Genomic DNA, 112,699 nt, shown 5'->3' on the forward strand with positions numbered 1-112,699 from the left:
TGCGGCGGATTTCTTTGGCCGTATCCGGCAGGCCGGTGTGAAGAAGGTGATCGATATCCGGCTTCACAACACCTCGCAGCTTGCTGGTTTCGCCAAGGCTGCCGACCTGCCATATTTCCTGAAGGAGCTCTGCGGCGCTGACTACGTGCATCAACCGCTGCTGGCTCCGACAGAAGACATCCTGACGTCCTTCAGGAAGAAGAAGGACGGCGACTGGAACACGCTGCGTCACCAGTTCATGGACCTGATGGCCGAGCGTCAGATCGAGACACGGCTTACCCCTTCCTCGTTTGCCGGCAGCTGCCTGCTCTGTTCGGAAGCCAAGCCGCATCACTGCCACCGGCAACTCGTCTGCGATTATCTCGACGGCAAGTGGGGCGGCAAGCTGACTGTCAGGCATCTCTAAGCGGCCTGGGTAATCCCTGGCACCGGCGGCAACGCCCATAACCGGGGATATCTTCGAAAGCCTTCGTTTACCCTGTTTGCATAAAATCCGCTTCAGTTCCGGTCTTTCTCGTCCTGCGCCCGCCTTTCGACACAGGCTGCCCGCAGATTTTCCGCAGGGACCGGGCGGGTGCGATGGTGCGTTTCGAGGCACCGTCATCGGTAGAGGCGGCAAGTGAGTATGGCGTATGTTTCCCTTTTCCGGCGGCCGGCGGCAGTTTTTCTGCTGTCTGTGTCGCTGACCGCCTGTTCGACGGATGATCTGACCCCGCCGGGCCGAATTGATTCCTCTGCGCGGGTGAGCGCCATCGAGCCCGCCAATCGTCATGCGCGCGGCTCGCGGGAAAATCCGTATCCTGCAGCCAATACGCCGGTCACCACCTTTTCTGAAAACTCGGACGATGCCGTCCCTGCCGATCCGCGGGTGCAGGGCCAACGCCTGCCGATGATCGACAGCGACCCGGCGCAGCAGCCGCTGGCCGTTGCCAGTACGCAGCCGATGACGGTGCCTGCCGAGGGCGTCAACATGGATGCGATGATGGGCGTCGAAACCGCTTCGACACCGGTTGTCGGCTTGGCCGAGGAGCAGAACCGCGATTATGGCCGGGGCAACGAGATCGCCAGAGACAATGAGATCGCCGAAGGCAATGCCAGCCAGCCGGTGGTTGGCGGCATCGGCGGCGACAGCGTGCAGCAGCTGGGTGGGCCGCAGGCCGTCCAGGTGGCATCCGTCGATCCGGGCTATGATCCCGACCTGCCGCCGCTCAGCGCCGAAAAACAGGCCGCCGAGGAGGCGCGCAAGGCACAGTTTCTCGATCAGCAGCAGCGCGTCATGCTGCGCAAACAGCAGACGCAGGAAGAGCAGCAGGTGGCTTTCCTGCCACGTGCCGGCAATCCGCTGTCCGAATCCGAGCCTGATTTCACCGGCCGGATGCCGGCTTCGGAAGTCGCCTGCCGCCAACGGCTGAAGAAGCTCAGGGTCGAATTCACCGATATTCCACGCATTTCCAACGGCCGGGCCTGCGGCATCGACTACCCAATCCAATTGACCGGCCTTTCCGGCGGTATCGACATCAAGCCGGCCGTCAAGCTCAACTGCGAGGTGACGGAAGCCTTTGCCAAATGGGTGAAGAACGAACTGGCCCCATCGGCCCGCTACCGCTACCTCTCCGGCATCAAGACGATCAAGCCGCTCGGTGGCTACTCCTGCCGGACGATGAATTCCAAGCGCGGCAATCCGATGTCGGAACATGCGCATGGTAACGCCATCGATGTCGGCAAGTTCGTGCTGAATTCCGGCAAGGAAATCGACGTGCGCAAGCCGGGATTTTTCGCCTTCCGTGAAAAGGGCCTGCTGAAGGCGGTACGCAGCGACAGCTGCAAATATTTCAACACCGTGCTTGGTCCCGGTAGCGATCCGCAGCACAAGGATCATTTCCATTTCGACCTCAGAGAACGCAAATCCGGCTACCGGCACTGCGATTGATTTGAAGGCGTGCACAGCCAAGGACACCCGGTTTACGGTAATCCCCTTGCTATGCTGGGTTGAAGGCGATTTTTTTCGGTTTCGCGCGGACGAAAACGGGGAGTCTCAATGGAAACCAGAACCTATCTCGGCGGTTGCCTGTGTGGAAGCATCCGTTTCAGGGCAACCGGTATACCCGGCAACCCGCACACTTGCTCGTGTGAAAACTGCCAGCGGCATTCCGGTGCGCAGACGCTTTGCTGGGTGGAGTTTCCGCGCGAGGCCGTCGAATGGACCGGCGAGGGCGGGAGGCCGGCCGTCTACCGTTCGTCCGATTATTCCAGCCGCTCCTTTTGCCCAGCATGCGGTAGCACGCTGGGTGCCGTCGATGATGAGCCGGTGATTGCACTGGTCACTGGCAGTTTCGATGTGCAGGATGTCGAGGAGCTACGCCCTCTTGCGCATTCGTTCGAGGATGTGCATCCAGGCTGGTGGAAAATCCCGGCGGTGGGTTAGCTGCCGTTTCGGCCGGTGGCGCAAAAAAAATGGCCGGTCGAAACCGGCCTAAAATGAACCTTACCGAAGAGGGGACTGCCGGAGGTTCTTGCAAATCACTGTCATCGTCTGTGTCCCACGCCGCGAACATGGCGTGAGTCCATCACGGTTTCATGACAGAGGCGGAAATGTTCCCGGCCGCCGCGGCAGCGTTGTTTCAGCCGCCATGGACTGCGCTGCGCCGTTCGAGGGCTGTGCGGCGGATGATTTCAGCGATCTCCGGACTGTTCGTCGACATCATCTGGAAATCCACCGAATAGAGCGACAGCAGCGAGACTTCGGTTGCCGCGGTGACCGTGGCCGAGCGCGGTTCGCCGGTGATCAGCGCCATCTCGCCAAAGAAGCTGCCTGCGCCGATTTCCACCGGATTGGCCGTGGCGACCACGACGCTTCCCTCGACAATGAAATACATCTGGTCGCCCCTGTCGCCCTTGCGGCAGATGATGGCGCCGGCCGGCACGATACGCGGGCGCAGCGCGCGCACGACCTCGACCAGAGCGGCGGGGCCAAGTTTTTGGAACAAGGGGACCGCGGCTACCAGCTGCCAATTGCGGACGAAATCCTGGCGGCGGACTTCTTCATAAAAGCCGGTAGCGAGGATGCCGGCCCAGAGCGCGAAAATGCCGATGCCGCTCATCATCACCAGTCCGCCCAGGATACGTCCGGCAAGGCTTTGCGGGATTTCGTCGCCATAGCCAGTGGTGGACAGTGTCGCCACAGCCCACCACATCGCCTGCGGTATGCTGCCGAATCTGTCCGGCTGGACGTCACGCTCGAGCAGGTAGGCTGCCAGCGATGCGGCAAACAGCAGGATGCCGAAAACCGAGGTCACCCCGATCAGGTTTCGCGCCTCGTTGGAGATCACCCTGCCCATCATCCGGAAAAACGTCGATTGGCGCAGGGGCTTCAGCAGCCAGATGGCGCAATAGAGGCTCTGGTCGCGGCGGCCCACGAACAGGAACGCCAAAAGCGGCAGCAGGACAGCGAGAACATCGATCGCGATTGCCGGTATCGCGTCGTGGACGCCGGTTGCCTGCCGCAGCATGAGGGTTGCAAGCAATTGCAGGCCGTAGATCGTCCAGATTCCGGCCAGCAGCATCTCGAGTGCGAAGCGCACGTGCCCCTGCACGGTTGGCGTGGTGAGCGCGGCGATGGCCACAAGACCGGTCATCGCCAAGAGCACGTTAAACAGCGCGGATGTTTTTGAGAAAGACATTGCCGGCATTCGATCCCCCGAGCGCTACGTCACCCCGCAGGAAGAATAGAATGCCTCCGGCGGAAGCGCAAAGGGGCGGCCGCTACAGCCAATTCCGAATCGCTGAAACGCGTGACGATCTGTTTTTGGTTTTTCTCGATTTTGCAGCTGAAATTTTCGAAGGAACACCCCATATAGAGCATCTCTTTCCGCCTCACATCCCCCGGAACATATTTCATGGCGCCCATCGTTTCCGTTTCCAATCTGGTGAAAACCTATGCGTCCGGCTTTCAGGCGCTGAAAGATGTCAGTCTCGATATCGAGGAAGGCGAAATCCTGGCATTGCTGGGGCCGAATGGCGCCGGCAAGACGACGTTGATCTCGATCATCTGCGGGATCGTCAATCCGACCAGTGGTACGGTGCTGGTCGGTGGTCACAACGTGGTCAAGGATTTTCGCGTCACCCGGGCGATGATCGGGTTGGTGCCGCAGGAATTGACGACCGACCAGTTCGAAACAGTATGGAACACGGTGTCGTTTTCGCGTGGGCTGCATGGCAAGAAGCCGGATCCGGCCCATATCGAAAAGGTGCTGAAGGATCTGTCGCTGTTCGACAAGAAGGACAACATGCTGCGCGAGCTTTCCGGCGGCATGAAACGGCGGGTGCTGATCGCCAAGGCGCTGAGCCACGAGCCGCGCGTTCTGTTCCTCGATGAGCCGACGGCGGGCGTCGACGTCAACCTGCGCAAGGACATGTGGAAGGTGGTCGAGAAGCTGCGGGAAACCGGCGTGACGATCATCTTGACGACGCACTATATCGAAGAGGCCGAAGAGATTGCCGACCGCGTCGGCGTCATCAATGGCGGCAAGATCCTTCTGATCGAGCAAAAGAAGGACCTGATGAAGAAACTCGGCCGCAAGGAGTTGCGCATCGAGCTGCAGGAGCCTGTGTCTGCCATCCCTGAGACACTTGCGTCCTATGACCTGACGGTCGAGGACAGCGGTCACAGCCTGATCTACGATTACGATTCATCCGGTGAGCGGACCGGTATCACCACGCTTTTGACGGCGCTGGCCGAAGCGGGTATCCGGCTCAAGGACATCTCGACGCGGCAGAGTTCGCTCGAGGACATTTTCGTTGAACTGGTGGGAGCAAAGGCATGAACCTCGAAGCGGTCAAGTCGATCTATTTCTTCGAGATGGCGCGCACACGCCGCACGCTTTTGCAGAGCGTCGTTTCGCCGGTCATTTCCACCTCGCTCTATTTCATCGTGTTCGGCGCCGCCGTCGGATCGCGCATCCAGGAGATCGACGGGGTTTCCTATGGCGCCTTCATCACGCCGGGACTGATCATGCTGACATTGCTCACCCAGTGTATCGGCAATGGTTCCTTCGGTATCTATTTCCCGAAATTCACCGGTACGGTCTACGAGATCTTGTCCTCGCCGGTATCGATGACGGAAATCGTACTTGGCTATGTCGGGGCGGCGGCGACCAAGGGCATGATGATCGGCATCATCATATTGGGGACGGCCTCGCTGTTCGTCGATCTGTCGATCGCCCATCCCTTCGTGATGCTGCTGTTTTTCGTGCTGACCGCCGTCACCTTCAGCCTGTTCGGCTTCATCATCGGCATCTGGGCCAAGGATTTCGAACAGCTCAATCTCATTCCGATGCTGGTCATCCCGCCGCTGGTCTTCCTTGGCGGCAGCTTCTATTCGGTCAACATGCTGCCGCCCTTCTGGCAGGCGGTCAGCCATTTCAACCCGGTTCTCTATCTGATCAGCGGTTTTCGCTGGAGCTTCTTCGAAATCGCCGACGTCAATCCGGTGATCAGCTTTGCCATCATCGTCGGCTTCCTGGCGGTGCTGATGGGCTTGCTGACGTGGATCTTCAAGACGGGGTACCGGTTGCGGAACTGACGGACGACCCTCGCCCTGCGGGAGTTACATCTTCGTCAGGGGAGTTTCTGCCGATTGCCTTTTGAAGACGGCCTTGATTGTGCCGGCGCGGCGATTGCCAGTCTCGCTCAGCATCATCATCTGCAATTGTTCACCTTTCAGTATAATGGCAATATTGAAGAGCGTGCCGCTGTAGGGGCCGCCTTTTCCTTCTTGCCACCGGCCGTTCCCGACCGCCCAGAGAGTGTTGCTGGGACTGTCTGCCTGGACAGCGGCGGACCAGCCATTGTTGGCCGCAATGGTCAGAACCGATCCATGCCGCATGATGGTGATCTTGCAGGAACTGCATTCGCCTGCATTGGAGCTCACCTGTTGCCACTCTCCTGGCAAGCCGTATTCATCTGCATAAGCGGCAGATGGCAGAAGCAATGCGGCAGTGGCAAGAAATGCTTTCAACACCCGGTTCATGCATGGCCTCCCGCCGGTTTCTTCAATCTCTCAATCTTAACTCATCCGTCTGCATCTGCAGGAAATCGAGCGTCGACAAAAAACTCATGCCGAGCAGGCTCTGGTCCAGCATGCCCTGCTGGGTAACCATCGCCTTGACGTCGTTGCGGACGATCGGGCCGATGGCGACCTCGGCAAGCGTGACGGGGGCAGCGCGCGCTTCGCCGTTGGCGGTCAGGATCGTTTGTGTATAGGAGAGCCCTGCGGGATTGAGGCCGAGCGTTTCGGCGTCCTCGTAGGACAGAGCGACACGGCTGGCGCCTGTATCGACCAGCATCTGGACGGTTGCGCCATTGACGGTGACCGGCGTTTCGAAATGACCGTTCAGCACCTTGTGCAGCACCACTTCCTGAACACCTTCGCTGTCGGTGAAGACGGCAGCCCGCCCGGGAATGAGACCGGCGGCAAGGCGGCCGCCGAAGGACTGCAGGTCGGTGCGGTAGAGATAGCCCGAGACGAGAACCAGGAGGATCAGCACCCAGATGCCGAATTGCCGCAGGCTCTGGCCGATATGGCGGCGGCTTTGGACGATGCCGGTGGCAAACATCGCGGCGATGGCGCCAAGCGTGACCAGGCGGCCGAAATCGTCGTTCATGATGCCGAAGGTGCGGCCGCTGTCGTGGTTGAGGATCAGAAAGATGAGGCCGACGGCAAGGATGCCCAGAAGGATGGTCAGTCTGGTCATTCGCGGCTTACCCTTTCGCGCGCCATGCGGGTCCGGCGCGTTTCACGGCGGGGTTTGCGCTCGACCGTTTCCAGCCGCGCCGGCAGGCTGTCCATGATGTCGCGCCGTTCCTGCGCTGTGTAGAGTGTCCAGGCACCGATTTCGTCACGTGTGCGGCCGCAACCGAAACAAAATCCGGTTTTCATGTCGATCGAACAGACGAGAATGCAGGGTGTTTCCATAAGGGCGTGACAATCCAAGCAAGCGTGGTTCAGACTTATATCGTTGTTTCAAATAGCTAGCGCAAGGGCTGCAAAAACGGCGATTTCGGTCAATTGTTGTGTGGCACCGATTGTGTCGCCGGTATGGCCGCCGATCTTGCCGTTGACGATTTCGCTGAAGACGGGAACCGTGACGGCAAAGGCGGCGATGGCGAGGATTGCGGCCAAAAGCGAGGCGCCCGACAAGAGCAGCAAAAGCGCTGCCGACACGACGCCGAAAATCAGCGCAAAGGTAACAGCCGGGGCCTGCGGTTCGCCAGCCGACGCGGCAACGCCATCCTGGCGTGCGGGCGGAAGTTTCGACCAGTGCCAGACCATGGCGGTGCGGCTGAGGGCGGCTACGGCGAGCACCAGCAATCCGGCGCCTCTTGGCGATACCAGGGGCAGGACGGCAGCCAGAGCCGAGACCCTGAGCCCAAACGACAGGATGAGGGCAACCGCACCATAGGATCCGATGCGGCTATCCTTCATGATAACAAGCGCTTTTTCCTTAGTCCTGCCGCCGCCAAGGCCATCCGCCGTATCGCTGAGGCCGTCTTCGTGCAGGGCGCCGGTGATCAGGGCCTGGACTGCGACTGCGACGAAGGCCGTGAACAGCGGTGAGACCTGGAAGGCGGTGAAGACCGAGACGATGGCCGCGGCTGGCAGCACGATCAGCAGTCCGGCCAGCGGAAAGGCACGCACCGCGCGGCTGAGGCGGCCGTCAAAATTGACGAAATGACGCTGCGGCATGTGGATACGGCTGAGGAATGCCACGGAGCGGGCCACGTCGTCGATGAAATCGCGGATATCGAACATGAAATCGGTCCCCAAGGCCGATCCGCCCCCAGCGAATCGGTGTTTTCAAGCCGATCATGCGACGGCGACACGAACGGGCGCAAATGCCGTTGCCGGATTTGTCGCAGCGCTTTATGAGGAAGCACCTTTGCGAAGCCATGCTTCGCCGACGACAAGACGAGACAAGGATTTTCTCCATGAGTGCCAGCGGCCTGCCGTTCGACGATTTCCGTGAATTGCTGCGTAACCTGCCGGGTCCGGATAGTGCCGCGCTGGTGGCAGCCCGCGACCGCGATGCGCAACTGACGAAGCCGCCGGGAGCACTGGGCCGGCTTGAGGAAATCGCGTTCTGGCTTGCCGCCTGGACGGGCAGGGCGCCTGCGGTCAACCGGCCGCTGGTGGCGATCTTTGCTGGCAATCACGGCGTCACCCGGCAGGGCGTCACGCCGTTTCCGCCCTCGGTGACGGCGCAGATGGTCGAGAATTTTGCAGCCGGTGGCGCTGCCATCAACCAGATTTGCGTCAGCCATGATCTCGGCCTGAAAGTATTCGATCTGGCGCTGGAGTATCCGACCGGCGACATCACCGAAGAGGCGGCTCTGTCTGAACGCGACTGCGCTGCCACCATGGCTTTCGGCATGGAAGCGGTCGCTGGCGGCACCGATCTTCTGTGCATCGGCGAAATGGGGATTGGCAACACGACCATCGCAGCGGCGATCAATCTGGCGCTCTATGGTGGCACTGCCGAGGAATGGGTCGGTCCCGGCACGGGATCACAGGGTGCTGTTCTCGCCCGTAAGATCGCGGCTGTCGAAAAGGCAGTGACGCTGCATGGCGATCATCTCTCCGATCCGTTCGAAGTGCTGCGCCGCCTCGGTGGCCGCGAGATCGCCGCGATGGCGGGTGCCATCCTGGCGGCCCGCATGCAGAAAATCCCTGTCATCATCGACGGCTATGTCGCAACGACGGCGGCGGCAATCCTGAAAGCCGCCAATCCGGCGGCGCTCGATCACTGCCTGATCGGCCATGTTTCGGCAGAGCCGGGCCATATGAAGGCGATCGAGATGCTCGGCAAGACGCCGCTGCTTGCTCTCGGCATGCGGCTTGGCGAGGGTACGGGCGCAGCGCTTGCTGCCGGTATCGTCAAGGCGGCTGCTGCCTGCCACTCCGGTATGGCGACGTTTGCACAGGCCGGCGTCAGCAACAAGAGCTGACGGCGGTCTTCTGGGGCAGGTATAGTCCGGCGAATGCTGCGCTGAGCAGCATCGCTCAGGGGATGCCAGGGACGATTTCCGGTCGATACTGTCAATTGCAAGTCTTCTCGGGCTCCGGCTGCCAGACCGGGGCTTGATAGCCCACGGCTTCTCACCTATTCGAGAGCGGCGATCCATTGAACGATTGTGGTGTGAGTGGCCCGTATTCACGGCGCATTCAGGCTGATGTCAGTATCGCGTGTTCCTTGCAGCTTTTTGCAGAGAACGGAGCGAGCATGTATCTGAACGAGGACTATCGTCGAATGGCCAATGAGAAGCCGGTAAAAAAGCTGACGGGAATCCGGCATTTCTTCGCGGCTGCCACTTATTCCTTCGGCGGCGCCAAGCGCCTTCTTGGCGAAGCAGCTTTCCGCCATGAGCTTGGCGCGTTTGCCGTCGCGATGATCCTGTTTGCCATCACCGGCGCGACCTTTTTCCAGTATGTTGCGGCCGGTGTGCTGTTTCTGCTGATGATTGCCTTTGAGGCGCTGAATACGGCGATCGAGGAAATCGTCGATCGTGTTTCACCGGAAATTTCCGATATGGGCAAGAATGCCAAGGATCTGGGTTCGCTCGCCTGCCTGTGCATCATCCTCGCCAATGGCGGTTATGTCGCCTATGTCGTGGTTTTCTCGCATTTCTTCGGCATTTGAGGCCTGAATCGGCAGGCGGCGATTTTATTCCCTCTTCAACAGTCAAATTTAATTGAGCGATTTCTTTCTGTTCTGACGCTAATCAAAGTTGACGCGAAATATCATGATTATATACCGGGGCCGCCGGACAAGATGGTCCGCAGAAAACTCGGAGAGGTTTCCATGACAATTTCCTTCTCAGGCTCGATGAGCGCGCTGGCGTTCGCGGCTCTTTTCGCCAGCACCGGTGCAACCGTCGCCCTTGCCCAGGAAGATATCGGCATCGTCGTCTATAACGCCCAGCACGAAAGCCTCGGTGTTGCCTGGGCCGAAGCCTTTACCAAGGAAACCGGTATCAAGGTGACGCTGCGCAAGGGCAGCGACATGGAATTCGCCAACCAGATCGTCCAGGAAGGCGCCGCATCGCCAGCCGACGTGTTCCTGACCGAAAATTCGCCGGCGATGTCGCTGGTTGATGGAGCCGGGCTGTTCGAGCCGGTCGCTGCCGGGACTCTGGCGCAGGTGCCTGAGAATTTCCGGCCGTCGAACGGCCACTGGATCGGCGTTGCCGCGCGCTCGACCGTCTTTGCCTATGACAAGACCAAGCTGACCGAGGACAAGCTGCCGAAGTCGATGCTGGATCTCGCCGATCCAAGCTGGAAGGGCCGCTGGGCCGCATCACCAGCAGGCGCCGATTTCCAGGCCATCGTCAGCGCGCTTCTGTCGCTGAAGGGCGAAGACGCGACGGCCTCCTGGCTGAAGGCGATGAAAGAAAACTTCACCGCCTACAAGGGCAACTCGACGGCGATGAAGGCCGTCAATGCCGGTGAAGTCGAAGGTGCCGTGATCTATCACTACTACTATTTCGGCGATCAGGCGAAGACCGGCGAGAACTCGAAGAACGTGGCATTGCACTTCTTCAAGAACGAGGATCCGGGCGCATTCGTCAGCATTTCCGGTGGTGGCGTGCTCGCCTCCAGCCAGCACAAGGAGAATGCCCAGAAATTCCTCGCCTGGATCACCGGCAAGGGCGGGCAGGGCATCCTTCGCGACGGCACCTCGTTCGAATATGCTGTCGGCAATGGCGAAGCTTCGAACAAGGCCCTGCCAGCACTTTCGGATCTGCAGTACCCCAAGGTCGATCCGGCCACACTCAACAGCGCAAAAGTCACAGACCTGATGACGGACGCCGGTCTGCTGTGATAGGCAGAACCTAAACCTGATCGGAACGCTCCGGTTAGGTATCGTCATTCCGGACTGCCGGTGACATTCGCAGCCGCTCATAAAAAAAGGGCTGCGAATGTTGTTTTGCTTTGAAAGCAGAGATTTTGAGCGCCACCGCGTTTCCTGCCGAACCCGTTTCTGCCCTGCGCCGGCTGATCATCGCCGCCAAAGGACGATCCAGGGTTCCTTATCTCTGGGTCACGATCGTTGCGGCTTTCGTGTCTCTCGTCAGCCTGATGCCGCTCGGCTTTATCGCATGGGTTTCGGTGCAGACCGGCTGGGAAACCGCCTCGAAACTGATTTTTCGCGGCCGCGTCGGCGAATTGCTGATCAATACGGCTCTGCTTGAACTCTGCACGTTACCGCTGACGATCGCGCTTTCCGTGGCGCTGGCCTGGTTAACCGAGCGCACCGATCTGCCCGGTGCGCGGCTGTGGTCGATGCTGGCGGTGGCGCCGCTTGCCGTTCCGGCGTTCGTGCACAGCTATGCCTGGATCAGCCTCGTGCCCGGGCTGCATGGCCTGACCGGCGGTGTACTGGTGTCGGTGCTTGCCTACTTCCCATTTCTCTATCTGCCTGTGGCGGCTCAGTTGCGCCGTCTCGACCCGGCGATCGAGGATGCGGCAGCCTCGCTTGGCCTGAACCCGTGGCAGGTGTTTTTTCGCGCTGTCCTGCCGCAGTTGAGGCTGGCGATCTGTGGCGGCTCGCTGCTGGTTGGTCTGCATCTGCTCGCCGAATACGGGCTCTATGTGATGATCCGCTTCGATACGTTCTCGACGGCGATCGTTGATCAGTTCCAGTCCGCCTTCAACGGCCCGGCGGCGAATATGCTGGCTGGCGTTCTGGTGTCGTGCTGCCTGCTGCTTCTGGTTATCGAGGCTGTCCTGCGCGGTGGCGAACGTTATGCGCGAGTGGGCTCCGGTGCGGCCCGGCCGGCTGACCGCCGCAGGCTTGGGCATATGGTCATCCCGGCGATCGCATTGAATGCCGTGACGGCGGCGCTGGCTATCGGTGTGCCGTTCGTCACCCTGACACGCTGGCTTTATATTGGCGGCGCGGAAATCTGGCGGATCGATCTTGTCGGTGGTGCTTTCGGCCAGACTGTCGTGCTTGCCATTGCCGGCGGTGTTCTGGCGACCATTGCGGCGGCGCCGATGGCCTGGCTGTCGGTACGGGCGCCGGGGCGGCTGCAGCGGATTCTCGAAGCATGCCACTATTATGTCGGCTCGTTACCCGGCGTCGTGGTGGCGCTGGCGCTGGTGACCATCACGGTGCGGCTGGTGCTGCCGCTCTACCAGACATTTGCCACGCTGTTCCTCGCTTACATCATGCTGTTTTTGCCACGCGCCATGGTCGGCCTGCGCACCAGTATCGCGCAGGCGCCGGTCGAGCTTGAGCGCGCTGCCATGGCTTTGGGACGCACACCATTCCAGGCCGTCCGCCAGACGACGATGCGGCTTGCGGCACCCGGCATTGCAGCCAGTACGGCGCTGGTGGCGCTCGGCATCACCAACGAATTGACGGCGACCTTGATGCTTTCGCCAACGGGCGTCGAAACGCTGGCAACGAAATTCTGGTCGCTGACCAGCGAGATCGACTATGTCGCAGCGGCTCCCTATGCGGTGATGATGGTGCTTTTGTCGCTGCCGCTCACTTTCCTCCTTTACGTGCAATCCAGACGGGCAACCGGACAATGACGTTTCTGACACTCGATGCGATCAGCAAATCCTACGGCCCGACGGTGGCACTCGACGCCATCGGCATGGCGATCGAGGCGGGCGGACGCACGGCGATCGTTGGACCTTCCGGGTCCGGCAAGACGACGCTGTTGCGCATCGTCGCCGGTTTCGAGACGCCAGACAGCGGTTCGCTGGTGCTGGATGGAAAGACACTTGCCGGCAACGGCGCGTTCGTTCCGGCGCACCGGCGCGGGATCGGCATCGTTTCCCAGGATGGCGCGCTGTTCCCGCATCTGACCGTCGCCGACAATATCGGTTTCGGATTGGCCAAGAATGCGCCTGGCCGCGCCCAGCGGATCGCCGAGTTGATGGAAATGGTCGAGCTTGACGATGTCATGGCCACGAGGCGTCCGCACCAGCTTTCCGGCGGCCAGCAGCAGCGGGTCGCGCTTGCCCGGGCGCTGGCGCTCAAGCCACGGCTGATGCTGCTCGATGAGCCGTTTTCGGCACTCGATACCGGTCTTCGTGATACGCTCCGGCGCACGGTGGCGCGCGTGCTGCGGGCGGCAGGAACGACGGCGATCCTGGTGACGCATGATCAGGCGGAAGCCTTGTCGTTTGCCGATCAGGTGGCGGTGCTGAGGCAGGGGCGGCTTGTCCAGTTCGGCTCGCCGCGCACGCTCTACGGAAAGCCGCGGGATCGCGAAACGGCGACCTTCCTGGGCGAGGCCATCCTGCTTGACGCCAGCATCGCGTCGGGGCGGGCGCAGTGCGCATTGGGCTCATTGGTGGTCGAGGCGGGGCTCCAGGCAGGCAAGGCAACAGTCATGTTGCGCCCCGAGCAGATACGGTTGAAGACCGCCGCTGCGGGAACCACGATCGAAGGCCCGTTCGGGCGTGTCGATGATGTCGAGTTCGGGGGCGGTAACTGTATGGTTCTGGTCAGGATCGATCGCAGCGACCGGGCCATGCCGGATTTCCTGTCGATCAAATGCGCCGGCGCCGACATTCCCGAGCCGGGCGACCTGGTGGGAATCAGTGTTCACGGCACGGCGCATGTTTTGCCGGACTGACTATCCGTTAAGCGAAACTCTTCCGGCGGCGCTCAACCGCTGGGGCGTCCTCGATAGCGGGAACGCTTTGCAGTACACGTTTTGCTGGCAGAATGGCGATGGCCTCGGTGCCTTCGCGCAGCTTGGAGCGCAGCATGAAGTCGCCATTGTGCTTGGCCAGTATCGCTTGAACGATCGGCAGGCCGAGCCCGGTTCCCTGTTCAGCGCTCTTGATCGCGATCGAGCCTTGGCCGAAGGCGGAAAGAACCACCGGAATTTCGTCTTCGGGAATGCCCGGGCCGTTGTCCTTGATCGACAGGTATTGGCCGCCACCGGCCGTCCAACCGACCTTGACGGAAACTTCGCCGCCGGACGGCGTGAATTTCACCGCATTCGATAACAGGTTCAGGATGACTTGGCGCATCGCCTTTTCGTCCACCCAGACCGACGGCATGCCGTATTCGAACTGCTCGGTGATGCTGATATTCTTGGTGCGGGCGCGCAGCTGCACCATGCCGATGCAGTCCTCGGTGATCTCCACCAGGTGAATGGCCTCTTCATTGAGGTCGTACTTGCCGGCTTCGATGCGCGAAAGATCGAGGATTTCGTTGATCAAATCGAGCAGATGCTGGCCGGAGCGGTGGATGTCGCCGGTATATTCCTTGTAGATCGGATTGTTGAGCGGGCCGAGCACTTCCGTCGACATGACTTCGGAAAAGCCAAGGATGGCGTTCAGCGGCGTGCGCAATTCGTGCGACATCGAGGCGAGGAAACGCGACTTTGCCATATTGGCTTCTTCAGCGCGGCGGCGCGCTTCGTCCGACATCGATTTCGCCACTTCGAGTTCGGCGATCAGATCGTCCTTCTCCGCCTGAACAGAAAGGATATGCACGTTGCTGCGGTGCATGCGGTTGGTCATGAAGACGAGGAAAATCAGCGACGTCGAAATGATAACGGTCAAGGCCATATAGGCGGGATTGCCGGATCTCATCGTCAGCGCCCCAAGCGCGATGACGACCGGGGCAAAGGTGAAGAGCAGTGCATTGCGCAACAGGAACGTGCCCATCGCGGTGGCGGCGAGCGCAATCAGCAGCACTGCAGCCTTGTAGAAGTCGAAATTGGCTTCGCGGCAGGTGTTGCAATCCTGGAAGATGAATGCTGCCCAGCAAATGCCAAGGACGATCTGGACGAACAGGAAGCGGCGGCGCCAATAATTCACCTTGTCCGCCGGGATATCTATGGCCTTTGCCCGGCGTGCCAGCAGAATGCCGATGGCATTGACGCAGAGCGCCGTGATGCCCCAGGCGACGAGATCAAGCTTTTGCGACAGGGATACGCCGATAGCGGTGACCAGAATGATGAAGAACGGCATGGCAATCGCGCCCTGCAGCATCGTGTCGACGTGAAGCCCGAGCATCTCCTTATCGAAGCCGGACGCATTCGAGGGGCCAGCCTGCAGGCGTTCGCGGGTCGTGCGCACGGCTTTCGACACAGCCGCGTTGCGGTGGCTGCGCGATTTGTCGACGATATTCTTGTCTGTCGAGGTGCTGACGCCCTTACTCATGATCTCATACGCGTTAACGGAATCCGTTGAAGTTTAAGGGGGAATCCTTAAGAAGTTGCTGCGATTTCCTGTTTTTTCGCTCCGCATCCCGCAGCGTGAACGGGCGTACAGAGGGTTTTCAAGGCGGAAATGAAACAGATGCTCCGGATCATTCGCGACCTTCTGCTGACAACGCTTATATTGCTGTTTCTCGGGCTCGTGGTGGTTAGGCTTGAGGGGCCGGCGGAGGTGATGTCGGGCCGGGCGCGGGTTGTCGATGGCGATACGCTGGTGCTCGACGGCGAGCGCATCCGTCTTGCCGGCATCGATGCCCCGGAGTTGCGTCAGGTCTGCCAGCGGGAACAACGGGACTGGCCGTGTGGCACCGAGGCAAGGAGCCATCTAGCGGCCTTGATCGGTGATGCCCAAACCACCTGCGAGGCCGGTGGCAGCGATAAATACGGCAGGCTTCTTGCTGTCTGTAAGGTTGCAGATCGTGACCTGAATGCGGCGATGGTCGATGGCGGCTATGCCATCGCTTTCGGTAATTATGCGGCCGAGGAGGCTGCTGCCAGGCAAAAGCGGCTGGGCCTCTGGGCTGGCACGTTCGACGCGCCCCGCAGTTGGCGCCAGACCCATGGCGGAATGGACGAGATACCCCATATACCGGAGGGCTGGCTGGGCAGCGCAATTTCGCGGATCGGCGGCTGGGTTGGGAATGCAATGTCAAAGGTATGGAATGGCTGACGGGCACGTGGACGGGCTGGGGGTTTTGCGCGCAGCGATCGCGGCTTGCCGGATCTGCCGGGATGCGCCGGCGCGCGGTCCTGGCGACCAGTTGCCGCACGAGCCACGCCCGATCGTGGTCATGTCATCTTCGGCGCGAATCTTGATTTCCGGTCAGGCGCCGGGGTTGCGTGTCCATGAAAGCGGCCTGCCGTTCAACGATGCCTCGGGCGACCGGCTGCGCCAGTGGCTCGGCGTCTCGCGCGAACAGTTTTACGATCCAAGCCTCTTTGCCATCGTGCCGATGGGCTTCTGTTTCCCGGGTTATGACGCTCATGGCAGCGACCTGCCGCCACGCCGGGAATGCGCGCCGCGTTGGCGCCAGGAGGTGATCGATGCGATGCCGCAGGTGGAGCTTGTGCTGGCGATCGGTCAATATGCCCAATCCTGGCATCTCGGCGACCGGCGTTCATCGACAATGACCGAAACGGTGCGCAACTGGCGCGCGCATCTGGGCTCCAACGCCGGGCCGCCAGTTCTGGCGCTGCCGCATCCGAGCTGGCGCAATACCGGCTGGCTGAAGAAAAATCCGTGGTTTGCTGAGGATGTCCTGCCTGTCCTAAGAGAGCGCGTATCAAAATTGATTATCTGAAACAATTTTCTTCCATTTGGTGAATTTCACGATATAGATAGAATAATATTCGAAAAGGGCTCTTCATGGATCGTCTTGACCGTAAAATCCTGCGCCTGTTGCAGGAGGATTCCACACTCGCTGTTGCTGATCTGGCTAAAAAGGTCGGCCTGTCCACGACGCCTTGCTGGCGCCGTATCCAGAAGATGGAAGAGGATGGCGTGATCCGTGGCCGTGTGGCGCTTCTGGATCCGGCGAAGGTCAACACCAAGGTGACTGTCTTCGTGTCGATCCGTACCAACACCCATTCGATCGAATGGCTGAAGCGCTTTTCGGAAGTCGTCGGCGAGTTTCCTGAAGTGGTCGAATTCTACCGCATGAGCGGCGATGTCGATTATCTCCTGCGCGTCGTCGTCCCTGATATTGCCGCCTATGACGCCTTCTACAAGCGCCTGATCACCAAGATCGAGATTCGCGATGTTTCGTCGGTCTTTGCGATGGAGCAGATCAAATATACGACGCAGCTGCCGCTCGACTACATGGTCATCGATCAGGCGAAGTCCAGCGAGGACTGATTACCCGGCTAACGGCTGCAGGCCCAGCCTTGCCAAAACGGCGCTGCTCGTGAGTTCACGGACAGCGTCCTTGCCGATCCACCGGGCTGTCCGGTCCTGCCGCGCAGCCAGAGACTGTGCCAGTGACAGCGCGGGGCCATGGCAGCGGACGCTGCGTTTGCCGATCTGGCGCAATGCCCAGTTCACCGCCTTTTTTACGAAATTGCGGTCATCGCCGGCGTGAGCTTCGATCAGCGGCAGCCAGGCGAGGATGGTCTCGTCCGGCTCCTGTTTCAGGTGAACGGCGGCGACGGCGATCATGCTGAAAGCCGTGCGCCGGACGAACTCCCGTTCATCGGCGACAAATTCGGGAATCAGGATCGCTTCCAGCCGGGCATCGACAAACAGGTCGGCAAGGCTGTCGACGATTTCCCAGGAATTGAAACCGCTTGCCCATTGCCTGGCCGTATCGAGCGTCAGTTTCTGCGGCTCAGCGGTCAGGCTCGCCATGAGGCGAGCTTCGCGGATATTGCTGTCCCATAAAGTGAGGGCGCGGCCGTGGTCGCGCTTGATCACCCGGGCAATGCGTTTGAGCGCCGGGTTGGCTATCCCGAGCGCCTTGTCCGTTTCGATACCAAATCGCGCCATGCCGGCAAGGTTGCTTTCCGCGCCCAGTGTTTTCAGATGTGCGATGACGGCATCTGCTGGCGAGGCGGGCGACAGCATTATTTTTCGAGCCGCGCCAGAAGCGACGACGTGTCCCAGCGATTGCCACCCATTTCCTGCACGTCGGCATAGAATTGATCGACCAGCGCTGTCACCGGCAGCTTGGCACCATTGCTGCGGGCTTCGGTCAGAACGATGTCGAGATCCTTGCGCATCCAGTCGATGGCGAAGCCGAAATCGTACTTGCCTGCATTCATGGTCTTGTGGCGGTTTTCCATCTGCCAGGAACCGGCGGCCCCCTTGGAGATCACCTCTATGACCTTCTCGATATCGAGACCGGCCTTTTTGCCGAAATGGATGCCTTCGGCGAGGCCCTGGACGAGGCCGGCGATGCAGATCTGGTTGACCATCTTGGTCAGTTGTCCTGACCCGGCCGGGCCCATCAGGCCAACCATCCGGGCATAAGCATCGATAATTGGCCGGGCGCGCTCAAACACGGCGGGATCGCCACCGCACATCACCGTCAATACGCCGTTTTCGGCACCGGCCTGACCGCCGGAGACCGGCGCATCGATAAAGTGGGCGCCGCGTGCGGACGCTGCCGCATCCAGTTCGCGGGCGACCTCGGCAGAGGCGGTGGTGTTGTCGATGAAGATGGCACCGGCCTTCAGGGTTTCGAAGGCGCCATCCTTGCCGGTTGTCACCGAGCGCAGATCGTCGTCATTGCCGACGCAGCAGAAGACGAGGTCGGCGCCGTCGGCGGCTTGCGCCGGTGTTGCTGCCGCGCGGCCTCCAAACTGTTCTGCCCATTTTGCGGCCTTCGCGGCCGTGCGGTTATAGACCGTCAGCTCGTGGCCGCCCTTGACCTTGAGGTGACCGGCCATCGGATACCCCATGACGCCCAGACCAATGAATGCGACTTTTGCCATTCGAAAACTCCCGAAATTCCATCTTGTCGAGACTTAGCCGATGCAGATGGGGCGGGGAAGGCCCGTGATGGCGAGCTTTGGCGTTTACAGGCAAAGACAACGGCGCTGCAATGCGCGGCGATCTTTCGTCGTGTTACGGAACCGCGGGAACGGGGGGAAGGTCAACGCCATCCGGCAGGCATTCCGCCTGCCGCCCGAGGCTTGCGGAAATATCGAGCCAGAGACGGCGCAGGCGGCGAACATGCAGGTCGTCGGCAATCCACCGGAGCACATGTTCGGTCGATTTGGAATCGTCGTCCCGCAGCATCCTCTTGCGCGCCCAGATGCAAAAGGCGTCTGCATCGACGGCTTCCGCTCTATCCGCATCCAGGGTGATGGGCTTGGTCGCGCTGATCTTCACCGTCTCTCTCAGGCTGCTTGTCGAGGCCATGAGGACACCGGCGCAAATCTCGTCGAAGGCCTTGACCGAGTGTTTGCTGCTGATCGCCCGCTCGAGGTCGAAGATGGTGCGGATGTTCAACTCGCGGAAGATCAGGAATTTTTCCGGACCGAGGATATGGCATAGCTGCGCCTGGCCCACCCAGTCGATGACCTGATAGATGCCATAGGGCGATTCGATATGCAGCATGATCGGATTGTAGGTCGCGAGGTTCTGCACGTCATATATGCCGCATTCCTCCAGGCGAAACCGCGTCTCGTAATCGATGCCATCGATGATATCGAGCGAGACGATCTTGGTGACGTTGACGAAGCGGTCGTCGGTGGTCTTGATCCAGTTGATCAGGTTCTGGAATTTGACCAGCAGGAATTTGGTCGCACTCTGCGGCAACAGGCCGAGCAGTGGCGCTAGACCGAACCAGATGGGCTGGATGTGACTGCTGGCTACCGAAGCAACCGCTGGCGTTGCTGCTGGCACAGACGGCTGCGCTGCTGCAGGCAGAATACTGGCCGCGAGGCCGGTGATGCCGCTGATCGGGTCGCGAAAGACAGCGAACAGGATGATCGTGAAAATCACTGATGCAACGATTTCGGCCGTATGCCGCAGGAACGTATAGGGAGAGAGGTCGAAGACAGCGATCGAGCGGACGAAATTGCGGATTGCTGCGACAAAGGCACCAGCAAAGGCGAGCGAGCCGATGACTGTCAATTGCTGCCAGTTTGCATGGCTGCCGTCCGTTACGGCCGATCCGGCTGCGGCGGAGCACGCGGCTGCGCCCAGGCCACAGGCAAGGGTGGTGAACAGGGCGGAGAAGCCGAAGTAACACAGAAGAACGAAACCGATTGAGGACAGGAAGATCCTCCAGTCGCTGCGCGAACCGAAACTGCCGATGCTCTTGATGATCCAGTCAATCTGATCGATGTCGGTCATCCCGTTGAACGTTCTGCCGTCGGTGGGATCTGGAACCTGCAGATCCGAAATATATTTGGATTTGACGAATTCGAAGGAGGGATTGCTGGTCAAGCGGACGTTTGGATCAGGCATATCGCCGTTGGCGGGCGGAGCCTGGTTGGCATTTACCGGGGGTACGGTGTCGATGCCCTGGCTTCGTTCCAGAGGAGTCCCAAACGAGATCAGGAAATCCTTGATCGAGCGCAGCCGCCGGAGCCTGACTTCATGCCGGCCATAGAGCAGCAGGCATGGGGTGAGGAGCGCAAACAGCAAAGCCAATGGATGGAGACCGAGGATATTTTTTATCGCGGCGATCAAAAGGCCGAAAATACCGCCCGCGCCGGCGAACCAGGCAAAAAAGATTTCCATGAATATTCCCCCTTAAGTTGTGCCTGTAACGTAAGGGTGGCGATCTGCATGCGTCCATAAATCGCCTGCATCAATAGGTTGTTAAATCAATCCTTGATTGTGGTTTTGCTGAATAAATTAGCCGCGCCTGTTATTTTGGCGACGAGGTGATCGTCCGCGGTGCTTGAAGCCCGGACTTCGTGCCGTATGTCTTTACCGGGACAGCTCGCAACGGCTGTTGCATCCCGGCTTATTATTCGGAGGACACTATTCATGGCCGATCGACTGAACGCTTCGTGCCGCTGCGGCGGCGTCAAATTTTCAATTCCGGCGGAAGCTGCCGGGGTGTTCTGCTGTCATTGTGGCGATTGCCGCAAGGCGCATGGCAACTACATGGCAGTGATCGGCGCGCCGCGCGGCGATGTGCGGTTCGACGCGGATGGCACGTTGCAATGGTACGGCTATTCGGACAAGGCCCGGCGCGGGTTCTGTTCGACCTGCGGCAGCCGTCTGTTCAAGGACAATATCGGCACCGACCTACTGATGGTCTCGGCCGGTGTGATCGATGGCGACACCGGCAAACGGATCGTCAAGAACATCCTGACCGAGTTCAAGGGCGACTGGTATGAGTTGCCCGAGGTTCACGACGCCTGAGCGCCGTTATCCGCGTAGTTTTGCAATCACCAGATGACCGGCGATCGGTGCGCCTTCTTCCTTGCGCACCGTGATATCCGTCAATTCCACGACATCGAATCCGATCGCATCGAGGCGCTCGCGGACATAGGTTTCGGCATGGGCGAAACGCTGGTTCGGACCGACCATGAAAGGACGGCCGGCAAAGGTTTCGGTGGGCAGGGTCTCGCTTGAGAAGATGAACAGGCCGCCGGCATTCATGTTTTCGGCAGCGCCGAAAAACAGGGCTTCGAGCGCGCCGAGATAGGGCAGTACATCGGTTGCCGTCACGAGATCGAAGGGCTCGTCGTCATTGTCTTCGAGGAAATCGACGACTTCGGCGACGTAGAGCGTCTCGTAGACGTCTTTTTCATGGGCGATCTCGACCATGTTTTCCGACAGATCGATGCCGGTGATGTCATCGGCCATGTCGCGCAGTGCGCCGCCGGTCAGGCCCGTGCCGCAGCCGAGATCGAGTACGCGGGCGAAGGGGCCAAGCTTCAGGGCCTGAAGGCGCTGACGCACCAGCATCGGCACATGGTAGTCGAGCTGTTCGACGAGCACGTCCTCGAACACATCGGCATGCTGATCGAACAGGGTGGCGACATAGGCGTCGGGGGCCTTGTCGGGCGTCTCGCCGCGGCCCATCGAGGCGATGCGGACGGCAGCGCCGCCGTGATCGTCGGGATCGATCGCCAGAACTTCCTGATAGGCTTTGACAGCCGCCTCGACGTCGCCGGATTTCTCTAGGGCAAGCGCGCGGTTATAGGCTTCGGCGAGGGCTTCTTCATCGATCTTCTGCATGGCGGCGTCTTTACGGCGCGGGCGGCCATTTGGCAATGCGGAAACCCGCATTTGCGGGCCTTTGGGCCGGGAAAGTCATTGGTTGCCGCCGAAATTGAGCGCATGATGAGGAAAACAACAAAAATCCGGAGGAAATGCCATGGCTGCGGAATTCAGCCCGATTGCCTTGCTCAAGGACGAGAACGAAGCCAAGAGCCCGCCTTTACCGGCGACGCCCTCGGAGACGATCACGGCGCTCGTCCACTACTATCGTGGCGAGATGGGCCGCATGGCGGGTTGGAGGGACCGTATCGACCGCACATCGAACTGGGCCATCACCGTGGTTGCGGCCCTGCTTTCTGTTTCCCTGTCGAGCCCGGCTTCGCATCATGGTGTGCTGCTCTTTGCCATGCTGCTGATCACGCTGCTGTTGTTCATAGAGGCGCGGCGATACCGGTTCTTCGATGTTTATCGCGCCCGTGTTCGCCGGATCGAACGTGGTTATTTTGCTCAGATGCTGGCTCCGCAGGCGCCCTTCAAGCCGAATTGGGCAGCCCCCATCGCCGACAGCCTGCGCCGTCCGGCTTTTCTGATGAGTTATCGCGAAGCGGTTTGCCGGAGATTGCGGCGCAACTATTGCTGGATGTACCTCATCCTCCTGTTGGCCTGGGGCCTGAAGATATCCTCGCCGCTGCTGCAGGCCGATGGCGGTGCGGCACGCGAGGTGGCGTCGCTTGCTGAAATCGCCGGGAATGCTGCGCTCGGTCCCGTCTCAGGCTGGCTGGTCATTGGAATTGTCGCCGCGTTTTACCTGCTGATGGTCTATGCCGCGCTTCACAAGGAACCGAGTGAGGGGGAACTCGCCCATGGCGAGGTTCACGTGTGAGCGGTAAAACAGATACGCTGATGGCATGTGCAGGATTTCTTGATTGTGATCTTCGCCTGCTACTGGTCTTATCGTGTCTTCATTGACATGAGGGAGACGGTAATGACGGATCAGAAGGTTGCAATTATCACAGCGGGCGGGTCCGGCATGGGTGCCGTTTCGGCGCGGCGGCTGGCGGCGGAGGGATATCGCGTCGCGATCCTGTCTTCGTCCGGCAAGGGAGAGGCCCTGGCGCAGGAACTCGGCGGGATCGGTGTCACCGGGTCGAACCAGTCGAATGACGACCTGAAGCGGCTGGTGGATGCGGCCTACGGCAAATGGGGCCGTGTGGATGCGCTGGTCAATTCCGCGGGCCACGGGCCGCGTGCTGCCGTTCTCGATCTGAGTGACGATGACTGGCACAAGGGAATGGACGTCTATTTCCTCAATGTTGTTCGCCCGACCCGGCTGGTGACGCCGATTATGCTGGAGCAGAAGTCCGGTAGTATTGTCAATATTTCGACCTACGCGACCTTTGAGCCCGACCCGCTGTTTCCGACATCGGGCGTCTTCCGTTCAGGGCTGGCAGCCTTCACCAAGCTGTTTGCCGACAAATATGCCGCCGACAATATCCGGATGAACAACGTCCTGCCAGGGTTCATCGACAGCCTGCCTGCGACCGAGGAGCGGCGTCTGCGCATTCCAATGGGCCGCTACGGCACGTCCGAGGAGGTGGCCGAACTGGTGGCGCTTCTGGCGACCGACCGCGGCGGTTACATTACCGGCCAGAATATCCGCATCGACGGCGGCATTACCCGGTCGGTTTAACTTCCTTCAGCCAATGGGCGACGCATCAGTTGATGATGAACTCGCCCTTGAGCGCCCGCCAGTCCGTCGCCGAGATCAGTTTGCGGTGGACATAGCGTACCGAATGCAGCGGGCCTTCCAGCGTTTCCTGCCAGAATTTGAGAAAATTCTTCATTTCCGGAAATTCCGGGGCCAGATCGTAGTGCTGCCAGATGTAGGTCTGCAGAAAAGCCGGGTGATCGGGCATCCGGTAGAGGATCTGGGCCGTGGTCAGGCCGTAACCCTTGAGCTGCAGTTCCATTTCGTTTGTCATGCCGGACCTCATTTTGCTCAATGATGGTCCTTGCAATTGAAACACAGAGTTGGTTAATCCGGCATTAACAATGTTTCACGGTCATGCAAAATTTCGTTAGGAAACAAAGGTTTGGCAGCATGTCATGACGAGTGCTGCCAAACGGACGCCTGGGGACGCCTGGTCACCGCTTCAGGTGGCGGGTCAGGCGCGTTTCGATCCAGGCCCAGAGATTGCGCAGGACTTCGACCATGATCAGGTAGAGCACGGCGGCCCACAGATACATCTGGAAATCGTAGGTGCGCGAAAAGGCGCGGCGCGTTTCGCCCATCAGGTCGAAGACGGTAACGATGGCGACGACGGCGGAGCCCTTGATCATCAGGATGATTTCGTTGCCATAGGGCCGCAGCGCCACGATCATCGCCTGTGGCAGGATGATCTTGAAGAAGGCGACGCGCTTGGGCAGGCCAAGGGCAGACGCCCCTTCATGCTGGCCACGCGGCACACTCTCGATGGCGCCGCGCAGGATTTCAGCCTGGTAGGCGGCGGTGTTGAGCGTGAAGGTGAAGAGCGCGCAGAACCACGCATCCTTGAACAGCGACCACAGGCCGATTGCCTCGAGATAAGGGCGGAAGCTGCCGAGGCCGTAATAGACGAGGAAGAGCTGTGCGATCAGCGGCGTGCCACGGAAGAAATAGACGTAGCCGTAGGCGATCCAGGACAGCACCTTGTTCTTGGTCATCCGGCCGTAGGCGATCGGCAGAGAAAGAATGCCGCCGAGCACAACCGAGATAGCAACCAGCGTCAGCGTGACGCGCAGACCGGACAGGAAACTCGGGCCGTATTTGGCGAATTTTTCCGGGCTCCAGGAATCGACGGCGAATAGGAAAATGCCGACGGACGCTGCCAACCAGACGCCGAGCAGGGCGCGGCCAAGCAGGCGGGAAAGCGTGTAGCGTTTCTGCGCCTCTGGCGGTGGCGGCAGCGCCGGGAGCATGGTTTCAGCGTGGCTCATCGGGCGGCCTCCGAACGTTTGGTCCAGCGCTCAAGTGCAGAGAACACCAGTGAGGAAAGCATTGCCAGAATGAGGAAGAGCAGGCAGGCGATCGAGAAAAATTCGAAGGCATTCTTGGTGACGCGTGCGGCAATACCTGTCTGGCGCAAGATATCCGAAAGGCCGATGATCGAGACGAGCGCCGTGTCCTTCAATAGCGCCATCCAGAGATTGCCGAGGCCCGGCAAGGCGATGCGCACGAGCTGCGGCAGGATGATCAAGCGCATGGTCTTGCCACGGTGTAAGCCCAAGGCGTCACCGGCTTCATACTGGCCTTGTGGAATGGCCTTAAAGGCGGACAGAAGAACTTCCGAACAATAGGCGGAAAAGACGAAGCTCAGGGCAATCATGCCGGCAACGAAGGCATTGATCTCGACCGGACCCTCGAATCCGACCGCCGCCATCGCCTGTTGGGCTAAGATCTGCAGGCCGTAATAGACGATGAAGAGTGTCAAAAGCTCCGGAAGTCCGCGGAAAAGGGTCGTATAGATATTGACCGCAAGCCGCAGCGACTTTTCCTCGGACTGCTTAGCCACAGCGATGAAGAACCCCAAAAGTAGCCCTATCGGCAAGGTGCAGATCGCCAAGCTGACCGTGATCATGAAGCCTTGGGCGATCTCGTCGCCCCAACCGGTGTCACCGCAGGCCAAAAGCGTATCTTGTGCGAAAAGCCGGAAGATGCCGATCGGGCCGCAGATCGGATCGATCATGCTGGCAAACCACGAGACAATGGAAGAGAGGGCAGCAAAAGCAGCCTGCATAAGTCTGATTTCCCCTGTACGGCGTTTTTGACGCGCTTATTGTTATGAAGCCTTGTCAGACAAGAATGGCGGAAGGACCAGCCTTCCGCCATCGTATTTCAGCAACAGGTAAAGATTAATCGCCGTAGACGTCGAAGTCAAAATACTTGTCGGCGACTTCCTTGTACTTGCCGTTGGCGCGGATTGCCGCGATGGCTGTGTTGAACTTTTCCTTCAAGGCGGTATCGCCCTTGCGCACAGCAATGCCGGCGCCGATGCCGTTGATTTCCGGATCGGGCTTCAGAGCCTTCAGAAGCTTGCAGCAGGCGCCGTCGGCGGTCTTCAGCCAGGATGTGAGAACGACGACGTCGTCGATGACGGCATCGACGCGGCCGTTGGCGACGTCAAGCTTGTACTCGTCCGGGGTCGGATAGAGCTTCAGTTCCGATTCCTTGAAGAAGGCTTCGGCATAGTTGGAGTGTGTCGTCGCCGACTGCGCGCCAAGCGACTTGCCAGCGAGGCCTGCTTCGGTCGCTTCGGTGATCGGCGAATCCTTCGGCACGACGATGGCCGGACCCGTGTTGTAATACTTGTTGGTGAAATCGACCTTTTCGAGCCGCTCCGGCGTGATCGACATCGATGCGATGATAGCATCGAACTTCTTGGCCACCAGGGCCGGAATCATGCCGTCCCAATCCTGGGTGACGAAGGTGCAGTCTGCCTTCATCTCAACGCAGAGCGCCTTGGCGATATCGACGTCGAAGCCGGTCAGCGTGCCGTCTGCTTCGAGATTGTTGAAGGGCGGGTAAGCGCCTTCCGTACCGATGACGATTTTTTCGCCATCGGCCATGGCAGTGCCTGCCATCAGCGCGAAAACGGCAGCCGAAGCGGCCATGGCGAGACGTCTGGAAATACGCATAGTGATCCTCTCTGTTGGCTGGCGGCCGGTTTCTTGTTCTTCACGGCCACCCCTGTACCGGCCATTATTGTGGCCGGGCTGCGCAGATATTCCTACGCTTTAAATGGAAAAATCAACAGGAAAGCAGAGGCATTTGATGAAAAGTCTGCACATCCTCATGCCTTTACACTGGTTGCTTTCGGATGCGGCCTATCTCCGGCGAAGATGAACGTAACATTCATGCTGAGTTAATGCGGGTTTCGCTAATCGTCGTTGTCTGATTTGAGCCGGTTCGCCTTTTTTTCACCGCTTGGTCTGTCCAAAGAGCGGACATGACTGAAGGACAAGCGGTGTCCCTCCGGCTCAAGACAACGAAAACGGGACCTCTGAAGGAGGAGACATTTATGAGCATCCGATCCAAACTTTTCGCGACCGTGGCGTTTCCCATGCTGTCGATATCGATCGCCGTCCAGCCGGCTTTGGCCGATAGCCTGATGAAGCCGTTCGAAGTCGCGCAGGAAGATAGCGTCGCGCAGGCGGATGGTGGTGAACAGGCACCGGAAGAGATCATCAAGAAGCGCCGTCCGCGCGGCGAGCAGTCCGAAGAGCAGCCCGCCCAGGAAGAAGAGCAGCAACCGAGCCGCGCCGAGCGCCGCAAGGCGCGCCAGGATGCCGAGCAGCAGCAGGAAGAGCCGGCACAGGAAGCGCAGCCCGCACAGGAAGAGCAGCCGAGCCGCGCCGAACGCAGGAAGCAGCGGGCCGAACAGCAGCAGCAAGAGGAGCAGGCCCAGCCGTCCGGTGACGACGAGGCGGCAAAGGCTGCCGAGGAGAAGGCCAAGGCTCGCGCAGAACGTCGCAAGCAGAAGGCTGAACAGCAGCAGCAAGAAGAGCAGGCCCAACCGTCCGGTGACGACGAGGCGGCAAAGGCTGCCGAGGAGAAGGCCAAGGCTCGCGCCGAACGCCGCAAGCAGAAGGCCGAACAGCAGCAGCAAGAAGAGCAGGCCCAGCCGTCCGGTGACGACGAGGCTGCAAAGGCTGCCGAGGAGAAGGCCAAGGCTCGCGCAGAGCGCCGTAAGCAGCAGGCTGAACAGCAGCAGCAAGAGGAGCAGGCTGAACAGCAGCAGCAAGAGGAGCAGGCCCAGCCTTCTGGCGACGATGAGGCGGCAAAGGCTGCTGAAGAGAAGGCCAAGGCTCGTGCCGAGCGCCGCAAGCAGCAGGCTGAACAGCAACAGCAGGAAGAGCAGGCTCAACCGTCCGGCGATGACGAGGCCGCGCAAAAGGCTGCCGAGGAGCGTCGTCGCATCCGTGCCGAAGAGAAGGCCCGGGCACAGGCCGGCCAGCAGGACGACGGCCAGCCGCCGGTCGCAGAGGATGAATTGCGTCCCGCAATCGATAGTGATGGTGAACCAGCCAAGCGTCCCGACCGCCGTAAGCCGATCCCGGAAGTGGTCGATACGCGCAGTCAGGAAGAAAAGCAGGAGATTGCCCGCGACCCGTCCAAGAGTGACGAAACGGTGGTGCTTCCTGTCGATAATGGCGCAGCTGTTCTCGATAGCGACAAGGATGCCGACAACGCAGACAGCAATGCCCGTGAAAAGCGCCGCAAGCAGCGTGAACGCGCCCGCGCCGAAGACGACAATGTCGAGGTTCCAAAGAGCGATGCCGAAGCCCAATCGAGCCGCAGGGATCGCCGCCCGAGCCGAGAGGAGCTGGGGGCTAATCTGCGGGAAGAGGGCCGCCGCGTCGAGCGCGTGCCGGAATTCGGTGTCAACGACCTGATCGATGCGTTCACCGGCAATAACGGCCGGCGCCCGCGTATCGACGAATCCCGCGACAACCGAACGGTTCTCGATTTCGGTGACCAGATCATCGTTCGCAGCGACGACCGTCCGCGTCTGCGCCGCAACGCCCAGGAAACCTATTATGAGGAGCTGTCGCGCGGCCGGTCCCGCGAGACGATCGAACGGCCGAATGGCGTGCGCATCGTGACCATCTACAATCGCTATGGCGACATCCTGCAGCGGTCGCGAATCGATCAGGACGGCCGCGAATATCTGATGATCTATGCGCCTGAAGCCGACGAGGGGCCGCGCCCGCCAGCCTATGACGTCGGTGAGGATCTGCCGCCGATGCGTCTGCGCGTGCCTGTTCGTGATTACATCATCGACACGTCGAGCGAGCCTGACCGCGACTATTACGACTTCCTGGCCGAACCGCCGGTAGAGCGGGTCGAACGGACCTACACGATCGACGAGGTGAAGAACTCGGCCCGTATCCGCGACAAGGTGCGCCGTATCGATCTCGATACCATCACTTTCGCCACCGGCAGCGCTGAAGTGCCGATGTCGCAGGCCAAAACCCTGCGCAAGGTGGCGGATGCCATGCTGGAAGTGATCGAGAAGGATCCCGGCGAAACCTTCTTCATCGAAGGTCATACCGACGCGGTCGGCAGCGACGAGTCCAATCTGGTGCTTTCCGACGAACGCGCCGAATCGGTCGCCTCACTGCTGAGTGAAGTCTACGACATCCCGGCCGAAAACCTGGTGACCCAGGGTTATGGCGAGCGCTTCCTCAAGGTCCGCACGCAGTCTGCCGAGCAGGAAAACCGCCGCGTGACAATCCGCCGCGTGACGCCGCTGGTCCGTCCGGTGGCCCAGAAATAGCCATAGTCCAGTCTCTCTGATGGAGATGCCGTTGGAGACGGCCCGGTGCGCAAGCGCCGGGCCGTTTTGCATGGTCTTCACGTCCCTCCGGTATTGCTGCCGGACTGCCTACAGTATTGTGAGTTTCCGATGAAAACCCTTCTCGCCGCCCTTCTGATCAGCGTTTCGGCCGGTCATGCTTCTCTCGCCGCGACCCGGCTGGTGGAACCGCAGTTGCGGCTTGAAAGCCAGGAGAAGGGGGCAGCCCCGCGCGTCGCCCTGACCTTCGATGCCTGCAGCGGCAAGACCGACGAGCGCATCCTGTCCACGCTGGTCGACAATCATATCCCCGCAACCATTTTCGTGACGGCCCGGTGGGTCAAACGCAATGCCGCGACGATGGCCGTCTTCAAGGCCCATCCGGATCTGTTCGAGATCGAGAATCACGGCGCGATGCATGTTCCCGCTGTCGATCGGCCCGTGTCGATCTACGGCATCGCGGCGGCCGGGAGTGCGCAGGCCGTCGAGGCGGAGGTCGCTGGCGGCGCAGCGGCAATCGTGGCGCAGGGATTGCAGCCGCGTTGGTTTCGCGGCGCTACAGCGAAATACACCCTGTCGTCGATCGGACAGATCCGGCAGATGGGATTTCGTGTTGCCGGCTATTCGGTGAATGGCGATGGCGGGTCGCTGCTGGGGGCAGGGGCTGCGCAAAAGCGGTTTGCGTCTGCCCGGGATGGGGACGTCCTCATCGCCCATATCAACCAGCCCGCGCACGCAGCCGGTTCCGGTGTCGTGAAGGGTATCCTCGACCTCAAGGCCAGGGGCTACACGTTCGTTCGCCTGAATGATGGCAGCGACGAAACCACCAACTGAGTCTGTTCGTCAGTTCTGTTTTTTCAGCCCGGTTGTGCGTTCTATGAAATCGGCGATGGCCAGCGTGTCGTTGAGGTTGAAGATGACGAGACTGCTGTCCTCGACCGGATGATCGGCAGCAATCGCCACGATGTGCGGGTCCGTGGGAGCAAGGGGCTCGCGGTTCTGCGCCTCCAGCCGCCGCGCCTCGATCTTCGGGATCGGTTCGCGTTTGTATCCTTCGATCAGTACGAGATCGCACGGTGCGAGGCGGGCAAGGATTTCCGGAAAGCTCGGTTCCGGTGCGCCGCGCAATTCGTGCATGATGGCGTAGCGCATGCCGGAGACGATCGTCACCTCGTGAGCACCGGCTTCACGATGGCGAAAACTGTCGGCGCCGACCTTGTCGATGTCGAAATCATGGTGGGCGTGCTTGATCGTCGAGACGCGGTAGCCGCGCCGTGTCAGTTCTGTGACCAGCCGGACGGCAAGGCCTGTCTTGCCGGAATTTTTCCAGCCGGCGATGCCAAAGATTTTCGGGCTAACGGTCTCTGGCGCTGTCATTTTTCACGTCCCTCGATAAGCTGCAGCCAGCGTTCGGCCGCTTCAAGGTCGGCCGGCGTGTTGATGTTGAAGAACGGATCGATCGGTCCGTCCACGGTTTCAATCACGGGAAAATCGACCCTCCCAACCGGATGACGCTCGATGAAACCGCGCACCCGGCGCTTGCCGTCGGTCAGCAGCCAATGTTCAAGTTCATCCGCAAGGGCAACCGGCCAGAGCGCAAAGACGGGGTGCATGATATCGCCCGAATAGGCAACGGCGATCTGGTTGGGTTCCGTGATCGCCGCCTGAAGGCGCGCCACGAGGTTCCGCGGAAAGAATGGCGTATCGGTCGGGACGGTCGCGACGTGGCTTGCCGCAGGGGAATGCCTTGCGGCATGGCGCATGCCCGAAAGTACGCCTGCCATAGGCCCGACATGGCCTGGAACGGTATCTCCAAAGACGGCAATCGCGGCAGCGAGGTCCAAGCCGGTGCCGATGTTGCTGTTGACGCTGAGACCGGCCGTCTGCGGGGCGAGGCGCTCAATGACATGGTGAACCAGCGGCTTGCCGCCAAGCATCACCGCCGCCTTGTCCTGACCCATGCGCGAAGACAGGCCACCGGCAAGGACGACGCCGCGGGGAAGATGTGCCGATGGGGTCGCCTGTGTGATCATCGCATCTCCTTACGCTTCAATCCCGTCATTTCGGCGATCCCGGTTCCGATCGTTGCGCGAGCGCCATCCGCCGTTTGTTTTCACGGGCGAATGTATAAAGCCCCGACGCGATGATGATCGCCACGCCAGTCACCATCCAGATATCCGGTTCTTCGGAGAAGAACAGGATGCCGATGCTGATCGACCAGAGCAGGCTGGTATAGCGGAAGGGAGCGACGATGGCGATTTCACCATTGCGCATGGCCAGCACGATGCACTGGTAGCCGACAAGAAGCAGCAGACTGGCAGCCGCCAGAATGCCGATCGAAGCCATCGACATTGGCTGCCAGCCGCCGAGCGGCACGATCAAAATCGCCCCGGTCAATGTTATGACCGTTGCCGTGATGACGGAGATGAACAGGGATGGAATGGCGGGATCGATCCGGCGGGTGCAGAGATCCCGGATCGCCGCGAAGACCACCGAGGCCACGACGCTGAGTGCTGCGCCGTTAAACCCTTCAGGCCCGGGCCTGAGAACGATCAGTACACCGGCGAAACCGACAAGAATTGCCACCCAGCGCCGCCAGCCAACCGGTTCACCCAGGAACAGCGCTGCTCCGAGCGTGACGGCCAATGGCAGGGCCTGCAGAATCGCCGAGGCATTGGCGAGCGGGATCTGGCCGAGCGCGTAGATATAGGAAATGGAGGCGCCGACTTCGGCAGCTATTCTGAGCGCGATGATCGGTGAGCGAATCAACCGGAATGAGCGCAGGGCGCCAAAATGGCGGGCGAGCAAGAGGACCAGAACGGATGTGAAGAAGCCGCGCACCAGCATGATCTGGCCGGCATTCATGACGCCGGTGACGGATTTGATCAATGCGTCATTGCAGGTGAAGCCAGCCATCGCCAGACACATGAAGATGGCGCCGCGGAAATTGGCAGTCGGTTGCATTATTTTTGATTGTCCGTTCTCATCGCTATCCGTTTTATCATTCAGCGATGCGGCGTACTGAAAGTCTGCGCTGCTGGTCTTGCCCAAGTCTAAAGCATCGGCACTTCTTTTATGCAACTGCAATCCTTCGCCTGTTCGAATTGATAGCAGAAATGCAAGAATAGCTATTTTCATCAGCGCTGTAGAACCGTGAAATATCGCCTTGCCGTTTTTTTTGAGCGCAAGATTAGCCGATTTATCTTTGGCGAAATATTAAGTTTCGCTGCCTATCGTGCCGACATTCCGCTGCCCATCGCATGATGCGAACAAGGTTGACGTAACGGAAAGTATTTCCGCCAAAGTCAATCGGATGACATTCCGGCAAGCGCCATGGATGCGCCCCGGTACGTTCGTTCTCAACCAGAGAGCAATCTGGCGGAAATGTCAGATTTGCTCAATATCTGGAGTTCGGAATGTCCCTGATCGATCGTTCTTTGCAGCGTCTGCGCATCGTCACCAAAGTTTTGCTGTTCGTCGTGCCTCTGGTGGCGCTGATCGCCGGTATTGGCCTTGTCGGTTACTTCACCGCAAGCACGCTGAACGGGCATATGACTGTGACGCGCGAGACGATCAACAATCTCTCTGATTTCCAGTCACTGCGCAGCGGGCTGCAAAGTTTCGTCGATAATCCCACCGATGAGGCGCGCGCGACGCTTGCGAGCCGCATCGACGAACAGGAAAAGGGTATCCGGACGTTGGACGGCCTGCTGACTGCAGGCGAAGACAAGGCCAAGATCCACTCGGTGGTTTCGCTCGGTGAGGCGATGCGAGGACAAGAAAACAAGCTCTGGTCGATCAAGACTGAGCGCGATACCGTCACGGTATCTCTTGATGCGGCCCTTGCGGAGATGACGGCGCAAGGCAATACCGCCTTCAAGCAGATCGATATCCTGCGCAAGGAATCGGGCGAGAAGGAATCCTTTGCCAAGGCGCTGCTGTTTGATGCGGCTGCCTACCAGGGCCTTGCCGAACGGATCAAGAAATTCCGCCTGCCGGTCACCATGGCAATCGCGCCGGATGCCAAGGTCCAGCAGGCCACCACGCTGATGCCGCATCTTTTGAAACAGATTGCCGAGGCCGAAAAGATCGCTTCCGACAAGGTTGTGAAGAGGATCGCCGAGGTAAAGGCCGATACCAAGGTCATTCAGGATATTCTGGCCAGCAGCGATCCGAACGACGTCAAGAAGACGCAATTGAGTTCGGCACTGATCAAGTTTTCGAAATATGAATCCGACTTTGCCAAGGAGGCTGCCACCAATTCAGACACGGCGGCCAAGCGATTCGTCGGCATGGACAACGAAATTTCCACTTTGAAGACGCTGATCGGCCTGATGAACGAGACCTTCAAGGGGCTTGATGACACGCGCCTGCATATCAGCGAACTGCACCGCAGGCTGGATACCGCAAGCCGCGACAATGTGATGACCGATATTGCGGCCGTGCGCGCAAGCGTGACGAAGCTTTCAGAACTCGGGGCGAAGAATGCGGCACTGCGCGATCTGGCCGGCAAGCTGGCGCCATCGCTCGAGCAGATCGACACCGGCACCGCCCAGCTGATCGATGTCGGCGCCCGCTGGCAGGCAGCCAAGGCTGAAGCGGCATCGCTGGTAGCCGATGCCAGCCAGACGCTGGAGAATTTCGTTTCCAGCGCCCAGGAGGCCGGCAAGAAAGACAGCCAGCGTTCCGCCGATGTGTCGATCATCGCCATGGTGGCGGGTACGTTGCTGGCCATCGTCGGTGGTCTGATGCTGATCGAGACCCTGCGCGGTCCGTTGAAGCGCGTTACCGAGACGATGACGCGGCTTGCCAATGGCGACCTTGAGGTCTCTATCGAAGGCCGCAACCGCGGTGACGAGATCGGCGACATGGTGCGTTCGGTTGCCGTGTTCCGCGATAATGCCGTCGAAAATGTCCGGTTGGGACAGGAAGCCGAAGCCGCCCGCACATTGTCGGCTGAGGAAGAAGCCCGCCGCCGCCATGAACGTGCCCGCATCGAGGCCGAACAGATGGAAGCGCTGACGGCTTTGTCCGATGTGCTTGCCAAGCTTGCCGACGGCAATCTGGAAGAAGGCATGGCGGAAGACTTGTCCGAAGATTACATCGTCATGGCCCGGACCTATAACAACGCCGTCGAGGCATTGCGCGCAACCCTGATCGACGTCCGTTCCGTGACCGATGAAATCACCAGCGGAACCGGTAACCTGTCGACCTCGGCCGACGATCTCGCTCGCCGGACCGAACAGCAGGCGGCCGCGCTGGAAGAAAGCTCTCGTGCTCTCGGACAACTGACGGAGATCGTCCGCTCGACGGCCGAAAGTGCGCACAAGACCACTGTATCGGTCGACCAGACCCACAGCTATGCCAAGCATTCCGGCGAAGTCGTCGCCAAGGCGATCGACGCGATGGCGGCGATCAACAACTCGTCCGACAAGATTTCGACGATCATCGGCGTCATTGACGAAATCGCATTCCAGACCAATCTTCTGGCGCTGAACGCCGGTGTCGAGGCAGCCCGCGCCGGCGAGGCGGGCCGTGGCTTTGCCGTCGTCGCGCAGGAAGTGCGCGAGCTTGCCCAGCGCTGCGCCGGTGCCGCCCGCGAGATCAAGGGGCTGATTTCGGAGAGCTCTGTGCAAGTGCGCGGCGGTGTGGAACTGGTGCAGGAAACCGGCAAGGCGCTGACCGTCATCAACGACCATATCTCGACGATCCATCAGCTGGTCAGCAATATCGAAGCCGCCGCCGCCGATCAGTACCGCGGCCTCAACGAGGTCAATCAGGCGGTGCGCGAGGTGGAACTGATCACCCAGCAGAATGCAGCGATGGTCGAGGAAAACACCGCCGAAATCCACGGCCTGCGCCATCAGGTCGATATCCTCAACGAGAAGATCGAGCGCTTCAAGACGGGCACCAGCCGCTCAATCTCGGGCGGGCGGGTCGAGCAGTATGGCAGAAGTTACGCTGCCTGAGCGAGTAAAACGCTGGAAAAATTCAAGGCCGCCCGACGACAAGTCCGGCGGCCTTTGCCGTTGCAATGGGTCAATTGTTCAATCTGTCCGCATGATCGGCAAGGACCTGGCTGATAGCATGACGCGATATCCCGACCAGGGCCGGGTTTGTGTGAAGATAATAAGGCAGGGCGACGATGGCGACGGACAATGCCCAGCCTCTGGCTCTGCCCCATGTCGCGCCATCCACGGTCTGTTGCAAGCGGAGCGTCGCGCGGGCTTCGGCGGAGAGCAGATTCCAGGCAAACATCAGGTCGCAGGCAGGATCACCGACACCGAGGCCGCCGAAGTCGATGACAGCGGTGATGCGTCCCTGTGCGGTCAGCAGGTTCCCGGCATGGATATCGCCATGGAGCCAGACGGGCGGCTTGTCCCACGGTTCTATTTCAAGGGCGGCATCCCAGGCCTGCGTCAACGGAGCCGTTTCCATGGTGCCGCCCAGGTTTTTGATGGCAGCGCGTGTCTGTGCGTCCCGGCTTGCCAGAGAGGCACCCCGGGAAAAATTGTGCGCGCCGGGTGGCGGGCCGCCCGTGGCGTCGATTTTCCGCAGGGCAGAGATGAGCCGGGAAAGACTGACGGCAGCTTCGTTCAGGTCGAAGATCGGGGTGGTAACAGCGTCTTCGCCTGGCAGCCAACGGCAGACGGACCAATGGAAAGGATAACCGGCGGTGGGCGTGCCAAGCGCCAGCGGAACGGGTACTGCGAGCGGCAGGTCTGGCGCGAGGCGCGGTAGCCAGCGGCTTTCCTTCTCCACCTGCAGGGCGGCGTCCATGCGGCGCGGCAGACGCACCACCATGTCGCTCCCTAACCGGTAGAGAGCATTGTCTGTGCCGGCCGACTGGACGGGTTTGAGCGGAAGGCCGGCCCAGGCCGGAAACTGTTCCGCGATCAGGCGGCTGACAAGGGGCCTGTTGATATCAAGCTCGTCGTCATGCATCCTTGTGGTCGGCATTGATAGCCCGCGCCTATCCGTAAAAGGTTGCCGCTCAGCCGCCGGTAACACTCATATGGCGGGCGACAGCCGGTTTGTTGCGGGTGCGGTCGATGATGAAGTCGTGGCCCTTTGGCTTGCGGGTGATGGCTTCGTCGATGACGGTTGACAGGTAGGCGTCGTCATCGGAGGCGCGGAGCGCCGTGCGCAGGTCGGCGGCATCGTTCTGGCCAAGGCACATATAGAGTGTGCCGGTGCAGGTGAGGCGCACACGATTGCAGCTCTCGCAGAAATTATGGGTCATGGGCGTGATCAGGCCGAGCCTGCCGCCGGTTTCCGCCACCTGCAGATAACGCGCCGGTCCGCCGGTCTTGTAGGGGATGTCTGAGAAGCTGAACTGTTCGGCGAGGCGCTTGCGCATCTCCGACAGCGGCATGTAATGGTCGGTACGGTCCTCGTCGATCTCGCCCATCGGCATGGTTTCGATCAGCGTCAGATCCATGCCACGGCCATGCGCCCAACGCATCATGGCGGGGATTTCCGCGTCGTTGAAGCCTTTTAGCGCCACGGCATTGATCTTGACGTGAATGCCGGCAGCCTGGGCGGCGTCGATGCCTTCCATGACCTTGGAAAACTCACCCCAGCGCGTGATCTGCTTGAATTTTTCGGGGTCTAATGTGTCGAGCGAGACATTGATGCGGCGGACGCCGCAATCGGCAAGCTCGGCTGCAAACTTCGACAGTTGCGAGCCGTTGGTGGTGAGCGTCAGCTCATCGAGCGCGCCCGAGTGCACATGCTTGCCGAGTTCACGCACCAGGAACATGACGTTCTTGCGGACCAAAGGTTCGCCGCCGGTCAGCCGCAGTTTGCGTACGCCCTTGGCGATGAAGGCGGAACAGAGCCGGTTCAGCTCTTCCAGTGTCAGGAGGTCCTTTTTGGGCAGAAAGGTCATGTTTTCCGCCATGCAATAGGTGCAGCGGAAGTCACAGCGATCCGTCACCGAAACCCTGAGATAGGTCACGGCCCGCCCGAACGGGTCGATCATCGGTGTTTGGGCGTCATTCAGCCTCTGGGCGCCGATCCGGTCGATGGTGACGGTATTCAACACAATTCTCCCTGTTTCATCAATGTCGTGACCAAAACGGGCTGCGTCAAGGCGAAAGCGTTCAAAAGCACGAGAAACGGGCGAGAAACACTTTCTTATGATCGGGGGAAGTGCAGGCTATGATCAAGGGAAGGGGCTTTGCTTGCAGACAATTCCATCCGGCGGGAAATTGCGCTAGTGCTCCCATGCACCAATGGAGACTGCAGGACATGAGCGATATCTGGCCGACCGAACTGCGTGTATCAAAAGACCGCCACCGGCTGACGATTGCCTTCAACGATGGCACGTCCTTCGATCTTTCGGCGGAGATGCTGCGGGTTCTCTCGCCGTCTGCGGAAGTTCAGGGCCATGGGCCGGGGCAGGGATTGACGGTGCCCGGCAAGCGCAATGTCTCGATCATTTCGATGACGCCGACCGGAAACTATGCCGTGCGCATCGGTTTTGATGACGGCCACGATACCGGGATCTTCACCTGGACGTATCTGCGTGAACTGGGCGCCACCGGCGAGACGTTATTTGCTGCTTACGAACAGGATCTGGCCGCCAAGGGCATGACGCGGGACAAGGCGGAAAAGCCGCGCTGACCGCGCGCATTTCCTCCGGCTAGTCGAGAACATCTTCCTCCTCCAACAACCGCTGGATCAGCCGCTCCATCGACTGGGCAATCATCAGGCATTCCTCGATGGGTTCGCTTTCCAGCGACTTGTCGATCAGTGTTGTCTGGATCTCCATCGCCTGTTCGGTCAAGAGGCGGCCACCTGCGGTCAGCGATAGCCGCAGCACGCGCTTGTCCTTTTCATCGCCGCGCCGCTCGATCAACCCACGATTTTCAAGTTGCGGCAGAAGCATGCTCATGTTGGAGCGGCCGACTAGCAGCTTTCGCGCTAGTTCCTGCTGCGAAATGCCTTCAAAACGATAGATGTTGACCAGGATATCCAGATGCGGCGGCTTGATGCCGAGGCCGGCGAGCTTGCGGGTCAGTGCCTGCTGGGCCAGTTGGCAGGCGCGGGCAACGGCGATCCAGCTGCGGAAACGGGGATGATCCCAGGGAAAATGATGCTGTTCGATTGTCTCTTGCTTTTCGTTCATCGTTGTACAATATTGTTCATCATTGAACATTTTGTGGGAATCCTACTATGGCATCCTTTACGATCAAGGTCACTCGCCTTGCGCTCAAAGCGGTTTCGGCGTTCTCGCCGGAGAAGGCAGGGCGTCTGGCGTTTCGGCTGTTCAGCATCACGCCGCCGCGGAAAGCAAAGAGCGGCAAGGAAAAGGCAGCGTTGGCTGCTGCTGAACCCGTCATGGCAAGAGCGCGGCCGGTCACGCTGTCTTTTTCCGATGGCTGGGTAATGGCCAAGCATTTTCAAGCGCAATCGGCCGGGAGCGCCACCAAACGCATTTTGCTCGTCCATGGCTGGGGCTCGCGCAGCAACTATCTGGCGCCAATGATCGACGGGTTGACGGCCGGTGGTGCCGAGGTGGTCGCGCTCGACTGGCCGGGGCATGGCGCTTCGCCGGGGCGTACCTTGACGATGCCGGCAGCGGTGCGGGCGATCGATGCGGCTTGGCGGCATTTCGGCGGGTTCGATGTGGCCGTCGGGCATTCCTTCGGTGGCGCGAGCCTGGCTTGTGCTGCAGGTGGTCTGGTGTGCGATGTGCCTTCGCATAGCGCCAAGAGAATGGTGCTGATCGGTGCGCCGAGCGAAATGACATGGCTTTTCAAAGGGTTTGGAAAGGTTCTTCGCCTGTCTCCGGGAGCGCAGACGGCGCTTGAGGGCATGGTCGTTCGCTTGTCCGGCCGGCGGCTGGAAGAGTTTGATGCGGCCCGTATTGTTGGCATGGTGACCGCGCCGGTGCTGGTCATTCATGCCGAAGACGACAAGGAGGTTTCCGCCGAACATGCGCGCCGCTATGCGGCGGCGGGATCTAATGTCGAACTCCATTGGGCCAATGGGCTTGGTCATCGCCGTATCGTGTCTGCTGCGCCAGTGATCGAGCGGATCAATGCCTTTATCCATGCACCGGAAGCCGCAACTGAGCGAAAATTGCGTATGGTGTCATGAAGGCGTCATGCTATCCATCGAAAGGATCGCCACGCTCGATGGAGCGGGATCCGATGGAGAACGGCATGACGATCATTCGCACGGTGGAAGAACTGAACGCGCTTTACGGCGGCGCAAGCGAAGCCTCGCTGGTGAAGGTCACCAGCCGGCTGACACCGGACTATGCCAGGATGATCGAGGCGGCCCCGTTTGCAGCGCTTGCCACGGTGGGGCCGGAAGGGCTCGACTGTTCGCCGCGTGGTGATGATGCCTGTGTTGTTCGGATTGCCGACGACAAGACGGTGCTGATGCCGGACTGGCGCGGCAATAACCGGGTCGATTCGCTTGCCAATATCGTGCGTGATCCGCGGGTGGCGTTGATGTTTCTTGTACCCGGCTCCGCCACGACGATGCGGATCAACGGCACGGCCGTGGTCAGCGTCGATCCCGAGTTGACCGGATCGTTCGAGGTCGACGGTAAACACCCGCGCAGCGTCATCGTCGTCACCATCGGCGAAGTCTATTTCCAGTGCGCGAGAGCATTGATCCGCTCTCAGATTTGGAACCCGGATCGCTTTGTCGATCCGCAGTCCCTGCCGACGCCCGGCACGCTGCTGAAGGCCGCCAAAGCGGATTTCGACAAGGAAACCTATGACCGCGAATGGCCCGAACGCGCCGCAAAAACCATGTGGTAGTGCGCAGACCTTACGACACCATGCATTTCGAGTACCGTCCCGAACTGATCGCTATCGGCAAGGCGGCCGATGTTTCGGCCTGCAGGTCGTGTCGCTGTTTCCGGCAGCCCAAGAATGACAAAGGGCGCCACTAGGGCGCCATGGTCCAACAATGGGATTGCCGCCTACTTGCGGTAAATCAGCCAGTTTTTGCCGGTATCCTTCTTCATACCCTCTTCAAACAGGATCGTCCTGTTGCGGCCGGCGTTCTTGGCGCAATAGAGCGCGATGTCGGCCTTGTTGTAGAGGTCGGTCGGGTCATCGGCATGCGATGCCTGGCAGACACCGACGGACAGTGTGATCGGACCATAGTTGACGCAGGTCTTGGAGTTTTTGAAGGGCGTGGTCGCCAAGGCATTGCGGATGCGCTCTGCGACCTGCAGGCTTTCTTCCAGGCTGCTATCGCCCAGAATGATGGCAAATTCCTCACCGCCTGTGCGCGCCACAAAGGCATCGCGGCGCAGGTTGGCGCGGATGACCGTACCGACAGTCGCCAGTATCTTGTCGCCGACGGGGTGGCCGTAGCTGTCATTGACCTTCTTGAAATGATCGATATCGGCGATCAGAAGGCCGGTAAAGCTGCGCTGCTGTTCGGAGTTGTAGATCGCGGCGAGTTTTTCGTCGAATGCCCGGCGGTTGGCGAGGCGCGTCAGCGAATCCGTGTTGGCGATGCGTTTGTATTCGTCGAGTTCCTGGCGGATGACTTCCATCTCGAAGGATTTCAGCGATACGTTTTCGGCGCGTTCCTTGCCCTGGTTCATCGTGTCCGCCGTTGCCTCGGTCAGGAGGCTGACGCATTGGCGCAGGATTTCGGCGCTGGAGCTGCTTTTGCCGGTAATGTTCTGATACGTCTCGTCCAGCAGCTTGTTATAGTTCTCGAGCGCGAATTGTTCGTCCTTCAGCAGCTTGAGAAGTTCGACAAGCTCGCTCGTCAGGTGGTTGTGGGCCCGGTCGATGCCTGCGGCATGGTGGACATGGCTGAAATAGCGGGCGCCGATCTCGTCCAGTTCTTCCTGGGTTGCCCGGCTGCCGAGCGCAGCCAGTTCCTTCGTCAGCTTGGGGTTGGAGCCGATATAGGCTTCATAATAAAGCTCATAGTTGCGCGGTAGGGGTGAAATACCCATGATCCGCATCGCATAGGTTACCTGCGCTGCGATATCCGGCATCTGTACCTTGTTCGAAGCCGCTTGCATGGCAAGCTCCTGTTTTGTTGTCTCGGGCCGCTAGTTTTAGGCATCAAAGATTTTGGAAGCCTTAACGTTTGGCAAATTTAGTCAATTAGATTGCACCGAAATAAGGTGTCCGGCCCTGCCAAATAGAAACGGGCAGCCGTGATGGCCGCCCGTATGATCTACCGGAGATTGTGCGGTGACGTATCAGGAAGGGCTGATCATCGTTTCGGGGCGAACCGCCGCATCGAACTCCGCGTCGGTGACGTAGCCGCCGCCAACAGCTTCTTCGCGAAGGGTCGTGCCATTCTTGTGCGCGGTCTTGGCGATCTTTGCGGCGTTGTCATAGCCGATCTTGGGGGCCAGCGCCGTGACCAGCATCAACGAGCGGTCGAGCGCCGCCTTGATATTGTCTTCGCGGGCCTCGATGCCGACAACGCAATTGTCGGTAAAGGAGATCACGGCGTCGGACAGGAGTTGAACCGACTGCAGGAAGTTATAGGCCATCAACGGATTGTAGACGTTGAGTTCGAAATGACCCTGGCTGCCGGCAAAGGTCAGTGCCGCGTTGTTGCCGAAGACCTGGACGCAGACCTGCGTCAGCGCTTCGCACTGGGTCGGATTGACCTTGCCCGGCATGATCGACGAGCCCGGCTCATTTTCCGGCAGCGACAGTTCGCCAAGGCCCGAGCGCGGGCCGGAGCCGAGGAAGCGGATATCGTTGGCGATCTTGAAGAGTGCAGCGGCTGCCGAGTTGATGGCGCCGTGGCTGAATACCATCGAATCGTGGGCGGCCAGCGCCTCGAACTTGTTCGGCGCGGTGACGAAGGCGATACCGGTGATCTTGGCGATCTCATCGGCAACCTTTTCGGCAAAGCCGATCGGCGCGTTGAGCCCGGTTCCGACGGCCGTGCCGCCCTGCGCAAGTTCGCAGAGACCCGGCAGGGTCATTTCGATGCGCTTGATCGAGGAGGCGACCTGGGCGGCGTAACCGGAAAATTCCTGGCCGAGCGTCAGGGGGGTAGCGTCCTGCGTGTGCGTGCGGCCGATCTTGATGATATGATCGAAGGCCTTCACCTTGGCGACGAGGGCTGCATGCAGGTGCTTCAGCGCCGGCAGGAGATCGTGGACGACGCGCTCGGCGCAGGCGATATGCATGGCCGTCGGATAGGTGTCGTTCGACGACTGGCTCATGTTGACGTGGTCGTTCGGGTGGACAGGCTTCTTTGAGCCCATGACGCCGCCGAGCATTTCGATCGCACGGTTGGAAATGACTTCGTTGGCGTTCATGTTCGACTGCGTGCCGGAGCCGGTCTGCCAGACGACGAGCGGAAAGTGCTCGTTGAGCTTGCCGTCGATGACTTCCTGGGCTGCGGCAATGATTGCGTTGCCGACGGTCGGGTCAAGGCCCTGCAATTCCATGTTGGCACGGGCGGCAGCTTGCTTGACGATGCCCAGCGCGCGCACGATCGACAGCGGCTGCTTTTCCCAGCCGATCTTGAAATTGCCGAGCGAGCGTTGTGCCTGTGCGCCCCAATAGCGGTCGTTGGCGACTTCGATCGGGCCGAACGTATCTGTTTCCGTGCGCGTTGCTGTCATCGTAATCCCTGCTTTCGTCATGCGGTGTTGGACCGGGGCGGTTTCAAGGCCGGGCGGTACGGCACCGGAAGGTGAGTGAGGCCGCCGCGCTGCGACGGACCGAAGCTGTGATGCGGTTCTCTCTGGCCCAGGTGGCCGGTGCTTGTAAAGAGGTTGCGCGGGTGGGTGCCGTGCTACAATCGTTTAAAATACCGCCCGTTCGATGTTTCCTGTGATTGCTGGCCGTGATGATCGTTCGCGCGTCCTGGCGCCGGTTGGCCTGTGCCTTTTCAGACACAAGCGGGTGGATAGTTTGGCCGGTGTTTTCCGCGGTTTTTGCGGGGAAAGCCGATTTTCTTTCGCAGTGAAAAAATAATGCAGGGAATTCAAATTTTTGGATGTTCTGATCCGTCTTCCTCATGCAGGTGCCGTCACGGATTTGTGACGGGCTGTCCGGGCCTTTCGGGGCGCGCGTTTCCTTTTCATTCACCATCCTTTCTTATAAGTACGAAAGCCTGGTGACATGACGGAGCATCAGGCGCGAACCGCTGATGGCGGCAATGCGATACGGGGACGAGTGAACCTATGAAGTTGATGAAGACTGCTGCGATCGTGACACTGATGACCGGGTGCGCGTTCGCCTCTCTCGGTGTGCAGCGCGCGGAGGCGCTGAACCTCCTGGATCTTTTTCGCAAGAAGAAGCCGGTGGTTGAGGAAGTTCAGCCGCTGCCAGGCGTCGAGCAGGTGCAGCCCGTGCAGAAGCAGGCCGCTCGTCCGCTGCCGAAGGTGAGTTCACCGCAATACTATACGTACAAGGCCGAGCCGTTGCGCCGGATCGCCACCGCAAAGCTCGTCGACCCGGTTGTGACCGGTTCCGTCCGCGCTGACGTCCTGCCGCCGGCGCCAGCCGCTGCGCTCGCCGATGCACGCCAGTTTCTTCCCGATGTCACGGCCTATGCGCCGGCCGATGTCGCCAAGGCGATCGAGACTTTCTATACCGGCCGCGATGGGTTCGTCTGGATTGACGGCGATGCCCCGAACGCAGCCGCCAAGGCGGCTCTGACGGTCCTGGGGCAGGCGGCGAGCGTCGGTCTTGATCCGCAGGACTATGCCGTCACCGTTCCGTCCGATACGTTCGACCGCAACGACATGGCTGCGCGTGAAAAATCCCTCGTCGAGTTCGAGATCCAGCTGTCGGCCGCAACGCTGACCTATATCGCCGACACCGTGCGCGGGCGCATCGATCCGAACAAGATTTCCGGTTATCACGATTTCAAGCGCAAGGACGTCAATCTGACCGGCAAGCTGGGCAATATCGCCAGAAGTCACGATGTTGCGGCCTATCTGAATTCCCAGACGCCTTCCGGCGTTGAATTCCTGGCGTTGAAGCGGGAACTGGCGGCGCTGCAGGCGCGGACCGGCGATGCGCCGCGGATCACGATTGCACCGGGCACGCTTCTGAAACCGGGTATCAGCAATCCGGAATTGGCCAATGTGGTCGCGGCTATCCGCGTCAAGGGTTCCGATGCGCTGAAGGTGGAACATGCGCTGACGCTATCAGCATACCAGGGGACGCCGGATTATACGCCGGAACTGGTAGCGCTGGTCGAAGGCTTCCAGAAGGAACACGGCCTGACGCCGGACGGCGTCGTCGGCAAGGCATCGATCCGCATCCTGACGGGTGGGGACACGACCGAAAGCAAGGCCGCCAAGGTACGAATCGCTATGGAGCAGGCACGCTGGCTGCCCGCCGATCTCGGCAGCCGCTATGTCTTCATCAACCAGCCCGCCTATATGGTCTACTATCACGAACAGGGTGCCGAGCAGTTCTCAATGCGGGTTGTCGTTGGTTCCAAGGCCCACCAGACATTCTTCTTCCAGGATGAGATCCAGACGGTGGAGTTCAACCCCTATTGGGGCGTCCCGCAGTCGATCATCATCAACGAGATGCTGCCCAAGCTGCGCAACGATCCGGGTTACCTCGATCGTCTCGGCTATCAGGTTGAGCTCAAGGGGCGGCCGGTGTCCTCCTCCTCTGTCAACTGGAACGGTTCGACGGCTGGCGTCGCCGTGCGCCAGCCGCCAAGTAGCGACAACGCGCTGGGTGAACTGAAGATCCTGTTCCCGAATACGCATGCCATCTACATGCACGACACGCCGTCGAAGAGCTTCTTCAAGAAGGATGATCGCGCGCTCAGCCACGGCTGCGTGCGCCTTGCCGATCCGCGCAGGATGGCGGCTGCCGTGCTCGGCACGTCGGTCGAGGATATCGGCAAGCAGATTGCCGGCGGCCGCAACAAGGGCGTGTCCGTACCGCAAAAAATCCCGGTCTACGTCGCCTATTTCACCGCATGGCCGAACAAGGATGGCACGGTGGAATATTTCCACGACGTCTATGATCGCGACATGTATATGGACCGCGCACTTGAAGCGACGCGTCTTGCGCGCCGCGCCGAAGGGTGACAATCGTCGACTGGACCAGTCCATGAAAAAGGCGGCTTCGAGCCGCCTTTTTCATGTCCGCATGGCTTTTATGCCCGGGCGATAAGGCGCTCGATCAGATCGGGGGTCAGTTCGTCGAAATGGCGGACGACGATGTCCGGCTGAAGGCTTTCGACGGGCACGTCGGAATAACCGAAGGGAACACCGATCGAGCGAACCGAGGCGTTCTTTGCGACGAGAATGTCGTTGAGGCTATCGCCGACCATTACCGATTTTTCCGGCGATCCGCCGGCAAGCCGGATGGTCGACAACAAATGCTCGGCATCGGGCTTGCGCACGGAAAACGTGTCGCCGCCGGTGATCGCTGCGAAACGGGATGTCAGGCCAAGGCCCTCCAACAGGCTTCTGGCCAGCATTTCCAGCTTGTTGGTGCAGACGGCGAGCGTAAAGCCGGCGGCAGACAGGCGATCCATCGCAGTGATGACGCCGGGATAGGGGAAAGAATCACCCGGCATCGAACCATGGTAGAAATCGATGAATTCCTTCATCTGCCAGTCGAGGTCCTTATCGGAAAGCGCCTGACCGCGCAGCGTGAACGTGCGCTCGATCATCGCCTTGGCGCCATGGCCAACGAGATGTGTCAGGTCGTCATAGGTCACTGGCGCTAGGCCGGCCTGCGTAACTGCATGGTTGAGGCTTGCCACCAGGTCGGGCGCTGTATCGACGAGGGTTCCATCAAGATCAAAGACGACAACGGATGCGGACACTGGAACCTCTTGAAACTTGCTGGAAATGTTGCCATCCGGGTAGGGGAAGCGGGCGAGAAAAGCAATCGTAACTTTACGCGGAAGCGCTGGTTTGCTTTTGCATTCTGGCCGCTATTGGGGCTTTTGTTTGCCGTTGCAGCCGTGTAAACGTCTCAACGGAACGAAGGGACGCGATGTTTTGCCGTGGCCCCATCGGTGAGTTTTGAGGAGATTGTGGCGCATGGACGCCCGTCAGATGAAGATCAAGGCTGCAGCGGCAGCGCTCGACTATGTCGAAGATGGTATGAGACTTGGGATCGGCACAGGTTCGACGGCGGAAGAGTTCGTTCGCTTGCTGGCCGAAAAAGTGGCGGCGGGCTTTCGTATCGAGGGCGTGCCGACATCGGAACGCACGGCACGGCTTTGCCTGGAACTCGGTGTGCCCCTGAAATCGCTCGAAGAGCTTCCAGAACTTGACCTGACCATTGACGGTGCGGACGAAGTGGACCCGATGCTGCGCCTGATCAAGGGCGGCGGCGGCGCGCTGTTGCGTGAAAAGATCGTTGCGTGCGCCTCGGCTCGGATGATTGTGATTGCCGACGAAACCAAGGTGGTTGAGACGCTCGGCGCTTTCAAGCTGCCGATCGAAGTCAATTCCTTTGGGCTCGGCGCCACGCGTATCGCCGTTGAAAAGCTTGCCGCCCGGCATGGGCTTTCCGGCGAAATCGCCGTGCGGGCTTCCGGCGACGGGCCGTTCATGACCGATGGTGGACATCTGATTCTGGACGCATCTTTTGGCCGCATTCCTGATGCAGATGCGCTTGCACGCGAACTGAACGCCATTCCCGGCGTGGTCGAACATGGACTATTCATCGGCATCGCATCTCTTGCCATCATCGCCGGTCCGGCGGGGGCAAGGGTGATGACGGTTTGACCGGTTGCGGCCGAAATTGCCGCGCCGGATTGCTATAGCGCCGCCGCCGGTCGGGATTGCCCGATGCAGGTGGCGGCAGCTTTGAAATTGAATTATGCAGGGGTTCGCAGATGCAAGGCATGCGCGCAATCCGGCATCAACTGACAGGAGCGTTACAGACATGATCAAATTCGCAGGTCTCGGCCGTACAATGGCTGCAACGGCCATCATCCTTTCCGCCGTCATGGTTCCGACACTGCGGGCGCAGGATGTAACGGACGAGCAGATCAAGGCCGCACGGGCCGCAATCGCTGCCATCAACGCCACGAACGGCTTTGACAATATCCTGCCGAATCTGGCTGAACGCCTGAAGACGACCCTCATCCAGTCCTCGCCGAACTACGAAGACCTGATTTCCAAGACGGTCGATGCCAAGGCGCTCGAACTGGCTGCGCGCCGCGCCGACCTGGAGCGTGAAGCGGCAACGATCTATGCCAAGACCTTCACCGTCGAGCAGCTGAACGCGATTGCGACCTTCTACACGTCCGAAGCTGGCAAGAAGCTTTTGAACGACGGCCCGATCGCTTCGCGCGAACTGGTCAAGGCCGCCGACATCTGGGCCGCTGGTATCTCCCGCGATCTGAATGCGGCTGCAACCAAGGATTTGAGCGCGACCCTGACCGCCGGTCAGCAGCCGGTCGATGGCACGGCTCCCGTGACGCCTGCCCAATAAGGAGCGCCTGCCGGTTCCTGGCAGCACATTCACGCCGATTTGCTGAAGCCCGGGTCATTCCGGGCTTTTCATTTTGCATCCTGCCACCCTATATCACCATCACACGGCGGAATCGCCGGTGAGGCGCTGTACCGCTGTTTGCGGCCGCAGCCTTACCCCCCGCGTCCCGCTTCCCTTCGCATATGACCCTGCCGGGAGTATTTCATCATGGCTTCTTTCGATTATGACCTCTTCGTTATTGGCGGCGGTTCCGGCGGCGTGCGCAGTGGCCGGCTTGCTGCGGCGATGGGCAAGAAGGTGGCGATCGCCGAGGAGTTCCGCTACGGTGGCACCTGCGTGATCCGCGGCTGCGTTCCCAAGAAGCTCTATGTCTATGCCTCGCAGTTTGCCGAGCATTTCGAGGATTCTGAGGGGTTTGGCTGGACCGTCGGCGAAAGCACTTTCGATTGGAAAAAGCTGGTTGCCGCCAAGGACAAGGAAATCACCCGGCTGGAGGGGCTCTATCAAAAAGGGCTGGCCAATGCCGGCGCGGAAATCCTGCATGAGCGGGCCGAGCTGACCGGCCCAAACACGATCAAGCTGAAGAATAGCGGCAGGACCGTCACGGCCGAACGGATCGTCATCGCCGTCGGTGGTCATCCGACGCCGCACGATGCGCTGCCGGGTCACGAGCTCTGCATCAGCTCGAATGAGGCCTTTGACCTTCCGGAGCTGCCGAAATCGATCGTGATTGCCGGCGGCGGCTACATCGCGGTTGAGTTTGCCAACATCTTCCATGGTCTCGGTGTCGAGACGACGCTGATCTACCGCGGCAAGGAAATCCTGTCGCGCTTCGATCAGGACATGCGGCGTGGGTTGCATGCGGCGATGGAGCAAAAGGGTATCCGCATCCTGTGCGAGGACCTGATCCAGTCCGTCAGCAAAAATGCCGATGGCAGGCTGACAGTGGAAACGAAGAAGCATGGTGCCTTGACCGCCGATCAGGTGATGCTGGCGCTTGGCCGCGTGCCGAATACCACGGGGCTTGGTCTCGAGGCAGCTGGCGTTGCCGTCAACGAGCGCGGTGCTGTTATCATCGATGCATTCTCGCGCACCAGCGCGCCCGGTATCTATGCGCTGGGCGACGTGACCGACCGGGTGCAACTGACGCCGGTGGCGATCCATGAGGCGATGTGCTTCATCGAGACAGAGTATAAGGGTAACCCGACATCCCCGGATCATGAGCTGATTGCCACCGCAGTGTTCTCCCAGCCGGAAATCGGTACGGTCGGCCTCTCGGAAGAGGAAGCCGCGAAGAAATTTGCCGATCTGGAAATCTACCGGGCCGAGTTCCGGCCGATGAAGGCGACGCTTTCGGGGCGGGCGGAGAAGACCATCATGAAGCTGATCGTCAATGCTGCCGACCGCAAGGTCCTGGGCGCCCATATTCTTGGCCACGAGGCCGGCGAAATGGCGCAATTGCTTGGAATTACGCTGAAAGCCGGCTGCACCAAGGACGATTTCGACCGGACGATGGCGGTGCATCCAACCGCATCGGAAGAGCTGGTGACGATGTATAGTCCGAGCTACCGGATCAGGAACGGCGAGCGGACCGTATGAGCCGGTAAGGTGTTGCGCCAAACACTTGGCAACGCAGGGTAGGGCGCGCCGGGGCTGCGCGCACTTTGCTGGCACAATGGCTTTGCAATCCCTATGTTAACGTTTATAAGCCCGCATCCGCAAAATCGCCGTTTTCCCCCGAGGGAAGGCTACGGTTCAGGAATTGTTCCGTTGATACACGGTTCAAAACCGGTTTCAGGCGGCATTGCTAGGGTGTGGATCCGGCGATGCAACTGCTGCTGCGGCGGACCTTGCGCAAGAGAACAGGTGATCGACATGGTACAGAATTGGACCCCGAACAGCTGGCGGCAGAAGCCCATCCAGCAGGTGCCGGATTTTCCGGATATGGCAGCACTCGCGGCCGCAGAAGCGCAGCTCGCGACCTATCCGCCGCTGGTATTTGCCGGTGAAGCGCGCCGTCTGAAGAGCCAGCTTGCCAATGTTTCGGAAGGCAAGGGCTTCCTGCTGCAGGGCGGCGATTGCGCCGAGAGCTTTGCCGAACATGGCGCGGACACCATCCGCGACTTCTTCCGCGCGTTCCTGCAGATGGCTGTCGTCCTGACGTTCGGCGCCCAGCAACCGGTCGTCAAGGTTGGCCGTATTGCCGGTCAGTTCGCCAAGCCGCGCTCCTCGAATATCGAGAAGCAGGGTGACGTCGAGCTGCCGAGCTATCGCGGTGACATCATCAACGGCATCGAATTCACCGAGAAGGCTCGTATTCCGGACCCGGAACGCCAGATCATGGCGTACCGCCAGTCGGCTGCGACGCTGAACCTTCTGCGCGCCTTCGCGATGGGCGGCTATGCCAACCTCGACAACGTGCACCAGTGGATGCTCGGTTTTGTCAAGGAAAGCCCGCAGGCCGAGCGTTACCGCAAGCTTGCCGACCGCATCTCCGAAACCATGGATTTCATGAAGGCGATCGGCATTACGCCGGAAAGCAATCCGAGCCTGCGCGAGACCGATTTCTTCACCAGCCATGAGGCACTGCTGCTCGGCTACGAGCAGGCGCTGACCCGTGTCGATTCGACGTCGGGCGACTGGTACGCCACATCCGGCCATATGATCTGGATCGGCGACCGCACGCGCCAGGCCGATCACGCGCATATCGAGTATTGCCGCGGTATCAAGAACCCGCTTGGTCTCAAGTGTGGTCCGTCGCTGACGGCTGATGGCCTGATCGAGCTGATCGACCTGCTCAACCCGCAGAACGAAGCCGGCCGCCTGACGTTGATCTGCCGTTTCGGTCATGACAAGGTTGCCGAAAACCTGCCGCGCCTTATCCGTGCGGTCGAAAAGGAAGGCCGCAAGGTCGTCTGGTCCTGCGATCCGATGCATGGCAACACGATCACGCTCAACAACTACAAGACCCGTCCTTTCGAGCGCATCCTGTCGGAAGTCGAAAGCTTCTTCCAGATCCACCGCGCCGAAGGCACGCATCCGGGCGGCATCCACATCGAGATGACCGGCAATGACGTGACGGAATGCACCGGTGGCGCCCGTGCGCTGTCGGGTGCCGATCTTGCCGATCGTTACCATACCCATTGCGACCCGCGCCTCAACGCCGACCAGGCGCTGGAACTGGCCTTCCTTCTTGCCGAGCGCATGAAGGGCGGCCGCGACGAAAAGCGGATGGTCGTCAACGGCTGATCAGCGCTGCTGATCAAAACCTTGAGCACATTGAATTTGACAGAGCCGGGCCGGCTGACGAAGCTGGCCCGGTTTTTTGTTGTCCGCGGGGGCCGGACTACAAGTCGCTTGAGGGGATATTCATGGCAGAAGAAAATACCGGATCGTGCAATTGTGGATCTGTCCGTTTCCGTACACGCGGGACACTGCGCGAAGTGATCGCGTGTCATTGTTCCCAATGCCGCAAGCAGACCGGTCTATACTATGCCGCGACCAATGTTCTCGACAGTGAACTTGCGCTTGAAGGGGCGGAGAGTATCACCTGGTATCGCTCGAGCCCGCAGGCCCGCCGGGGTTTCTGCAAGACCTGTGGTTCGGCTTTGTTCTGGAAGATGGACAGTCTGGACTATACATCGATCATGGCCGGAGCGTTCGATACCCCGACCGGCCTGTCCTTCGGCGTTCACATCTTCTGTGCCGACAAGGGCGACTTCTACGAGATCAATGATGATCTGCCGCAATTTGCGCAGTCAAGCGCCTGATGGGTGTGGCAGGAGGCCCTGTATCTGCCTCAGAAGACGTCTGGGCCGGTCAAAAGTACTGCTTCTTTATAAGCCCGTTCCAGCGCACAGAACTTGATGGATTGCCAGCGCTTGTAGTCGTCCACGAACGAAGCCGTGGCCCAGATCCTGTTCCGGCTGCCGTTGCGATCCTGCCAGCCCAACCAGCCCTGCGCTTCGGCACGGGCAAAAAGGCGGCGGACATGCGTGCGCGAGAGAGAGTAGTGGCTGGAGAGTTCGGAAAAGCGCAGGTTCTCGACCCAGTGGCGGCCGTCCTCCGGTTCGGCATTGGCAATCCGTGAGACGAAATCATCAAGGATCAGCCCGCCATATTCTGTCCAGACGAAGCAGGAGATGCTCAGCGGCGGTTCGCGCCATGCCGGATCGGCGATCAGCCGTTTGGCGGCGAGCGGCTGGGCGTGGCGGAATATGTCCGGATTTGCCTCCAGCTGCGCCACCCGATTACTCCGATCGATCAGATCGAGGCTGCGCATCTGGCCACGGAACCACAACGTCATTGCTTCATGACTGGTTTCGGTCGGCTCCAGCGGGCGGCTGCGTTTGCTCGTTGACCCTGCGACATCGCGGACAAGCTTGTAGGCGCGCAACTCCGCCAGAAACGCTGTGGCGGTGTTGCGGCTCGAAAGGCCTGTGGCTGCGATAACTTCAAGAAGTCTGGCCGCAGTGATGCCGGAGAGCGGATCCGTGGGGTCGCGCTGCAAATGCAGTGCGTAGGCGGCCTGCGTCAGCAGCCATTTCTGCTGGGCGGCAACCAGACGGGCAATCCGCGGAAAGTGATCGTAAAGCTCGATCATATGCCGCGCCGCCTGTTGCAGGACCGGGAACAAGGCAGGATTCGCCGCAAACCGATCAACCTCGGCGGAGAAACCGGCTTCTGTCGTATCGATCGCAGGCGGATGTTTGCCGTTCATGGTTTTGGCGAAAGTCCATACGGGTACTATGTCGGGCCGGGAATCGGCTGAATGGTTATTGTTAAGGCATGTCTGTTGCAAAACGGTATAAGTCCATCAATTGTTTCACCAAAGGCTGCAAATAACAGGACGGTTCGTGCCACTGATCTATTCGAAAAAAAAACCGGACGGCAAGATTGCCATCCGGTCTACGAATGAGAGGGGTGATTGTGACGTTTATTGTACGAGGACTGGCTGCAAGCAGTTGACGCCGGTGACGCGGACATCAGCTTCACCGACCCGGACGCCGACCACCAGAAGAAGATTGTAGATCAGGCTATCGATCGCCGGTGTAACGGCTCCCAGCGTCTGGGCGAGCGCTGCCTGAACGAGCTTGGGGCTGCCGAGCGTCAGAAACAGTACCTGGATATCGACATCGAGGTTGTTGAGCAGTGTCTGCGTTGCCGAGGTCAGAATGTCTTTGGTCGAAACACTCTTGATAGAGTTGGCCGCGACCTCGGACGGGCTGAACGTTAGCCTTTGCGGCTGAAGGTTCTTGGCTTCGACATGGGCGATGCCATCGATCCTGACCAGCAACGAGTCGAGGATCCTCGCTTTTTCAACCCGTGCCTCATCGCTGAAGTCTGACAGAATAGCGGGATTTACGGTACCGATCGCAATCTCCGCGACGCCCGGAACGGTATCGACCGAGACGCTGGCATTGGTGTTTGAACCACCATAGCAGCGAATGTCGGCGAGCTTGGCTTCCGCGTAGGCAACCTCGACATAGATCGGCAGTTTGATCCGCAAACCGGCAAGCAGGGACAGCCCATCGATGTTGACCTCAATTGCAAGCCGGGTCTGCGCGGTGCGCACCGCCGAACCTGGACTGCCCAACCGATGGGCCGGCGTGGTGACGGGCGGCTCACCAACAGCAAGCTTCACGCTGGCCGAGGCAATGCCGGGCAGGCCGGCCACGGTGGCAAGCGATATCTGGTTGGTCCCGTTGGCAAGGGCAGCAGCTGCTGACACGATATCGAGCGCGCTGATCTTCATCGCCCAGTTGGACCCGGCATCGACACTCAATCCTTTTTTGGGATCGATGTTGAGGATCTGCGACAAGGTGAAGGTCTTCTTGTTTTGTTTGGTGGCCGTTTCAAGCGCCTTCAGCGCCGAATTGGCCGTGGCGGAAATCCCGTGAACGGCCTGCATGGAGGCAAGCAGCTGTGGCATGGTGAGGTTTGCCTTCAGCACGTCTTCATAACTCGCCGCCGTCAGGTTCAGGCGGGTGGACACGCCCTTAAGGAAGGGCTGGACGTCGATATCCGCATCCACCAGCGCCCGGTAATCCATGACTTTCAGGGAAATCGTCGTGCCCAGCATCTGGCCCAGTAGCTGATTGAGGATGCCGTCATTGAGGCTTGCGAGCCGTGAACCGACGGAGAAGGACGCGAGCTTGGTGCTTGCAGCGGTGCCCACTGCACTCATCGTTGGCGGTGCGCTGAATATGGCGGCGAGATGAAGCGCGCCTTCCTTCTCGATCGAGACCTGGGCTGCATCCGCCGGCGTGGCGTTCGGGATGAAACGTTGACCGGTCGCTAGTGCGGGATCGGGGACATAGCGTCCCTTGACGATCGTGACGATGCCATTCTTCATGGCGACACTATCTTCCGGGATGACCTTTCCATCCGGATTGATCAAGCCGCCCTTGGTTGCAAGCGCGAGAGGAAGGCCATTGATCTTGAAGTGATTGCGCGCAGCAGACTCGACATTCGGCAGATCGGATGCGGCGACGATGGCGGTCAGGTCGGCGATGCCCTGCATTTCCCGTTTCTGCAGCGTGAGGTAACCGAAATCGATGCCAAGCCCAAGCGACAATACGACAAGAGGCAGAACAATGGCTGTGGAGATGCCGATATTACCTGAAGTATTGGCCAGAATATTGCGGCGTTTCAGCGTTTCGCGGACCATATCAGATACCTCCCAGCCGGATGGTTGCGTAACGTTTGATTTCTTCGTCGGGCAGCGCGAAGGAAAATAGATTCCAGATCGGCAAATCGCGTGCATCGTAGACGATGGTGACGGTGAATTGATTGAGGTTCTTGACGTCATCGGCGACGTCCACCGTGAGCTTCGCCTTGTTGATGAAGGCGTAATCCAGCGTCGATGACTGGATGAACGATTGGGCCAGGCTCTTTCGTTCGGTCGAGGACAGTCCCGCCACAGCGGTGCGCGCTGCGTCAGCGGCGATCTGCTGAACTGCATGCGTCGCGCTCAGATAGATGCCGTAGCCGATCATGGTGAAAATCGTCAGGAAGAACAGGGGGGCTACAATCGCAAATTCCAATGCGGCCGCCCCGTCAATATCTCTACGCATCTGCGATATGAGAGACATGGAACACACCTCCAGGTTTGTATCTGGTCGATATGGCGATCCAGTTACACCTATATCGTGTGCTTCATTTGTTAATTTTTCCGTACGCTAATAAATCGTCTTTTACGTTTTTACCGCTAATTACTGCGAATAATCGATTTTAAGTTGTGCCATTTCTGGTTGGTTGTGTTTGCGCAGTGGACTCCCGCACCGGAATGGGACAGGCGAAGTCAGGCTTGCGGATTTCCCGCATCCTTGTATTGCGCGAGCTGTCCCTGCAACCGGCCGACATCGGCACGCAGTTCGGCGATTTCCCGCAATAGCACCGTGTCGATCTTGTTGTGCAGCGAGATCAGTTCCAGCTCGGATTTGAGATTGACCTCATAGTCCTTCGAGGCATCGAAGCGATCCTTCATGGCTTGCCGGTTCTGCGACATCATGATGATCGGCGCCTGGATGGCGGCGATCATCGACAACAGCAAGTTGAGGAAGATGAAGGGGTAGGGGTCGAACGCATCCCGCGTCAAAAGCACCGTGTTGGCGATGGCCCATGCGGCAAGGAAGATCAGGAAAGCGATGATAAAGCCCCAGGAGCCGCCGACACGGGCGATGCTGTCTGCCATCCGGTCACCATAGCTCTGTCCAGCAACGAAGGCAGCGTTGGTGTCCTGCGACACGATCTTGCGTTCTTTGGCGCGGTGGAGAACCTGACGCTCTATAGCGCCAAGTTCACTGCTCGATTTGCCGAAAAGGATGTGGGAGATTTCGTCAAGGTGCGACATGGGCAGGCTCCGTCAGAAAACGCTGCCCTGTTCTAGCCTACCCCGGTGATTTGCGGAAATGCCGGAACCCGGCATCCCCGCTTCTTTTTACATGGCGCCGGCAAAGAGATCGGCGTGGCTCTCGAAGAACCGTTCGGTGCTGAAGCGCTGGCCGAACATCATGTCGTGCTGCAGGAAACGATAGTCGCGAATGAGCGGCGGGATTGTCTTCTGGCGTCCCCAGGAGGCTGTTTCCTTGCCCTTTGTGTCGACGAGCATGTAGCGGTCGATGATACGGTACTTGTCGAAGATATTGCCGAGGAAGCCCGTATAATAGGGATGCTCGAAGCCGCCCTGCTTGAGGATCTGGTAGGACAGGAAGGCCGGGCTGATCGTGCCGATATCCTTGACCGGGCCGGTCTTGTTGGACCAGACGACCAGAGGCGTTTCGTGCTGTGCCTTCATCTGTTCGAGCGAGCCTTTGCGCGAAGCGGTGACGTCGTTCATGAAGCCGGTGTTCGGATAGACGGTGTTGAGCGGCGGCAGATGGTCACCGAACAGCACGATGATCGTTTCGCGGTCGCGTTCCTTGGCCCAGTCCATCAGCATCTTCAGGCTGTCATCCGCTTCCTTGATGCCCTGTGCATAGGTTTCAAGAACCTGCTTGTCGGCAGCGGGAAGGTTGCCTTCGACCTTGATGGTGTTCTTGGCATAGCGGTTGGCTTCATAGGGGCCATGGCCCTGCAAGGTAACCGTGAAAAAGAAGAACGGATCACGCAGTTGGTCAGCCTGGCGGATGATTTCCTTGGTGAGCGACTCGTCCGAGGCGAAGATGCCACGCTTCTGCATTACCGGCAGGTTTTCTTCCGACTTGAACTGGTCGAAGCCGAATGCCTTGTATACGGCGCTGCGGTTCCAGAACCACTTCTGGAAAGGATGGACGGCGCGCGACACATAGCCCTCGCCACGGAAGAAGGTGGCAAGTGAAGGAATGGGATTACGGATATACTGCTGATACGGGATGCTGCCATAGGGCAGGAAGGCGTTGGAGAAACCGGTCAGTGCCTCGAATTCGACATTGGCCGTCATGCCGCCGAACTCCGGCGAGAAGACGTTGCCGGACTGCATTTCGCGGATCGTCGGCATCGGATCGGGCGACAGCTTGACGTTGGGCAGACGGGTCGGATCCCAGAAGGATTCGCTCATCAGAACGATAACGTCAGGCTTGCTGCGATGGGATGTACCAGCCGGCATCGGCTTGGTTGGAATCTTGTCGATCGCATCGGACATATAGCCCGCCGGTGCCGTGACGTTCGCCATTGGCAGGTTGAGCGCAAACGCCATGGTGAAACCGTTGTGACGGTAGTTTTCGGTCTGGTCCCACATGATCGGGATGACCTGCAGGCGGTCACGCACCCAGGAGAAATTGTTGTAGTCCATCAGGTGGTAGAATGCGCCGAGCAACGGCAGGGCGACGGCGAACCGCGCCAGGCGCTGGCGCCGGGTGAGGGCCGGAAAGCGCCGCCAAGCGAAACGGACAAGCCAAACCAGCGCGGCTACCGCCAAAACGATACCGGCGACGATGCCAACGGCTGTCCACGGGCGGTCGCGGACCAGAACCGGCATCAGCTCCATGATCTGGCGGCCGAACAGAAAATCCGTCGGGTAAAGCGGATCGGAGAGGAAAATCTGCTTCTGCCGGCTGACGAGCGCCGGGATGAGCGCCATTGGCGCGATCAGGATGACACCCAAATTTTCGCGTGCGAAAAGGGCGTCGATTGCAAGGAAAAGCAGGAAGAATACGCCAGCGGTCGTCCATGCGGGGCGCGCCGGGTCGAGGAAGAACAGTGCAGATTCCATTGCGGAATTGCGGGCAATCCATTCGACGAAGAAAATCAATGTGATCGACAGAAGCAATGACAGCGAGAGATGCCGTGCAACCGAAAGCGCCTTGGCATGGCGTGCGCCGAAACCGATTTGCGGGCCATAGGCCCTAGAAGCGGTGGCAGCGATTGCTGCCGATTCAAAAATGGCCAAGGCCGTCTCCGATTTCATAAAACTGTCGTCCTAATGTCATACAGACGTCATCTTGAACGGAGGATGAATAATTCAAGTGGTGTTCTCCACCGACTTTTTCGGCGCCTGTTGCCGATCTGACATGACCTGAAAGGCGGGGTTGCGGGTGGCAGTGCGCAAGCCATCTGACGGGCAGGGCGTATTTTTTTCCAACTTCATCGCAAGTACGGGGTATTTTGGTGCGGAATGCGATAAACAGCATCCTTGGATGCCTCGCATCCGCGATAGCAAGATCAAGCACAGGCCTGTTCATGACCGCGCAAAAGACCATTTCCACGACGTTCCGTATCGCTGTTGCCCAGCTCAATCCCACCGTTGGCGACATTGCCGGTAACCTCGCCAAGGCACGCGAAGCCCGCGCTGATGCGGCACGCAGCGGCGCCGACCTTCTTCTTCTGACCGAATTGTTCATTTCAGGTTATCCGCCGGAGGATCTGGTCCTGAAACCGGCGTTTCTGAAAGCCTGCCAAAAGGCTGTCGATGCGCTTGCCGCCGATACCGCGGATGGCGGTCCGGGGGTCATCGTCGGTTATCCGCGGCAAGGGGAAACAGGACGCCATAATTCGGTTGCTGTTCTGGACGGCGGTCAGGTTCTGGTCATTCGCGATAAGGTCGATCTGCCGAACTACGGCGAGTTCGACGAAAAACGTGTTTTCACCGAGGGCGCGATGCCTGGACCGGTCAATTTCCGCGGTGTGCGGCTCGGTATCCCGATCTGCGAGGAAATTTGGAATGACATGGGCGTTTGCGAGACGCTGGCGGAAAGCGGCGCCGAAATCCTGCTGGTGCCCAATGGTTCTCCCTATTATCGCGGCAAGATCGATGTGCGCCACCAGGTGGTGCTGCGCCAGGTGATCGAGACCGGTCTGCCGATGGTGTTTGCCAACCAGCTCGGCGGCCAGGACGAACTGGTGTTCGACGGCGCCAGCTTCGCCTTCAATGCCGACAAGCAACTGGCTTTCCAGATGAGCCAGTTCGAAGAGAGCATTTCCATCTCTGAGTGGCGCAAGAACGGCGAGGGCTGGGTTTGTCAGCAGGGGATGATGTCGCGCCTGCCACAGCAGGAGGAAGCCGACTACCGCGCCTGCATGCTGGGCTTTCGCGATTACGTCAACAAGAACGGCTTCAAGAATGTCGTGCTTGGCCTTTCCGGCGGTATCGATTCGGCGATTTGTGCCGCACTTGCGGTCGATGCGCTCGGCGAAGAACGCGTGCGCACCGTGATGCTGCCATATCGCTACACATCGTCGGACTCGTTCAAGGATGCCGAGGATTGCGCCAAAGCGCTCGGGTGCCGCTACGACATCGTGCCGATTGAGGAGCCGGTCCAGGGGTTCCTCAACGCACTTTCCGACATGTTCGAGGGGACGGAATCCGGCATCACCGAGGAAAACCTGCAGAGCCGGACGCGCGGCACGATCCTGATGGCGCTGTCCAACAAGTTCGGCTCGATGGTGGTGACCACCGGCAACAAGTCGGAAATGTCGGTTGGTTATGCGACGCTCTATGGCGACATGAACGGCGGCTTCAATCCGATCAAGGACCTCTACAAGATGCAGGTCTACGGGCTGTCGCGCTGGCGCAACACGACGGTGCCGCCCGGTGCGCTCGGTCCGTCAGGCGAAGTAATCCCGAAGAACATTATTGACAAGGCACCGTCGGCCGAGCTTCGCCCGAACCAGACGGACCAGGATTCGCTGCCCCCCTATCCGGTGCTTGACGATATCCTCGAATGCCTGGTCGAGAAGGAAATGGGGACCGAGGAGATCGTCGCGCGCGGTCATGACGAGGCGACGGTGCACCGGATCGAGCACCTGCTCTACATCGCCGAATACAAGCGTCGCCAATCGGCCCCGGGCGTGAAGATTACCAAGAAGAACTTTGGCCGCGACCGTCGCTATCCAATCACCAACCGGTTCCGCGACCGGTAGACTTGCAACTGGAGACGACGGCATGCGCAGTTCGGTCGAAATCTACACGGTCGCCACAGGCGAAACCCGCATCGTCTGGCAGACGGAACAGCTGGTGGAGGCACCGAACTGGTCGCCGGACGGGCAGTCGCTGGTGATCAATGGCGACGGCCTGTTATACCGCCTGCCATTGCCGGGCGGCGAGCCGCGTTTGATCGATACGGGCTTTGCTCGCACGTGCAACAACGACCATGGCATCTCGCCTGATGGCAGGACCATCGTCATCAGCGACAAGACCGAGTATGGCGCATCAACGATTTATACGCTTCCGGCCGATGGCGGACTGCCCAAGCAGGTGACGCAGAACCGGCCGTCCTACTGGCATGGCTGGTCGCCGGACGGAAGGACGCTGGCCTATTGCGGCATCCGCGGTCAGGTCTTCGATATCTACACCATCCCCGTGAACGGCGGCGAGGAAACGCGGCTGACCTTCGGCGAGGGGCGTAACGATGGCCCGGACTACAGCCCGGACGGCGAATGGATCTATTTCAATTCCAGCCGTACAGGCCGGATGCAGATCTGGCGTGTCCGCCCGGATGGTTCGGATGTGACCCGTATTACCGACAGCGAGTATGGCGACTGGTTTCCGCATCCGTCTCCCGACGGCAAGCACCTGCTGGTCATCTCCTATGACGGGGATGTCTTCGATCATCCGCGCGATCTCGATGTGCGGTTGCGGCTGATGGACCCGGATGGCGGCAATGCCCGAACCCTGTTTGCGCTGTTTGGTGGGCAGGGCACCATCAACGTTCCCAACTGGTCGCCGGATGGCCGGGAATTCGCCTTCGTGCGCTACCAGCCGGCCACGGGCAATGATCGGATTGCCAACCAAGTTCGTTGAACGAAGCGTCCGACTGAAAGACAGTTGTTGTGCGTCGTCGGCGGCCTTTCAGGGGTGATTTCCGGTCGAGCGTAGGGAAATGGCGCGTGAAACCGTATCCTGGCTGACTTGGTGATGTATCCCGAACACCGGCCAGGCGGCGTAGCTCATCGAAGCGATAGCGGGATGTTGTAGGGCGTGATGACTTCCACCGCGGAGAGGCGCGCGATACCCGGTGCGGCCAAGGCACCGCGGCGGCTCATGATCGCCCTAAACACGGTGCGCACATCGGCCTTCAGATCGTGATGCAGGACGAAATGGATTTTACCCATCCGGAGAAGATCGAGATTCCCGGCATCGAGATCGTGTGCCACGAATATCGCACACGTTCGCTCGGCCGCGGCAAAGGCAGCCACCACGGCGCGATTGCCGCCGCCGATTGAATAGACGGCGTTGATGCCCGGATTGTTTGAAAGGGCGGCCGCAGCTAAAGCCCCGGTTGGATCATCGCGGCCAAGACCCTCGCTGATTTCGACGATACCAATTGATGGATAGCGGTTACGCAATATGCGTCGAAAGCCGATTTCCCGCTCTTCTTCCCCACGGAAACGGCTACTCGACAGGGTCGCCAGTACCGTTGCCGGCTGACCGGCAAAGCGTTCGCCGATCAGGTAGGCGGCGGTTTCGCCGGCTGCCCTGTTGTCCGCTCCGGCATAGGCCGTGCGGGGTGCATTGGGCAGGTCGGTGACCAGCGTCACAACGGGAATGCCGGATTGTTCGAGGCGCGTGACGGCGGAACTGATCTCGGGGACATCCGGCGCCTTCAGGACGACGCCATCGGTGCCACGCAGGCGCACCCGGTCAAGCAGTTGGACGATCTCCTGCGGCCGCATCGATTCGGCGAAATGGAAACGGGAGCGGAAGATTGTCGGCAGAAATGTCAGGCTCTCGCTTTCGAAGGCATCGCGCACGGTATCGGTGAAGCGGTCTGGCGCTTCCATGATGATGTCGATGGCAAATTTGCGGCCCTGTATTTCGATTCCGGCCTGCTGTTTTTCCAGTTCGCGGATGGCGGCGTGGACACGCAGTTCCGTCTGTTTGCGTACGCCGGGGCGATTGTTGAGAACGCGGTCGACGGTGGCGATGCTGAGGCCTGCCTGAAAAGCGATGTCCTTGACCAGAAATTCGTGGGCCATCGTGGGTCCGTTCTGATGGTTTTTTGAGGTGTTTCTGCTCTATATCAAAGCTTTTCCCTCCGCGTATAGTGCGGTCATCGACAGACATCCGGCGGGAGGAAAACGGGATGAAGACCGACAATATTCTAAAACAGCGAGCTGACCGGGTCTGGCTGACGGAAGCTGCCTGCGATCTTGAGGATTTTCGCGCTGAGGTGGAGTGCACGACATCGCTTGCCGACTATCCGCATGCGGCGGCCGTCGAGAAGAATGTTCTGATTTATGACAGCGCAAATGTGCTGAAGGCGGCTCAGACCGGCGAAGGACGCCGGGCGGTGCTGGCTGAAATCTGCGAAGCCTTTGCGACCGGGCCGGGCGTCGTCGTGCTGAAGCGGGCATTCGAGGATACGGCTGTCATCGATGCGGCGAGCGGCATTTTCGACGATATCATCAATGAACAGCACCGGACCAATAGCGGTGGCGGCGACCATTTTGCCAAGCCGGGCGCCAATGACCGCATCTGGAATTCGCTTGAAAAGCACTGCCTGCGTGATCCGCGTAATTTCGCCGCCTACTATGGCAATGCCCTGATCGCGCTGGTCAGCGAAGCCTGGCTCGGACCGAGCTATCAGATGACGGCGCAGGTCAACCGGGTCAATCCGGGCGGGGCAGCGCAATCGGCGCACCGGGATTACCATCTTGGTTTTCAGACCTCATCCGTCATCGAGCAGTTTCCGGCACATGTCCATCGCCTGTCGCCGGTCCTGACGCTGCAGGGGGCGGTTGCTCATTGCGACATGCCGCTGGAAAGCGGACCGACCTTGTTCCTTCCTTATAGCCAAACCTATGTTCCGGGCTATCTGGCGCTGAAACGTCAGGAGTTTCGCGATTATTTCGATCGCCACCATGTGCAGTTGCCGCTGTCGAAGGGCGACCTGGTCTTCTTCAATCCGGCCCTTTTCCATGCTGCGGGCACCAATCGTTCCGAGGGTATCAAGCGGGTGGCAAACCTCCTCCAAGTGTCCTCGGCGTTTGGACGCGCGATGGAAACGGTCAACCGGGAGCGCATGAGTGCCGTTCTCTATCCAGCCTTGAAGGCAATGCTTACCGATGGCCGTTTGACTTCTGCGGAAGCCGCTTGTGCGATTGCGTCCTGCGCCGAAGGATATTCTTTCCCGACCAATCTCGACCGGGATCCGCCAGTCGGCGGGCTTGCGCCGAAAACGCAGGCGCAGTTGATGCACGAAGCGCTTTCGGGTGGCTGGGAGGAAGCCGCATTTGCAGCGGCGCTTGCGGCTCAGTCGGAGAAGAAGCTCAGCTAACGGAAATATTCCTTGCAATTTGAACTCCTGCCCGAATGCCGGGCGGGAGTTTTTTGGCATCAGCGATATCGAAAATGGAGGAAAAACAATGAGCAATGACTATGGCCGTCTCGACGGCAAGATCGCGATCGTCACCGGTGGCACGCAAGGGCTAGGCGCCACGATCGCAACGCTGTTTGCCGCGCGCGGCGCCGCAGGCATCGTTATCTGCGGCCGCAATGCCGCCAAGGGCGAAGCCAAGGCCGCCGAGATCGGCAAGGCGACCGGCACCAAGGTCGTCTACGTACAGGCCGATCTGGAACAGGTGGAGGATGCGCGCAAGGTGGTAGACGCCTGCGACAAGGCGTTTGGCCGTGTCGATGCGCTGGTCAATGCGGCTGCGATTACCGATCGTGGTACGATCCTCGACACCAGCCCGGAACTGTTCGACCGGATGTTCGCCGTCAATGTGCGTGCGCCGTTCTTCCTGATGCAGGAAGCGATCAACGTCATGCGCCGGGAAAAGATCGAGGGGACCATCGTCAATATCGGCTCGATGTCGGCCAAGGCCGGCCAGCCGTTCATTGCGGCCTATTGTGCTTCCAAGGGGGCATTGGAAACCCTGACGAAGAACACCGCCTATGCTTTGCTGCGCAACCGGATCCGGGTCAACGGCCTGAACATCGGCTGGATGGCCTCGGAAGGCGAGGATCGCATCCAGCGCGAATTTCATGGCGCCGCCAGCGACTGGCTGGAAAAGGCAGCGGCAAGCCAGCCTTTCGGCCGTCTGGTCGATCCGGCCGAAGTGGCGCGTGCCTGCGCCTATCTGTCGTCGAGGGAGTCCGGCTTGATGACCGGTTCGGTGATCTGCTTCGATCAGTCGATCTGGGGCGCCTATGACGGTTCGCCGCATCCGGTCGCTGCGATGTAAGGAGATCAGGCGGGCCATCTTGCATTTGGCGGCCCGCCATGCCCATATCGGTCCTGCTCAGGTGCCCGTGAAAACGGGAGAATCGGGAACCCGGTGAAAGTCCGGGACGTGCCCAACGCTGTGACGGGGACGATTTTGCATTGATGAATTTCTGAATTCTTTCAGAATTCTGCCACTGGATTTTCATGTGATCCGGGAAGGCGGCAAAATCGGTTGATCCGCAGTCAGAAGACCGGCCTGACGAGATAGACCAGCCCCGCGCGGACGGCGGGAGGTTTCGCATTGTTGGGGATCAAACGATGCAAGCTGAACCGCAAGACCGCCTTGTGAGGGCGGACGCATTTTCACCGGACGAGCGCGCCGCCGTCTACCGCGCCATCGAAACCCGCCGCGACGTGCGCGATCAATTCCTGCCCGCACCTTTGCCGGATGATGTCATAGCGCGGCTTCTTGCCGCCGCCCACAGCGCACCCTCCGTCGGCTTCATGCAGCCGTGGAATTTCATCGTCGTTCGCGACGAGGAGAGGCGGGCGCGTGTCTTTGAGGCTTTTCAGCGGGCCAATGAAGAGGCAGCGCTGATGTTTGAGGGCGAGACGCGGGACAAATACCGGTCGCTGAAGCTGGAGGGCATCCGCAAGGCGCCCGTCAGCATCTGTGTCACCTGTGATCCGGCGCGTGCGGGCAAGGTCGTCCTCGGCCGGACGCACAATCCGCGCATGGATGCGTTTTCCACCGTCTGTGCGGTGCAGAACCTGTGGCTTGCGGCGCGGGCCGAAGGTGTCGGCGTCGGCTGGGTCAGCATTTTTCACGAGCGCGAAATCAAGGATGTGCTTGGTATTCCCGATCATATCGAGATCATCGCCTGGCTGTGCCTTGGTTATGTCGATACGCTCTATGCCGAACCGGAACTGGCCGTCAAAGGCTGGCGCCAGCGTTTGCCGCTTGAAGATCTGGTGTTCGCGGATGCGTGGGGCATCAGGCCGGATGATTGATCAATTGGTCTGCTGCGGCTGGTATCCGGGGCCTGCCGGATGCCTCAGGTCGATCGAGGTTTCCTGCGACGGCAGATAGCTTGGGCCGACGACGCGGACCTTGTTGTCCTGCGGATTGTATGGCCTGTCCGCGACGGCGCTTTTCACTTCGATCGGGTCCGCCTTCTTGCGGGTGCGAATCTCAAGAACGCCCTTGCCGTTGTCGGGTGTGCTCTGTTGTGTCGCGGTGCGTCCGGCTGGAGAGCAGCCGCATTGGCCGGGCTGGCTGAGGTCGCGGGTCTTGTAGGCGAAAGCCGAGGGCAGGTCGGCATAGGGTTCGCCGGTGGCGGCGGAGACCATCTGGTTTGTCTCTTCTGTCGCCATCGCATGATAATAGAGCGCCGTTTCTGTCCCGGGGCAGCGCCGTTGGCAGGTTTCGGCATCGCGCTGGAAATCGGCCGGCGATGAGTTCGACGAGATTGGGAAGAATGCCCCATCGCAGGTTCTTACGCACATGGTGCGCAAGCTGCCGGGATATTCTGCGCTCGGGCCAAATCCGTCTTCCGGCGTGGCGAAGCCGGCGTTGCCGTACGGATCCGAATACCCCTCGCTGATCGGCGGCAGGTCATTGAGGATATTGCGGTGGGTTTCCGGTTCTTCGACCGCGGCGCTGAGGACGTCACTCTCCTCCTCGTTGCAGCGATTGGCGGCAAGTGCGGCGTTAATGCGCCGCCGGGCAATATCGCTATCGTTGCCGTCGAGCAGGCTTTGCCGACGGGCTTTCAGGGTTTCCAGATCCATTTGCATCTGTGATATTTCGCTGCTCAGGCTTTGGCAGACCTCTTCATTCGGGCCGCCGACAATGATGACGCTGCCCGTGCTGCATCCCATGCGCCTCAAATCACTGCGTGCCTGCCGCAGGTCCAGATTCTGGCGGGATATCGCCCCTGTATAGTCGCGTAGATTGGCATTGGAGGCGACGATCTTCGGCAGGCCGGCAAGATGGGCATTCAGGCGTTCGCACACCGCCGAGGCGTCGGCCGTGGCCGTCATAACCAGAAGAAGCGGAACTGCTCGCGCCGCAAGGGATATGGAACGGAAGATCACGTGTTTCTCTCGCCTGAGCATACCGGCACCGTGCCGGGTGCGAAGGAACATCCCGCGCACTCTGACTTTGCCCTTATCATACCGTCATTCGACGGGGCTGCAACGCACTCCGCATAGCAGCGTTAACGGGCGGCGGGAGAAACATGCCGGGCGAGGCGGGAGAGCCACAATCGGCCGAACTCCCGCCAGGCTGGATAGTTTAAGCAGCCCTGGCCATTTCAAGCGACATCGGCCGCTCCAGCACGGAACCGGCGATTTCGGCGACCGCCTTCATCCTGTCCAGAAGGCCGGCTGTGACTTCCCAGGCAACGGCGACAGCATAGACGGAGCCGATCCGCTGTGGCTCGCCAATCCGTTCACCGGGGCATCCCATCCGCCGGAACATCCGCTCCAGGAAAACGTCGGTGACGGTGACGATATGGCTGAGGCCGGACGACAGCCCAAGCTCGCCGACGCCACACATCAGTTCGGCGGCGGCGATGGTTACCTGGTTGGAACCGCGATCCTGCGAGATGGCCGGATCGATGCAGAAGCGGCTTGATTCCCAGACGGACGCGCTACGCACCTGTGGGTTGTCGCCAAGCAGGATCGGAAACGTATCATCCAGCATGTTCGGCCCAAGCGTCGGCAGGAGGCGCAGCGAACCGCGCAATTTGCCTGTTTCATCCGAGTAGGACAGCACATAGAGCGGATTGACGTCGTCGTAATTGTCGATTTCCCAGTTGCCGCGGACCGACACATCCCATTTCAGCAAGTCGTGAAAGACACGCTTTCGCAACTGGAACATGGCGTCGATATCGTCCGGATGTTGCTTGCCGGTGTTGCGGTTGAAAATCCTGATCATCGTTTGCTCCTGTGTATGAATGCGGAGAGCAAATGCTGTCAGGTATCGGCGGCGGGCATAACTGTCGGTAGTGACAGGTTTCTAATGCACGCCGATATGCAATGGACTCGGACGTCCGGAAGGACGTCCGAGTCCATTGCATTCACGGGAGAGAAAGGGAGCGGGAAATGATCAAAAGGCCGGGATGAGATCACGCCGGACGGCTTGCGCGACCGCCTGGGTATTGGAAACGACGTTCAGCTTGCGCCGGGCATTGGTCATGAAGAAGCGGACGGTGCGTTCCGAAATGCCCAGGATCGTGCCGATCTCCCAATAGCTTTTGCCCGCGGCCGCCCAACTGAGCACTTCTGTTTCCCGATGGGTCAGTGTCTTGGCGCAGTGTTCCGTAAGCTCTATTCTGCTGTCGCTTTCCAGCAGAGACGCGTGGAAAAGATTGGCGAGCAATTGGAAATCACGCAGATGGCAACGCCGGTAGGCAGGCCATTCGTCGGACGGAACATCAGCCTGGATTGCCAGGAAAGCCAGCCGCCGGGTGGGGGTCGCGAGAGGCAGGGTGATGCCGTCGAGACCAAGGCCGAGTTGTTTCGCTGCGGAAAAAAGCGGCTCGCTATCGGGATGAAGCTTACGGGCCGTCGCCCAATCCACCGGCCTGACGCCACCCAAAGTCATGCGCAGGATTGGATCGATGCGCTGATATCGCTTATCAACATAGGTTGTGAGACTGCGCGCGCTGAAAGTGTGGTGCAGCCTGTGGATAACAAAACCCGCGGTCAGGATGTCGACGTCGAGATAAAGCAGATTTGCGATACTGAAAGTGCTGCGCATCAGGTCGAAAAACCGTTTTGGTTCAACGATTTCCTCGTTTTCCATAATGTCCAGCAGGTCAAAGAATGCCTGTTGGTCAGCCATGCTGCAAAACCCTGTTATTTGATGAGGGCAGCATGATAACGGTTTAAGTCTTTGTCTAGTGCAATCTTTGGTTATCCGTGTGTTTTTACAAATATAAACTATAAGCTGTAATTAAAATCACTTTTATATTTGGATTGAGCCGGCTGTGAGCCGGCTCAATCTATACTTCTACTAGGCGGGGTATGAGGCTTCCACAACCGCCAGTGCGGCCATGTTGACGACGCCGCGCGACGTTACCGATGGTGACAGGATATGTGCAGGCAGGGCCGTTCCGAGCAAAATCGGTCCGACATGCAGGCTGTCGGTCATCGTCTTGACGACGCCCAGCGTGATGTTGGCGGCATCGAGGTTCGGGAAGACCAGCAGGTTGGCTTCACCCGCCAGTGTGCTGTTGGGCATGACGCGGCGGCGCAAAGCTTCCGAAATGGCGGAATCGCCGTGCATTTCACCGTCAGCTTCGAGATCGGGCGCGAGTTCGCGGACGATCTGCATGGCCTTGCGCATCTTGAAGGCGCTTTCCGAATCCCGCGAGCCGAAATTCGAATGCGAAACCAACGCTGCGCGCGGGGTAATGCCGAAGCGGCGAATTTCCTGGGCGGCCATCACCGTCTTCTGGGCGATTTCCTCTGCCGTCGGATCGAAGGTCACGTAGGTGTCGGTGAGGAAGGTGGCACCGCGCTGCGAGATCAGCAGGCTGAGGGCCGAGAAATCCAGCACACCCTCGCGCTTGCCGATGATCTGGGAGACAGCCCGAAGATGGGCGCTGTAGCGGCCTTCGACGCCGCAGATCAGCGCATCGGCTTCGCCGCGCCGGACGGCAAGCGCGCCGATCACGGTCTGGTTGGTACGAACGATTGTCCGGGCTGCTTCCGGAATGACGCCGAGACGGCCGACAAGCGCAAAATAGTCGTCGACATAATCGCGGAACCGCGGATCGCCTTCCGGATTGACCACTTCAAAATCGACGTCCGGCCGGATGCGCAGGCCGTAGCGCTTCAGGCGCGTCTCGATGATATTCGGACGGCCGATCAGGATCGGGCGGGCTGTGCCGTCCTCCAGCAGTACCTGGGCGGCCCGCAGGACGCGCTCGTCCTCGCCTTCGGAAAAGATCACCCGGTTTTTCTGGGCATTCTTTGCGGCGGCAAAGATCGGCTTCATGATGAAGCCGGAGCGGAAGACGAAGCGGTTCAGCTGGTCGAAATAGGCATCGAAATCGGTGATCGGCCGGTTGGCGACGCCGCTATCGGCAGCTGCCTTGGCAACAGCCGGTGCGATGCGCAGGATCAGCCGCTGGTCGAACGGCGAGGGGATCAGGTAGTCCGGGCCGAAGACCGGCGTTTCGCCGGAATAGGCGCGAGCTGCGACGTCAGACGGCTCTTCACGGGCAAGCGCTGCGATGGCGCGCACCGCCGCCATCTTCATGTCCTCATTGATCGTGCGGGCGCCGCAATCAAGCGCTCCGCGGAAGATGTAGGGGAAACACAGGACGTTGTTGACCTGGTTGGGGAAATCCGACCGGCCGGTGCAGATCATCGCGTCGGGACGGGCGGCGCGCGCCACTTCCGGCATGATCTCGGGATTGGGGTTGGCGAGCGCCATGATCAGCGGCTTTTCCGCCATCTGGACCAGCAGTTCAGGCTTCAGGACGCCTGCGGCTGAAAGCCCCAGGAAGACGTCGGCACCGGCAATGCTGTCGGCGAGGATCCGGTTGGCGCTGTCCTGCGCATAAACGGACTTCCACTCATCCATCAGCACTTCGCGGCCGAGATAAACGAGGCCTTCGAGGTCGTGCACCCAGATATTTTCACGCTTTGCACCAAGCGTCACCAGCAGATTGAGGCAGGCGAGCGCCGCAGCGCCGGCGCCTGACGTGACGATCTTGGCATTGGCAATGTCCTTGCCGGCCAGTTCCAGGCCGTTGAGGATGGCGGCGGCAACGATGATCGCGGTTCCATGCTGATCGTCATGGAAGACCGGGATATCCATCTTCTCGCGCAACCGGCGTTCAACCTCGAAACATTCGGGCGCCTTGATGTCTTCAAGATTGATGCCGCCGAAGGTCGGTTCCAGAGCCGAGATGACATTGACCATCTGGTCGATTTCGGGCGCATCGATCTCGATGTCGAAGACGTCGATGCCGGCGAATTTCTTGAACAGGACGGCCTTGCCTTCCATCACCGGCTTAGAGGCGAGTGGGCCGATATTGCCAAGACCGAGAACTGCCGTGCCATTTGAGACAACCGCGACCAGATTGGCGCGCGCGGTATAGTCGGCGGCGGTCGATGAATCGTCACGGATGGCAAGGCAGGGGGCGGCAACACCCGGAGAATAAGCGAGCGCCAGGTCGCGCTGGTTGCCGAGTGGCTTGGTCGGCTGGATCTCGAGCTTGCCGGGGCGTGGATAGCGGTGGAAGAACAGCGCCTGTTCATCAAGGTCGCCGCTTGCTGGAACCGCTGGGGTCTTGGCTTTGTCGCCGGTGCTCATATTCGTAAATCCCTACTTATTCGTCGCGGCTCTTTTTGCATGAAACGATGGCTCCGTACAGTTTGGAAACGGCCGTATACCTCCGGTTTTCAGGAACAGGTGTTTATCCAGCGTGCCGGGTGGTTCCACAGGCTGTCATTCTCCTGAAACAAGAGTCTGTTCTTGAAAGCACATAAGAGAGGCGCGATAGACCGTTGCGAGGCAGCATGACCGAGAAAGAGCAAGAACCCCGGCGTTTCAGGACCCTGTTCATTTCTGACGTTCATCTGGGATCAAAGGCCGCAAAGACCGATTATCTCCTCGATTTCCTGCGGGTGAGCGAAGCGGAGACGATCATCCTCGTCGGCGATATCATCGATGGATGGCGGTTGAAGCGCAGCTGGTACTGGCCGCAAGCCTGCAACGACGTGGTCCAAAAGCTGTTGCGCAAGGCGCGCAAGGGCAGCCGCATCATCTACATCCCCGGCAACCATGACGAGTTCATGCGTGACTTTCCGGGCGTCCATTTCGGCGGTATCGAGGTGGCCCAGCGCCATATGCACGAGGCAGCCGACGGCCGCAAATACCTGGTGCTGCATGGTGACGAATTCGATGTCGTGGTGCGCAACGCGCGCCTGCTCGCCTATCTCGGCGACTGGGCCTACGATACCGCGATCGTCATCAATATCGGACTGGCCGCCATCCGCCGCCGTCTTGGAATGCCTTATTGGTCGTTTTCTGCCTGGGCGAAGCTGCAGGTCAAGCATGCGGTGAACTTCATCGGCGAATTCCAGCGGGTGGTAGCTGACGAAGCTCGCCGGGAAAATGCCGATGGGGTCATCTGCGGTCATATCCATCACGCTGTGATGGAAGACATCGGCGGCATACGCTACATCAATACCGGCGATTGGGTGGAAAGCTGCACGGCAATTGCCGAGCATCACGATGGCACGATGGAACTGATTACCTGGCGGGAACTGAGCAACGTACCTGCGGTGCGCGAAGACACGGCCGAAGTGGAAATGTTGATGGCGCGGGCTCTTTCGCAACAGGCGGCATAATACCGCAGGGGTTGAAGAGTGTAGGGAAAACTAGCGGCTGGCGCTGCTCTTGGCTGCCGTGATAAATCATGGACGCAACTGTCAGGTCCTTCCATGATTCCGTCATCTCTGCCTCCCTTTCGCGAGGAAGCGCCGCGCTATTTCGTGCCGCGTATCGCCTTGCTCTTCTGCGCGCCGCTCGTCGTTAACGGGTTTGCCATGCCGTATTTTCCGGTCTGGCTGAGCACTCTGTCACTGAGCGATTTCGAAATCGGCATCATCCTTGCCGTGCCGATGTTCGTGCGCGTCATCACGGCACCGCTGGTCGGGTTGCTGGCGGACAGGATCGGCGAGCGGGCGGAAGTGCTGATCTGGTCGGCGGTGCTGTCCTTGCTGACGGCGCTGGCGCTGTTCGTCTCCCACAGTTTCTGGTTCGTGCTGATCATCTATGCCATCCAGGGCGGCGTCTATGCGCCCTACGTGCCAATCGTCGAGGCCATCGCGCTAACTGGTGTGCGGCGGTGGGGCTATGATTATGCCACCATGCGTGTCTGGGGCTCTGTCGCCTTTATCGGGGCGACGATGCTGGGCGGGGTGATGATCGGCCTCTATGGTGGCTCGATGGTGCTGCCGGCGATGGCTGGCGGCTTCCTGCTGATGATTGCTCTGACCTTCATCGCGCCGCGCGTCGGCAAGCCGCGCCGGCCCTCGACGCTGACGACGCTGACAGAAGCGCCGCCGAAGGCCCTGCGCAAACTCGATCTGCAACTGCTTTTGATCGGTGTGACGCTGGTCAACGGCAGCCACGCGATGCTGTTCGCCTTCTCGGCGATCTACTGGCAGCATATCGGGTTTACCGGCACCGAGATCGGTCTTCTCTGGAGCGCCGGTGTCGCTGCTGAAGTCGCGATGTTCTTCTGCGCCAAGATGATCATCCGGCGCTTCAGCCTGTGGACGATGATCTTTTCGGGCTGCGTCCTTGCGGTCGTGCGCTGGATCATCTTTCCGATGGATCTCGGCTTCGGCGGCTATTTCGCCCTGCAGTGTTTCCACGCCTTCACCTATGCCATCATGCATACGGGCATGCAGAACATTCTGGTGCAGCGGGTTCCGGAAGAGCAGGAATCCTCGGCGCAGGGGCTGTATTTCTTCTACACTGGCGTGTTCTCGGCGATCTTCACCTTCACATCCGGCTATTTCTACACCTGGTTCGGTGTTCACGGCTTCTATTCGATGTCCGTCGTTGCCTTCATTGGCTGCTGTTCCGCCTTTGCTGCGTGGCATCTTCAGCCCCAGAGGGCGGGCAGAGGCGGAAAGACCAGCGAATCGGCGTAGCGCAGGCCGGGCTCGCGGTCTCGGGCCAAAAGCAGCGGGCCGTCTAGATCGACGAAATCGGCACCTTGCGCCAGAAGCACCGCCGGTGCCATGCCGAGCGAAGTGCCGACCATGCAGCCGACCATGATCTTGAGGTTGAGCGTCCGGGCCGCGTCGCGCATGCTCAGGGCTTCGGTCAGACCGCCGGTCTTGTCGAGCTTGATGTTGACCGCATCGTAGAGGCCCGCAAGATTTGGCAGGTCTTCGGTCTTGTGGACGCTTTCATCGGCGCAGACGGGAACCGGGCGATGGACCGAGGCGAGCAGGGCGTCCTGCCCGCCGGGCAAGGGCTGTTCGATCAGGGCGACACCCGATTCGGCGCAGACATCAAAGTGATAAGTCAGATTGGCTTCGCTCCAGCCTTCATTGGCATCCAGAATGATGGCGCTGTTCGGGGCGGCTGCCCGCACCGCACGGATGCGCGAAGCGTCGTCGGGCGTTCCGACCTTGATTTTCAGCAGCGCCCGATGGGCATATTGTGCTGTATGCGCGGCCATCGCCTCCGGTTCGCCCAGCGAAATCGTGTAGGCGGTGGTGAGCGGCGCCGGTTCGGCAAGTCCGGCCAGCGCAAAGGCGCGGCTACCGGATTTTTTCGCATCCAGATCCCAGAGCGCACAATCAACGGCGTTGCGCGCCGCACCGGCCTTCATGGTTTGCCGCAGTTTTTCGCGGTCAATGCCAGCCTCGATCTGCGGCCGGATCGTCTCGATCTCAGCGAGCACGCTGTCGATGGTCTCGCCATAGCGCCCATAGGGGACACATTCGCCCATGCCGGAGAAGGCACCGTCCGAAATTTGGCAGGTGACCACGGAGGCGGTGGTCTTGCTGCCGCGCGAAATCGTAAAGCTGCCGGCGATCGGGAAATGTTCGGCGACGGTTTTCATTTGGCGGGTCATGGCTTTCTCCTGTGGCTTCCATATCTCAGCAGCCAACCGTTTGATCCGGAAACGTTTCAATCGGTGACAGACCGGGCTCTAGCGGCTATGAGTCGCTGACGTTTTATCAAATGCAGCCATCTCCGGAAGACCAAACAGACGTGACGCGTTCCCAAGTGAAAACCGAAACCGACGTGCAGCTCGCGGAAGCTGACGATGGCAGCACCCGGGCTTATCGGTTCAGCGGCGATTGGCGCAGTGTATCCATTCATCTGGCGACGCCGAAGCTGGATGCGTTCGCAGCCAAGGGTGGCGAAGCGGGCGAGGTCGATCTGAGCGAGGTCACCGCCATGGATACGGCGGGCGCCTGGGTCATCCGGCGTTTCATGACGCAGGTCGGCAATGTGAAGCTGACAAGCGACAAGCCACGCTATCTCGAATTGATGAACGCATTGCCGGAGAAACTGCCCGAACCGGCGGCCGACAAGAAGAAATCCGGTTCGCTTTTCGTGCGCATTTTTACGCCTGTCGGCAATTCGGTCGTCTCCGCCTGGGAAGACACTGTCGCGGCCATGTTCATTCTCGGGTCCGCCGTTCGCGGCGCGCAGCTGAAGCTTGGCCGCCATAGCGGCGTGTCGCCGGCGGCGATCGTCAACCAGATCGATCGCATGGGCGTCCAGGCGGTGCCGATCATCCTTTTGATGTCGTTCCTCATCGGTGCGATCATTGCCCAGCAGGGTGCGTTCCAACTGCGCTATTTCGGCGCGGAGCTCTTCGTCGTCGATCTGGTCGGCATTCTTCAATTGCGTGAAATCGGCGTGCTCTTGACCGCGATCATGATTGCTGGCCGTTCCGGCAGTGCGATCACGGCCGAGATCGGCTCGATGAAGATGCGCGAGGAAATCGATGCACTGAAGGTAATGGGGTTGAGCCCGATCGGCGTGCTGGTGTTTCCAAGGCTGGTGGCGCTGACCGTGGCATTGCCGCTTCTGACCATCATCGCCAATTTTGCTGCCTTGAGTGGAGCCGCCGTGGTGGCCTGGAGCTATTCCGGCATTACCTTCTCCACCTTCCTCGCGCGTCTTCAGGAGGCGGTAGATTTTTCGTCCGTTCTCGCCGGTATGATCAAGGCGCCGTTCATGGCGCTGATTATCGGCGTCGTCGCTGCCGTCGAAGGCTTGAAGGTGGGTGGCAGCGCCGAATCGCTCGGCAAGCAAGTGACGCAGTCTGTGGTGAAATCGATCTTCGTGGTCATTCTTGTCGATGGCCTGTTCGCGATCTTCTATGCGGCGATCAATTTCTGATGGAAGAGGTTTTGCCGGTGAATCCGAGGGAAGACATGACAGCGGGCGGAACCGGTGAAAACGGCACGGAAGTCATCCTGTCGGTGAAGGATCTGACCGTCGGTTTTGGGTCGAACATCGTTCTCGACAAGCTGAATCTCGATATCTATCGCGGCGAAATTCTCGGTTTCGTCGGCGCGTCCGGCACCGGAAAATCCGTGCTGATGCGAACCGTGTTGCGACTGTTGCCACGCCGGTCGGGTTCGATCCAGATTCTTGGGGTCGAATATGATGCGGTCAGCGAAGAGGAGCGTATGGCGCTCGACATGCGTCTCGGTGTCTTGTTCCAGCACGGCGCGCTGTTTTCCTCTTTGACGGTCAAGGAAAACATCCAGGTGCCGATGCGGGAATATCTGAACCTGCCGCAGGAACTGATGGATGAACTGGCGCGGCTGAAGATCGACATGGTGGGACTGGCGCCGGAAGCGGCTGACAAGTTCCCTTCCGAATTGTCCGGCGGCATGATCAAGAGGGCGGCTCTGGCGCGTGCGCTGGCGCTTGATCCAGACCTCGTCTTCCTCGATGAACCAACCTCCGGGCTCGATCCGATCGGGGCGGCGGAGTTCGATAACCTGATCGCCAAACTGCGCGACACCCTGGGATTGACCGTGTATATGGTGACTCACGACCTCGACAGCCTGTTTTCGGTCTGTGACCGGATTGCAGTGCTCGGCAAGAAGAAGGTTCTGGTCGAAGGCACGATCGCGGACATGCTGGCCTGCGACGACGAGTGGGTGACGTCCTACTTCCAGGGCAAGCGTGCGCGTTCCATCGTTCGCGACGACGAAAAGTTGGTTTCCTGACAGCGCTCAGTCACTCAGCCGCTGCACGAAAAATTTGATTGAAGCAAGGAGCCGCGTTGGCGGCGTCCCCCAAGGGTACCGGTAGCAATGGAAACAAAAGCCAATTACGCCATCGTCGGGTTTTTCACGGTCGCCGTCATTTTCGCGGCTTTCGGCTTTGTCTATTGGATGTCCCAATATGGCCGCAGCGGCGAAATGGCGGAACTTGTCATCAGCATTCCGGGTTCAGCCAATGGCTTGAGCGTCGGGTCTCCGGTGCGTTTCAACGGTATTCCCGTCGGTTCGGTACGCAGCCTGGCCATCAATTCCAACGATCCACGCTATTCGGTTGCCGTGACCGAAGTGTCTGCTGATGCACCGGTGTTGAAATCGACGACGGCGACCCTGGAAATCCAGGGGTTGACCGGCGCCGCCTATATCGAACTCAGCGGCGGCAACAAGGGTGAAGAGAATATTCTGCGCAAGGCACTGGACACCGGAACGTCAGCACAACTGACCGCCGACCAATCCAGCGTTACCAGCCTTCTGGCCACCGCCGACAAGATTCTGGACCGCGCCAATGATGCGATCGGCGACATCCAGGGGTTCGTCAAGGATGTTCGCGGGCCGTTGACCAATACGATTTCCAATGCCGACCGTTTCACCAAGTCGCTGGCCGATAATTCCGAAGGAATCGATCAGTTCCTGAAGAGCGTCAGCGCGCTGTCGACTTCGATCACAGCTGCGGCCGGTAAGCTTGATTCGACGCTGTCCGCGGCAGATATTCTGGTGAAATCGGTCGATCCGAAGAAGATCGACCATATCGTCAGCAATGTCGAAAAGATGAGTAATGACTTGAGTGCTGCGTCCACGGGCGTGGCCGATACAATTGCCTCGTTCAAGAAGACGGCGGAAACCTATGAGCGGTTCGGTGAAAAAGCAACGGCTTCTCTCGACCGAGTCGATACGTTGATCGCTTCCATCGACCCGCAAAAGGTGACCGGCGTCGTCAATGACGTTTCTGCCGCTAGCGCCGATGCTCGCAAGGCGGTTGCTTCGGTTGCCGATTTCGCCGAGCGGATCAAGGGCCGCCAGAATGATATCGATCAGACCATCACCGACGTCACCCAGATGGCCAGCAAGCTGAATGCCGCGTCCAGCCGCGTCGACGGGATTCTCGTCAAGCTCGACGGTTTCCTCGGCGATGCCGATGCGCCGTCCCTGTCGGCTGATGCCCGCGCGACGCTCGAATCCTTCCGCAAGGTTGCCGACAACCTGAATGCCCAGATAGGCCCGATCGCCGAAAACCTGAAGCGCTTCTCCGGCTCGGGCCTGCGTGATATCGAGGCTTTGGTCAGCGATACGCGCCGGACGGTCAATACGCTTGATACGACGATCTCGACCTTCGACAAGGATCCACAGCGGCTGTTGTTCGGTGGAGAAACGGTCAAACAGTATGACGGACGCACGCGCCGCTAAATCAAAGCTGCGGCGCGGTTAGCCGAAGCAGGAATTGCTGCTGCCGGTGCTGGCGAATCGGGTATTGCTTCCATTGGCATGATGTTTGCGTGGCAAGGCTGCAAGCCTGGGCGGTTTTTTGCCGTGTCTGCGCTGGCGTGACTGCTTTTTTGGCTTGTTTTGACCGGGTCAGCCTCTACGTTGCTGCTGATTGGCGAAGGATAGTGTTTGAAATGAATTTTCCCGGTGTGTCGTTTGGTCGAAAGGCAGGTTTGGTCCGGGCCTGTTTTGCATTCCTTCTCCTCGCCGCGCTTTCCGCCTGCGCCGGCAAGGCCAACAACGACACCTATAGCCTGTCAACGTCGCCTGTTATCGAAGGTCCGTCGTCAAGCCGCAAGCAAATCCTTGTTCCAGAGCCGACCGCGCTGAAAGCGCTCGACAGCGATCAGGTGGTGATCCGGCTATCAGGTTCGGAAATCCAGTATCTCGCCAAATCGCAATGGAGCGACCGCCTGCCGAAGATGGTGCAGGCAAAGCTTGTCCAGGCTTTCGAGAACACTGGCAAGATCGGTGGCGTCGGAAAGCCGGGCGAGGGGCTTGCTATCGACTACCAGGTGATCACCGAAATCCGGTCTTTCGAAATATCGACAGCAGGTGCGGATACCGCCGTTGTCGAGATTTTCGCCAAAATCCTCAACGACCGCAACGGCACCGTCGGCGCGCAGAAGGCGTTCCGCGCGACTGTTCCTGTTCGTGGTAGCGGAGCGCCGGCATTTGTCGCTGCCCTTGATGGCGCATTTGCGCAGGTTGCCGGCGAAATCGTCGGCTGGACGCTGAAGGCGATCTGATCAGGCAACCGCGATCCGGTTGACGATTTCGGCCACGCCTTCGACCGTTCGCGCCGCTTCTTCCGCGCGCTCGGCTTCCTCGATGCTGGCGACAGCGCCGCTCAGCACAATTGTATTTCCTTTCGAGACCACCACAACATCCGAGGCATCGAGCCCGTCCACCGTGGCCAGGCAATTGGCGACCCGTGTTTCGAGGTCTGCCTGATCTCCCTCGAAAAATTCCTCCGGGGTTTTTCCGAAAAAAGTGCGCTCCTTGAAAACCATGGCTGCGTTCTCCGATCCGTCTACTGGCCGATAACGCAGCGGAAACGCTTTTGTTCAGCTCTGTTCCATTCGAAACAGCGCGGATAAGCGGTGCGTGAGATCGTTGGGTCACTGGATGAGACGAACTCATCAGGAGCCAACAGAGGGAACATCAATATGCGCAAGCTCATCATCTCCGCCGCCGTCGCAGTCCTCGCCGCCGTCTCGTTTGCCGCACCGTCGCAGGCCGGCGGCCATCACGGCCATCATCACGGCGGTTTTTCAATCGGCTTCTACAACACCGGCTATTATGGCGGTGGTGGCTATTACGGCGGCGGTTATTACGAACCGTCCTGCTACATCAAGAAGGTGAAGCGCTGGGACAAGTGGGGCAACCTGCATATCCGCCGCATCAAGATCTGCGACTGACACCCACGCACCAGACACAAAAAATCCGGCCGTTTACGCGGCCGGATTTTTGTTTGTGCAGGGATATTGCTCTCAGGGCCAGCGGACCACGGGCGGCAGCGACGACAGGATCGAATCGACGTTTCCGCCGGTTTTCAGGCCAAAGATCGTGCCGCGGTCGTAGAGCAGGTTGAACTCGACGTAGCGGCCGCGGCGGACCAGCTGTTCGTCGCGGTCTTCCTCGGTCCAGGGTTTGTTGAAATTGGCGCGCACGATCTTTGGATAGATCAGGCTGAACGCCTTGCCGACGTCCTGGGTGAAGGCCAAGTCAGCCTCCCAGCCGCCCTTTTCCTCGTCAGAATGCAGCCAATCGTAAAAGATACCACCGGTGCCGCGTGGTTCGTTACGGTGCTTCAGGAAGAAATACTCGTCGCACCATTGCTTGAAGCGGGTGTGGTCGGCAACCGGGTGCCGCTTGCACGCAATCTCCATGCCCTTGTGGAACAGCATCGTATCCGGATCGGTCTGTGTCCGGCGGCTGTCGAGCACAGGTGTCAGGTCCGCACCGCCGCCGAACCAGTGGCTAGTGGTGACGACCATGCGGGTATTCATATGCACGGCCGGGACGTTCGGATTGACCGGGTGGGCGATCAGCGAGATGCCGGAGGCCCAGAAGGTGGGGTCCTGTTCGGCACCGGGAATCTGGCTGCGGAATTCCGGCGAGAATTCGCCGTAGACGGTCGACGTATGGACGCCGACCTTTTCGAAGACGCGGCCTTCCATCATCGACATGCGGCCGCCGCCGCCCGCACCCTGGTCGCGCACCCAGTCCTTGCCGATAAAACGGCCTGGCTCGCGATCGGAGAGCGGGCCGGTCAACTCGTCCTCGATGGTTTCGAACGCGGTGCAGATGGTATCGCGCAAGGATTGGAACCAGGCGGTGGCTCTGGCTTTCTTGTCTTCGATATCCGCGGGCAATCCCTGCGGCAGGTTGGGTCGTTCCATGAAAGTAATCCTGTTTGGCGGAGCCTGAAGCGGCAAAGAGCGCGCCGATTCGCATATTGTCCGACAGTTCATATTTTTGCCACGGCTGCAACGGCGCAGAGATAAGCGGGGCAGTCTGCCGCAGATGCCCCTGTTGTGATTCCGACTCGCAAAAGCAGGAATATCTCCCTATCTTGATCATAGAGGCTCGACTGGTGAAAAGTGAGCTCATGGCAAGGATCCCGGCAGGCCCGCCGCTCGACGGCCTGAAACGTCAGATCGACCGGCATCGCAGCGGCAATCCGCGCGGAAATGACGGGCTGTTTGTCCGCGAGACATTCAGGCTCGATCGCACCGATGCGCGCCAGAAGGCGCAGGAATGGTTCGATGCCTGGCCGAAGGCCGCCTATTGGACCGAAGTGGAGAGCTGGCGCCAACTCGATGGCGGCCAGATCGAATTCACTATGCGGCGTCTGCCGAGTGCCGATTGACGTCTCAGTCTGGTGATCCCTTGATGCAGGCCGCCGCTTCGTCCTGCTCCTCGCCTGCATGCTCGATGAGATAGGCGCCGGTACCTTTTTCAGACAGTTCGTCATAGGGGTTGCGCAGCGGACAGTCGCGCATCGACAGGCAGCCGCAACCGATGCAGGACGTCAGCTGGTCGCGTAACGCGGTGAGCTTGGCGATGCGCTCGTTCAGATCGGTCTTCCAATGTTGCGATAGGTGCTCCCAGTCGCTCGCCAGCAATTGCCGGTCGTTCGGCAGGGCGGAAAGCTCCTTTTGAATGTCTGCCAACGGAATACCGGTGCGTTGGGCGATCTTGATGACGGCGATGCGGCGTAGGACGCTGCGGGGATAGCGGCGCTGGTTTCCCCGGCTGCGCATGCTCTGAATCAAACCTTTGGCCTCATAGAAATGCAGCGTCGAAACGGCGACGCCGCTGCGTGTGGCGACCTCTCCCACAGTCAGTTCGCGGCGCGGCAGATCGGTACGATTTTTTTCCGGCATGTCTATTGACCTCAACTTTAGTTGAGGTTCTATACCATGTGCTCCATCGCATCTACAACGGAGCTTTCGCAGACATGAACGAGAAAATGACCATCGCCGTCGTCTATGGCAGTGCACGGCAAGGCCGCTTCTGCGACACGGTCGTCAACTGGACCTTGACGGAATTGTGGGCCGAAAGCGGTTTTCGCATCACGCTCATCGACCCTCTTGAGCTCAAGGGAACGGCCGGGGATGCGGCGCTGAACGCCGAAGCGCTCGAGGAAAAGATCGCCGAGGCCGATGCGTTCATCATTGTCACGCCGGAATACAATCACGGCTATCCGGCTCCGCTCAAGGAGTTGATCGACAGTTGCTATGAGCCCTGGCACGCAAAGCCGGTCGGTTTCATTTCCTATGGTGGCGTCTCGGGTGGGCTGCGGGCCGTCGAGCAGTTGCGCCAGGTCTTTGCCGAATTGCATACGGTCACCATCCGCGACACGGTCAGTTTTTCCAATGTCTGGGCGCAGTTTGATTCGGCCGGCAATCCCTTCAAGGCGGCGGAAGCCAAGGCCGGACTGATGGTGATGCTGCGGCGGCTGAAATGGTGGGCGAGGGCGCTGAAGACTGCCCGGGCCGAAAACACCTATAGCGGAGTGGCGGCGTGATGTCAGGCCGGCAAGTCTAACCGTTGACCTGCCGGATCGCTTCACCGGCGATCATTGCCACCGACATGGCGACATTCAGCGACCGCTGCCCCTCGACCATCGGCACGATAATGCGTCCATCGGCCTTGTCGTGAACGTGATCCGGTACGCCTGCGCTTTCGCGGCCGAAAAGCAGGGTATCGTTCGGCTGGAACGCAAAGCGGGTGTAGCGCTCGGCGGCCTTGGTGGAGGCGAGCACCAATCGACGGCCCTGCGCGAGCCTCTCAGCTTCGAACCGCTCCCAGTTGACGTGGCGTGTCAGCGTAACCGCGGCGATATAGTCCATGCCGGCGCGCTTGAGGTTCTTGTCCGAGAGATCAAAGCCCGCGGGCTCGATGATATCGACGGCTAGTCCCAGGCATGCGGCAAGGCGCAGGATCGTCCCGGTATTGCCGGGAATATCGGGCTGGTAAAGGGCGATGCGGAGCGAATGTGGCGACATATCAACAAGTCTTATGGGGTTCATCAATGGCCGTAATCAATCTGTGCCGTAATGGCAACAGAATCCTGATTGAGACAAAAATGACGAAAAAAACGCCAGCGGCAATCTGGCGTACAGGCGCAAATCACTCTATGTCTTGCTGCATCTGCAACGCGAACCATAGGAGGCTTACATGGATATTCGAATGACCAACAGCCTCCAGGCTGTGCCTCCAGTCCTCTTGGACTGACCGGTTTCGCGCTTTTCCTTTTTTGCACTATTGCGCACGACCGCCCGCTTTCCGGACGAACACGTCTCGTGTGCAAGATTGAGCTGTTTTCCGGTTTTTAATTTCTGATCGATGAATGCGGGTCTTCCCGCCTTCCTTCACTGGATTCCTGAAGGAGCTTATAATGTTCGGCTGGTTTGAATCCCGCCTCAATCCCTATCCCGTCGAGGAGCCTACGGTTCCGCCTCAGGGGCTATTTGCATTCTGCTGGCACTATACCAAGCCGGCGGCCCCCTGGTTGCTGACCATGTCGGTTTGCACCATGCTGATCGCGATCGGCGAAGTGGCGCTGTTCCAGTTTCTCGGCAATGTCGTCGATTGGTTGTCATCGGCCAAGCAGGATACGTTCCTGCAAAGCGAAGGCACCAAACTGATCTGGATGGGCGCGCTCATCCTGATCGGCCTGCCGACGGTTGTCGCCATCGATTCCGTCATCATGCACCAGATTCTGCTCGGCAATTATCCGATGATCGCGCGCTGGCAGATGCATCGTTATCTGCTGCGGCAGGGCATGACCTTCTTTGCCAACGAGTTTGCCGGCCGTGTCGCCACCAAGGTGATGCAGACGTCGCTTGCCGTGCGCGAAACGGTGATGAAGATCCTCGACGTCTTCGTTTATGTCGTTGCCTATTTCATCTCAATGCTTGTTGTCGTTGCGGCGGCCGACTGGCGGCTGCTTGCGCCTCTGGTCATCTGGATCATCATCTACGTCTGCATCGTCACGTACTTCGTGCCGCGCCTGCGCAAGATCTCCAAGGATCAGGCGGATGCGCGCTCGATGATGACCGGCCGCGTCGTCGACAGCTATACCAATATCGCCACCGTCAAGCTGTTCTCGCATGCCGGCCGCGAAGAGGTGTATGCCAAAGAAAGCATGGATGCGTTCCTGCAGACTGTACATCGGCAGATGCGCAAGGTGACGCTGTTCCACGTTCTCGTCTATACGAACAACTGCATCGCGCTGTTTGCGATCTCGGCGCTTGGCATCTATTTTTGGATGACCAGCGGCATGTCGGTCGGCTCGATCGCCATTGCCGTGTCGCTCGCCATGCGTATCAACGGCATGTCGCAGTGGATCATGTGGGAAGTCTCGGCGCTGTTTGAAAACATCGGCACCGTCTATGATGGCATGAGCATGATGACCAAGGCGCATGACATCGTCGACAATGACGATGCCAAAGTGCTGAAGGCGCCGCAGGGGGCCATCGCGTTCGAAAACATCGGTTTCCACTACGGCAAGAACAAGGGCGTGATCGAAAACCTCTCGCTCGCTATCAAGCCGGGTGAGAAGATCGGTCTGGTCGGACGCTCAGGCGCCGGCAAGACGACGCTGATGAACGTGCTGTTACGCTTCTACGATCTTGAATCCGGCACGATCCGCATCGACGGGCAGGACATTTCCAAGGCAACGCAGGACAGCCTGCGCGCGCAGATCGGCGTGGTGACGCAGGATACGTCGCTGCTGCACCGGTCCATCCGTGACAACATTGCCTATGGTCATCCGGAAGCCGACGATGCAGCCATCATCGCCGCCGCCAAGCGGGCCAATGCCTGGGACTTCATCGAGTTGCTCGAGGATAACCAGGGCCGCAGGGGGCTCGATGCGCAGGTCGGCGAACGCGGCGTCAAGCTCTCGGGCGGCCAGCGCCAGCGGATCGCGATTGCTCGTGTCTTCCTGAAGGACGCGCCGATCCTGATCCTCGATGAGGCGACCTCGGCGCTCGATTCGGAAGTGGAAGCCGCGATCCAGGAAAACCTGTTTGCCCTGATGAAGGGCAAGACGGTGATCGCGATCGCTCACCGCCTGTCGACGCTGACGGAGATGGACCGGCTGGTCATTCTTGAGGCCGGCAAGATCGTCGAGACCGGCAGCCATGCCGAGCTGGTCAGCCATAGCGGTCTTTATGCCGATCTCTGGTCGCGGCAGTCCGGTGGCTTCCTCGCCGAGGATGGGGATGCGGCAAACCAGAAGGAGGAGGCGGCCGAATAGGCCGCCTTCGAACTTTCCACATGGTATCTCCCGGAACGATCGGCGTGAGCGATATCGGTTTTGAATTTGACATCCTGATCCAGGGTGAGCGAACGGAGGCTTTCGATGCCTTCGCCGCTGCCAATCCGGACTGGGGATGCCGCTACGGAAAGAACGGCGGGTTCCTCGCCGAACCGCCGCAACTGGCCACCGGCGAGCCGTGTGCGCGTACGTATGTGGCGCTGCATGTCGATGCCTATGCGGCCCAGATTTCGGCACTGCGGGCTCTCGGACATGGCCACGCTATTCGCATCGCTGTGTATTTTGACAGTATGACGGTGCCGCCCTTGTGCCTTGGCCTCAAACCCTCGACCATGGCGCTGGTTTCAGCGCTTGGCTATGAAGTCGAATTTTGCCTTTATCCTTGTGCAGACCACGATGACGACGGAAAATCAGACCTCAATCCCACCTTGGGAACATGACGGATTTGTAATCGAAATCACCGGCGCCTGCGGCCGATTAGCGATTGCCGTACGCGCGAAACCGCCTATATCGGACATATGTTCTTGCGCGCCCTGTTTGCCACTTTCGAAAACTGGATACAGCCTTTCGCAGCGCGCGACAGCCTGCAGCCGCCTGAACGGCTGATCCCGTATATCTGGTTCTATATCAGGCAGGCCAAGGCACCGTTCATTGCCATGCTGGTTCTCGGCGGCATGACGGCGGCGATCGAGGCGACACTGTTCTGGTTCGTCGGCCGCGTCGTCGATATTCTTGCAACCGTCAAACCTGGCGACGGCTGGAGCGGGCTGCTTGCGGCACACGGCACCGAGCTGTTCGGCATGCTCGTCCTGATCGGTGTCGTCCGCTTCGTCGTATCGCTGCTGATGTCCCTGGTCGATCAGCAGGTGATCACGCCGGGTTTCTACAATCTGGTGCGCTGGCAGTCCTATTTGCATGTGTCGCGGCAATCGTTGTCTTTCTTCCAGAACGATTTTTCCGGCCGCATCGTCACCAAGGTCTGGTCGGGCGGGCAGGCGGTCGGCGATGTCGTCACGTCATTGATGGAAAGCGTCTGGTTCGTCGGCATCTATTCGGTCTCGACACTGGTGCTGGTTGGTCAACTTGACCTGTCGCTCGCGGTTGTCGTGTTCTTCTGGCTGGTCGGCTTTGGCTTCCTTGCCCGCTATTTCGTGCCGCGTATCCGTCAGCACTCCAAGGAGACGGCCGAAGCGTCCTCGATGCTCAGCGGCCGTATGGTCGACGCCTACAGCAACATGCAGACGCTCAAACTGTTTGCCCGCGACGAGGAAAACGACCGCTACATGCGGCAGGGCTTCGATATCTTCCAAGATACGATCATCCGCTTCACCCGGTTCATTACCGGCGTGCGTGCCTCGATGGCGCTTCTGTCGGGGATCATGATCGTTACCATGGCGGCGATGAGCATCGACCTGTGGCTGTCCGGCGCGATCAGCTCGGGTGCCGTCGCGTTCACAATGGCGCTGATCCTACGGCTGAATTTTCTGTTGAGCCGGATGATGGTGCAGTTCAACGGCATCATGCGCAATATCGGCACGATCCAGAACGCCGCCGAAATGATTTCCCAGCCGGTGCAGCTTGTCGATCAGCCGGATGCGCCAAGCCTCGTCGTCAACAGCCCGGCGATCCGTTTTGACAATATCCGGTTCCATTACGGCAAAGGGCAGGGCGTCATCGATAACCTGTCGCTGACCGTCAAGCCGGGTGAAAAAATCGGTATTGTCGGCCGCTCAGGGGCTGGCAAGACGACACTCGTGAATCTGCTTCTACGCTTTTACGACCTGGAAGCCGGCCGTATTCTGATCGATGGGCAGGACATCTCGATGGTGCGGCAGGAAACGCTTCGCATGCAGATCGGTGTCGTCAGCCAGGATACATCGCTGCTGCATCGATCGATCCGAGACAATATCCTCTTCGGCCGTCCGGATGCCGACGAACACGGCCTGCGCGAGGCGGCCGAAAAGGCCGAAGCTCTGGATTTCATTGAGAGATTGCAAGACCAGCGCGGCCGCCGGGGATTTGACGCCCATGTCGGCGAGCGCGGCGTCAAGCTGTCGGGCGGACAGCGGCAGCGCGTGGCGATTGCGCGGGTGATGCTGAAGGATGCGCCGATCCTGGTGCTTGATGAAGCGACCTCGGCACTCGATTCGGAGGTCGAGGCTGCCATCCAGTCCAATCTTGACCGTTTGATGCATGGCAAGACCGTGCTGGCGATCGCCCACCGGCTCTCCACCATCGCCGCACTCGACCGCCTGATAGTCATGGATCAGGGCCGGATCGTCGAAGACGGTACCCATGAGCAGCTCATCGCGGCAGGCGGTCTCTATGCCGATCTCTGGCTGCGGCAATCCGGCGGATTTCTCGCCCGCGAGGCTGCGGCCGAATAACGCACCCAGGTGTCGCCAGACGGCCTTGTGATGCCGTGTTTTGATCATGCCGGGCGGCGAAAAGCGGTTTGCGAACATTGGCTTCGGTTTTCCCGCGACAATGTGGCTCACCTCTTGCGCTCAAGGCTAGACATCCCCAACGATCAAGCATAGAACGCGCCGGAATGCCGGGGGAATCTGCCGTTTTTTTGGATGGGCAAGGTTTGCCCGGTTTTGGTGCATGAGCGCGGAAGGCGAAAGTTTTCTTCGAATCGTGCATAGAGGCTTATTGATTTGGCGCTGTTCTTTCGCTCAAGTGTCAGCACGGGGCGCGGATCGACGCCGGGGACAGTGCGGTTTCCGCATACATTGCGTGAGAGGATGGTTTAGCCGTGAGCGAACACGAGATATCAAGCGAAACCTCGGGCGAGCCCACTCGCCGCGATTTCCTGTACTTGACCACCGGCATGGCCGGTGCGGTCGGTGCGGCAGCCGTTGCATGGCCGTTCATCGACCAGATGCGCCCTGACGCCTCGACCTTGGCACTCGCTTCGATCGAAGTCGATGTTGCCAGCCTTCAGCCGGGGATGTCGCTGACGGTGAAATGGCGCGGCAAGCCGGTGTTCATCCGTAACCGTACCGACAAGGAAGTCGAGGAAGCCAATGCTGTTGCGCTTGCCGACCTGAAAGACCCGGTTGCGCGCAATGCCAACCTCCCGGCCGATGCGACTGCGACAGACCTTGATCGCTCCGCCGGCAAGGAAAAAGAAAACTGGATCGTCATGATCGGCTCCTGCACGCATCTCGGTTGCGTTCCGCTCGGCCAGGCTGGCGATTTTGGCGGCTGGTTCTGTCCCTGCCATGGCTCTCACTACGATACGGCCGGCCGTATCCGTAAGGGCCCGGCACCGCAGAACCTCGCCGTACCGACCTTTGCGTTCGCTACCGACACAGTCATCAAGATCGGTTGAGGGGAATACTGATTATGAGTGGTGATCATTCAACCTATACGCCGACGTCCGGTATCGAGAAATGGGTGGATTCGCGCCTGCCGCTGCCGCGGCTCGTGCATGACAGCTTCGTTTCCTATCCGGTTCCGCGCAATCTGAACTACGCCTACACATTCGGCGCCATGCTTTCGGTCATGCTGATCATCCAGATCCTGACCGGCGTTGTTCTCGCCATGCACTATGCCGCAGAAACGACGGTTGCCTTCAACTCCGTCGAAAAGATCATGCGTGATGTCAATCAGGGTTGGCTCTTGCGCTACATGCATGCCAACGGTGCGTCGTTCTTCTTCATCGCCGTCTACCTGCATATCGGCCGCGGTCTCTATTACGGCTCGTACAAGGCTCCGCGCGAAATCCTCTGGATCCTCGGCGTTGTCATCTACCTTCTGATGATGGCTGCCGGCTTCATGGGCTACGTTCTGCCCTGGGGTCAGATGTCCTTCTGGGGCGCCACGGTTATCACCGGCTTCTTTTCGGCCTTTCCGCTTGTCGGCGAATGGATCCAGCAGTTCCTGCTCGGTGGCTTTGCCGTCGATAATCCGACGCTCAACCGCTTCTTTGCGCTGCATTACCTCTTGCCGTTCATGATCGCCGGTGTCGTTGTCCTGCATATCTGGGCGCTGCATGTCGTTGGCCAGACCAACCCGACCGGTGTTGAAGTCAAGACCAAGACGGACACGGTTGCCTTCACGCCTTATGCGACCCTCAAGGACGCACTCGGTGTATCGGTGTTCCTGCTGTTCTACGCCTGGTTCGTCTTCTACATGCCGAACTTCCTCGGTCATCCGGACAACTACATTCCGGCTAACGCGCTGAAGACCCCGGCTCACATCGTCCCTGAATGGTACTACCTGCCGTTCTACGCGATGCTGCGCGCCATCACCTTCAATGTTGGCCCGATCGACTCGAAGCTTGGCGGCGTTCTGGTGATGTTCGGTGCGATCATCATCCTGTTCTTCCTGCCCTGGCTCGATACGTCGAAGGTTCGCTCCGCCGTCTACCGTCCCTGGTACAAGCTGTTCTTCTGGCTCTTCGTCATCAATGCCATCCTGCTCGGCTGGCTGGGCTCGCGCCCTGCTGAAGGTCTCTATGTCGTGATGTCGCAGCTCGGCACTCTCTACTACTTCGGCTTTTTCCTCGTCATCATGCCGGTTCTCGGCCTGATCGAGACACCGAAGCGCATCCCGAATTCCATTACCGAGGCGGTTCTGGAAAAACAGGCTGCGAAGAAAAAGCCTGTTGCTGCGTGATGTCTGCGAAGATCAAGGAACCCAAAACAATGAAAAAGCTTGTTACAGGCATTCTTTCGCTCGCAGTCGTCGCCGGACTTGGTGCAGGCATGGTGTTCGCCGCTGAAACCGGTGAAGCCAAGCCTGCTGGTGCTGCCGCCGAGGAAGAGCACGCTGGCGCTACGCCGCACTACCCGATCCACAAGCCGGAGCAGGAAAAGTGGTCTTTTGCCGGACCGTTTGGTCACTATGACAAGGGCCAGCTGCAGCGCGGCCTGAAGGTCTACACTGAAGTCTGTTCCGCCTGCCACTCGATGAACCTTGTGTCCTTCCGTACGCTGGAAGGCCTCGGCTATTCGCCGGCCCAGGTGAAGACCTTTGCCGCCAACTACGAAGTCCAGGACGGCCCGAACGCCGACGGCGAGATGTATACCCGCAAGGCCGTGCCTTCGGACCATTTCCCGTCGCCGTTCCCGAACGCCGAGGCTGCTGCTGCTGCCAACAATGGCGCGGCACCGCCGGACTTCTCGTTGATCGCCAAGGCACGCGGCATCGAGCGCGGCTTCCCGACGTTCATCTTCGACATGTTCACCCAGTATCAGGAAGGTGGCCCGGATTACATCCACGCGCTGCTGACCGGCTACCAGGACGCGCCGAAGGGTGTCGAGATTTCCGAAGGCACGCATTACAACCCGTACTTCGCCAATGCTGCGGCTCTTGCGATGGCAAAGCCGATCTCCGACGATCAGGTCACCTATGACGACGGTTCGCCGCAGACAGTCGAGCAGTATTCGCGCGACATTTCCGCGTTCCTGATGTGGGCCGCAGAACCGCACCTGGAAGCCCGCAAGCGTACCGGTTTCATGGTCATGGTGTTCCTGCTGATCTTCACCGGTCTGATCTACCTGACGAAGAAGTCGGTCTACGCCAACAAGGAACATTGATCGGCGGCCGGTCATCCGGCACTGCATCGAAAGGCCCGGTTCACTCGATGAACCGGGCCTTTTCTTTTTGGTTGCGAGCCTGCATTGCAGGTTGCAATGATGAGCAACGGCGATAGTCTGTCGGCCATATCCTATGGAATAAGAAGGAGGTTTTGTTGCAACTGAACCGTTTCGTTTCCTGGCTCGCGGTGACGGCAGGCTTCATGGCATCATCCCTTGCAGCCGCTGATTTCGATCAGCAGCGTTTCCCGGATGAAAAGGAGTGGCGGGTAATCGTCAGCCCGTATGTCTGGGCCGCATCGCTCAAGGGCAATGCTTCGCTCGCGGGTTTTGACACCGATGTCGAAGTTCCATTCTCCGACACATTCGATCATCTCGATTTAGCCTTCATGGGCAATGTGGAGGTTACCAACGGCACGTGGGGTGCATTCATCGATCTCCAGCACGTGAAGACGAGTCAGGGTGAGGAGCTCCAGTCGCAACAGCTGGATCTCGGCATAACCATGAACACCGTCGAGGGTGGTATCTATTACCGTGCTTACGAGGCGGCGCTTGGTGGTGAAACGGTGTTCGGCCAGCCGCGGCGTCTATCGGTCGAACCGCTGATCGGGGTGCGCTGGAGCCAGCTCAAGGGAACGGTCGAGGCGCTTGGGCGAAAAGTGGAAAAACAGTCGGACTGGTGGGATCCGTTCGTCGGGTTGAGGGTCAATCTCGATCTGAGCGACCGCTGGAACCTGTTTACCGAAGCAGATATCGGCGGTTTCGATGTCGGATCGAAATTTACCGTCAATGCCCAGAGCTATCTCGGTTACCGGACAATGATGCTCGGTCAACCGACCATCCTGCGCGCCGGTTACCGTGTGCTTTATCAGGATTACGAAACCAACGATTTCACTGGTAACCGCTTTCGCTGGAATGTTACCCAGCATGGACCGGTGGTCGGTCTTTCCATGCAGTTCTAGTTCTTTGTAACGATCGGAGATGATCATGATCGATGGACGCTCGACGTTGACCGCCACTATCCTGTCTGCGGTTCTGGCCGGTACGGTTGCTGTGGCTCCCGCCGCCGAAGCCTGCACACGGCTTGTCTACCTGGGGCCGCAAGGCAATATCATGACGGCCCGTTCCATGGACTGGAAGAGCGACGTTGCCACCAATCTCTGGATTTTGCCGCGCGGCATCGAGCGAGACGGGCAGGCGGGTGAAAATTCGATCAAATGGAAGGCGAAGTACGGCAGCGTGGTTGCGACCGGCTATGATATTTCGACAACAGATGGCGTCAACGATGCGGGGCTGATGGCCAATGTCCTTTGGCTGGTCGAATCGGAATATCCCAAGTTCGACGGCCAGAGCAAACCCGGCTTGACGATTGCCGCCTGGGCACAGTACGCGCTTGATAATTTCGCCACCGTGGCCGAGGCCGTCGAGGCGCTTGAGCGCGAGCCTTTTACGATTGTGACCGACAATGTGCCCGGGGAAAACCGGCTGACGACGCTGCATCTGTCGTTGTCGGACGCGACAGGCGACAGCGCCATCATCGAGTACATCAAGGGCGAGCAGGTCATCCACCATGACCGTAAGTATCAGGTGATGACAAACTCTCCGACGTTTGACGAGCAACTCGCGCTGAATGCCTACTGGAAAAAGATTGGCGGCACCGTGATGCTGCCCGGAACCAACCGCGCGGCGGACCGGTTTGCGCGTGCTTCCTTCTATGTCGACGCCATTCCCAGGGAGGAGGACGCAAACCGAGCGCTCGCCAGCGTCTTCAGCGTGATCCGCAACGTCTCGGTCCCCTATGGGCTGAATACTCCAGAGGAGCCGAATATCTCCTCGACCCGTTGGCGTACTGTCGTCGATCACAAGCGCAAACTCTACTTCTTCGAATCTGCGCTGACGCCCAATACCTTCTGGGTCGATCTCAAAACCATCGATTTTTCTGCCGAGACTGGCAAGGTCAAGAAACTCGATCTTGGCGAAAACCAGGATCACACCTATTCGGGCGACGCGACCCCTTCGTTCAAGGACGCCAAACCGTTCCAGTTTCTCGGCCTCTGAGCGCGATAAACCCTCTGCATCAGCTTATGGTCACAAACGCAAAACGCCTTCAGGTTATCAGCCTGAAGGCGTTTTTATTTTGGCTTTTACGGCCCCGGTACCGGGCTTAGCTGAAGCGCCCGGCGGCGTGTGCCAGCATCGTGTAGACCTTGCCGGTATCTGACGTCAGGTAGGTCTGGGTCATTACCTTGTCGCGGTCATTGCGGGCGACGTCGCCGAGCAGCTTTTCGAAGTCGGCGATGTAGCGGTCGACTGCCGTGCGGAATTCCGGCTCGCGATCGTACTTGCGCTTGATCTCGTCGAAGGTCTGCTGGCCCTTCAGCGTGTACAGGCGGCGTGTGAACACGTCGCGCTCGCCGCGCTGGTAGCGGCGCCACAGATCGACCGAGGCATCGTGATCAATGGCGCGGGCGATGTCGACCGACAGCGAGTTCAGCGATTCCATCACGTGGCGCGGGTTGCGGGTGTCGCCAGATCTGGTTGCGGCTGCGGGCTGCGCTTCGGCGGCACGCTGCTGGACTGGTGCTGCGGTTGCAGGCTCCTCTTCGCGCGAGGCGCCGCGCAGCAGGTCACGCATCCAGCCGCTGCCTTCTTCGGTCCGCTGACGGGTGGCCGCCTGTGGCTCGGGTTGACGGGCAACCGGCTGCTGGACGACAGGCTGCGGGGCGGCGTGACGCGGCTGCTCGATGCCGAGGCTACCGCGAAGGGCAGGCTCCGGGCGGCGTTGCTCGACGGCAGGCTGCTGAGTGACGGCCCGGACCGGGGCGGGCGCCACGGCCTGTTGAACTGCCTGCTGTGCCGCTGTCTGCTGACGGACGACTGGCTGGGCGATCTCGAGCTGGCCAGAGGACTTGCCGATGATGTCGGAAAGCTCCTGCAAGGCCTTGATCTGCTCGGCGACCGCACGGCGCATGACCGAGGCATTTTCCTTGGCTTCTTCCGGCAGGTCGAAGGCACCGCGCTTTAGTTCTTCGCGGGTCATGTCGAGTTCCTTGCGGATCTCGTGGGCCGAGCGGCGGATCTCGTCGGTGGCGCCGCTGAAGCGGCTGACCGCTTCTTCGACGGCCTGGCGGATGGCTGCACCCATGTGCTCGGCTGTACCGTCGGACTTCTTGCTGGTTTCGGTCATCAGGCGGTCGATGTCCGACAGCGAGGCGCCGACACTGCCACGCAGACGCGAAGCCACTTCCTTGGAGCGTTCCTCTGCGCGGACAAAGGCACCTTCGACGGAGAGGCTGGCGTCTTCACCAGCCTTGGTAACGGCGGCGCGCATGGCCTCGCTGGCCGAGGCGGCACGGGCTTCGGCTTCCGACAGCGTCTTGCTGACATTGGCGAAGGATGACTGGACACCGGCGCGCAGGTTGCTGGCGATCTCGTTGGAGCGTTCTTCCGCCCGCACGAACACAGATTCCACCGACATGCTGGCTTCGTCGCCGGCCTTGACGACGGCATTGCGCATGGCTTCGGCTGCCGATGCGGCGCGCTGTTCGGCGTCGCTCAGAATGCGGCCGACATCGCTGAAGGACGACTGGATGCCAGAGCGCAGGTTGCCTGCGACCTGGGCCGAGCGGTCTTCGGCGCGCTGGAAGGCGCCATCGACGAAGCCTTCAAGCGCGTGCATGGTCTTTTCGATTTCTTCCGAGCGGCTGACGAGGCCGATGGAGAGCGTGCGCAACGCATCCTGGCGTTCTTCCAGCGTGCTGACCAGATTGGACTGGGCGGCAGCGAGAAGGTCGGATGCCTGGCCGAGAACCTTGGAGTGATCCTCAAAGCGGCCGACGATGCCGCCGATCTGCGACAGGGTCGAGCCCGAGATGTCGGCGAGCTTGTCAACCTTGCCTTCGAGAAGGCGGGTCGAGGTCGACAACATGTCGGAGGCGCGGTTGGCGGATTCCGAGAACCGCGCAGTCGTCGATTCCAGCTGCTCATCCATGGCGCCGAGATTGGCGCTGGCCTGCTCGATGACGCCGGCAATGGAGCTGTTGCTTGCCGACAACTGGTCGATCAGGCCCATGGCTGTCGATTGCAGACGGTTTTCAACCATCTTCATCGCCTTGGCCGTCTCTTCGGCGCGGGTCGAAATCGCATTCAACGTTTCGCCGGTGCGTGCGGTCAGGCTGTCGAGCAGCGTGGCATTTTCGGCGCGCAGGCGGTCAGCACTCTGCTGTGCTACTTCGCTGATCCGATCGGCCGCTTCCTTGCCGGTTGCGGCGTACTGATCGATGATCGGGCGGGCCTGTTCGTCGATGATGCGGGACAGTTCGGCGGAGCGGCCGGCCAGCATCGAGTTGAGCTCGCGGGTGCTGTCGTCGAGGGTGGTGCGGATCGTATTGCCACGGGCCTCCAGGGCCTTCTCGACGTCAGTAAGGCTTTGGGTCAGCGACGATGCCTGTTCGGCGACGCGCGATTGTGTCTGAGCAATTCGGGCCGCTGCGCCATCGGATGCTTCGCCGACGGAACGGGCAAGCTCGGCGCTGCGCATGGCTGCGGTCGCGGCCGTCTGTTCCACGGCCGTCTGGAAATCGGCCTGCCGTGCAGCCATCGCCTGAGCGAAGTCTTCACCAGCCTTGGCCAGCAGTTCGGCAGAGCGCTGCGCTTCCGCATCGATGCCCTGGGCTGCTTCGCCGACGGCGCCGCGCAGGTTGGTGACGAGGCCTGCGGCCTTGCCCTCGATCGTGCGGCTGACATTGTCGAGGCCGATCGAAAGGGCGCGGTCCATGGTGCCGAGACGTTCTTCGATGCGGCCGGTACCGCCTTCGATGCTGGCTTCGATCCGTGTGGCGGCGGCTGCCGTGACGCGGTCGAGTTCGGCCGTGTGGGTGGTCAGCGTCTCGGTGATACGATTTGCTGCTTCGCCACTGATGCGGTCGATCTCTTCTGTACGGCCGGTCAGGCTGCCGGCGATCCGGTCGGCGGCGAGGGTGCTGACGCGGTCGAGTTCTGTCGTATGGTCAGACAGGGTCGAGGCGATGCGGGCTGCGGCTGCATTGCCGACACGGTCGATCTCTTCTGTCCGGCCTGCAAGGCTATCGGTGATCATGGCAGCTGCTGCTGTGCTGATCTGATCGAATTCAGCCGTATGGGCAGACAGTGTCTCGGCAATACGTGCTGCTGCAACGCCGCCGATACGTTCAATTTCGTCGGTGCGGCCGGCAAGGCTGTCGGCGATGCGCGCGGCTGCGCGGTCGCTGACCTGATCCAGTTCGGAGACCTTGGCCGACAGGGTATCAGCGATCCTCTGGCCGGCATTGTCGACGAATTCGCTGACGCCGCCAACGCTTTCGCGGATGCGGCTTTCCAGCACGCCGAGGCTGCTTTCGATGCGTGCGCCGGTCTCGTCAACACTGCTGTTGATATTGGTGAGCGAGGTGTCCATCCGGTGCGTCAGCGTGTCGGCGGCGCGGCTGATCTGATCTGCCGTCTCGCCAAGCTGAGTGGCAACGTGGCTGGTGCTGGCAAGCATGCGCTGTTCAAGCGCGAGCGCGCTCTTGTCTATGGTGCCACCAAGTTCCGCCTGGCGCTCGTCCAGCGTCATTTCCAGCATGCTGGCGCTGGTGGCCAGCGTCGTGGCGATCGACATCGACTGTTCGGCCAGCACGTCCGAAAGCTGGTCGGTTCCGTGGGCAACGGCGACATTGATCGCGTTGATCCGGTCGTCGAGCGTTGCCCTGATCTGGTCATGCGTGGATGCAAGCGATGTCGACAGCTGGTCGGCGCGGCCGGCAAGTGTCTGCTCGATATCGGCGGCCCTGCCGGTCATGGCGAGCGCCAGTTCGGAAGCATGGCCGGAAAGGGCGCTGGCAATCTCTGCCGATGTGCTGGTCATGGTGCCTGCGATATCGCTGACACGGCCGGAAAGATTTTCGGCGATCTCGGCAACACGGCCGGAAAGCTGTTTTTCGATATCCCCAACCCGGTCGGCCATCGTTTCGGCAATGGCGCTGGCCCGGTAGGACAGGCTGTCGGCAATTTCTTCGGTATGGCTGCTGAGCGTATCCGTCATTTCGGTCGCGCGCGCAGACATCGTGCCGGCGATTTCAGCCGAGCGTTCGGACAGAAGCGTGTCGAGGCTGGCCGTCTGGGTAGCGAGGGTGTCGCCAAGCGCACGGCCATGTTCGGACATCAAGCTATCCAGGCGCTCGGTGGTGCCGCCGATGGCCTGTTCGATTGCTCCAGCCGAGGAGGTCAGAACGTTGGCAAGCGCGCCGGTACGGTGAGACAGGATCGTATCAAGTCGCTCTGCCGTGCCATCAAATGCACCGTCGATGGCCGTTGTCGATGAAGACAGGACGTCTGCGAGGGCACCTGTACGCTGCGACAAAATGGTATCAAGCCGCTCTGCCGTGCCATCGAATGCGCCGTCGATTGCCGCTGTCGAGGAGGTCAGGACGTCTGCGAGGGCGCCGGTGCGCTGTGACAGGATGGTGTCGATCCGTTCTGCCGTGCCATCGAATGCGCCGTCGATGGCTGCCGTCGAAGAGGACAGGACGTTTGCAAGGGCGCCTGTACGCTGAGACAGGATGGTATCGATCCGCTCTGCGGTGCCTTCAAAGGCGCTGTCGATGGATTCCGAGCTTGCGGCGAGCAGGCTCGAGAGTTCGACGGTGCGCTCGGACAGTGTGTTGTCGAGCCGCAACTGGCTGGCGGCGATCGACGTGGTGATTTCGTCGGCGCGGTTGGTCAGTGTCTCCTCGATACGGCCGTGGATCGCCTGCAGGCCGTCGATGAAGCCGGTCGTGTGCGTATCCAGGTTTTGAGCAAGCTGCTGGTTGCTTGCAGCAATCGCACTGGTCCGGGCGTCAAGCGTTTCGGCAAGCCGCTGCTGGCTTTCGGTGAGGGCTGTTTCAAGCGAGATCGCGCGGTGGGCGAAGCCGTTCTCAAGCCGGTCCTGCGCCGCTGTCAGTGCGCCCATCAGGCTGCCGGAGCGTTCTTGCAATACGCTGTCGATGCGGACATGCGCGTTGCCGATGGCATCGCTGAGTTCAGCCGTCTTGCCGCTGATAGTCTGCTCGATGAAGTCCTGCGTCGTGCCGAGGGTCGTCGCCAGTGTCAGTGACTGATCCGACAGGGCAGACTCAAAGCGCTCGATACCGCCGTCAAGAATGCTGCCGATGGAATCCGCGCCGCCGTTGACCGACTGGTTGATGCGGGCGAGGCTTTCCATCAGCTTGCTATCGAGCAGGCCGGCACGCTTGTCGAAGGCATTGGCAAACTCGTGGAACCGGCTGTCGAAGGCGGTTGCCAGATGACCGACGGTCGTCTGCAGCTTCTCGTCGAAGAATCCGGTGCGCAGATCGATATCCATGATCATGTCGTCGGCGCTGGATTTCAGGCTCTGGCGGAAGCTTGCGCCCTTTTCGTCCAGCGTCGCGTTCAGCGTGTGGAGAATGTCGTCGAGGCCGCCAGTGATGGCTTGCTGGCCAATGTTCAGGCTCTCGTTGAGATCACGCGTGCGGGCGATCAGCGTCTCGTTCAGCTGGCGGGCGCGTTCGTTGAGGGCTGCGTTCAGCTTTTCGGTATTGGCGTCGAGCGAGGAGGCGCGGGTCTCGAACTGACCGAGCAGTTGCTGGCCGCGCTTTGCGAGCGTCTGGCTCAGATTGTCGAGACGGGTATCGAATTCGTTGCTGAGCGAAACGCCAGCGGTCGTCAGGCCCGAGAGCAGGGCGTCGGTGCGGGTCGACAGCATGGCGCCGATCGTCTGGGTGGCGCTGTTTGAGCGCTCCATCAGGGCTGCGGCACGGGTCTCGATCATCGATGCAAATGCTTCGCCGGACGTGGCGATGCGGTTGGAAATATCGTCACCGGCAAGTGCCAGTTCGTCCTTGAGCTGGGTATGGGCGCCGGAAATCGATGAACGGATGCGTTCGGCATGGCCGACGATGGATTCGCGCTCGAGGCCGAGCTCCTGAACCAGCGTGCGGACGCGCAGTTCGTTGTCGCTATAGCTGCGCTCCAATGCGTTGACTTCTGAATGAACCAGGGTTTCCAGTTCGGTGGCACGGGCGATCGTCCGCTCGATACCTTCGTTCATTGCCGAAACTTCGCGGCGGACGGCCTGGCCGACCGTCATGATGCGTTCGGAGGCTGCGGTTTCCGGCTCGGCGAGGCGCAAGGCGACTTCGGCCATGGAGCGGGCGGCGCTGCGCAATTCCTGGGCGCGCGAAATCATGATGGCAAAGGAGAAAAACAGCATCACCGGCAGGATGATGAAGATCGCTACACCGATGGCACCCGGCATGGCCGACAGGTCGGCAAGCGAGCGGATTTGCCAGATTTCCGGGCCGTAGAGAAGATTGGCGACACCAAGGCCACCGATGATCCACAGGGCAGAGACTGCTGCAGCGATGCGCATCGCCGAGCGGCTGGAGCGGACATCCAGCGATCGCAGGATCGCGGCCGGAGTCTTGCGGCCATCGTCGTTTGCTGGCGCAAAAGAGGGTGCCTTGGGGGCTGGCTCCGGAGACAGGTTTCTTTGGGTTTCGGCAGCGCGGGCAGCCTTGGCTGCCTGTTCCTGCTGGGTCTTTTGCGTCTTCGCCTGGCTGAGTGCAGGTGACTGTTTGGCCGGCTCCGACACTTTCTCCTCTGGATGATCCAGAGAAGTCTTGTCGTTGAGGGCAGACTTAAGCTCGTCAAAATCGATTTTCAGAGCGTCTTCCAACGCCTGAAATGCCTTGTCGTCGATCGACTCATTGCTTTTATTTGTCGCCATGCGGATACGCCTCGTTACCAAACTGTCCTTTCGGAAGGATCCGCCGCAACACCGCCTGCATTGGGAACACCTCCGAAACTCGGACGGTGACATGAGGATACGCGCATCACATTTACGCAGAACCCTGACATGCACCCATTTCAAACACGCACCGGCGGACAACGCATTGAGACCCGTAGGTACTTCATTCAATACAGCTTTCCGCCAGGACCCGATTACACCCGGAGATGTAAACATATCCCTCAACGTACCGTAGTGACACATTCACCGGTTTCTTACAATTAAGCCCCTCCGGCATTCGTTAAAATCCTAACAAGTTCTTAATGAAAATTGGAGGCGTTTTGGCCAAAAACCCTTGTAATCAGGCGGTTTAATGGCCGTTAACTATGACAAGCGAAAGCTGCCCGCATTGCGCCGCGTTTTAATCAGATAGCAGCGACGCTCCGGCTTAATCAGCTTCAGAGGTAATGCAAATGGCGGCTTTGCAGGGCGGGTGACCATACGGTGCGCGCCATCTTGAAGCCACATAATAGGTAGACGGGTCAGGCACTTCCAGACAAATCCGGGCAATCCGGGACGTCATGGAAGAGCGAACCGGGTAAAAACGGGACGACCGGTTGCGAGCCGGTGCGTCAGAAAAAAACACAACAAGGACATTGGCACATGGCGGCTCTCAAGATCGCATTCGAAGCACCTGACAATTTCGGGGGCGCTTGCCCTTCCACGTCGAGGCCCATCGATCTCGTGCATCTGGCGACGCAGACGATGGGTGACAAGCTTCTCGAAATCGAAGTGCTGCAAATGTTTGCCCGCCAGACCCGGCAGTTGATGAAGGACCTTTCGTCCGACAGCGCCGACGCCAGGCTGGCGACTGCCCACCGGCTGCGTGGAGCGGCGCTGGCCGTTGGCGCTTTCGGTGTGGCCGAGACCGCCGCCGCGGTTGAAGCGGCGCCGCAGGATGCCGGCAATCTCGCCGCCCTCGGCGCGGCCGTGCTTGAGGCCGAGCTGTTTATCCTCAAACTCTGCCGGTAGTTCATGGCAATGGCCGCTCCGGCAAATGCCGCAGCGAAAAAGGGCCACGGGTGCTGCTGCTCCAGGCCCGAACCCCTTCGAGTTGACTGGCGAAGGGATTTGTTGGAAGAAATCGGATGAATTCGCCGCGTTTCAACGCCGCTCCAGTTTCGGGGCGGCGCTGTTTTTCCTGCGGCTAGCCGAAACAACGCCAAGCATCCGGAAGAAACAATGCCAAAACTGAGTATCATCGCCTTTGACGGCACGCGCCACGATCTTGAGGTTCAGGCCGGCTCCACCGTCATGGAGAACGCCGTACGCAACTCGGTGCCCGGCATCGAAGCCGAATGCGGCGGCGCCTGTGCCTGTGCTACCTGTCATGTCTATGTGGATGATGAATGGTCGGCGAGGGTGGGTGCGCCGGAAGCGATGGAAGAGGACATGCTCGATTTCGCCTATGACGTGAAGCCGACCTCGCGGTTGTCCTGTCAGATCAAGATGAGCGACGGCCTGGACGGGCTCGTCATTCATGTTCCCGAGCGTCAGGCCTGAGTTTCTGGCGAATTCCGGTTGTGATGACCAAAAAAAGCCCCGCTTGTCGCGATCGACCTGCGGGGCCAGGAGGGCGCATCGCATGCAGATGAGGGAGGGAACATCTGCTGCATCAAGATACGCCAGGAGAACACAACTTGCCTGATGGCTCCGGCCGGTCGAACATCAATCCGGAACGGGACAGTCAAGCACAAGACAATACTTCCGGTTTGGCGCAGTCCACGCGGTGGCGCATTCAGTAATCCGGAGCGGAGTGAGGTCAGCTTGTTTTTCTGCTCTTCACTCTATGCTTTCACTGTACATCAACTTTCCACGTTGTTGTATCGCTAGAAATCACCAATGATATACTGTTGACGCGCAAGCTGCGTGGTTTCTCAATTCGGACTGTTTGAGGCAGCGATTCGGCGGCAGGGGCCGCGTTTACTGCTTTTTCAGTGTATCAAGCCGGTACTGCAGCAAACGGATCATCCGGCGGTCGAAATTGGCGGCTTCCATCCTGTCGAAGCGTGCCTGATCGCGGTCATGATCCTGGATCGCGCTTTCGCTCAGCCGTGCAACACGGGCTTGCATGCGCTCGCAATCAGCCTCCGGTCTCAGCGACAGGAAGTCCTTTTCCAGCTTGCGGGCATGATTGCGGGCAATTTCGGCATGGCGCTCCTCGTGGCGCTTGATGTCACTCGACAGCGTATCCCAGACGAGGGCGAGGTCGCGGTTTGCCTTGTTACGATTTTTCCAGCGGGGCAGGATCAACCTTGTGCTGAGTGTGACTTTTGCACTGCCGACTGCGCAGCGATTGCCGTGCTTCACATAGGTCACCGTACCGCCAAACTTGATCTTGGTGGCGCCAGGATGGCGTGAACCGCTGCTCTTCATCATCGGTCCGTTTTCCGACAGGGCCTTGTCCAGCTCCTCCGCCGTGCGGCCACCGATCGAGAAATACGTGATGCTCTTGTTCACTACGGTTTCGGCATGGGCTATCGAAGAGGAACTCGCCACGACGCTTGCTATCAGAAGCGCGGCGAATGAAATGCGGCCAGTTGGCATATGTTTACAGGTCTCGGCAGTTGAACTTCTCAAGAGCTTGGGGCATAGCCAGCCGGAGCGCAACAGCAAATAGGCAACAGCCCCCGGTAAACCGGAAAAGCCAATGTATTTCGGGTATTTGCGGTTAGACAATTCTGTTTGCACCTCTGGTGCTGCCAAATGCTCGCCGATCTGCAAGCCGTGTGCAAGAAAGGGAATGAAACAGTCATGACCGATCCTTTCCAGCCATTCGAATGGGTGTTGGCGCATGGCCGTTCATTGACGCTCGGTCCGAAAGGGCGATTGATGGCGATTATCAACGTGACTCCGGATTCGTTTTCCGACGGCGGCAGCTATAGCGAAACAGAGGCAGCGGTATCGCAGGCGCTGCATTGCATCGAAAACGGCGCCGAAATCCTCGATATTGGCGGTGAATCAACCCGTCCTGGCGCCGCCGTGGTGACGGCTGCGCAGGAGCAGGACCGTGTGCTGCCCGTGATCGCCGCTCTTGCCAGCCGGACTGACGTGATCATTTCCGTGGATACATACCGCGCCGAGACGGCCAGCCTCGCGATTGCGGCAGGCGCCCATATCATCAACGATGTCCACGGGCTGCAGCGTGAGCCTGACCTTGCCAATGTTGCGGCGGCGACCGGCGCGGGCCTGTGCATCATGCACACGGGCCGCGACCGCGAGAAGCTCACTGATGTGGTCGCCGATCAGTATCATTTTCTTGAACGGTCGCTGGAGATCGCGGCAGCAGCCGGTGTCGACCGTCAGCGGATCGTGCTCGATCCGGGCTTTGGATTCGCCAAGGATACAAACGAGAATGTTGCATTAATGGCGCGGTTTGACGAGTTGTCGGGTTTCGGTCTGCCGCTTTTGGCGGGCACCTCGCGAAAGCGCTTTCTCGGGGCCATTACTGGCCGGGAAGCGCCGGAGCGGGATGCTGCTACCGCCGCAACAACGGCGCTGCTGAGAATAGCAGGCGCTGCGGTTTTCCGGGTACACGATGTCGCAATCAACAGGGATGCGCTTCTGGTGGCTGATGCTATGCTGGCCGCAAAAAGAAACATGACGGGACGGCCTGGGAAGGAAAATCGACTATGAAACCGATCTACACGATCACCCTGAAGAACTGCGCCTTCTTTGCGCGCCACGGCGTCCATGACGAGGAGGAATTCCTCGGGCAGCGTTTTTTCGTCGATGCGGAGCTGGATGTCGAGCAGGGGACAGCGCTGATTGAAGATTCTATCGATGATACAGTGCATTACGGCATTGCCTTCACCGAGATCGAGAAGATCATTACTGGCCGTCGGCGCTACCTGATCGAGGCTTTGGCACTGGAAGTGGCGACCACGCTCTGTTCGGTTTTCCCGCAAGTCCGCCGGGCAAAGATATCGATCCGTAAGCCGAATGCGCCGGTTCCCGGTGTGCTCGACTATGTCGAAGTCACGGTTGAGCATTTTGCCTGATATGGACGGGCATCTGGCGACGCTTGGCCTCGGTGGTAATATCGGCGACCCGGCCGTGTCGATGGCGCGCGCGCTCGTCCTTCTGGACACGCGGGCCGATTGCGCGGTGGCGCATGTATCCAAACTCTATCGAACGCCGCCCTGGGGAAAAATCGATCAGGACTGGTTCTTCAATGCCTGTGCTGCGGTGAGGACCACGCTGTCTCCGGAGGATCTGCTCGATGCCTGCCTGTCGATCGAGCGCCAGATGAAGCGGGAGCGGCTGGAGCGCTGGGGGCCGCGGACGATCGATATCGACGTGCTGACCTATGACGGCCGCACCCAACATTCGCAGACGCTGGAAATACCGCATCCGCGGATGACCGGGCGTGGATTTGTCCTGAAGCCGCTTGCGGATTTCGCGCCGGATCTGGCCATTGCCGGCCGCACCGTTGCGGAGTGGCTGGCGGATGCCGATGTGGTGGGCATCGAAATTGCTGATCCACGCAGCGACTGGTGGCGACAAATTTCGGCAGCGGCGTCACCGTGAACGCAAAAGAGCCGGACAAGCCGGCTCTCTGAAGGTGTTTTACAGGTAAGTTTTACTCGATCGAGCCGACAGCCATGTTGTCGACCTGGCGGTTAAGGCTGACGCCGATCAACGGAACCATCGTGTCTTCGACCTTGACCGAGATGGTGATGTTGAGGGTGGACGGATCCTGCAGCCGGGCGATCATCGCGCCGTTCAGCTTCTTGCGATTGATGCCGACGACGACCTTGTCCTTGGCGACGTTGCCCGAGACAATATCCAACCCCTTGCCATTAGCGCCGTCGAGGAACTTGCCGGTATAGGTCTTGCCTTTCTGAGTGATCAAAGCTGTCATCGGCTGCTTGAAAACGCCGACGCGGCAGGTACCATCGAGTTTGATGCCTGCGGACGCGCCTTCCGCCGGTTCGCCGATCAGGTCGCAGGTGAATTTCGTCCCCTTGTACTTACCGGCGACGATTTCGCCAGGGCCTTTCCATTGACCGGAAACCTGTTCGAAAAACGCCTTGTCATCGCCCGAAAAAGCGGGCGACGCTGCGCAGGTCAGGGCTGCGAGTGAGGCTGCGGCAACGCCGCGAGCGATCAAAGAAGGGCGCGAAAACATGAACGATCCTTGAAGGTCGATGTCAGGAATGTGAGGCTACATTTGCACTTAAATGGTTAATGGAGCGTTGCGTCGGTCTGCTGGATGATGGTGAAAAGAGCCCGCGGAATGTTTTGTCAGGATGTTTCCACGCAGTTGAAACCATTGGAAATGCTGATTTTTCACGCGGGATCACCATGACGTGTGCAGCGGTGACCGGATGTGCTTTTGAAACCGCTGCGCTGTTTGTTACGTAGTTGCGCATATAAAGGGAGGTTCGGGATGACCATCATGGACGATATCGAGTCGCGCCCCGCGCCGCAGAATGACGAAAAAACCATCATATACCGCCACCGCATCGCCACGCGCATAACCCACTGGATCTGGGCGATTACGCTTTTCTTTTTGTTGTTGAGTGGGTTGCAGATCTTCAACGCCCATCCTCAACTCTATATCGGCAATCAATCCGGCTTCGAATTCGAAAACAGCGTCCTCTCAATGCGTGCAATGCAAGCCGCCGACGGGACGGTTGGGGGGTACACGACAGTTCTTGGTCACAGTTTCGATACGACCGGCGTGTTCGGCATGAGCGGCCCGGCCGGTAACCCATCCTATCGCGGTTTTCCCGCATGGGCGACGCTGCCTTCCTACCAGGATCTGGCGACTGGCCGCGTCATACACTTCTTCTTTGCCTGGCTCTTCTCCGCCGCCTTCCTTGTCTGGTTCGCTAGCAGCCTGATCAGTGGGCATCTGACGCGCGATATTCTTCCCTCCGTCGCCGATATCAGGTCTTTGCCGCGTAGCATCGTTGATCATCTGCGCTTCCGGTTCCATCATGACGGCCGTTACAACGGGCTGCAGAAATTGGCCTATGCTGGCGTGTTGCTGGTGATCTTTCCGCTGATCATTGCGACCGGTCTGACAATGTCTCCGGGTATGAATGCGGCGTGGCCGTGGCTGCTTGATATTTTTGGCGGCCGCCAGACGGCGCGGACCATCCATTTCCTCTGCATGGCAGCGCTGGTGGCTTTCTTCGTCATTCATATCCTTATGGTGATCGCGGCAGGACCGCTGAATGAAATGCGCTCGATCATTACCGGCTGGTATCGCGCAGACAAGAAAAACGAGGAGCATTCGGCATGACCCGGTTTATCATCAACCGCCGAAAGTTCCTGACCCTTGCAGGCGTCGCCGCGTCTACCGTTCCGCTTTCTGGCTGCGATGCCTTTGACAGCTTTCTCTCAGGTCAAAGCCCGGTGCGCGAGTTCCTTGCGTCGGCAAACGGGCTGACCTACCGCGCCCACCGCGCGCTGATTGGCGCCGACACGCTGGTGCCGGAGTTTGCAGCCAGCGAAATCCGTCAGGGCCAGCGGCCGAACGGCTCCACCGACCCGACTGATGCGGATTATCTTGCGTTGAGGGAGACGAGTTTTTCCAACTACCGGCTGGTAGTCGGCGGGCTGGTCGAAAAACCGCTCAGCTTCAGCCTCGATGAACTGCGCAATATGCCGGCGCGTACGCAGATCACCCGCCACGACTGTGTCGAGGGATGGAGCTGTATTGCCAAATGGACCGGCGTGCCGCTCCGCCAGATTCTCGATGAGGTCCAGGTGAAACCGGAAGCGCGTTTCGTGGTGTTTCATTGCTACGATACGATGGACCTCGGGCTGCAGGGCGCCGTGCCTTACTACGAATCGATCGATCTCATCGACGCGCGCCATCCGCAGACAATTCTGGCCTATGGCAATAACGATAAGCCGCTGGCGATTGCCAACGGCGCGCCGCTGAGGGTGCGTGTCGAACGGCAACTCGGCTACAAGATGGCGAAATACATCAAGGGTATCGAGCTTGCATCTTCGCTGGCGCCGTTCGGCGGCGGCAAGGGCGGCTTCTGGGAAGATTTGGGTTACGACTGGTATGGCGGCATCTAGAGGTGCTTCATCGTCAAACGGGAACGCTTTATCCGTCGCCTTCCGGTGTCTTCGTCCTGGATGATCCGGGCGTCAGATCGCCGATGAAATCGCCGATGCCGGGGCGTTTCAGCGCCCGGAACGGCATCGGCCGGCACAGGTCCATCGCGGCAATGCCGATGCGCGCGGTCATCAAGCCGTTGATGACGCCTTCACCAAGCCGCGCCGATAGTTTCGAGGCAAGGCCATGGCCAAGCACTTGTTGAATGAGGCTGTCTCCGGCGGCAATCGATCCGGTGACCGCCAGATGAGCAATGACGTCGCGCATCAGCCGCAACAGCCCCAGTGTACCCGGCCGGCCGCCATAGAGGTCGGCCATTGCCCGGATCAACCGCGCCGACTCATAAATCACATAGCCGAGGTCGACGAGGGCGCGCGGGCTGACGGCGGTGACGATCGAAACGCGCTTGGAGGCATTGAGGATCAGGCCTCGGGCTTCGCGATCAAGCGGCGTCAGCAGCTCGCGCTCGGTCAGATCAAGCAGGTGAGGACCGTCGATAATCTCCGTTTCGGTTTCCTTCAACCGAAGCCGGCCCCGCGCCGTCTGCGGCTTGCTGGCCAGCAGATGGACGAGATGGGCCATGACCTGCCGCGCCGGTTTTGCCGTTTGAGACAAGCTGGCATCGATTGTTTCCTGTTTCAGGGCCTGTACGGCATTCAGCCGCATCAGGCCCGACAATTCGCGGGCGATGATAACCAGGAAGGCGATCAAGCCGATGGCGGCAGCGGCGATGGCGAGATAACCGAGCCAATCCGACCGGGTGAAGAGATCGCGTATAAGGCTATCGACCCAGAGGCCGACGGCCAGCGATACGAGAACGCCTGCAGCGCCGACCGCAAGCTTGGCAAAGGAGAAGCGGCGCTTGCGCGGTGCCGCCTCCGGCGTGTCGGGCAAAGCGGTCGTCGTCGCCGCGAACGGATCATCCGCGTCCGCCGTCATGACGATCTTGTCGTCGAAACTGGCCGGTGGACGTCTCGTCGGAGCCTGCTTTTCGGCAGAGGTGGGATCATTGCTGATCGTGAACACAGCGGGCTTGCGCTGCGGAAACTTGGGTGTGTCGCTCATGCCAGCCGGTCTCCGAACAGGAACTGCATGGCCCGGTCGAGCCGGATGTGCGGGACGGACAGTTTCAGGCCGCCGCCGGTCTCCTCGATATGCGGTGGCCGGAAGCGGACGAAGCTCAGCTCGGGTACCAGGCTTTCTTCCGGCTTTGCCTCAAGATCTTGAAAAAGCTCATCAGGATTCTTCGGTAAGTCACCGGTAAATATAGCTGTTTTCCGTTCTCCATCGAAGGTTTCGCCATTGATTTTTTCGCCGGCGATCGGTGTACCCACGATGACTGGTAGCGTGTGCCCGTCATGCTCGACGGTCGCCTCGCGGGTCGCCCTGACAGAGGCAATGGCCATGACTTCAAGGCCTGCTCCACTCATGCCGATGCGCTCGACGGCGCGCCGGACAAGGCGCTCGGTGATCCGCTCGAGCCGGTCGTGGCTCTCATGGTGCAGATGGTCAGCCTTGGTGGCGGCGATCAGCACCTTGTCGATCCGCTTTGTGAGGAAGGACGACAGGAAGGAATTGGTTCCGGGCTGGAAGCTCGCCAAAACGTCGGCCAGCGCGCTTTCCAGATCCTGCAGCGATTCCGGGCCGCGATTGATCGCCTGCAGGGCGTCGATCAGCACGATCTGCCGGTCGAGCCTGGCGAAGTGCTCGCGAAAGAACGGTTTGACCACATGGGTCTTGTAGGCCTCGTAACGCCGCTCCATCATCGCCCAGAGAGAGCCTTTTGGCGCACGGCCTTCGGGTAGGGATGGTAGCGGCGAGAAGGTCAAGGCTGGTGAGCCTTCGAGATCGCCGGGCATCAGGAACCGGCCGGGTGGCAGGGTAGATAGGGAACGTTCGTCCGACTTGCAGGCCTGGAGATAGCGGGTGAAGACTTCTGCGAGTGCGCGCGCATCCGTCTCGGAGGCGGCGGCGGTCACATCCAGCGACGAGGCCAGCGACAGCCAGGCCGCTGACAGTTCTGCGCGAACACCGGTTCGGGCGCGATCTGCCGTGTGTCGGCTGAATGTGCGAAAATCCTGGGTGAGCAAGGGGAGGTCGAGCAGCCATTCGCCGGGATAGTCGACGATGTCGATCGACAGCCTGCCGGGTGAAAAGACCCGGTTCCAGCCGCTGGCGCTCTCATAATCAAGCGTGATGCGCAATTGCGAGATCGCCCGTGTCGAATCCGGCCACAGCCGGTCGCGAACAAGTGCTGCAATATGGTCTTCGTACTGGAAGCGCGGCACCGCATCATCCGGCTGCGGCTCCAGCCGGATTTTCGAGACACGTCCGGAGCGGACGGCTTCGAAGACCGGCAAGCGGCCGCCATTCAAAAGATTGTGGACCAACGACGAGATGAACACGGTCTTGCCCGCCCGGGAAAGACCGGTAACGCCAAGGCGCAAGGTTGGATTGACAAAACCCGATGCGCGGTCGGTCAACGTGTCGAGCGCAAGTTTTGCGTCGTCTGTGAAGCGGGTCATGAATGGCGGCAAGATTTCGGGCCTCGGATATACGTGCGATATGGCTTTCCTGCCATGTCTGTCGTTTGCGATATAGTGCGCCGGGGTGGTCGAATAAAGGTTGCAACAGGCGGGTGGTGCGCAGAGTTCACCGGCTATGAGTGTCCGGATCTAACCATGCGGCTAATATCCCAAGCGGTAGCCTGGTATCGGAGGGGCGCACCTCGAAGTCGATGACAGCAAGCGCACCTGCAGGATAGCCGGCCGGGGCAGCTTTGGTTGCGGCCTCTTCGCCGAGAACCTCATTCAGGATCTCCTCGATCACCGGATTATGCCCAACCACCATCAGCGCTGAAAGGGCCGGGGCCTGGCTGCTGATAATGTCGCGATAGACATTCGCTCCGCCGGCATAGAGCCCGTCGATATAGCGGATCTCGAGGTCTTCTGACATTGCGCGCCGGAGAGCATCCGCCGTCTGGCGGCAGCGCACGGCGGTTGAGCAAAGAACAATATCTGGCCTTAGGTCCTGATCTGCCGCCATGTCTGCGAGGACTTCGGCATCGGCAAAGCCCGCATCGTCCAGCGTCCTGTCGAAATCCTTCTGGCCCGGGAGGGCCCACGCGGCCTTGGCGTGCCGGAGAAGGAGGAGACGGAAAACCGGGGCAGACGCAGCGGGCATGGTAAATTTCCTGGAAATGGCATCGCCACCCGAACCATCAATCCCGGTAGCGGCATCGATGGTTCGGCTTTGTATGCGTTTTGTCCGCCGGGACTGCCGAAAGATCAAGCCGTGACGCCCCGTTTTCCAAAAGGGCCTCGTCCAGGATTGGATTGATCGGTTCGAGCGGGAGTACAGCGAAGGGGGCTGGCGCAAATGAGGAAGAGAAAACTCTGCCTATTTGTTGTGCTGCGGAGAACTCGAAAAAAGCCGGATCCGAACCTTTGCTCCGCCCAAGTTGCAGTTTTGGTCACAGATGCTGAACATCGTGCGCAAGACAATTTCGAGAAAAATCCCAAATCTGTAATTTTGATGAAATATTAGCCTGTTAGCCTGTCAAGTAAGCAAGGCTTAAAAAACGGTGGGCTGTTTTTCAAAGACTTGAAACGGCGCGTGCATGGGTCTATACACCGCCGCACATGAGATGTTCTTCAGGAGAATCGCGTTGAGTGAGAAGATCGATCTTAGTTCCTTTGTCTTGTCTGAGACCGAGGAATTCATGAATACCAACCAGCGTGCATATTTTAGAGCAAAGCTGAACGCCTGGAAAAATGATATCCTCCGCGAGGCCCGGGAAACACTCGGACACCTGGCTGAGGAAAGTGCAAACCACCCTGATCTTGCAGACAGAGCATCATCGGAAACCGACCGGGCCATCGAGCTTCGCGCACGGGACCGGCAGCGCAAGTTGATCTCCAAGATCGATGCGGCCCTTCAGAGAATTGATGAGGGTACGTACGGATACTGCGAAGAAACCGGTGAACCGATCGGGCTGAAGCGTCTTGACGCAAGGCCGATTGCAACCTTGTCGATCGAGGCTCAGGAGCGTCACGAGCGGCGGGAAAAAGTCTACCGCGACGAGTAATCTTTTCAGTCACAAACATAAAAACGGCGCGAGATGATCGCGCCGTTTTTGCTTTGTGGCCATTGTCATTTGTGCTTGAGCCGAATGCCTGCAGCAGGTCGGTTCAGTTTTTGCGGTTTGCGGCAATCTCGTTCAGCATCCGGTTCATCTCGTCCTCAAGCGAAGGCTCTGTGCGGCCGCCCTGCGCCGGGCCAAGGCGTGGTTCCTGACGGATTGCCGGGTTGGGCGTAGCGGCGTACGCACGCGTTTCGCTATCGACGCGGACGGGGTCGGCGGTCAGCTTGCCAAGGTCACCGGTGATCTGGGCATCGAGAATACGTTCAAACTCGAGGGCGCTTGCGTCCTTCTGTGCTTGAGTATCTGGCAGGCTTTGCACGGCTTGTACTTGCGTTGCAGGGGTAACTGCAAGGGCAGGCGTCTGGGGCAAGGGCCGCTCTGTGGTGACGGATTGATTGGCTGCCAGCACCCGCGAACGCGCAGCATCCAGGATATCCTCCGGAGACCTGGCAGTCTCGATTGCGACAGGCGGCGGCGTGTTCGACGCGACGGGTTGCGGGCGAATTTGAGCCTGGGCTGGAATGGCCCGATCAAGAGGAGTCTGGCGTGGCGCGATGCTATCGGTTCGGGTTTGCACCGGCTGGACGGTTCTGGCCGGTGGCGTAGCAGCATCGGCGCTTTCACCATACAGAACTTGGCCCATGGCTGACACCGGTGCCGATTTGACCTCGGCCTGCGGGGTAGGGGCGAGGCGGCGTTCCGTGACGGGACGCTCTGCTGGTGGGCGCTCGGTGAGTGAGCGCTCTGCCGCTGGGCGTGCGGCAATGGCTGCATCGGCTGGTGGCTGTGCGATAGCAGCCTGCATCTGTGGCTGGGCGGTCGATGCAATGCGGCTTTCGATGACCACATCGGTCGGTCCGCCGATCATGATCAGGTGCTCGACATCATCGCGGCGCACCAGCACCAACCGTCTGCGTGTATCGATTGCCGCTGCATCGAGAACCGCCAGCCGCGGCTGCCGGTTCTTGCCGCCACGGATGAAAGGCGAGGAGGGTCTGTTGCGCATGAACCGCAGCACGGCGACCAGGCAAAGCAGGCCGAGAGCAACAGCGCCCGCTGCAATAATGAAACGGGTACCGTTGTTGCCAACGATATCTTCGATCATATGCTGTACTCCTTCGTAAACCCGCGCCTTATGCCGAATTGACGGCTTTTTTCCGGTCGCAACAAACAGTGCCCGTCATTGTCGTAGCGCCAATGTAGCGCTGTTTCCAGCTTCGGCGAGGTTTTGCAGGACATTCCCTGTGAATTGACCGCAATGCCTTTCATAGAGATGCTTTCTGCTCTTCCCTGCGGCTGTTAAAGATGATTCTTGCTTGGTGTTTCGCGGGCCCGCCGGCGCGGGTGCAGATTTGCCCCGGCTACCGTTGAGACGAGCATGAAGACCAAACCCGCACGCTCATACCGGACGTGCATGGCACGGTTGAAAAACGAGGGCCTTATGACGAAATTGCGGCAGGCAGGTGACTATCACATGCCGATTGTAGACCGTGGGACGCGGCCGGGAACGGTGCTGCGGATCATTCTGCTCGCCATCGTGCTGACAGCGTCCGCTGTCGCTTTCGTCCTCTTTAAGGATCAACTGGAAAACCAGATTGTCCTCGGTATTCTCGGCGTGCTGGCCATGGTCGGCATCTTCTTCCTGGTCTCGTCGGTCATCGGCTTTATCGAGGTGATGCCGCAATCGCGCCCGGACGAGTTGGCGCGCGCCTTCCTTGACGGTCATCAGGACGGCACGCTGGTGACCGACCGCAAGGGCCGGATCATCTACGCCAATGCGGCTTATGGTGCGCTGACCGGCGCCACCAAGGCCACCGAAATCCAGTCGCTGGAAACGATCCTGTCGCGCAACCGCGAGGCGACGGAAGCGATCTACCGGCTCACCAACGGTCTGCACGAGGGCAAGGCCGGCCATGAGGAGTTCCGGCTTTTGAAGCCGTTGCGCTCGGGCGGCGGTTCGGCAGGTTCCGGCGCCCATTGGTTCCGTTTGAAGGCACGCGTCCTGCCGCTCGAGGACGGTGGCCACAACCCGTTCTATATCTGGCAGATTTCCGACATCACCTCCGAGCGCGATGACCAGGAGCGCTTCTTCAAGGAACTGCAGAATGCGATCGATTATCTCGATCACGCGCCGGCCGGTTTCTTTTCGGCAGGCAAGAAGGGCGAGATTTTTTACGTCAATGCGACGCTTGCCGATTGGCTTGGTCTGGATCTGACCAAGTTCCAGCCGGGATCGATGACGATCGCCGATCTCGTCGCAGGCGAGGGGCTGGCATTGGTCCAGTCCGTGCAGGCCGAGCCCGGCCTGAAAAAGACCAAGACGCTCGATCTCGATCTGCGCAAGGTCAATGGCCAGAGCTTTGCCGTGCGCATGGTGCACCGGGTTTCCTCTGCCCGCGATGGTGCTCCCGGCGAAAGCCGCACGATCGTTCTTGCCCGCTCCAACGACGATGAAAGCGATCAATCGGCCTCGATCGCGGCGATGCGATTTACCCGCTTCTTCAACAATACGCCGATGGCGATCGCCTCCGTTGATGGCGACGGCCGGATTCTGCGTACCAACGCGCCGTTCCTCAAACTGTTCTCCGCCGTCGTTTCGCAGGATGACATGGAACATGGCGCGCTGCTGGAGGCTTTCGTTCACGGGACCGACCAGACGCGGCTGCGCGATGCGCTGGATGCTGCCAAGGACCGGCAGGGCGATATCGCGCCGATCGATTCGCTTCACCCGACCGACGAGGCGCGGCATTTCCGCTTCTATGTAAACGCGGTCATCGACCAGAGCGATCAGGCGCCGGAAGAGGCCGCGATCGTCTACGCGGTCGAGATTACCGAGCAGAAAGCGCTCGAAACCCAGATGGCGCAGACGCAGAAGATGAATGCTGTCGGCACGCTGGCGGGCGGTATTGCGCATGACTTCAACAACGTATTGACGGCGATCCTGCTGTCGTCCGACCATCTGCTTTTGTCGGCAAGACCAGCGGATGCGAGTTTCGCCGATTTGATGGAGATCAAGCGCAACGCCAACCGGGCTGCCGTGCTGGTGCGTCAGTTGCTTGCGTTCTCGCGCAAGCAGACGATGCGGCCGACCGTGCTGTCGATGACCGATGTCGTTGGCGACTTGCGCATGCTGGTCGACCGGATGACAGGAACCAATGTCAAGCTTGAGGTTGACTACGGCCGCGACCTCTGGCCGGTGCGCACCGATCTTGGCCAGTTCGAGCAGGTTGTGCTCAATCTCGCGGTCAACGCGCGTGACGCCATGCCCAATGGCGGCGTCATCACGCTGCGCACCCGCAATCTGCCCGCAGCCGAAGTTGC

General features: G+C 59.8%; 105 protein-coding genes, 1 pseudogene and 1 riboswitch (2 of these 107 running past the window's edge). Of the genes and pseudogenes, 59 read left to right on the forward strand and 47 right to left on the reverse strand.

Features of this window, described 5'->3' with window-relative positions; all coding sequences use genetic code 11:
• From ACSQ3J_RS10750 to ACSQ3J_RS10760, 3 genes are all read left to right on the forward strand, one after another.
• On the forward strand, positions 1-406 hold the 3' portion of the coding sequence (locus tag ACSQ3J_RS10750) for a DUF488 domain-containing protein (RefSeq protein WP_060506331.1). 41 nt of this gene lie to the left of the window's left edge; the window shows 406 of its 447 coding nt (coding positions 42-447); the start codon falls outside the window, past its left edge; it ends in the stop codon at positions 404-406.
• 219 nt (positions 407-625) lie between these two features.
• Complete coding sequence (locus ACSQ3J_RS10755) at positions 626-1,930, forward strand: extensin-like domain-containing protein (protein ID WP_060506283.1); 1,305 nt, start codon at positions 626-628, stop codon at positions 1,928-1,930.
• A 108-nt stretch (positions 1,931-2,038) separates the two neighbouring features.
• Positions 2,039-2,425 carry a GFA family protein gene (locus tag ACSQ3J_RS10760; protein ID WP_060506284.1) on the forward strand — a complete coding sequence of 129 codons (387 nt, stop codon included), beginning with the start codon at positions 2,039-2,041 and terminating at the stop codon, positions 2,423-2,425.
• Positions 2,426-2,621: 196 nt separating this feature from the next.
• Here ACSQ3J_RS10760 and ACSQ3J_RS10765 read toward each other — a convergent pair whose 3' ends face one another.
• The gene (locus ACSQ3J_RS10765; RefSeq protein ID WP_060506285.1) at positions 2,622-3,689 is read right to left on the reverse strand and encodes a cyclic nucleotide-gated ion channel; all 1,068 of its coding nucleotides are present in this window, start codon (positions 3,687-3,689) and stop codon (positions 2,622-2,624) included.
• 20 nt (positions 3,690-3,709) lie between these two features.
• Positions 3,710-3,907, reverse strand: a complete 198-nt coding sequence (locus ACSQ3J_RS10770; protein WP_436039077.1) for a hypothetical protein — start codon at positions 3,905-3,907, stop codon at positions 3,710-3,712.
• Between ACSQ3J_RS10770 and ACSQ3J_RS10775 the strand changes: the two genes are divergently transcribed.
• The gene (locus tag ACSQ3J_RS10775; RefSeq protein ID WP_060506287.1) at positions 3,897-4,823 is read left to right on the forward strand and encodes an ABC transporter ATP-binding protein; all 927 of its coding nucleotides are present in this window, start codon (positions 3,897-3,899) and stop codon (positions 4,821-4,823) included. The genes ACSQ3J_RS10770 and ACSQ3J_RS10775 overlap by 11 nt on opposite strands.
• Positions 4,820-5,581: an ABC transporter permease gene (locus ACSQ3J_RS10780; RefSeq protein ID WP_060506288.1), complete on the forward strand. Its 762-nt coding sequence runs from the start codon at positions 4,820-4,822 to the stop codon at positions 5,579-5,581. The genes ACSQ3J_RS10775 and ACSQ3J_RS10780 overlap by 4 nt, the downstream gene beginning before the upstream one ends.
• Before the next feature lie 24 nt (positions 5,582-5,605).
• On the opposite strand, the gene ACSQ3J_RS10785 is transcribed toward ACSQ3J_RS10780, so the two are convergent.
• From ACSQ3J_RS10785 to ACSQ3J_RS10800, 4 genes are read right to left on the reverse strand one after another with little or no spacing between them, the layout of a single operon-like run.
• Positions 5,606-6,028: a hypothetical protein gene (locus ACSQ3J_RS10785; RefSeq protein ID WP_060506289.1), complete on the reverse strand. Its 423-nt coding sequence runs from the start codon at positions 6,026-6,028 to the stop codon at positions 5,606-5,608.
• 22 nt (positions 6,029-6,050) lie between these two features.
• Positions 6,051-6,752 (reverse strand): TIGR02281 family clan AA aspartic protease, encoded by a 702-nt coding sequence (locus tag ACSQ3J_RS10790; protein WP_436039078.1) that lies wholly within the window; start codon positions 6,750-6,752, stop codon positions 6,051-6,053.
• On the reverse strand, positions 6,749-6,973 hold the full coding sequence (locus ACSQ3J_RS10795; RefSeq protein WP_060506291.1) for a DUF1289 domain-containing protein: 225 nt from the start codon (positions 6,971-6,973) through the stop codon (positions 6,749-6,751). Before ACSQ3J_RS10795 ends, ACSQ3J_RS10790 begins: the two co-directional genes overlap by 4 nt.
• Positions 6,974-7,021: 48 nt before the next feature.
• Positions 7,022-7,810, reverse strand: coding sequence for an adenosylcobinamide-GDP ribazoletransferase (locus tag ACSQ3J_RS10800; RefSeq protein ID WP_060506332.1), 789 nt, complete (start codon positions 7,808-7,810; stop codon positions 7,022-7,024).
• Between the two features lie 176 nt (positions 7,811-7,986).
• On the opposite strand from ACSQ3J_RS10800, the gene cobT reads away from it, so the two are divergent.
• The 5 genes from cobT (at position 7,987) to ACSQ3J_RS10825 (ending at position 13,650) form a co-directional block, all read left to right on the forward strand.
• Positions 7,987-9,003, forward strand: a complete 1,017-nt coding sequence (gene cobT / locus ACSQ3J_RS10805; protein ID WP_060506292.1) for a nicotinate-nucleotide--dimethylbenzimidazole phosphoribosyltransferase — start codon at positions 7,987-7,989, stop codon at positions 9,001-9,003.
• A gap of 275 nt (positions 9,004-9,278) precedes the next feature.
• Entirely contained in the window at positions 9,279-9,695 is a 417-nt protein-coding gene (locus ACSQ3J_RS10810; protein WP_082512287.1) for a diacylglycerol kinase, read from the forward strand.
• 162 nt (positions 9,696-9,857) lie between these two features.
• Positions 9,858-10,877, forward strand: a complete 1,020-nt coding sequence (locus tag ACSQ3J_RS10815; protein ID WP_436039080.1) for an iron ABC transporter substrate-binding protein — start codon at positions 9,858-9,860, stop codon at positions 10,875-10,877.
• Positions 10,878-11,053: 176 nt separating this feature from the next.
• A complete protein-coding gene (locus ACSQ3J_RS10820; protein ID WP_436039240.1) occupies positions 11,054-12,595 on the forward strand; it encodes an ABC transporter permease in 1,542 nt (513 codons plus the stop codon).
• The gene (locus ACSQ3J_RS10825; RefSeq protein ID WP_060506294.1) at positions 12,592-13,650 is read left to right on the forward strand and encodes an ABC transporter ATP-binding protein; all 1,059 of its coding nucleotides are present in this window, start codon (positions 12,592-12,594) and stop codon (positions 13,648-13,650) included. The genes ACSQ3J_RS10820 and ACSQ3J_RS10825 overlap by 4 nt, the downstream gene beginning before the upstream one ends.
• A 7-nt stretch (positions 13,651-13,657) precedes the next feature.
• Here the strand turns inward: ACSQ3J_RS10825 and ACSQ3J_RS10830 are convergent, their stop codons facing one another.
• Complete coding sequence (locus ACSQ3J_RS10830; protein ID WP_060506295.1) at positions 13,658-15,193, reverse strand: sensor histidine kinase; 1,536 nt, start codon at positions 15,191-15,193, stop codon at positions 13,658-13,660.
• A gap of 138 nt (positions 15,194-15,331) precedes the next feature.
• On the opposite strand from ACSQ3J_RS10830, the gene ACSQ3J_RS10835 reads away from it, so the two are divergent.
• The 3 genes from ACSQ3J_RS10835 to ACSQ3J_RS10845 all read left to right on the forward strand — a co-directional run bounded on the left by ACSQ3J_RS10835 (position 15,332) and on the right by ACSQ3J_RS10845 (position 17,104).
• Positions 15,332-15,919 carry a thermonuclease family protein gene (locus ACSQ3J_RS10835; RefSeq protein WP_060506296.1) on the forward strand — a complete coding sequence of 196 codons (588 nt, stop codon included), beginning with the start codon at positions 15,332-15,334 and terminating at the stop codon, positions 15,917-15,919.
• Positions 15,912-16,550, forward strand: coding sequence for a uracil-DNA glycosylase family protein (locus ACSQ3J_RS10840; RefSeq protein ID WP_060506297.1), 639 nt, complete (start codon positions 15,912-15,914; stop codon positions 16,548-16,550). The genes ACSQ3J_RS10835 and ACSQ3J_RS10840 overlap by 8 nt, the downstream gene beginning before the upstream one ends.
• 65 nt (positions 16,551-16,615) lie before the next feature.
• Positions 16,616-17,104 (forward strand): Lrp/AsnC family transcriptional regulator, encoded by a 489-nt coding sequence (locus ACSQ3J_RS10845; RefSeq protein ID WP_037095833.1) that lies wholly within the window; start codon positions 16,616-16,618, stop codon positions 17,102-17,104.
• Here the strand turns inward: ACSQ3J_RS10845 and ACSQ3J_RS10850 are convergent, their stop codons facing one another.
• The 3 genes and pseudogenes from ACSQ3J_RS10850 to ACSQ3J_RS10860 all read right to left on the reverse strand — a co-directional run bounded on the left by ACSQ3J_RS10850 (position 17,105) and on the right by ACSQ3J_RS10860 (position 20,437).
• Positions 17,105-17,809 (reverse strand): DNA alkylation repair protein, encoded by a 705-nt coding sequence (locus ACSQ3J_RS10850; RefSeq protein WP_060506298.1) that lies wholly within the window; start codon positions 17,807-17,809, stop codon positions 17,105-17,107. It abuts the gene before it with no gap.
• Positions 17,809-18,684 (reverse strand): annotated as a pseudogene (locus ACSQ3J_RS10855) (NAD(P)-dependent oxidoreductase); the annotation flags it as partial. The pseudogene ACSQ3J_RS10855 and the gene ACSQ3J_RS10850, both read right to left, overlap by 1 nt.
• A 127-nt stretch (positions 18,685-18,811) precedes the next feature.
• Complete coding sequence (locus ACSQ3J_RS10860) at positions 18,812-20,437, reverse strand: hypothetical protein (protein ID WP_060506300.1); 1,626 nt, start codon at positions 20,435-20,437, stop codon at positions 18,812-18,814.
• A gap of 252 nt (positions 20,438-20,689) precedes the next feature.
• On the opposite strand from ACSQ3J_RS10860, the gene ACSQ3J_RS10865 reads away from it, so the two are divergent.
• On the forward strand, positions 20,690-21,070 hold the full coding sequence (locus ACSQ3J_RS10865; RefSeq protein ID WP_060506301.1) for a GFA family protein: 381 nt from the start codon (positions 20,690-20,692) through the stop codon (positions 21,068-21,070).
• A 6-nt stretch (positions 21,071-21,076) separates the two neighbouring features.
• Here the strand turns inward: ACSQ3J_RS10865 and ACSQ3J_RS10870 are convergent, their stop codons facing one another.
• Entirely contained in the window at positions 21,077-21,892 is an 816-nt protein-coding gene (locus ACSQ3J_RS10870; RefSeq protein ID WP_060506335.1) for a methyltransferase domain-containing protein, read from the reverse strand.
• A gap of 139 nt (positions 21,893-22,031) precedes the next feature.
• On the opposite strand from ACSQ3J_RS10870, the gene ACSQ3J_RS10875 reads away from it, so the two are divergent.
• Positions 22,032-22,757, forward strand: coding sequence for a DUF2270 domain-containing protein (locus ACSQ3J_RS10875; RefSeq protein ID WP_060506302.1), 726 nt, complete (start codon positions 22,032-22,034; stop codon positions 22,755-22,757).
• Positions 22,758-22,859: 102 nt separating this feature from the next.
• On the forward strand, positions 22,860-23,564 hold the full coding sequence (locus tag ACSQ3J_RS10880) for an SDR family oxidoreductase (protein WP_060506303.1): 705 nt from the start codon (positions 22,860-22,862) through the stop codon (positions 23,562-23,564).
• 25 nt (positions 23,565-23,589) lie between these two features.
• On the opposite strand, the gene ACSQ3J_RS10885 is transcribed toward ACSQ3J_RS10880, so the two are convergent.
• The 4 genes from ACSQ3J_RS10885 to ACSQ3J_RS10900 form a co-directional block, all read right to left on the reverse strand.
• Positions 23,590-23,856 carry an usg protein gene (locus tag ACSQ3J_RS10885; protein ID WP_060506304.1) on the reverse strand — a complete coding sequence of 89 codons (267 nt, stop codon included), beginning with the start codon at positions 23,854-23,856 and terminating at the stop codon, positions 23,590-23,592.
• Positions 23,857-24,019: 163 nt separating this feature from the next.
• A complete protein-coding gene (locus ACSQ3J_RS10890; RefSeq protein ID WP_060506305.1) occupies positions 24,020-24,850 on the reverse strand; it encodes an ABC transporter permease in 831 nt (276 codons plus the stop codon).
• Complete coding sequence (locus tag ACSQ3J_RS10895; protein WP_060506306.1) at positions 24,847-25,650, reverse strand: ABC transporter permease; 804 nt, start codon at positions 25,648-25,650, stop codon at positions 24,847-24,849. The genes ACSQ3J_RS10890 and ACSQ3J_RS10895 overlap by 4 nt, the downstream gene beginning before the upstream one ends.
• A 115-nt stretch (positions 25,651-25,765) precedes the next feature.
• A complete protein-coding gene (locus ACSQ3J_RS10900) occupies positions 25,766-26,548 on the reverse strand; it encodes a transporter substrate-binding domain-containing protein (protein ID WP_060506307.1) in 783 nt (260 codons plus the stop codon).
• Between the two features lie 383 nt (positions 26,549-26,931).
• Between ACSQ3J_RS10900 and ACSQ3J_RS10905 the strand changes: the two genes are divergently transcribed.
• Both ACSQ3J_RS10905 and ACSQ3J_RS10910 read left to right on the forward strand, forming a co-directional pair.
• Positions 26,932-29,190 (forward strand): OmpA family protein, encoded by a 2,259-nt coding sequence (locus tag ACSQ3J_RS10905; RefSeq protein ID WP_436039082.1) that lies wholly within the window; start codon positions 26,932-26,934, stop codon positions 29,188-29,190.
• A 129-nt stretch (positions 29,191-29,319) separates the two neighbouring features.
• Positions 29,320-30,042 (forward strand): polysaccharide deacetylase family protein, encoded by a 723-nt coding sequence (locus tag ACSQ3J_RS10910; RefSeq protein ID WP_060505605.1) that lies wholly within the window; start codon positions 29,320-29,322, stop codon positions 30,040-30,042.
• 9 nt (positions 30,043-30,051) lie between these two features.
• Here ACSQ3J_RS10910 and mobB read toward each other — a convergent pair whose 3' ends face one another.
• The 3 genes from mobB to ACSQ3J_RS10925 are packed head-to-tail and all read right to left on the reverse strand — an operon-like array spanning position 30,052 to position 32,172.
• Positions 30,052-30,585, reverse strand: a complete 534-nt coding sequence (gene mobB / locus ACSQ3J_RS10915) for a molybdopterin-guanine dinucleotide biosynthesis protein B (protein ID WP_060505604.1) — start codon at positions 30,583-30,585, stop codon at positions 30,052-30,054.
• The gene (mobA, locus tag ACSQ3J_RS10920; RefSeq protein WP_436039241.1) at positions 30,582-31,238 is read right to left on the reverse strand and encodes a molybdenum cofactor guanylyltransferase MobA; all 657 of its coding nucleotides are present in this window, start codon (positions 31,236-31,238) and stop codon (positions 30,582-30,584) included. Before mobA ends, mobB begins: the two co-directional genes overlap by 4 nt.
• A gap of 28 nt (positions 31,239-31,266) precedes the next feature.
• The gene (locus tag ACSQ3J_RS10925) at positions 31,267-32,172 is read right to left on the reverse strand and encodes a DMT family transporter (protein ID WP_060505602.1); all 906 of its coding nucleotides are present in this window, start codon (positions 32,170-32,172) and stop codon (positions 31,267-31,269) included.
• A 452-nt stretch (positions 32,173-32,624) separates the two neighbouring features.
• Between ACSQ3J_RS10925 and ACSQ3J_RS10930 the strand changes: the two genes are divergently transcribed.
• Entirely contained in the window at positions 32,625-35,177 is a 2,553-nt protein-coding gene (locus ACSQ3J_RS10930; RefSeq protein WP_436039083.1) for a methyl-accepting chemotaxis protein, read from the forward strand.
• A gap of 70 nt (positions 35,178-35,247) precedes the next feature.
• Here the strand turns inward: ACSQ3J_RS10930 and ACSQ3J_RS10935 are convergent, their stop codons facing one another.
• Together ACSQ3J_RS10935 and moaA are read right to left on the reverse strand one after the other, a co-directional pair.
• Positions 35,248-36,168: an aminoglycoside phosphotransferase family protein gene (locus ACSQ3J_RS10935; RefSeq protein WP_060511001.1), complete on the reverse strand. Its 921-nt coding sequence runs from the start codon at positions 36,166-36,168 to the stop codon at positions 35,248-35,250.
• Between the two features lie 34 nt (positions 36,169-36,202).
• Entirely contained in the window at positions 36,203-37,192 is a 990-nt protein-coding gene (moaA, locus tag ACSQ3J_RS10940; RefSeq protein ID WP_436039242.1) for a GTP 3',8-cyclase MoaA, read from the reverse strand.
• A 269-nt stretch (positions 37,193-37,461) separates the two neighbouring features.
• Here moaA and ACSQ3J_RS10945 point away from each other — a divergent pair, with 269 nt between their 5' ends.
• Entirely contained in the window at positions 37,462-37,836 is a 375-nt protein-coding gene (locus ACSQ3J_RS10945; RefSeq protein ID WP_060505598.1) for a gamma-butyrobetaine hydroxylase-like domain-containing protein, read from the forward strand.
• A gap of 19 nt (positions 37,837-37,855) precedes the next feature.
• Here ACSQ3J_RS10945 and ACSQ3J_RS10950 read toward each other — a convergent pair whose 3' ends face one another.
• Positions 37,856-38,341: a MarR family winged helix-turn-helix transcriptional regulator gene (locus ACSQ3J_RS10950; protein WP_436039243.1), complete on the reverse strand. Its 486-nt coding sequence runs from the start codon at positions 38,339-38,341 to the stop codon at positions 37,856-37,858.
• A 47-nt stretch (positions 38,342-38,388) separates the two neighbouring features.
• Here ACSQ3J_RS10950 and ACSQ3J_RS10955 point away from each other — a divergent pair, with 47 nt between their 5' ends.
• On the forward strand, positions 38,389-39,315 hold the full coding sequence (locus tag ACSQ3J_RS10955; RefSeq protein ID WP_436039084.1) for an alpha/beta hydrolase: 927 nt from the start codon (positions 38,389-38,391) through the stop codon (positions 39,313-39,315).
• A 65-nt stretch (positions 39,316-39,380) separates the two neighbouring features.
• Complete coding sequence (locus ACSQ3J_RS10960; protein WP_060505658.1) at positions 39,381-39,989, forward strand: pyridoxamine 5'-phosphate oxidase family protein; 609 nt, start codon at positions 39,381-39,383, stop codon at positions 39,987-39,989.
• A gap of 164 nt (positions 39,990-40,153) precedes the next feature.
• On the opposite strand, the gene ACSQ3J_RS10965 is transcribed toward ACSQ3J_RS10960, so the two are convergent.
• The 3 genes from ACSQ3J_RS10965 to ACSQ3J_RS10975 all read right to left on the reverse strand — a co-directional run bounded on the left by ACSQ3J_RS10965 (position 40,154) and on the right by ACSQ3J_RS10975 (position 43,265).
• Positions 40,154-41,221, reverse strand: coding sequence for a GGDEF domain-containing protein (locus tag ACSQ3J_RS10965; protein WP_436039085.1), 1,068 nt, complete (start codon positions 41,219-41,221; stop codon positions 40,154-40,156).
• Positions 41,222-41,404: 183 nt separating this feature from the next.
• The gene (gene fumC, locus ACSQ3J_RS10970) at positions 41,405-42,817 is read right to left on the reverse strand and encodes a class II fumarate hydratase (RefSeq protein ID WP_112834666.1); all 1,413 of its coding nucleotides are present in this window, start codon (positions 42,815-42,817) and stop codon (positions 41,405-41,407) included.
• A gap of 22 nt (positions 42,818-42,839) precedes the next feature.
• Positions 42,840-43,265: a hypothetical protein gene (locus ACSQ3J_RS10975; RefSeq protein WP_436039086.1), complete on the reverse strand. Its 426-nt coding sequence runs from the start codon at positions 43,263-43,265 to the stop codon at positions 42,840-42,842.
• Positions 43,266-43,360: 95 nt separating this feature from the next.
• Between ACSQ3J_RS10975 and ACSQ3J_RS10980 the strand changes: the two genes are divergently transcribed.
• A complete protein-coding gene (locus ACSQ3J_RS10980; protein WP_060505595.1) occupies positions 43,361-45,238 on the forward strand; it encodes a L,D-transpeptidase family protein in 1,878 nt (625 codons plus the stop codon).
• Positions 45,239-45,306: 68 nt separating this feature from the next.
• Here ACSQ3J_RS10980 and ACSQ3J_RS10985 read toward each other — a convergent pair whose 3' ends face one another.
• Positions 45,307-45,984 (reverse strand): HAD family hydrolase, encoded by a 678-nt coding sequence (locus ACSQ3J_RS10985; RefSeq protein WP_060505594.1) that lies wholly within the window; start codon positions 45,982-45,984, stop codon positions 45,307-45,309.
• A gap of 220 nt (positions 45,985-46,204) precedes the next feature.
• Between ACSQ3J_RS10985 and rpiA the strand changes: the two genes are divergently transcribed.
• The 5 genes from rpiA (at position 46,205) to ACSQ3J_RS11010 (ending at position 51,379) form a co-directional block, all read left to right on the forward strand.
• A complete protein-coding gene (rpiA, locus tag ACSQ3J_RS10990) occupies positions 46,205-46,897 on the forward strand; it encodes a ribose-5-phosphate isomerase RpiA (RefSeq protein WP_060505593.1) in 693 nt (230 codons plus the stop codon).
• 160 nt (positions 46,898-47,057) lie between these two features.
• Positions 47,058-47,609 carry a DUF2059 domain-containing protein gene (locus tag ACSQ3J_RS10995; protein WP_060505656.1) on the forward strand — a complete coding sequence of 184 codons (552 nt, stop codon included), beginning with the start codon at positions 47,058-47,060 and terminating at the stop codon, positions 47,607-47,609.
• Positions 47,610-47,816: 207 nt separating this feature from the next.
• A complete protein-coding gene (gene gor / locus ACSQ3J_RS11000) occupies positions 47,817-49,208 on the forward strand; it encodes a glutathione-disulfide reductase (protein ID WP_060505592.1) in 1,392 nt (463 codons plus the stop codon).
• Positions 49,209-49,484: 276 nt separating this feature from the next.
• Positions 49,485-50,858: a class II 3-deoxy-7-phosphoheptulonate synthase gene (locus ACSQ3J_RS11005; RefSeq protein WP_436039087.1), complete on the forward strand. Its 1,374-nt coding sequence runs from the start codon at positions 49,485-49,487 to the stop codon at positions 50,856-50,858.
• 122 nt (positions 50,859-50,980) lie between these two features.
• A complete protein-coding gene (locus ACSQ3J_RS11010; protein ID WP_060505591.1) occupies positions 50,981-51,379 on the forward strand; it encodes a GFA family protein in 399 nt (132 codons plus the stop codon).
• Positions 51,380-51,408: 29 nt separating this feature from the next.
• Here ACSQ3J_RS11010 and ACSQ3J_RS11015 read toward each other — a convergent pair whose 3' ends face one another.
• The 5 genes from ACSQ3J_RS11015 to ACSQ3J_RS11035 form a co-directional block, all read right to left on the reverse strand.
• Positions 51,409-52,329, reverse strand: coding sequence for a hypothetical protein (locus ACSQ3J_RS11015; protein WP_060505590.1), 921 nt, complete (start codon positions 52,327-52,329; stop codon positions 51,409-51,411).
• 216 nt (positions 52,330-52,545) lie between these two features.
• Positions 52,546-54,279, reverse strand: coding sequence for a pilus assembly protein TadG-related protein (locus tag ACSQ3J_RS11020; protein ID WP_060505589.1), 1,734 nt, complete (start codon positions 54,277-54,279; stop codon positions 52,546-52,548).
• Between the two features lies 1 nt (position 54,280).
• Positions 54,281-54,703, reverse strand: coding sequence for a TadE family protein (locus tag ACSQ3J_RS11025; protein WP_060505588.1), 423 nt, complete (start codon positions 54,701-54,703; stop codon positions 54,281-54,283).
• A 209-nt stretch (positions 54,704-54,912) separates the two neighbouring features.
• Positions 54,913-55,464 (reverse strand): DUF1003 domain-containing protein, encoded by a 552-nt coding sequence (locus ACSQ3J_RS11030; protein ID WP_060505587.1) that lies wholly within the window; start codon positions 55,462-55,464, stop codon positions 54,913-54,915.
• An 87-nt stretch (positions 55,465-55,551) separates the two neighbouring features.
• Positions 55,552-57,498, reverse strand: coding sequence for an LTA synthase family protein (locus ACSQ3J_RS11035; RefSeq protein ID WP_436039088.1), 1,947 nt, complete (start codon positions 57,496-57,498; stop codon positions 55,552-55,554).
• A gap of 272 nt (positions 57,499-57,770) precedes the next feature.
• On the opposite strand from ACSQ3J_RS11035, the gene ACSQ3J_RS11040 reads away from it, so the two are divergent.
• Entirely contained in the window at positions 57,771-59,450 is a 1,680-nt protein-coding gene (locus tag ACSQ3J_RS11040) for an NAD+ synthase (RefSeq protein WP_436039089.1), read from the forward strand.
• A gap of 22 nt (positions 59,451-59,472) precedes the next feature.
• Positions 59,473-60,330 (forward strand): TolB family protein, encoded by an 858-nt coding sequence (locus tag ACSQ3J_RS11045; RefSeq protein ID WP_060505584.1) that lies wholly within the window; start codon positions 59,473-59,475, stop codon positions 60,328-60,330.
• Positions 60,331-60,476: 146 nt separating this feature from the next.
• On the opposite strand, the gene ACSQ3J_RS11050 is transcribed toward ACSQ3J_RS11045, so the two are convergent.
• A complete protein-coding gene (locus ACSQ3J_RS11050) occupies positions 60,477-61,505 on the reverse strand; it encodes a LacI family DNA-binding transcriptional regulator (protein ID WP_060505583.1) in 1,029 nt (342 codons plus the stop codon).
• A 107-nt stretch (positions 61,506-61,612) separates the two neighbouring features.
• On the opposite strand from ACSQ3J_RS11050, the gene ACSQ3J_RS11055 reads away from it, so the two are divergent.
• From ACSQ3J_RS11055 to bluB, 3 genes are all read left to right on the forward strand, one after another.
• Complete coding sequence (locus ACSQ3J_RS11055) at positions 61,613-62,806, forward strand: phytanoyl-CoA dioxygenase family protein (protein WP_060505582.1); 1,194 nt, start codon at positions 61,613-61,615, stop codon at positions 62,804-62,806.
• An 88-nt stretch (positions 62,807-62,894) separates the two neighbouring features.
• The gene (locus tag ACSQ3J_RS11060; protein WP_436039090.1) at positions 62,895-63,716 is read left to right on the forward strand and encodes an SDR family oxidoreductase; all 822 of its coding nucleotides are present in this window, start codon (positions 62,895-62,897) and stop codon (positions 63,714-63,716) included.
• A gap of 42 nt (positions 63,717-63,758) precedes the next feature.
• A riboswitch (cobalamin riboswitch) is annotated at positions 63,759-63,971 on the forward strand.
• 44 nt (positions 63,972-64,015) lie between these two features.
• Positions 64,016-64,708, forward strand: a complete 693-nt coding sequence (gene bluB, locus ACSQ3J_RS11065; protein WP_060505581.1) for a 5,6-dimethylbenzimidazole synthase — start codon at positions 64,016-64,018, stop codon at positions 64,706-64,708.
• Here bluB and ACSQ3J_RS11070 read toward each other — a convergent pair whose 3' ends face one another.
• From ACSQ3J_RS11070 to ACSQ3J_RS11085, 4 genes are all read right to left on the reverse strand, one after another.
• Positions 64,709-65,740, reverse strand: coding sequence for a DUF2865 domain-containing protein (locus ACSQ3J_RS11070; RefSeq protein ID WP_436039245.1), 1,032 nt, complete (start codon positions 65,738-65,740; stop codon positions 64,709-64,711).
• A gap of 253 nt (positions 65,741-65,993) precedes the next feature.
• Positions 65,994-66,638: an acyl-homoserine-lactone synthase gene (locus tag ACSQ3J_RS11075; RefSeq protein WP_436039091.1), complete on the reverse strand. Its 645-nt coding sequence runs from the start codon at positions 66,636-66,638 to the stop codon at positions 65,994-65,996.
• Positions 66,639-66,809: 171 nt separating this feature from the next.
• Complete coding sequence (locus ACSQ3J_RS11080; RefSeq protein ID WP_436039092.1) at positions 66,810-67,547, reverse strand: LuxR C-terminal-related transcriptional regulator; 738 nt, start codon at positions 67,545-67,547, stop codon at positions 66,810-66,812.
• A gap of 171 nt (positions 67,548-67,718) precedes the next feature.
• Positions 67,719-70,031, reverse strand: coding sequence for an NADP-dependent malic enzyme (locus ACSQ3J_RS11085; protein WP_060505578.1), 2,313 nt, complete (start codon positions 70,029-70,031; stop codon positions 67,719-67,721).
• 206 nt (positions 70,032-70,237) lie between these two features.
• Here ACSQ3J_RS11085 and ACSQ3J_RS11090 point away from each other — a divergent pair, with 206 nt between their 5' ends.
• Both ACSQ3J_RS11090 and ACSQ3J_RS11095 read left to right on the forward strand, forming a co-directional pair.
• Positions 70,238-71,071 (forward strand): UDP-2,3-diacylglucosamine diphosphatase, encoded by an 834-nt coding sequence (locus ACSQ3J_RS11090; protein WP_060505577.1) that lies wholly within the window; start codon positions 70,238-70,240, stop codon positions 71,069-71,071.
• 93 nt (positions 71,072-71,164) lie between these two features.
• Positions 71,165-72,385 carry an MFS transporter gene (locus ACSQ3J_RS11095; RefSeq protein WP_436039093.1) on the forward strand — a complete coding sequence of 407 codons (1,221 nt, stop codon included), beginning with the start codon at positions 71,165-71,167 and terminating at the stop codon, positions 72,383-72,385.
• Here the strand turns inward: ACSQ3J_RS11095 and dgcA are convergent.
• Positions 72,337-73,320: an N-acetyl-D-Glu racemase DgcA gene (gene dgcA / locus ACSQ3J_RS11100; RefSeq protein ID WP_436039094.1), complete on the reverse strand. Its 984-nt coding sequence runs from the start codon at positions 73,318-73,320 to the stop codon at positions 72,337-72,339. The two genes, ACSQ3J_RS11095 and dgcA, sit on opposite strands and share 49 nt — an antisense overlap.
• A gap of 140 nt (positions 73,321-73,460) precedes the next feature.
• On the opposite strand from dgcA, the gene ACSQ3J_RS11105 reads away from it, so the two are divergent.
• The 4 genes from ACSQ3J_RS11105 to ACSQ3J_RS11120 all read left to right on the forward strand — a co-directional run bounded on the left by ACSQ3J_RS11105 (position 73,461) and on the right by ACSQ3J_RS11120 (position 77,730).
• Positions 73,461-74,603, forward strand: a complete 1,143-nt coding sequence (locus tag ACSQ3J_RS11105) for an MlaE family ABC transporter permease (RefSeq protein WP_060505574.1) — start codon at positions 73,461-73,463, stop codon at positions 74,601-74,603.
• Between the two features lie 35 nt (positions 74,604-74,638).
• Positions 74,639-75,445, forward strand: a complete 807-nt coding sequence (locus tag ACSQ3J_RS11110) for an ABC transporter ATP-binding protein (protein WP_060505652.1) — start codon at positions 74,639-74,641, stop codon at positions 75,443-75,445.
• Between the two features lie 87 nt (positions 75,446-75,532).
• On the forward strand, positions 75,533-76,903 hold the full coding sequence (locus ACSQ3J_RS11115) for an MlaD family protein (protein ID WP_060505573.1): 1,371 nt from the start codon (positions 75,533-75,535) through the stop codon (positions 76,901-76,903).
• Positions 76,904-77,115: 212 nt separating this feature from the next.
• On the forward strand, positions 77,116-77,730 hold the full coding sequence (locus tag ACSQ3J_RS11120; protein ID WP_060505572.1) for an ABC-type transport auxiliary lipoprotein family protein: 615 nt from the start codon (positions 77,116-77,118) through the stop codon (positions 77,728-77,730).
• On the opposite strand, the gene ACSQ3J_RS11125 is transcribed toward ACSQ3J_RS11120, so the two are convergent.
• A complete protein-coding gene (locus ACSQ3J_RS11125) occupies positions 77,731-77,994 on the reverse strand; it encodes a BON domain-containing protein (RefSeq protein ID WP_060505571.1) in 264 nt (87 codons plus the stop codon).
• Between the two features lie 156 nt (positions 77,995-78,150).
• On the opposite strand from ACSQ3J_RS11125, the gene ACSQ3J_RS11130 reads away from it, so the two are divergent.
• Positions 78,151-78,402 carry a hypothetical protein gene (locus ACSQ3J_RS11130; protein WP_060505570.1) on the forward strand — a complete coding sequence of 84 codons (252 nt, stop codon included), beginning with the start codon at positions 78,151-78,153 and terminating at the stop codon, positions 78,400-78,402.
• A gap of 72 nt (positions 78,403-78,474) precedes the next feature.
• On the opposite strand, the gene hemF is transcribed toward ACSQ3J_RS11130, so the two are convergent.
• Positions 78,475-79,386 carry an oxygen-dependent coproporphyrinogen oxidase gene (gene hemF, locus ACSQ3J_RS11135; protein ID WP_060511005.1) on the reverse strand — a complete coding sequence of 304 codons (912 nt, stop codon included), beginning with the start codon at positions 79,384-79,386 and terminating at the stop codon, positions 78,475-78,477.
• 209 nt (positions 79,387-79,595) lie between these two features.
• Here hemF and ACSQ3J_RS11140 point away from each other — a divergent pair, with 209 nt between their 5' ends.
• Positions 79,596-79,856, forward strand: a complete 261-nt coding sequence (locus ACSQ3J_RS11140) for a hypothetical protein (protein ID WP_060505568.1) — start codon at positions 79,596-79,598, stop codon at positions 79,854-79,856.
• A 4-nt stretch (positions 79,857-79,860) separates the two neighbouring features.
• Here ACSQ3J_RS11140 and soxR read toward each other — a convergent pair whose 3' ends face one another.
• The gene (gene soxR, locus ACSQ3J_RS11145; RefSeq protein ID WP_060505567.1) at positions 79,861-80,373 is read right to left on the reverse strand and encodes a redox-sensitive transcriptional activator SoxR; all 513 of its coding nucleotides are present in this window, start codon (positions 80,371-80,373) and stop codon (positions 79,861-79,863) included.
• A gap of 74 nt (positions 80,374-80,447) precedes the next feature.
• Between soxR and ACSQ3J_RS11150 the strand changes: the two genes are divergently transcribed.
• Positions 80,448-81,017, forward strand: a complete 570-nt coding sequence (locus ACSQ3J_RS11150; protein WP_060505651.1) for an NADPH-dependent FMN reductase — start codon at positions 80,448-80,450, stop codon at positions 81,015-81,017.
• 16 nt (positions 81,018-81,033) lie between these two features.
• On the opposite strand, the gene ACSQ3J_RS11155 is transcribed toward ACSQ3J_RS11150, so the two are convergent.
• Positions 81,034-81,498, reverse strand: a complete 465-nt coding sequence (locus ACSQ3J_RS11155; protein ID WP_060505566.1) for a tRNA (cytidine(34)-2'-O)-methyltransferase — start codon at positions 81,496-81,498, stop codon at positions 81,034-81,036.
• A 392-nt stretch (positions 81,499-81,890) separates the two neighbouring features.
• Here ACSQ3J_RS11155 and ACSQ3J_RS11160 point away from each other — a divergent pair, with 392 nt between their 5' ends.
• The 8 genes from ACSQ3J_RS11160 (at position 81,891) to ACSQ3J_RS11195 (ending at position 91,384) form a co-directional block, all read left to right on the forward strand.
• Positions 81,891-83,756, forward strand: coding sequence for an ABC transporter ATP-binding protein (locus ACSQ3J_RS11160; RefSeq protein ID WP_060505565.1), 1,866 nt, complete (start codon positions 81,891-81,893; stop codon positions 83,754-83,756).
• 44 nt (positions 83,757-83,800) lie between these two features.
• Positions 83,801-84,217, forward strand: a complete 417-nt coding sequence (locus tag ACSQ3J_RS11165; protein WP_156393859.1) for a hypothetical protein — start codon at positions 83,801-83,803, stop codon at positions 84,215-84,217.
• Positions 84,218-84,295: 78 nt separating this feature from the next.
• Positions 84,296-86,164 carry an ABC transporter ATP-binding protein gene (locus ACSQ3J_RS11170; RefSeq protein ID WP_436039095.1) on the forward strand — a complete coding sequence of 623 codons (1,869 nt, stop codon included), beginning with the start codon at positions 84,296-84,298 and terminating at the stop codon, positions 86,162-86,164.
• 371 nt (positions 86,165-86,535) lie between these two features.
• Positions 86,536-87,114: a ubiquinol-cytochrome c reductase iron-sulfur subunit gene (petA, locus tag ACSQ3J_RS11175; protein ID WP_037095693.1), complete on the forward strand. Its 579-nt coding sequence runs from the start codon at positions 86,536-86,538 to the stop codon at positions 87,112-87,114.
• Between the two features lie 14 nt (positions 87,115-87,128).
• Positions 87,129-88,403 (forward strand): cytochrome b, encoded by a 1,275-nt coding sequence (locus tag ACSQ3J_RS11180; protein ID WP_060505562.1) that lies wholly within the window; start codon positions 87,129-87,131, stop codon positions 88,401-88,403.
• Between the two features lie 29 nt (positions 88,404-88,432).
• Positions 88,433-89,326, forward strand: coding sequence for a cytochrome c1 (locus tag ACSQ3J_RS11185; protein ID WP_060505650.1), 894 nt, complete (start codon positions 88,433-88,435; stop codon positions 89,324-89,326).
• Between the two features lie 155 nt (positions 89,327-89,481).
• Entirely contained in the window at positions 89,482-90,288 is an 807-nt protein-coding gene (locus ACSQ3J_RS11190) for a hypothetical protein (RefSeq protein ID WP_436039096.1), read from the forward strand.
• A 25-nt stretch (positions 90,289-90,313) separates the two neighbouring features.
• On the forward strand, positions 90,314-91,384 hold the full coding sequence (locus ACSQ3J_RS11195; RefSeq protein WP_436039098.1) for a linear amide C-N hydrolase: 1,071 nt from the start codon (positions 90,314-90,316) through the stop codon (positions 91,382-91,384).
• A gap of 106 nt (positions 91,385-91,490) precedes the next feature.
• Here the strand turns inward: ACSQ3J_RS11195 and ACSQ3J_RS11200 are convergent, their stop codons facing one another.
• Positions 91,491-98,093 (reverse strand): kinesin, encoded by a 6,603-nt coding sequence (locus tag ACSQ3J_RS11200; protein WP_436039099.1) that lies wholly within the window; start codon positions 98,091-98,093, stop codon positions 91,491-91,493.
• 663 nt (positions 98,094-98,756) lie between these two features.
• Here ACSQ3J_RS11200 and ACSQ3J_RS11205 point away from each other — a divergent pair.
• Both ACSQ3J_RS11205 and ACSQ3J_RS11210 read left to right on the forward strand, forming a co-directional pair.
• Positions 98,757-99,125, forward strand: coding sequence for an Hpt domain-containing protein (locus ACSQ3J_RS11205; protein WP_060505558.1), 369 nt, complete (start codon positions 98,757-98,759; stop codon positions 99,123-99,125).
• A gap of 210 nt (positions 99,126-99,335) precedes the next feature.
• A complete protein-coding gene (locus ACSQ3J_RS11210; RefSeq protein ID WP_060505557.1) occupies positions 99,336-99,656 on the forward strand; it encodes a 2Fe-2S iron-sulfur cluster-binding protein in 321 nt (106 codons plus the stop codon).
• Positions 99,657-100,076: 420 nt separating this feature from the next.
• On the opposite strand, the gene ACSQ3J_RS11215 is transcribed toward ACSQ3J_RS11210, so the two are convergent.
• Positions 100,077-100,700, reverse strand: coding sequence for a DUF922 domain-containing Zn-dependent protease (locus tag ACSQ3J_RS11215; RefSeq protein WP_060505556.1), 624 nt, complete (start codon positions 100,698-100,700; stop codon positions 100,077-100,079).
• A 207-nt stretch (positions 100,701-100,907) separates the two neighbouring features.
• Between ACSQ3J_RS11215 and folP the strand changes: the two genes are divergently transcribed.
• Genes folP through folK form a run of 3 tightly spaced genes read left to right on the forward strand, consistent with a single transcriptional unit; the run spans position 100,908 to position 102,683 of the window.
• The gene (folP, locus tag ACSQ3J_RS11220) at positions 100,908-101,789 is read left to right on the forward strand and encodes a dihydropteroate synthase (protein ID WP_060505555.1); all 882 of its coding nucleotides are present in this window, start codon (positions 100,908-100,910) and stop codon (positions 101,787-101,789) included.
• Complete coding sequence (gene folB / locus ACSQ3J_RS11225; protein ID WP_060505554.1) at positions 101,786-102,154, forward strand: dihydroneopterin aldolase; 369 nt, start codon at positions 101,786-101,788, stop codon at positions 102,152-102,154. Before folP ends, folB begins: the two co-directional genes overlap by 4 nt.
• A gap of 1 nt (position 102,155) precedes the next feature.
• The gene (folK, locus tag ACSQ3J_RS11230) at positions 102,156-102,683 is read left to right on the forward strand and encodes a 2-amino-4-hydroxy-6-hydroxymethyldihydropteridine diphosphokinase (RefSeq protein ID WP_060505553.1); all 528 of its coding nucleotides are present in this window, start codon (positions 102,156-102,158) and stop codon (positions 102,681-102,683) included.
• Between the two features lie 52 nt (positions 102,684-102,735).
• Here folK and ACSQ3J_RS11235 read toward each other — a convergent pair whose 3' ends face one another.
• On the reverse strand, positions 102,736-103,284 hold the full coding sequence (locus ACSQ3J_RS11235; RefSeq protein WP_060505552.1) for a hypothetical protein: 549 nt from the start codon (positions 103,282-103,284) through the stop codon (positions 102,736-102,738).
• A 261-nt stretch (positions 103,285-103,545) separates the two neighbouring features.
• Here ACSQ3J_RS11235 and ACSQ3J_RS11240 point away from each other — a divergent pair, with 261 nt between their 5' ends.
• Positions 103,546-104,406: a cytochrome b/b6 domain-containing protein gene (locus ACSQ3J_RS11240; RefSeq protein ID WP_112834667.1), complete on the forward strand. Its 861-nt coding sequence runs from the start codon at positions 103,546-103,548 to the stop codon at positions 104,404-104,406.
• Positions 104,403-105,194, forward strand: coding sequence for a molybdopterin-binding protein (locus ACSQ3J_RS11245; protein WP_060505551.1), 792 nt, complete (start codon positions 104,403-104,405; stop codon positions 105,192-105,194). The genes ACSQ3J_RS11240 and ACSQ3J_RS11245 overlap by 4 nt, the downstream gene beginning before the upstream one ends.
• A 28-nt stretch (positions 105,195-105,222) precedes the next feature.
• On the opposite strand, the gene ACSQ3J_RS11250 is transcribed toward ACSQ3J_RS11245, so the two are convergent.
• The 3 genes from ACSQ3J_RS11250 to ACSQ3J_RS11260 all read right to left on the reverse strand — a co-directional run bounded on the left by ACSQ3J_RS11250 (position 105,223) and on the right by ACSQ3J_RS11260 (position 108,417).
• Positions 105,223-106,299, reverse strand: a complete 1,077-nt coding sequence (locus tag ACSQ3J_RS11250) for a YcjF family protein (RefSeq protein ID WP_060505550.1) — start codon at positions 106,297-106,299, stop codon at positions 105,223-105,225.
• Complete coding sequence (locus ACSQ3J_RS11255) at positions 106,296-107,771, reverse strand: YcjX family protein (RefSeq protein WP_060505549.1); 1,476 nt, start codon at positions 107,769-107,771, stop codon at positions 106,296-106,298. Before ACSQ3J_RS11255 ends, ACSQ3J_RS11250 begins: the two co-directional genes overlap by 4 nt.
• A 115-nt stretch (positions 107,772-107,886) precedes the next feature.
• Positions 107,887-108,417, reverse strand: coding sequence for a SixA phosphatase family protein (locus tag ACSQ3J_RS11260; RefSeq protein WP_060505648.1), 531 nt, complete (start codon positions 108,415-108,417; stop codon positions 107,887-107,889).
• Positions 108,418-108,901: 484 nt separating this feature from the next.
• Between ACSQ3J_RS11260 and dksA the strand changes: the two genes are divergently transcribed.
• Entirely contained in the window at positions 108,902-109,321 is a 420-nt protein-coding gene (dksA, locus tag ACSQ3J_RS11265) for an RNA polymerase-binding protein DksA (RefSeq protein WP_037096519.1), read from the forward strand.
• A 103-nt stretch (positions 109,322-109,424) separates the two neighbouring features.
• On the opposite strand, the gene ACSQ3J_RS11270 is transcribed toward dksA, so the two are convergent.
• Positions 109,425-110,483 carry a flagellar biosynthetic protein FliO gene (locus ACSQ3J_RS11270; RefSeq protein WP_060505548.1) on the reverse strand — a complete coding sequence of 353 codons (1,059 nt, stop codon included), beginning with the start codon at positions 110,481-110,483 and terminating at the stop codon, positions 109,425-109,427.
• A 336-nt stretch (positions 110,484-110,819) separates the two neighbouring features.
• On the opposite strand from ACSQ3J_RS11270, the gene cckA reads away from it, so the two are divergent.
• A protein-coding gene (gene cckA / locus ACSQ3J_RS11275; RefSeq protein WP_060505647.1) for a cell cycle histidine kinase CckA crosses the window boundary here: on the forward strand, positions 110,820-112,699 show its 5' portion. 721 nt of this gene lie beyond the right edge of the window; only the first 1,880 of its 2,601 coding nucleotides appear in the window; its start codon is at positions 110,820-110,822; its stop codon lies beyond the right edge, outside the window.

Origin of the sequence: Rhizobium sp. LjRoot98, from assembly GCF_964252935.1 — a bacterium.
Taxonomy (GTDB): Bacteria; Pseudomonadota; Alphaproteobacteria; order Rhizobiales; family Rhizobiaceae; genus Pararhizobium.

Bases quoted from the DNA above. Each gene is read 5' to 3' on its own strand.
- ACSQ3J_RS11005 (WP_436039087.1), top strand. From the start codon at position 49,485: ATGGTACAGAATTGGACCCCGAACAGCTGGCGGCAGAAGCCCATCCAG.
- ACSQ3J_RS10870 (WP_060506335.1), bottom strand. From the start codon at position 21,892: ATGCAGAAGATCGATGAAGAAGCCCTCGCCGAAGCCTATAACCGCGCG.
- ACSQ3J_RS10945 (WP_060505598.1), top strand. From the start codon at position 37,462: ATGAGCGATATCTGGCCGACCGAACTGCGTGTATCAAAAGACCGCCAC.
- ACSQ3J_RS11050 (WP_060505583.1), bottom strand. From the start codon at position 61,505: ATGGCCCACGAATTTCTGGTCAAGGACATCGCTTTTCAGGCAGGCCTC.
- ACSQ3J_RS10995 (WP_060505656.1), top strand. From the start codon at position 47,058: ATGATCAAATTCGCAGGTCTCGGCCGTACAATGGCTGCAACGGCCATC.
- ACSQ3J_RS10935 (WP_060511001.1), bottom strand. From the start codon at position 36,168: ATGCCGACCACAAGGATGCATGACGACGAGCTTGATATCAACAGGCCC.
- ACSQ3J_RS11080 (WP_436039092.1), bottom strand. From the start codon at position 67,547: ATGGCTGACCAACAGGCATTCTTTGACCTGCTGGACATTATGGAAAAC.
- ACSQ3J_RS10980 (WP_060505595.1), top strand. From the start codon at position 43,361: ATGAAGTTGATGAAGACTGCTGCGATCGTGACACTGATGACCGGGTGC.
- ACSQ3J_RS10755 (WP_060506283.1), top strand. From the start codon at position 626: ATGGCGTATGTTTCCCTTTTCCGGCGGCCGGCGGCAGTTTTTCTGCTG.
- ACSQ3J_RS11155 (WP_060505566.1), bottom strand. From the start codon at position 81,498: ATGTCGCCACATTCGCTCCGCATCGCCCTTTACCAGCCCGATATTCCC.
- ACSQ3J_RS11025 (WP_060505588.1), bottom strand. From the start codon at position 54,703: ATGTCTCTCATATCGCAGATGCGTAGAGATATTGACGGGGCGGCCGCA.
- ACSQ3J_RS11130 (WP_060505570.1), top strand. From the start codon at position 78,151: ATGCGCAAGCTCATCATCTCCGCCGCCGTCGCAGTCCTCGCCGCCGTC.
- ACSQ3J_RS10895 (WP_060506306.1), bottom strand. From the start codon at position 25,650: ATGCAGGCTGCTTTTGCTGCCCTCTCTTCCATTGTCTCGTGGTTTGCC.
- ACSQ3J_RS11245 (WP_060505551.1), top strand. From the start codon at position 104,403: ATGACCCGGTTTATCATCAACCGCCGAAAGTTCCTGACCCTTGCAGGC.
- ACSQ3J_RS11185 (WP_060505650.1), top strand. From the start codon at position 88,433: ATGAAAAAGCTTGTTACAGGCATTCTTTCGCTCGCAGTCGTCGCCGGA.
- ACSQ3J_RS11215 (WP_060505556.1), bottom strand. From the start codon at position 100,700: ATGCCAACTGGCCGCATTTCATTCGCCGCGCTTCTGATAGCAAGCGTC.
- ACSQ3J_RS10860 (WP_060506300.1), bottom strand. From the start codon at position 20,437: ATGGAAATCTTTTTTGCCTGGTTCGCCGGCGCGGGCGGTATTTTCGGC.
- ACSQ3J_RS10840 (WP_060506297.1), top strand. From the start codon at position 15,912: ATGGCTGACGGGCACGTGGACGGGCTGGGGGTTTTGCGCGCAGCGATC.
- ACSQ3J_RS11110 (WP_060505652.1), top strand. From the start codon at position 74,639: ATGACAGCGGGCGGAACCGGTGAAAACGGCACGGAAGTCATCCTGTCG.
- ACSQ3J_RS11195 (WP_436039098.1), top strand. From the start codon at position 90,314: ATGATCGATGGACGCTCGACGTTGACCGCCACTATCCTGTCTGCGGTT.
- ACSQ3J_RS11010 (WP_060505591.1), top strand. From the start codon at position 50,981: ATGGCAGAAGAAAATACCGGATCGTGCAATTGTGGATCTGTCCGTTTC.
- ACSQ3J_RS10760 (WP_060506284.1), top strand. From the start codon at position 2,039: ATGGAAACCAGAACCTATCTCGGCGGTTGCCTGTGTGGAAGCATCCGT.
- bluB (WP_060505581.1), top strand. From the start codon at position 64,016: ATGCAAGCTGAACCGCAAGACCGCCTTGTGAGGGCGGACGCATTTTCA.
- ACSQ3J_RS10790 (WP_436039078.1), bottom strand. From the start codon at position 6,752: ATGACCAGACTGACCATCCTTCTGGGCATCCTTGCCGTCGGCCTCATC.
- ACSQ3J_RS11205 (WP_060505558.1), top strand. From the start codon at position 98,757: ATGGCGGCTCTCAAGATCGCATTCGAAGCACCTGACAATTTCGGGGGC.
- ACSQ3J_RS11260 (WP_060505648.1), bottom strand. From the start codon at position 108,417: ATGCCCGCTGCGTCTGCCCCGGTTTTCCGTCTCCTCCTTCTCCGGCAC.
- ACSQ3J_RS11250 (WP_060505550.1), bottom strand. From the start codon at position 106,299: ATGAGCGACACACCCAAGTTTCCGCAGCGCAAGCCCGCTGTGTTCACG.
- ACSQ3J_RS11095 (WP_436039093.1), top strand. From the start codon at position 71,165: ATGATTCCGTCATCTCTGCCTCCCTTTCGCGAGGAAGCGCCGCGCTAT.
- ACSQ3J_RS11015 (WP_060505590.1), bottom strand. From the start codon at position 52,329: ATGAACGGCAAACATCCGCCTGCGATCGATACGACAGAAGCCGGTTTC.
- fumC (WP_112834666.1), bottom strand. From the start codon at position 42,817: ATGACGAAAGCAGGGATTACGATGACAGCAACGCGCACGGAAACAGAT.
- ACSQ3J_RS10825 (WP_060506294.1), top strand. From the start codon at position 12,592: ATGACGTTTCTGACACTCGATGCGATCAGCAAATCCTACGGCCCGACG.
- ACSQ3J_RS11120 (WP_060505572.1), top strand. From the start codon at position 77,116: ATGAATTTTCCCGGTGTGTCGTTTGGTCGAAAGGCAGGTTTGGTCCGG.
- ACSQ3J_RS11115 (WP_060505573.1), top strand. From the start codon at position 75,533: ATGGAAACAAAAGCCAATTACGCCATCGTCGGGTTTTTCACGGTCGCC.
- ACSQ3J_RS10800 (WP_060506332.1), bottom strand. From the start codon at position 7,810: ATGTTCGATATCCGCGATTTCATCGACGACGTGGCCCGCTCCGTGGCA.
- ACSQ3J_RS10865 (WP_060506301.1), top strand. From the start codon at position 20,690: ATGGCCGATCGACTGAACGCTTCGTGCCGCTGCGGCGGCGTCAAATTT.
- ACSQ3J_RS10780 (WP_060506288.1), top strand. From the start codon at position 4,820: ATGAACCTCGAAGCGGTCAAGTCGATCTATTTCTTCGAGATGGCGCGC.
- ACSQ3J_RS11200 (WP_436039099.1), bottom strand. From the start codon at position 98,093: ATGGCGACAAATAAAAGCAATGAGTCGATCGACGACAAGGCATTTCAG.
- ACSQ3J_RS10785 (WP_060506289.1), bottom strand. From the start codon at position 6,028: ATGAACCGGGTGTTGAAAGCATTTCTTGCCACTGCCGCATTGCTTCTG.
- ACSQ3J_RS11235 (WP_060505552.1), bottom strand. From the start codon at position 103,284: ATGTTTTCGCGCCCTTCTTTGATCGCTCGCGGCGTTGCCGCAGCCTCA.
- ACSQ3J_RS10835 (WP_060506296.1), top strand. From the start codon at position 15,332: ATGCTCCGGATCATTCGCGACCTTCTGCTGACAACGCTTATATTGCTG.
- ACSQ3J_RS10885 (WP_060506304.1), bottom strand. From the start codon at position 23,856: ATGACAAACGAAATGGAACTGCAGCTCAAGGGTTACGGCCTGACCACG.
- ACSQ3J_RS11170 (WP_436039095.1), top strand. From the start codon at position 84,296: ATGTTCTTGCGCGCCCTGTTTGCCACTTTCGAAAACTGGATACAGCCT.
- ACSQ3J_RS11020 (WP_060505589.1), bottom strand. From the start codon at position 54,279: ATGGTCCGCGAAACGCTGAAACGCCGCAATATTCTGGCCAATACTTCA.
- ACSQ3J_RS10910 (WP_060505605.1), top strand. From the start codon at position 29,320: ATGAAAACCCTTCTCGCCGCCCTTCTGATCAGCGTTTCGGCCGGTCAT.
- ACSQ3J_RS10960 (WP_060505658.1), top strand. From the start codon at position 39,381: ATGACGATCATTCGCACGGTGGAAGAACTGAACGCGCTTTACGGCGGC.
- folK (WP_060505553.1), top strand. From the start codon at position 102,156: ATGGACGGGCATCTGGCGACGCTTGGCCTCGGTGGTAATATCGGCGAC.
- moaA (WP_436039242.1), bottom strand. From the start codon at position 37,192: ATGATCGACCCGTTCGGGCGGGCCGTGACCTATCTCAGGGTTTCGGTG.
- ACSQ3J_RS10770 (WP_436039077.1), bottom strand. From the start codon at position 3,907: ATGGGCGCCATGAAATATGTTCCGGGGGATGTGAGGCGGAAAGAGATG.
- ACSQ3J_RS11140 (WP_060505568.1), top strand. From the start codon at position 79,596: ATGGCAAGGATCCCGGCAGGCCCGCCGCTCGACGGCCTGAAACGTCAG.
- soxR (WP_060505567.1), bottom strand. From the start codon at position 80,373: ATGCCGGAAAAAAATCGTACCGATCTGCCGCGCCGCGAACTGACTGTG.
- ACSQ3J_RS11085 (WP_060505578.1), bottom strand. From the start codon at position 70,031: ATGAGCACCGGCGACAAAGCCAAGACCCCAGCGGTTCCAGCAAGCGGC.
- ACSQ3J_RS10930 (WP_436039083.1), top strand. From the start codon at position 32,625: ATGTCCCTGATCGATCGTTCTTTGCAGCGTCTGCGCATCGTCACCAAA.
- ACSQ3J_RS11210 (WP_060505557.1), top strand. From the start codon at position 99,336: ATGCCAAAACTGAGTATCATCGCCTTTGACGGCACGCGCCACGATCTT.
- ACSQ3J_RS10955 (WP_436039084.1), top strand. From the start codon at position 38,389: ATGGCATCCTTTACGATCAAGGTCACTCGCCTTGCGCTCAAAGCGGTT.
- ACSQ3J_RS11240 (WP_112834667.1), top strand. From the start codon at position 103,546: ATGACCATCATGGACGATATCGAGTCGCGCCCCGCGCCGCAGAATGAC.
- folP (WP_060505555.1), top strand. From the start codon at position 100,908: ATGACCGATCCTTTCCAGCCATTCGAATGGGTGTTGGCGCATGGCCGT.
- ACSQ3J_RS11270 (WP_060505548.1), bottom strand. From the start codon at position 110,483: ATGATCGAAGATATCGTTGGCAACAACGGTACCCGTTTCATTATTGCA.
- ACSQ3J_RS10815 (WP_436039080.1), top strand. From the start codon at position 9,858: ATGACAATTTCCTTCTCAGGCTCGATGAGCGCGCTGGCGTTCGCGGCT.
- ACSQ3J_RS11160 (WP_060505565.1), top strand. From the start codon at position 81,891: ATGTTCGGCTGGTTTGAATCCCGCCTCAATCCCTATCCCGTCGAGGAG.
- hemF (WP_060511005.1), bottom strand. From the start codon at position 79,386: ATGGAACGACCCAACCTGCCGCAGGGATTGCCCGCGGATATCGAAGAC.
- ACSQ3J_RS10830 (WP_060506295.1), bottom strand. From the start codon at position 15,193: ATGAGTAAGGGCGTCAGCACCTCGACAGACAAGAATATCGTCGACAAA.
- ACSQ3J_RS11180 (WP_060505562.1), top strand. From the start codon at position 87,129: ATGAGTGGTGATCATTCAACCTATACGCCGACGTCCGGTATCGAGAAA.
- ACSQ3J_RS10925 (WP_060505602.1), bottom strand. From the start codon at position 32,172: ATGCAACCGACTGCCAATTTCCGCGGCGCCATCTTCATGTGTCTGGCG.
- ACSQ3J_RS10950 (WP_436039243.1), bottom strand. From the start codon at position 38,341: ATGAACGAAAAGCAAGAGACAATCGAACAGCATCATTTTCCCTGGGAT.
- ACSQ3J_RS10965 (WP_436039085.1), bottom strand. From the start codon at position 41,221: ATGCAAGCGGCTTCGAACAAGGTACAGATGCCGGATATCGCAGCGCAG.
- rpiA (WP_060505593.1), top strand. From the start codon at position 46,205: ATGGACGCCCGTCAGATGAAGATCAAGGCTGCAGCGGCAGCGCTCGAC.
- dgcA (WP_436039094.1), bottom strand. From the start codon at position 73,320: ATGACCCGCCAAATGAAAACCGTCGCCGAACATTTCCCGATCGCCGGC.
- mobB (WP_060505604.1), bottom strand. From the start codon at position 30,585: ATGACAGCGCCAGAGACCGTTAGCCCGAAAATCTTTGGCATCGCCGGC.
- cobT (WP_060506292.1), top strand. From the start codon at position 7,987: ATGAGTGCCAGCGGCCTGCCGTTCGACGATTTCCGTGAATTGCTGCGT.
- ACSQ3J_RS10810 (WP_082512287.1), top strand. From the start codon at position 9,279: ATGTATCTGAACGAGGACTATCGTCGAATGGCCAATGAGAAGCCGGTA.
- ACSQ3J_RS11040 (WP_436039089.1), top strand. From the start codon at position 57,771: ATGACCGCGCAAAAGACCATTTCCACGACGTTCCGTATCGCTGTTGCC.
- folB (WP_060505554.1), top strand. From the start codon at position 101,786: ATGAAACCGATCTACACGATCACCCTGAAGAACTGCGCCTTCTTTGCG.
- ACSQ3J_RS11045 (WP_060505584.1), top strand. From the start codon at position 59,473: ATGCGCAGTTCGGTCGAAATCTACACGGTCGCCACAGGCGAAACCCGC.
- ACSQ3J_RS10850 (WP_060506298.1), bottom strand. From the start codon at position 17,809: ATGCTGTCGCCCGCCTCGCCAGCAGATGCCGTCATCGCACATCTGAAA.
- ACSQ3J_RS11090 (WP_060505577.1), top strand. From the start codon at position 70,238: ATGACCGAGAAAGAGCAAGAACCCCGGCGTTTCAGGACCCTGTTCATT.
- ACSQ3J_RS11070 (WP_436039245.1), bottom strand. From the start codon at position 65,740: ATGACGGCCACGGCCGACGCCTCGGCGGTGTGCGAACGCCTGAATGCC.
- ACSQ3J_RS10875 (WP_060506302.1), top strand. From the start codon at position 22,032: ATGGCTGCGGAATTCAGCCCGATTGCCTTGCTCAAGGACGAGAACGAA.
- ACSQ3J_RS11060 (WP_436039090.1), top strand. From the start codon at position 62,895: ATGAGCAATGACTATGGCCGTCTCGACGGCAAGATCGCGATCGTCACC.
- ACSQ3J_RS10905 (WP_436039082.1), top strand. From the start codon at position 26,932: ATGAGCATCCGATCCAAACTTTTCGCGACCGTGGCGTTTCCCATGCTG.
- ACSQ3J_RS10795 (WP_060506291.1), bottom strand. From the start codon at position 6,973: ATGGAAACACCCTGCATTCTCGTCTGTTCGATCGACATGAAAACCGGA.
- ACSQ3J_RS11055 (WP_060505582.1), top strand. From the start codon at position 61,613: ATGAAGACCGACAATATTCTAAAACAGCGAGCTGACCGGGTCTGGCTG.
- ACSQ3J_RS11075 (WP_436039091.1), bottom strand. From the start codon at position 66,638: ATGATCAGGATTTTCAACCGCAACACCGGCAAGCAACATCCGGACGAT.
- ACSQ3J_RS10765 (WP_060506285.1), bottom strand. From the start codon at position 3,689: ATGCCGGCAATGTCTTTCTCAAAAACATCCGCGCTGTTTAACGTGCTC.
- gor (WP_060505592.1), top strand. From the start codon at position 47,817: ATGGCTTCTTTCGATTATGACCTCTTCGTTATTGGCGGCGGTTCCGGC.
- ACSQ3J_RS10900 (WP_060506307.1), bottom strand. From the start codon at position 26,548: ATGCGTATTTCCAGACGTCTCGCCATGGCCGCTTCGGCTGCCGTTTTC.
- ACSQ3J_RS11035 (WP_436039088.1), bottom strand. From the start codon at position 57,498: ATGAAATCGGAGACGGCCTTGGCCATTTTTGAATCGGCAGCAATCGCT.
- ACSQ3J_RS11125 (WP_060505571.1), bottom strand. From the start codon at position 77,994: ATGGTTTTCAAGGAGCGCACTTTTTTCGGAAAAACCCCGGAGGAATTT.
- ACSQ3J_RS11030 (WP_060505587.1), bottom strand. From the start codon at position 55,464: ATGTCGCACCTTGACGAAATCTCCCACATCCTTTTCGGCAAATCGAGC.
- ACSQ3J_RS10880 (WP_060506303.1), top strand. From the start codon at position 22,860: ATGACGGATCAGAAGGTTGCAATTATCACAGCGGGCGGGTCCGGCATG.
- ACSQ3J_RS10890 (WP_060506305.1), bottom strand. From the start codon at position 24,850: ATGAGCCACGCTGAAACCATGCTCCCGGCGCTGCCGCCACCGCCAGAG.
- ACSQ3J_RS10775 (WP_060506287.1), top strand. From the start codon at position 3,897: ATGGCGCCCATCGTTTCCGTTTCCAATCTGGTGAAAACCTATGCGTCC.
- ACSQ3J_RS11150 (WP_060505651.1), top strand. From the start codon at position 80,448: ATGAACGAGAAAATGACCATCGCCGTCGTCTATGGCAGTGCACGGCAA.
- ACSQ3J_RS10845 (WP_037095833.1), top strand. From the start codon at position 16,616: ATGGATCGTCTTGACCGTAAAATCCTGCGCCTGTTGCAGGAGGATTCC.